Consider the following 115343-nt stretch of genomic DNA (forward strand, 5'->3'; position numbering starts at 1 on the left):
CGCAAACATGCAGACGGTTTTATTCAGCGGGCCGCCCATATCAAAGGCCACCATCATGCCGAACAGCAGGCCGAGGATGGCTGCGTTGGTGTTACCCAGTGAACTGAGGAAGGCGGTCAGCCAGCCGAGCAGCATTTTGATGGGCTCACCAATCAGCAGCACCATCAGTGCGCCGGTCAGCAGCACGCTCAGCAGCGGCACGATTAAAATAGGTTTTAACCCGGCGACCGCTTTGGGCAGATGAATATGGTTGGTGATGAGTAGCGTGATATATCCGGCCAGAAAGCCGGCAATTAGCGCGCCAAGGAAGCCGGAGCCGGTGTGGATCGCCATCATTCCGCCCACCGCGCCTGCCACGATGCCCGCTTTGCCGCTGATGGACTGGCTGATCCCCAGCGCAAGAATCGGCAGCATCAGGGCAAAGGCCGAACCGCCGCCGATGTCAGAGAGCATCTTCGCTATCGGGCTGAAATTAGCGTCCCCTGGTGTGGCCGCCGTAATCCCGAATGAAAAGCTCAGGGCGATCAGAATGCCGCCAGCCACTACAAACGGGATCATCAGGTTCACACCGGTGATCAGGTGCACATAAAACTCTGAGATCCAGGAACGGGAACCTGACGCCTCGCGCGCGCTGTTAGCCGGTTCAGACGTATTGTTCTGAGGGGCGGAATCGACCAGCCTGGGCGCCAATTCTCCGTTCACAATGGCGCTAAGTAATCCTTCAGCGTCTTTCGCGGCACGGGTGACGGGGACCTCGATCACGTTTTTGTGCTGGAAGCGCGCCATCTCAACTTTCTTATCTGCGGCGATTAACACCACGTCGGCCTGATGAATATCGTCGTCGCTGAAAATATATTCGCTCTCAATCGCGCCCTGGGTTTCAACTAATACATTCAGGCCCAGTTTTTTAGCCGCTTTTTTTAAATTACTTTCGGCAAGGTAGGTGTGGGCGACACCTGTAGGACAGGCGGTAATGGCAATGATGTTCATAAACGTTCTCCAGTGAAAATTTTATATTTATGTTTTTCGGTCTGAAGGGATGGCTACAACCTGGAATACCTCCTTAATCTTTTATTTCATAAATAGCTTCGGTTTATTCAGGCCCCCGATCGGGATAGCAGTAAATGAAACATCTCTTCGCGGTGTTCCACATTCAGTAATTGTTCGACCACATCTTCATCACCTAGCGCGATGGATATTCTGGCGAGCATTTTGATATGTCCGACATCTTTATCAGACTCTTTCACTGCGAAAAGAATAACCAGCCGGACTTTGGTGCCGTCAATAGTCTCCCAGGGAATATCCTGGCGTAAACGCCCGACGGCAATCCGGGTTTTGGCCACGGCAGCAGATTTGCCATGCGGAATAGCAATGTGATTTTCAAAACCTGTTGAGCCTAATTCCTCACGCAGATACACATCGTTCAGAAACGCAGCTTTATCAGTGACCGCGCCGCTCTGGCAGAGCAGGTCAGTCAGCTGAGAAATAATCTGTTCTTTTGTCTGGCAGTCGACATCGAGAATAATACATTCTTCTTTCAGGACTTCATTAATAGCTACAGCTGTCGTCATGTTGCTTCTCCATTATTAATTAATCGAATTCGATACCAGACACTCCGTTACTCTTGCGATATCTTTCGCTGAAAACAGGGCCGAGACATAGACCACCGGTTTTTCCAGCGGCTCCAGCCGGATGGTGGAGATCACCACGTCACACTCATGTCGTTTCAGGGAATCCGCGATGTTTTTCCCTGGCACGATGTCGATAATCTTCCAGTCGGGAAAGGCGCGGATAATCCGCCCGTAAAGCAGCTGTGAGGTGCCCAGACCGCTGGAGCAGACCAGCAATACCCGCTTGACCTTGATGCTGTTTTCGATGGCGGCCTGAATATGCACGGTCAGGTACGCCACCTCATCGTCACTGATCTCATCCAGGCTGTACTCCTCCGTCAGCTGGCTGATGACCGCTTTGACGGCGGCGAAGACCGTTCCCAGCTCGGTCCGGATATCATGCAGCAGCGGATTTTTAATCCGGATGTGATATCGGAGGCGGTTCAGCATCGGTTTGATATGCGAGGACAGCGAAGCCTGCAGGTTCTGGTCAGTGGTGATTTCGATGTTGATGCGCTGCGCTACGCGGGCAATCAGCGCCTCAGCAAAGCGGGTTTCACGTTCGGATATCAGCGAGTCATCATGCTGTGGCATCTCGCCGCCCGCCTTACCGGAGGAGACCAGATACTGATAGATGGAGTGAGACTCTTCAGCTACCAGTACCGTGTTGTAAGCGGTTTCGATGCGTTCTATCACTGCCAGCGAAACCTGCCAGGCGTGATGGTCGCTGACCCGGCTCATGGTCACCGCGCGGGCATCCGTCCTGTGCATCGGCGAATGACTCCGGTGAATCAGCACCAGGATATGGGTAAACAAATTAATGTAGTAAGGATCGCTAATCGTATACTGCAGTTGCTGTTCAATAAAATTAATTAATTGCAGGGTAAAGTGGACAGCCTGCTGACCAAATTTTTCTGAAAGCTCCTGCAACGTGCTTTCATCCAGACGGCTTTCCATCATGTCCTGACGGTTATAAATCGATTTTAATACCAGCGCTTTCATCGCCATGCGAATATTCTGGTCACTGCCTTTTATGCTGGTGCCGACCCGACTTTTTAATAAGGTTAAATCAAACTGATGCAACCAGGCTTCTAATGTTTTTAAATCATTCACTATCGAAGCCCGGCTGATAAAATATTTGTCTGCCAGTTCACTGATCGATGAACTTCTGGGTGACAGCATTAACAGGTCTGACGCTATTTTCAGCATCCTGAAGTTGCTGCTGAAATCATCCGCTTCTGTTGAGAAAATCCGGCGTGCGGCTATTTCTGACTGTGCGTCAGCAAATTTAATTGTGATGCCTCTCCCACTTTTACCGCTGAGGCTGATCCCATGTTCAGACAGCTTTTCATTTATATCGGCAATGTCGCGGCGTAACGTCCGGGTGGTGATGGCTGTTTTTTCTGAAATAGCGTGCAGGCTCACATAACTGTTATGAGAAATAAGCTGTCGCATAATCGTCAGTTGTCGCTCAGTCAGCGCCTTCATCATCATCAGGGTCCGCTTAATCAGTTATTCACCTTGTCAGTTATCATCTAAGCAAAGGGACTATGCCATGTAAATATTAAAACATGGCCACAACCCGACGGTCAGGCTGACCACCTGAAAGTGAATTTTCGAAATATTTTGAGAGGAGGTTAAAGAATATCAGAACAGGGAAGTGGAAGATGAGTGGGTGCCTGATGGGCGGGGCAGGGCATGAAATCCGGTGTTAGCTGCCCCACCAGCAGGGGCAGCAAATCTTATGTTTACCTCTCCCGCAGCGCTTCTTTCGCCCGGTTCAGCGGTTTCATCAGATACTCCATGATGGTTTTACTGCCGGTATGGATCTCACCCATTGCGATCATCCCCGGATAAACCGGAAACTTTTTGCCCTTTTTATTGACCAGATAATCCTTATCGGTACGGATGTAGACGCGATAATAGTACTGGTCGCGATGCACTTCATCCTGAATGGTGTCGGGTGAAATAGAGGCCACTTTGCCCTCCAGACCGCCATAGATGTTGTAGTCATACGCGGTCAGCTTCACCACTGCACGCTGGCCGGGCGTGATAAAGGCGACATCGCGCGGGGCGATCTGCGCCTCAATCATCAGTTGCTCATCCAGCGGTACAATTTCCATCAGATTGCCGCGCTGCGGGATCACGCCGCCAACGGTGTTCACCTCGATATCTTTAACGATCCCTCTGACCGGCGTGACAACGACTGTGCGCTTCAGTGAGTCCGCTCGCCCGATGATAATGGAGCGTTGAGATGCCGCTTCGGCGTTGGCTTTCGCCAGCTCTTCACGGGCCTGCACAATATAGTTATTTTCCGCGTCGTTGAGCTTACTTTGCAGGTCGTTAGCCTGACGTTTCAGGCGCAGTACTTCCACGTTACTGGCCGCGCCTTTTGCCACCAGTGATGAGGTCAGCTGTAGTTCGCGGTTAATCAGACTCAGCGCTTCGGTCAGACCGCTGATGGTTTTGCTGTAGTTCTCACGACGCGAGTGGTAAAGCGCAGTCTCAGCAGCCACCAGTGGCGGATCCGCTAATACTTCCGGCGGAAAGGTCAGCGGCGTGCCTGCGGTCTCAGCCTGTAAGCGGGCCGCCGTCGCCAGCGCAGCACGTAAACGCGACGTGCTCTCCTGCACACCCGAGTCAATCTGGGTGGGATCCAGCAATGCCAGCACCTGACCCGCCTCAACCACATCGCCTTCGTGAACCTTCAGCTCTTTGAGGATCCCGCCCTCCAGTGACTGGATGATCTGCTCGTGTGAGCTGGGTACCACTTTCCCGACACCAACGGTGACTTCATCCAGTTCGAAGTTAGAAGCCCAGACAAAGAACAGCAGCAGCATGACCAGCACCGACATGATGATCAGACCGCCGGAAGAGACGCGCTGACGGGAACGCTGATGCTTCTTTTTACGGAATAAGGAGAAAATCATGCCTGTGCTCCCTGCGGTTTAACATTGACTTTGCCCTGATGAGGCGCGGCACTGGCTTCGGGCCGGGTAACCAGCATCTCTGCTTTTGAGCCATCCCGCGCGATCCTGCCTTTATCGATCAGCATGATGCGGTCAACCAGCTGCAATACCGCCGGGCGATGCGTGGCGATAATTAATGTGCGGTTGCCCATCCACGTCATCAGTCGTTCAATCAGATGTTTTTCAGCGGCATCATCCAGCCAGGCGGTCGGTTCATCCAGCAACAGCACGCTGGGCTGGCGGAGCAGGGTGCGTGCCAGCAGCAGCTGCTGGCGCTGTCCGCCAGACAAGCCTTTGCCGCCTTCCTGTAACAGATAATCCATGCCTTCCGGCAGGCGCTGAATAAAGTCGAGTGCGCCGCTGATCTCCAGGGCCTGAAGCATCTCCTCTTCCGTCGCCAGTGGCATGCCCAGGCGTAAGTTCTCGCGGATCGTGCCGTAGAACAGGGATGCGTTCTGGGTCAGCAGCCCGACGTCACGCCTTACATCCAGCGGGTCAATGGAGGAAAGCCGCACGCCATCCAGCAGCAGGGCACCTTCGCCCGGCTGCAACAGACCTGCCATCAGTTGCAACAGCGTTGATTTACCGGATCCGTTACGCCCCAACAGCGCCACTTTCTCACCCGCTTTAATGGTCAGCTTTTTCACCGTCAGCACCGGTTCAGGGGAGTTCGGGTCGTAGCGATAGATGACGTCAGAGAGAGCATATTCGCCGTTAATGCGCGGGCGATGAATGCGGATGCTGCGTTCTGGCTGATCGACCTCGCTGTTAAGCAGGTTCTCCAGTCCTTCACGCGCCACTTTGGCCTGCTGCCAGCGGCCAAATATCATCGCCAGCTGGCCCAGCGGTGCCATCATGCGTGACGCCAGCATCGAGCAGCCAATTAACACGCCGGTAGAGAGGTCACCGCTCATGGCAAAAAAGGCACCCACCAGCACCACGCTGACATAGGCAACGGTCTGGACTTCACTGGTCCAGCTCATCAGCAGGCCGCTGACAAAACGCTGCTTCTGTGAAGATTTACTGATCACCTCATTCAGGTGATTCCACTGGTTCTGAAAGTAGGGCTCTGCGCGCAGCAGCTTGATGTCATCCATGCCCTGTACGGTCTCAACCAGCATAGCGCTGCGCACTGCGGACTCGCGCATGGTTGCTTTGGAGAGCTTCGCCAGCGAACCCTGCGCCAGCAGGCCCGGAATAACAATCAGCGGAATCGCCGCCAGCGGAACCAGCACCAGCCATCCACCCAGTAACCAGAGGATAAACAGAAAGATGATTAAAAAAGGCAGATCGGCAATTGCTGAAATGGTGGTCGAGGTAATCAGCTCACGGATCTGTTCCAGCTCGCGGATCTGAGCAATAAACGATCCGGTCGATTTGGGACGCTGATCGTTACGGATCCGCAGCGCGTGACCAAAGACGCGATCGGAGATGCGCAGATCCGCGCTTTTACCGGCTGCATCAGAGATATGCGTGCGGATAATGCGCATCACAAACACGCAGGTCAGGGCGATCATGACGCCGCCAAACAGTACCCAGAGAGAGGGAACGGACTGGGAAGGGATCACCCGGTCATACACCTGCATGGTGAAGAGCATCGCTGAGAGGCCCAGCACGTTGGAGATCAGCGACGCAAACATGACGTTTACATAGGCTGGCCACTCACCAAGAATGGTCTGCCACAGCCAGTCAGCACGATGCGGCTTAATATAGTCATCCACCCGCGCATCCGGCACGGAAGACTCCGGTTTCGCCAGCAGTACGCGCTGTGCATGCTGCGACAGATCTTCAATACTCAGCGTGGTCTGAAGCTGTTTTTCACCGCTCAGCATCACGCTGACCTGACCATCTTCGCCCACCGTGGTGATAACGCCGACGCCGCGAGGACCGAAATCGACGATCAACGGCATGCGCCACGGATCGAGCTGATCCGGGTCAAACGCGTCAAAAATCACCAGCAGGCCGAGCTGGCGCGCCATATTTTCAATCAGGGCATCCTGTGAAAGGTGCTGCATGTGCCATTCCGCTTCGCCTTTCACCCGTTCAGGTGAACCATCAAGGCGGTAATGTTTCGCCACCAGCAGCAGCGCGTCGAGCCAGGGGGTATAAGCCTTTTTAGCCTCAGGCTGTGCTGATGCATTTTCGCTGTCAGATATCGTGTTCATTATCATCTACTCTTAATTGCTGACAGAATTACGGCGCAATGCGCAGTCCCTGAATGACCTTATTATTTAAATCAAACGCTTCGCGTGCCATACCGGTTACGACCAGATAATTAACGGATGAGGCCCACAGGTCGCAGCGGGCATTAATTAAATCCTGCTGAGCACGGCTTATTTCCTGTTCGGCGTTAAGTAAGTCGAGTACGTTTCGGTTACCCAGTGATAAATATTGCTCACGATAAAGGGAGCGCGTCTCCATAATCGTTTTCATACGACGCGTCAGCAGGCTGATATTTTTTTGTAATCCCGTTACGCTCTGGAAATAATTCCGTTGCTGATCGCTGATCTCCAGTTTTTTACTGGCTATAGTGGTTCTGGCCGCTTCCAGTGCGCGGGCACTGGCACTTTCCTGCGCCACTAATGCACCACCCTGATAAAGCGTGCTGTTAACAGACAGATAAACGTTCTGGTACTGGCTATGGCGCTGATAATCCGCAATATCGCCGATATATTTATTAGTATTGGCTTCAAGCGATAAAGTGGGATAGCGCTGCGCTTTGTAATTACGTAACTCGGCCAGTGCCACGGCGGCATCGGCCTGGGCAACTAAAATAGTCGGGTTACGGTTTAAATCAATCCGGGCATTCTGACGCTCAATCAGCGGCAGCAGCGAGATCGGCGCGGATATTTTCTTTTCGGCAACCGGCTGTCCCAGCAATGATTGCAGATGGTATTTCTGCTGCTGGAGTTTGATTTCCAGATCCAGTTGCTCTGCCTGGGCCGCTTCAACACGCGCCTGCGCCTGAACCGGATCCACCCGTGTGCTGGCTCCGGCATCGGCACGCATTTGCGTCAGCGCCAGGATATCCCGCAGGGCTTTTACCTCTTTCTTCGAGTTATCAAGCAGCTGCGTCGAGCGATAAACTTCATTCAGTGCCAGTGCGGTTTGTTCGATAATGGTATCGATCTGCATCAGAACAGTGGCCTGCTGGCGCAGATATTTCGCGCTGGCCTGATCGACCGCGCTGCCGGTTTTACCAAAGTCGTAAAGCATCTGAGAGAGGCCGACGGTTGCGATATGGCCGCTGCCTTCATCCTGCTGTCGACCGGTTGTGATACCCGCTTTTACAGAGGGCAGATAGCCCGCTTTTGCAGCATCAATGGTGAACCCTGATGACTCCAGCGTCGCAATGCTGCTGCTGATGGAGGGATGATGATTAACCGCCAGCTGGATAGCCGCCTGCCAGTCAGCCGGAAAGCTTTCAGCCCCGTTCGACGCCGCAGGCTGCATTTCAATTTCTGCCGGATTAATTTGTAATTTATCTGCCAGCGCAGATCCGCCTGCAGGTAAGGTTCCGGGATCCGGTGTTTTAGAAAATACGCCCCAGAAACCTGCCGGTGCTTCATTAATGGCTGGCTCGCCGCCTGAGAAAAGTTTTTGATCGGCAGCAAAAGAATATTGGGTAATAAGAATGCAGTGCAAAATGATAATAATTTTTTTCATGATGTTTAGATAATTAAATATATCTCCGTCATAAAAGATGGCTTAAAGTGCGGGGAAGTAGCAGGCTGGTATAAATAACCCAGCCTGCTTTTAATGCGGATGTTAATTATCCGATGGTGATATCGTCTTCAATATATAACTGTACCACGGAGCCATCGGCTGCAGAACTGGTGTAATGGTTATAGTTAACCCCATTTGCCACTATTCCGTCTGCCTGCTCCCAGTTACCATTCAGCGTCACCGTGTCGCCATTTTCCCCTCTGACATATAACGTATTATCGTTATCAGTGACCTTCAGCAGACTTTCTGCACTTACGACCAGATTGTCTTTTCCGGCATCCGTCATCAGGTCGATGGTTTCGATATTGTTGACCCTGGCGGAGATATCACTAAGGTTCAGCGTTCCTGTGCCATGCCAGGCCAGCGTATCGTTACCCTCTGCACCGTTGATAGAGGTGAAATCGGTGTCATAGACTTCGAAAACATCTCCACCGCGGGTACCGGTGAAGGTGATCTCGCCGCCCTCACTGCCATCAACATCAACGCCCAGGTTAAAGCTCAGAGAAGCATTGCTGCCGTCTGACAGGGCATAGGTGAAGGTGTCAGTGTTGCCGCTGTGCGCATACGCATCATCCACCACGTAGCTGTAGTGACCCGCTTCATTGATAACCAGCGTGCCGTAGGCACCTTTGACGCTCACCGCATCGTCAGTGATCGCGGTGGTTTCACCGTTCTGGCTCACCGATACCACGGTCAGATCGGCGGAGGCATCCTGGATGGAACCGGCAAGATGCTCTGTCACTTCGTTGAATTGCAGACCCTGCTGAACATAGAGTTTGATTGCCGTGCCATCCAGCGCCGTGCTGGTGTAGAGGGTGTAGGTGATGTTATTCAGCGTTTCCACGCCGTTAACAGCCCACACGCCCTGGAGTGAAAGGGAGTCATTGCTGCCACCCCTGACATACAGCACATTGCTGGCATCCGTGATTTTCTCAATATCATCTGCACCAATCAGCAGCGCCGTTGCCTGGGCGTTATCCTGCAGATCGATGATTTCGATATTGTTCACTTTGTCCGCAATCTCACTGACATTCAGCTCGCCTGTGCCATTCCAGACCAGCGTATCCTGACCCGACTTCCCGTCCACCGAGGTGAACTGGGTGTCGTGAACGGTGAAGCTGTCATCGCCAACGGTACCGGCAAAGATCAGCGCGCCACCTTCAGAGCCATCCACGGAGACACCCAGCGTGATCACCAGATTTTTGGTGCTTCCATCCGCCAGAACATAGGTGAATGAATCTTCACTGCCGGTCAGTTTGATCACCGAGTCGCTATTCAGTGTGTAGCTATAGCTGCCATCGTTCTTAATCGTCAGCGTGCCGTAAGTACCCGCGATAGTGGTTCCCGCAGCGGCAACCAACGTATAGCTTGCGGCACCGGTCACAATACCCGCCGTTATCGACGTCACTACCAGCGAACTGTCACTGGTGCTGTCGCTGGTAAAGACCGAACCATTGACGCTGGAACTGGTGCTGACTTTATAGTCGGTGGTGCTGACGATGTTCACTGCCACTTTCACGGTGAGCGCGTCATAGCTGGTAGACCACAGGAAGCCAGGATGTCCGGACTGCGTGCTGTCGACCACGATGCGGTAGGTTCCCGCATTCTGACCCGCCAGCGAAACATTCAGCGGACTACCGCTGGTGATCGCCTGTGTGCCGGTGGTCACGTTGTCCCAGCGCAGCGTCTGCTCGTTGTAAACCTGCAACGACCAGTTCACCGAAACAGTATTGCTGGCATTGATCGACGCCCCGGTCACGCTGACGTTAATCTCCTGCAGATCGCTGATGCTGTTAACCGTGAAGCTCTCACTGGTAAAGCTGCTGGTTGCGGTGTTCATCGTGGTGCTCTGTGCCACGCTGTCGCTGAGCAGGGCAACATCGCCCGTTACGTCGGCCGCATTGTTTTCAGACGCGGTTTCGGTGCTGCTCAGTTTCATGTCGCGATCAACATAGAGATTCACCGTCTGACCATCAGCGGTGGTACCCACGTAATGAATGTAATCCACATTGTTGACCACTTCACTGCCTGACAGCGTCCAGCTACCAGAGAGTGTCAGCGTGTCGGTGATAGCACCCTTAACAAACAGGGTGTTATCAGCATCGGTGATGTCCGCCACGTTTTGCGCGGTGACAACCAGATTATTCACTGCACTGTCATTCACCAGCTCGATCTCTTCGATATTACTGATTTTCGACTGCAGATCGCTGAGTGTGAGTGTGCCCGTACCGCTCCACACCAGCGTATCCAGACCTTCACCGCCATCAATATGGGTAAAGCTGGTATCGCTCACGTTAAAGATATCGTCGCTTGCCGTACCGGTTACATCCTGCGCAGCGGTAACGGTATATTCCGTCCCATTCTGGCTATCCGTATAGGTGGCTGAAGAGAGATTAACGCCCTGCTGCACGTAGATATCGACCAGGGTACCGGCAGCAGTGGTGCTGGTGTAGTGCGTGTAAGTGATGCTGTCGACAATCACCGTACCACTATTGATCCAGGTGCCTTCCAGCGTCACGCTATCGCCAGCGATTCCCTTGATATAGAGAGCATTACTTTCGCTGGTGACATCTTCCACACTCTGCGCATCCAGTACCAGGTTGTCACTGCTGGTGGTTGAGGTCAGCATGATTGATTCGATATTGCTGACTTTCGCCGCGACGTCGCTCAAGACCAGCTGGCCATTGCCATGCCATGCCAGTGTATCGTCGCCAGCCGCGCCATCTACCGAGGCGAAGCTGGTGTCATACACATCAAACACATCGTTGACTTCAGTGCCGTGGAACACCAGCGCACCGCCATTGCTGCCGTTGACTTCAACACCCAGATGGATCGTAACGGTAGCATTAACCACTTCACCATTGGCCCCTTTCAGCGCATAGGTGAAAACGTCTTCAGAGCCGGCTGGCAGTGTAGTCGTGGCAGGGGTGTAGGTATAAGCACCGTTGTTATAGATCACCAGGGTGCCATACTGACCCGCTATGGAGACGCCACTTTCGGTGACCCAGGTATAACTGTCATCGACCGTTACATCGCTGGTGCTGTCACCGGCCTTGGCATACATCCGTGTATAGATAGAGCTGAGCTTATCAACTGCCCCGTCTGTGCCTTCGTCGGTCAGCACGTTGCCGGTTGCGACCTCATTCGCGGTGATAACGTACTCGGTGGGGCTGACTGTCTGAACTGACATATTCAGTTTCACCACGTTTTCTGCACCTGTGGTTGAAATCGCCACGCGGTAGGTCCCTTCACCCAGGCGGTCCAGCAGCGTCGCCATTTCCACGTTCTGGATAACTTCTTCATTGTGCTGTCCGGCTGCCACGACGGCAGTCTGCGTTTTCACCGTGGTCCATGTGCCATCACTGTTCTGCATTTGCACGGCATAAGTGATGTTCAATGGTGAGTCAAAGTTGTTGCCGAATAATCCCCACTCGGTGGTTAACGTCAGCGAACCGGTAACCAGGTCGTCACTCCCTGCAAGGGTAAAGGTCGAACTGTAGTTCTCGGTCCCGCCTGCAACCAGTTTAACGTCGGTATTCGTCGCGCTGGATGACTCATAAGTCACCGTAACGCTGGCATTCGCCTCGTTGCTGGAAGCGATATCCGTAACGGCTGTTGCAGAAGGATCGGTAGCATCCCAGCTCAGATCCAGCGCTTCGTTTGTTGTACCAATCTGTACGTGAATCTGCGCTGATGAGCTCAGTCCCGTCGCAGAGTCAGTAATGGTATAGGTAAACGAATCCACCTTACCGATGCTGTCCATGGATGAGATCGGGGTATAGACATAGCTGCCATCAGCGTTAATGACCAGCGTGCCATACTGGCCGACCAGCGTGGCGGTTTTGGTAGTGGCATCCAGCGTGACAGAGATCACGGTGCCATCACTGTTGGTCACGCTCGCCGCGCTCACAGAGGTAGAGGCACTGTGCGGAATACCATCTGCACCATAAACACTGTCGACATCTGTTATCACATTGCCGGTTGCTGTGGTGTAGTCGGTCGGTGTGCCCTGTTCCGCCAGCGTATAGACGGTTTTAGAGGCTTCCAGATTAAAGCTTACGCCGACGTTAATACCGCTGGTGGTGTAAACCAACTGATACTGGCCGGCAGTCAGCCCGGTTAGCGTGATAGTGGACGTCGATGCGCCCAGTCCAAACATGCCAAACAGGTTTCCGCTGTTCTCTTCAGACACGGTGACCCAGGTGCTGGTGGACGAATCATACTTCTGCAACACCAGTGTCGAGTTACTGGCGACGTTAACGAAGGCAGAAGAAGTCGCTGTTACATCAAGATCGATAATGGTGCCGTCTGCGACCACAATCGGATCGCTGACGATCTTATTGTTGAACGCGATCAACCCGCCATCCTGCAGAATGGTTCCCAGATCCTCACTGACATCAACCGGATAGGTAAAGCCTACCGCGGCACCTGAGCTGACATTGTCAGAGGCCGTCAGCGTGATGGCCTGCACATTCAGATCCAGTGTGCCGGATGGCGCGCTGCTGTTGCCTGCCGCGTCTGTGACAGTAAAGGTCACTTCATGGCTGCCATCATACAATCCGTCAGTAGCGGTGAAAGTCCAGCTGCCATCTTCGGCGACGGTGGTTTCACCGACAACCTGGCCTTTGTCGTATATCGTGACCGTGGCACCAGGCTCAAGATCGCTGCCGCTGAAGGTGAGTTTGCTGTCGCTCTGGATTTCTGCTGTATCGATAGCCGCACCCACTTCATCCGTGATCACTACCGTAGTAATGTCCACGCCTTCAGGTGCAACAGAGTCCACGACATAGCTGACAGCTTCAGATTCACCGCTGCTGTTACCTGCCGCATCGACTGCCTCAAACGTAAAGCTGTGATCACCATCAGTCAGCGCTTCAGACGGCGTGAATGACCAGCTGCCGTCATCTGCAACCTGAGCTTCACCCAGTACCACATCATTATCGCGAACGATAACGGTGGTGCCTGCTTCCAGTCCTGAGGCACTGAAGGTCGGCGTGGTGTCACTGATCGCGCTGCCAGCGGCTAACGCATTGCCAGCATCATCAGAGACGACCACTGTGGCCAGATCAATCATATCTGGCGCAACAGTGTCGACCACGACGTTAACGGTGTCGGTGCGGGTGTTTCCTTCCGCATCCGTTACGGTCACGATTAATGCATGGTCACCGTCAGCCAGCGCGGTATCAGGCGTAAAGCTCCAGCTTCCATCCTCAGCAACCACGACACTGCCCAGTACAGTTTCACCATCGGCGATGGTGACTGTTACGCCTGGCGTCTGATCCTGGCCACTAAAGGTCGGCGTACTGTCGTTAATGGCTTCCCCATTCACAATCACATTGCCGGCATCATCGGTAACTACAACTCCGGTGTTGATACCTTTGGTTGCGGAGATTGACAGGTCCAGCGCTTCAGAAACGCCGCTGCTGTTGCCGACTGCATCGGTGACTTCGAATGTGAACTGATGTTCACCATCGTCAAGCGAGGTTGAAGGCGTAAAGGACCAGCTGCCATCTTCGCTGACCGTAGTTTCACCCAATACGGTTTCACCATCGCGAATAATCACGGTCGCGTCCGGCTCCAGCGCTGTACCACTGAAGGTTGGCGTATTATCTGCTGTGATACCGGCTGCGGTGATGGTGGTACCGTCGTTATCGACCATCGTGACCGTAGAGATATCAACCCCTTCCGGCGGTGTGGTATCGACAGTGACGTTGAAGACGCCGCTGGCACTGACGCCCTGTGGATCAGTAACGGTGACCTCAATGGCATGCGCACCGTCAACCAATCCAGCGGTTGGTGTGAAGGTCCAGCTGCCATCTGCGCCTACAGTCAGCGAGGTCTGCGTGGTATCGCCGTCTGCGATGACAATCGTGGTTCCAGGCTCGAAGTTTTTACCGTTGAACGTTGGCGTACTGTCACTAATGGTGTCGCCATCCAGAATAGCAGTACCGTTATCATCAACGATTTCCATAGACGGCGCGGTTTGCACCACGACATTAATGGTGTCATTGACATGATTACCGCTGGCATCTGTACCATCTACAACCAGCGCGTGCTCGCCGTCGGCCAGCGCGGTATCCGGTGTAAAGGTCCAGTTGCCGTCCGCGTCCACGGTGGCGGTGCCGAGTTCGCTGTCGCCGTCGGAGACGGTCACGGTGGATCCCGGCTGCATGCCGTCGCCGCTGAGGGTCGGGGTGCTGTCGCTGGTAGTCGCACCGTCGGCTATCGGGTTGCCGGCGTCGTCGGTCAGGCCGGGCACGGTGGCGCTGGTGTCGACGGTCACGTTCACGGTGCCGTTCATGACGTTACCGTTCGCATCGGTACCGTCAATAACCAGCGCGTGATCGCCGTCGGCCAGTGCTGCATCCGGTGTAAAGGTCCAGTTGCCGTCCGCGTCCACGGTGGCGGTGCCGAGTTCGGCGTCGCCGTCGGAGACGGTCACGGTGGATCCCGGCTGCATGCCGTCGCCGCTGAGGGTTGGCGTACTGTCGCTGGTAGTCGCACCGTCGGCTATCGGGTTGCCGGCGTCGTCGGTCAGGCCGGGCACGGTGGCGCTGGTGTCGACGGTCACGTTCACGGTGCCGTTCATGACGTTACCGTTCGCATCGGTACCGTCAATAACCAGCGCGTGATCGCCGTCGGCCAGTGCTGCATCCGGTGTAAAGGTCCAGTTGCCGTCCGCGTCCACGGTGGCGGTGCCGAGTTCGCTGTCGCCGTCGGAGACGGTCACGGTGGATCCCGGCTGCATGCCGTCGCCGCTGAGGGTCGGGGTGCTGTCGCTGGTAGTCGCACCGTCGGCTATCGGGTTGCCGGCGTCGTCGGTCAGGCCGGGCACGGTGGCGCTGGTGTCGACGGTCACGTTCACGGTGCCGTTCATGACGTTACCGTTCGCGTCGGTACCGTCAATAACCAGCGCGTGATCGCCGTCGGCCAGTGCTGCATCCGGTGTAAAGGTCCAGTTGCCGTCCGCGTCCACGGTGGCGGTGCCGAGTTCGCTGTCGCCGTCGGAGACGGTCACGGTGGATCCCGGCTGCATGCCGTCGCCGCTGAGGGTCGGGGTGCTGTCACTGGTAGTCGCCCCGTCGGCTATCGGGTTGCCGGCGTCGTCGGTCAGGCCGGGCACGGTGGCGCTGGTGTCGACGGTCACGTTCACGGTGCCGTTCATGACGTTACCGTTCGCATCGGTACCGTCAATAACCAGCGCGTGATCGCCGTCGGCCAGCGGGGCATCCGGTGTAAAGGTCCAGTTGCCGTCCGCGTCCACGGTGGCGGTGCCGAGTTCGCTGTCGCCGTCGGAGACGGTCACGGTGGATCCCGGCTGCATGCCGTCGCCGCTGAGGGTCGGGGTGCTGTCGCTGGTAGTCGCACCGTCGGCTATCGGGTTGCCGGCGTCGTCGGTCAGGCCGGGCACGGTGGCGCTGGTGTCGACGGTCACGTTCACGGTGCCGTTCATGATGTTACCGTTCGCGTCGGTACCGTCAATAACCAGCGCGTGATCGCCGTCGGCCAGTGCTGCATCCGGTGTAAAGGTCCAGTTGCCGTCCGCGTCCACGGTGGCGGTGCCGAGTTCGCTGTCGCCGTCGGAGACGGTCACGGTGGATCCCGGCTGCATGCCGTCGCCGCTGAGGGTCGGCGTACTGTCGCTGGTAGTCGCCCCGTCGGCTATCGGGTTGCCGGCGTCGTCGGTCAGGCCGGGCACGGTGGCGCTGGTGTCGACGGTCACGTTCACGGTGCCGTTCATGACGTTACCGTTCGCGTCGGTACCGTCAATAACCAGCGCGTGATCGCCGTCGGCCAGTGCTGCATCCGGTGTAAAGGTCCAGTTGCCGTCCGCGTCCACGGTGGCGGTGCCGAGTTCGCTGTCGCCGTCGGAGACGGTCACGGTGGATCCCGGCTGCATGCCGTCGCCGCTGAGGGTCGGGGTGCTGTCGCTGGTAGTCGCCCCGTCGGCTATCGGGTTGCCGGCGTCGTCGGTCAGGCCGGGCACGGTGGCGCTGGTGTCGACGGTCACGTTTACGGTGCCGTTTATGACGTTACCGTTCGCGTCGGTACCGTCAATAACCAGGGCGTGCTCGCCGTCGGCCAGCGGGGCATCCGGCGTGAAGGTCCAGTTGCCGTCCGCGTCCACGGTGGCGGTGCCGAGTTCGGCGTCGCCGTCGGAGACGGTCACGGTGGATCCCGGCTGCATGCCGTCGCCGCTGAGGGTCGGGGTGCTGTCACTGGTAGTCGCCCCGTCGGCTATCGGGTTGCCGGCGTCGTCGGTCAGGCCGGGCACGGTTTCGCTGGTATCGATGATGACGTCGACGGTGCTGCTGCTGGCGTTGCCGTTTGCATCGGTGCCGTCAACGACCAGGGCGTGCTCGCCGTCAGCCAGCGGGGCATCCGGTGTAAAGGTCCAGTTGCCGTCCGCGTCCACGGTGGCGGTGCCGAGTTCGGCGTCGCCGTCGGAGACGGTCACGGTGGATCCCGGCTGCATGCCGTCGCCGCTGAGGGTCGGGGTGCTGTCGCTGGTAGTCGCCCCGTCGGCTATCGGGTTGCCGGCGTCGTCGGTCAGGCCGGGCACGGTTTCGCTGGTATCGATGATGACGTCGACGGTGCTGCTGCTGGCGTTGCCGTTTGCATCGGTGCCGTCAACGACCAGGGCGTGCTCGCCGTCAGCCAGCGGGGCATCCGGTGTAAAGGTCCAGTTGCCGTCCGCGTCCACGGTGGCGGTGCCGATTTCAGCATCGCCGTCGGAGACGGTCACGGTGGATCCCGGCTGCATGCCGTCGCCGCTGAGGGTCGGGGTGCTGTCGCTGGTAGTCGCCCCATCGGCTATCGGGTTGCCGGCGTCGTCGGTCAGGCCGGGCACGGTTTCGCTGGTATCGATGATGACGTCGACGGTGCTGCTGCTGGCGTTGCCGTTTGCATCGGTGCCGTCAACGACCAGGGCGTGCTCGCCGTCAGCCAGCGGGGCATCCGGTGTAAAGGTCCAGTTGCCGTCCGCGTCCACGGTGGCGGTGCCGATTTCAGCATCGCCGTCGGAGACGGTCACGGTGGATCCCGGCTGCATGCCGTCGCCGCTGAGGGTCGGGGTGCTGTCGCTGGTAGTCGCCCCATCGGCTATCGGGTTGCCGGCGTCGTCGGTCAGGCCGGGCACGGTTTCGCTGGTATCGATGATGACGTCGACGGTGCTGCTGCTGGCGTTGCCGTTTGCATCGGTGCCGTCAACGACCAGGGCGTGCTCGCCGTCAGCCAGCGGGGCATCCGGTGTAAAGGTCCAGTTGCCGTCCGCGTCCACGGTGGCGGTGCCGAGTTCGGCGTCGCCGTCGGAGACGGTCACGGTGGATCCCGGCTGCATGCCGTCGCCGCTGAGGGTCGGGGTGCTGTCGCTGGTAGTCGCCCCATCGGCTATCGGGTTGCCGGCGTCGTCGGTCAGGCCGGGCACGGTTTCGCTGGTATCGATGATGACGTCGACGGTGCTGCTGCTGGCGTTGCCGTTTGCATCGGTGCCGTCAACGACCAGGGCGTGCTCGCCGTCAGCAAGCGGGGCGTCAGGTGTGAAGGTCCAGTTGCCGTCCGCGTCCACGGTGGCGGTGCCGATTTCAGCATCGCCGTCAGAGACGGTCACGGTAGAGCCGGGCTGCATGCCGCTGCCTCCGATGGTCGGCGTGCTGTCGCTAGTGGCAGATCCGTCCGCCACCGGGTTACCGGCGTCGTCGACGAGAGAGGGCGTTTTGGCAGGAATAACGCTGGCAGCACTATTGTCTTCACCGGTTGCTGCAGAGTTATCTTCATTCGCTGATACAGAGTTGTTATTTCTTGAACCGCCACTGCCACCAGAGTTTGACGCTGCGGCCACACCAATCAATGCAGCCAGACCACCTAAAACACCACCCGCTACATAGACATTGTCCGCGATAAGGGGATCCGTCGAGGTCGAAACAAGTTCATATACGCTATTCGTCGCATCATAGTCATACGCATAGATCACACCGTCCGAACCAGAGGCTGTCATGACTGGCATTTCTTCTGCGCTGACGTTTTGCAGGACGATGTCATACTGCTCACCCGTGACATCATCCACCAGCTTAAATTTCATCTGGCCATTCGCTTTTGACGCAATGATCTTCTGGGGAGGCTGCCCATCAACACTGTGAACTTCATAGGACGCAGCTTGTGGCATAGACTCCAATGCCAGCGACTTTCCAGGTTGTAAAGCATGTTTAGCAATAACATTGCCCTGCGTGTCTTTAATAATTAATTGTATTTTCATTTTTCACCAATAGTGTTGAAATGAATCTGGCGATTAAAAAATAGCCAGATGCTGCTGTGTTATGTTGATAAAAAAATTTAAAACAGTGAGTTAACCTCCAGATGGCAGTAAGTCATAGCCCGATAACGCGGTGTAATAAAAATGACTAAAAATATATTTTTTTTATTTTAACGCTTAATAATCAGTGTTATTTGGCACTCTGTTTAATAATGCTGACCGGTCTTTTCTAAGCTCTGCTATAGGGTTGGTTGTTTATTGCCATAGCAAGGCTTTAACCTGTTTCATGACCAGGCACTTATCTGAGTGGATAGATAAGTGTTTATCACTTTCATCACTTCTGTCTGATAGAGAGATGGACGATTTAGTTAGTTCATCAACGTTAATCTGCATTCTTACAAATAAAATGATGAAAGGGAATTTACATACTCTCATCCACACGCTGTAGATAAGAAAACTAACTTGAGGTTCCCAGGCAGGATAAAATTATTTAGTATGGATTTTTTACGATTTTAAACTCCAAAAAAAACTGATCAGACATTGCGTGCCGGATTTTTTTGTCAATCTTGTGTAAATGTATTTAATCAGCTGTTATCAGCGAAAAAATGATTTTAGCTAATTTTTTGTTTTTAAAAAAAATAAATAATATCAGTTGGTTATGAAGATTTGTTCAGCCTGATTGCCTGTTTTTTTTATAAAATTAAGCGCAGGAGATACCATTGAAGTTAATGTTGTTTTAACAAAAAATAATCGTGCGTTATTATATGGCAATAAATAAAGCTCTTTCATATTTAGCATTAAATGCACTTTTCAAAATCAGCTAATTGATAACAGCAATAGATTGCAATTTTATAACTTTTGTTAAAATAAAGATGTATATCTATCAAAGCTTGTAGTGAGTGTTAAACCCGTGCAGGCTATATCGCATGTGAAGTTAATGATGAGTTTTTAAGGCAAAATTTCACTTTTTTAACTAAGCAGCGTGAAAACCTGTTAACTTTTATTCCTAATTGGGAATGATGCTTATTACAGACGGTAAAAATCGCGCTTACCTCAGTGATAAGTCTGTTGTTACTCAGGGCATGCACTGTCTAGTCGGGGAAAGTAACGGATAGATAATCTGGCGAGACCTGCCGGGCGGTAGTAACACCCGGCAGATGATGGGGCTAATCAGTCAATCAATGCAGACAGCACTGCTTATATTTTTTGCCGCTGCCGCACGGGCAGGGATCGTTGCGACCAGGCAGTTTCTCAGCTGAGACAGGTTTCTGTGGCACGGGGATGGCTTCCGGCTGGGAAATCCAGTGATCGTGCAGCGCCAGCGCAGCAGGGCGAATCGCCTCAATGCTGGCTTCCATCTCGTCCGGCGTCATGGCGTCAATCTTTTCGAGGTTCTCTTCCACACCGTGCAGGGCGATAGCGTCCAGCGCAGGCTGCAGATCGGCAGGCAGGGCAGACCAGTCAGTCAGCGCGACACCGCGCATATAGCCGAAGCACCACTCTTCCACCACGGTAAACTCCAGACCTTCCATCTCGCGGATGCCAAACAGCGGTTCGAACTGCTCCGGGAATTCAGATAAGCGGTCAGCCACATCATTCATATGCTGGAAGCACAGCGACATAAAGCGCGTCATTTCACGCTCGTTGCTCCATTTTGGAATCTGCTTCTCGCCACCCCATAGAGCTACCAGCCACTGGCTGGGTTCGACGGTCACCGGGCCGGAGAGAACGGCAGTCAGCAGGCCATCCAGTTCGGAGACATCAATAATCGACGCTTCGCTGCCATATTTTTCCAGCATATCTTCCAGCCATTGCAGCTCTTTTTCGGACAGTGGGCCTTCTTTCATGCGGTTGCCTCCCGGGCATATCAAATTTCAGCGCGGCGTTAAGCCTCAAAACCGCAGCAGTGTACACCCTTGTGGGCTGCAACACAGCTAACCAGGGTAGTACGCAGTGGCTAAACCGTGTTTAACACCACTTTAACCCCGTTATGCAGGCGATAGCCCGCAGCACTTTATGGTACATTTTTGCGCTATATCTGGCCTGCTGCGTATCAAAAAAAATTAACCTGATGATTATTAAATGAAAAATGGATTTTCCGGCAGGCAGGCTGTGGCCGTACACCTCACACGGATGGCTTCTGCCAGCCAGTGGATGAGCAGATTAACAACGCGATGCATCCCCTCCGTGATCTTCCTGCTAGCAGGCTGCGGTACCCTGTCGCAAACCTCCGCGCCGGTGGGCGACCGTGTTTATCTGACGCACGCTACCTTTCGCCAAAATGTCGATGACATCGTGCAGCACTACATGCAGCAGAAGCAGGTGCCCGGTATCAGCATTGCGGTGATTCATCACGGCGGTCCGACACGTTATTACCCGTTTGGCGTCACCGATCGGGTGCATCGCTACCCGATCACGCCCGATACCCTGTTTGCGCTGGGATCGCTGAGTAAAGGCGTGACGGCAGAAGTGATCATCCAGCTGGTTGATCAGGGTAAGCTGCGCTGGAGCGATACTCTGGCCAATCTTTTGCCTCAGGACGTTCACCTCAGCGCTGACGCGCGGCGCATCACGCTGCTGCAGCTGGTGACGCACACCTCCGGTCTGCCGCGTCAGGATATGGATCTGCCGATGCTGCTGCAGTTCGTTCGTTATCTGGACTCGGGCGAGAACTTCTATGGCAATCTCGACAACGACAAACTGCTGAGTTATCTGGCGGATTTCTCAGTACCTGCGGTACGCATGCCGCACTACTCCAATCTCGGCTATGCGCTGCTCGGCTTTATCGTGCGCACCCGTTTTCATCAGGACATTCAGACGCTGGCGTCACAGCTGATCTTTACACCGCTAAAGATGGACCAGAGCAGTTTTGAGCCGGAAGCGCTGAAGGGTTATCCGCTGCGTGCGCTGGGTCATGCCGGCGATCAGCCGAAATTTATCCGCCGTGGTACGCTGACGCCCGACTGGCATTTTCACGGCAATATGGTGGCAGCGGCCAGTCTTTACAGCAATGCGCGCGATCTGAGTGCTTATCTGCGCGCGCATTTTGATGCGACCGGTGATACGGCACGGGATCGGGCTTTTGCGGCGGTGAACCGGCCGTGGTATCAGCAGGGGGCGCAGGCGCAGAATATCGCCTGGGTTACCGACACCATCGAAGGGCAGCAAATCACTTATCAGGTGGGCTATATTGGCGGCTACGCCAGTTTTATCGGCTACGATAAACGTCACGGCAATGCGATCGTGGTGCTACAGAACGGCTTTAACTGGAGCAACTATTTAGGCATTGCGTTGTTGGTCGATCTGGCAACTCAGGATAAAGTGGTCTGATCCGTTACCTGGCCTGTGTGCAGTAAAGCGAACCGCGCTGTTTTCCCTGCACATAGCATCAGCACAATGGAACTGAAGTGCGATAAACTTTAGCCTGACTGTCAAAATTCAACGTGGAAATCATTATGCGCAGGACTCAACGTGTACTTTTATCAATGGGATTACTGGTTGGCTCGCTGAGCCTGATCCCCGCTGTACAGGCTGCTGGCGAAGCAACGGACACCGTTCCGCCACCGCCGCAGATCCAGCCCGCTAATCCTGATGCTCAGCCCGCGACGCCAGATACCGGCACCGCTCAGCCGGATGCCGGTGCGGCGCAAAACCAGGCACCGACCAGCTCACAGTCTAATGATGGTATTACGCCGACTACGCCAAACACGCCGTCAACGGTCAATGGTGCGCGCCCTAATTACGATCTCAGCACCATCATCATTGACTACAAACAGTACAACATCGGTGACATCGTGCCAGAGAAGTACACCGATAAAACTTTCACCATCACCGAGTGGCAAAAGCGTAATCTGCCTGCACCGCAGGAAAATACCCACTGGGCGTATATCAACGCCAACTACATTCTGATTACCAATGACACCGGCAAAATCGTCATGGGTAAATCGGGTGATATCTTCTTCCGTGGCTGATTCCGTGGCTAAATAAAATCAGCCGGTCGTGATGACCGGCTTTTTTTTAGCTGAAACGCTCTGCACCAAAGCCTGCCAGCATCGGGTGCTTCTCACCGCTTACGATCTCTTCCGCCAGTAATTCCCCGACAATCAGCGCCAGCGTTGCGCCCGAATGCGTGAACGCGACATAACAGCCCGGCACCTTTTGCAGTTGTCCCAGCACCGGATCGCCATCGCCCGGAATCGGCTTCAGGCCAATCTTCCAGCTCTGAACGCTGAGCGGCTCGTCACCCCGTAACAGCCTGCTCGCTTCATCTGCCAGCTTTACCACGACCTGCTCATCAATATGGTACTCACCGCCGGGCAGCAGCCGGATATCCTCTTCGTACCAGTCATGATCCAGCGCATAGCGGTTACCCGGATTGGGACGTATGGCGGCGCGGGGCGTGTTCAGCACCGATTTCAACTCATGGCTACCCGGTTCGGTGATGACCAGCATGGAAACCGGCGATCCGTTGGGAATCGTCACGCCAAGCGGTGCAACCACATCTGGTGTCCAGGGACCACAGGCGACCACCACCGCATCTGCCCGCAGTTCACCCTGTTCACTGCGGATGCCACAGACGCGGCCCTGCTCGGTGAGCACGCTGGCTTTGCCGGCATGCTCTATCACTTCACCCCCGCGCGCCCGGAACTGATTCACCAGATAATCGGTCAGGTGCGGCAGGCTGACCCAGCCTTCGCCGGGATTGAATATCGCCTGCGACGGCAGCGCGTCGGGATCGATGCCCGCATCTGCCTGTGCCACGTTGTCAGACGTCATGAGTTGTGAGTCGTAACCGTGGGCTTTCTCATAGGCATGCCGCGCCTGGGTTCCGGCTGCATCGTCTTTAAACCAGCAGACCCCGCCATCAAAACGCAGCCAGTCGAGGTCAGGATGTTGAGCAAACAGGGTGCGATAGCGATCAATGCCCGCCATGCGCAGCGCGTGGTAGGGCAGGGAGCGCTCACCCGCTGAGTTGAGCCACGACAGTGAACGTCCCGATGCGCCGGAACAGAGCGCCGCTTCGGTCACGAGCGTCACTGCCGCACCCCGTTTGGTCAGCTCCAGCGCCGTCGACACACCGATCACGCCACCGCCCAGTACCACCACTTTCAATTCAGTTTTTAACGCCATTATCAGGTTCCTTGCTCAGTTACAGCACTTCAGAGAGAAAACGTTGCAGTCGCGGCGACTGCGGTGCATCAAAAATGGCACCCGGCGGTCCGGCTTCAACAATCTCGCCTTCATCCATAAACACCACCTGATCCGCCACCTTGCGTGCAAAACCCATTTCATGGGTCACCACGACCATCGTCATGCCGCGACGGCAGAGATCCGCCATCAGCGTCAGGACACCTTTCACCAGTTCGGGATCGAGTGCGGAGGTCGCCTCGTCAAACAGCATGACTTCGGGGTCCATCGCCAGCGCACGGGCAATCGCGACGCGCTGCTGCTGGCCGCCGGAGAGATCGCGTGGCCGGTGATCGGCGCGCTGACCCAGGCCCACCTCTTCCAGCCGCTGACGCGCAATCGCCATTGCCTGTGATTTGGGCAGGCCTTTGACCCGCCACGGGGCCAGCGCCACGTTCTCCAGCGCGCTGTGATCGGGGAAGAGGTTAAAATGCTGAAACACCATGCCAATCCGCAGCCGCAGCGCATCAGGCTTATCGTGCAGCACCGATCGGTCAGCCAGCAGGACATCCCCGGACTGCGGTTCGTGCAGCCGGTTGATGCCGCGCAGCAGCGTCGATTTACCCGAGCCGGATGGCCCGATAATGCAGGTGGTGCTGCCTGGCGCGACCCGCAGCGAGACGTTACGCAGCACCTCAATCGGGCCATAGGCCAGCGTCAGATCGCGTAGCTCCAGACTGGCGCCGTGCCAGCTCGCGCCGTTCAGGTTATTCATGGGTGCCTCCGATTCGGGGTTGCGTGACCAGTGAAACGCCGGGCGCTCTGACTTCATCCACCTCTTTTAAGCCGCTTTTCAGTGCCGTCAGGCGACGGCGGCCGGTGCGATAGCGCACATCGACATAGTTGACCATGTGCGTCAGCGGCACCGTGATGATCAGATAGAACAGCCCGGCCAGCATCAGGGGCGAGAGGTTGCCGGTGAGCACCGCCGCATCCTGACCCACGCGAAACAGCTCCCGCTGCTGGGTCATCAGGCCCAGCAGGTAGACCAGCGAGGAATCTTTGATGATGGCGATGAACTGGTTAACGATGGCGGGCAGCACGCGGCGAATCCCCTGTGGGATCACTACCAGTCGCATTGCCCGGCCATAGCTCATCCCCAGCGCCCGGCAGGCCTCCATCTGGCCGCGCTCCACGCTCTGAATACCGGCGCGGAAAATCTCGCCCATATAGGCGCTGGCGATCAGGCTGAGGGCGAAGATCCCCAGCGGATAGGGCGTCGGACCGAACAGCTGATAGCTGAAACGCGCCAGGCCCTGACCAATCAGCAGAATGGTCAGAATCGAAGGGAGCCCGCGAAACAGATCGGTATAGAGCCGGGCCGGCAGGCGCAGCCAGCGTGAGGGCGAAATGCCCATCAGCGCCAGCAGCAGCCCAAACAGCGTGCCGAGCAGCGTGGCCGCCAGCGAGATAATCACCGTGTTGACCAGCCCGGTGGTCAGCATCTGCGGCAGCACTTCCATCATTGATGGAAAATCAAAGAAGGTGCGGGAAAGAATTGTGAGCAGGTCCATCGCCGTCTCCATGCAGGGCGGGGGGGCCCCCGGTTAACTCAGGACGCGAACGTCCGCCTCTTTATTGCCCGCCAGGCAGATACTGTTTTGGCATCGGCGATCCGGGGAACCACTTCTCATACAGTCGTTTCCAGGTGCCATCCTGCATGGCGGCTTTGATGGCACCGTCCAGCGCGGCCTTGAAGGCGGGTTTGCCTTTGGCTATAGCGATTCCGGCCGGTGCATCAAACGACGGGATGTCGGCGGCAGAGACCAGTTTGAAGCGTTCGGCGTAGCTTTTGGCCGCCTCGTAGTCCAGGAAGATGGCGTCGAGCGTGCCGTTGTTGAGCGCGGAGACGGCGCTGTTGTTATCCGGGAAGCGCACCAGGTCCGTCTGTGGGAAGTGTTCGACGGCATAGCTCTCCTGCAGCGTGCCCTGCACGACACCGAGCCGGTGTTTTGCCAGGCTGGCGACATCCTTCACGCCGCTGTCAGATCGGGTGAGAACGGTGAGAAATCCCGCCAGATAACCCGTCGAAAAATCGACCGTCTTTTCCCGCGCAGGCGTGATGCCGATAGCCGCCACCGCCGCGTCATACTGACCGTTAGCCACGGCCGGCATGATCGCCGAGAAGTCCTGACCAATAAAATCGACCTTATCGATCCCGATACGGTGGGCGACATCCCGGAAGAACTCGACGTCAAAGCCGGTGAACTGACCGCTGGCATCCGTGAAGGTGTACGGTTTGGAGTCGCCGACGCTGGCGACGCGAAGCTGACCGGGTTCGATCAGCCCATAAGGATTGTTGTCGCTGGCAGCCAGCGTACAGAACGAAAGTGAACAGAGTGCGAGGGCGGTGCCGAGCAGTGTGCCCAGGGTGGTTTGCGATTTCATAGCTCATCCGTTTTTGCAGGTTTAAACATCAGAGACTGTTGAGCCAGCAATTATAATTGAGACCGGTCTCAACGCAGGTGGCACCTTAAGACGTGGGCATTGTGAGACCGGTCTCAAGGGGTTACAATGAGTTTAAGCACAGCCTTTTTTCGGCGTCAATATTCCTGTCATCAACCTGTGATTCAAAATAATTATGACAAGTCAGAAACGACAATCGAAAGCGCCTACCGTGGCGGATGTGGCACGTGCAGCAAACGTCTCTAAAGCTCAGGCGGCGCGTGCGCTGGGAGGCTATGGGGCGGTCAGTGATGAGGTGCAGGAACGGGTCAGCAGCGCAGCCTCTGCGCTGGGCTACCGTCCGAATGCACTGGCCCGCAGCATGAATACCGGGCGTTCTAATACCATCGGTGTGATTGTCGGCGATATCGAAAATCCTCACTTTGGCCTTGCGCTGCGCGGGATGGCCGATGTGGCACGCACGGCGGGTTACCATCTGCTGCTCAGTAACAGCGATGAGAAACTGCAGGCTGAGCAGGATGCAGTGCGGGTGATGCTGGAAAAGCAGGTCGACGGCATTATCGTTGCGCCATGCTGTTCGGAGCACCAGCACAACAGCCATCTGACGCAGGTACTGGAAGAGGGCAGAGCGCTGAAATTATTTGATCGCGCAGTGACTGACCTTGATGTGGAAGCAATCTGCTGCGAATTTACTGACGTCGCTGAACAGGCGACTACCCGATTGCTGGAGGCAGGTCATCGTCATATCGCCTATGTCACCAGCATGGCGCTGGTAACCGACTACAGCACGCCGGGCGATTTTGGCCTGACGCCAGTCGCCCAGCGCGTTGGCGGCATGATGCAGGCCTTTGCTGCCGCGGGCGTGGAATTTGATCCAACGCTGGTGAAAGTGAACGCGCTGGATGAAGCGGAGATTGCCCGTATTGTGGCTGAGCTGTGGCAGCGTCCGCAGCCGCCTACGGCGCTGGTGGCCTCAGACAGCGTGGTCGCGATGTGGCTGCTGCGGGAAGTCACGCAGCGCGGACTGCGCATCCCTGCCGATCTCTCCTTTGTGATGTATGACAATTTTCCGTGGAGTGAGATTGTCACGCCGCCGCTGACGGTGGTAGCGCAACCAGTGTATGAAATGGGCCGGGAAGCCGCACGACGCCTGATTTCGGAGATACGCGGCGAAGCCGTCGGGCCGATGCCGCGCTTTGATGCCCGCCTGATGATTCGTCAGTCGATTGCTGCGCCGGCCAGCTTTGTCAGCGCGGAATGATTAGGTCATCCGGGCCAGCCGAGCAGGCGACTTAGCTGGCGCATAGCTGCGGTAATTTGCGTGTCGCTGCAATTACCATAGCCAATAACCAGCCCCTGCTGCACCGGTTCGCGCAGACAGAAGGTCGAGAGAGCCGTGGGCGCGTAGCCCGCCTGGAGCAGTGTGCGGGTAATAGCGACGTCATCCCGATGAGGATCGAGTGGCAGCACCAGATGCATACCGCTGTTACCACCCAGCAACGGAATCGCCTGACCTGCAGCGCGCTGCAGTTCGGTGCGTAGCCATGCCTGTCGCTGACGATAGAGACGACGCATTTTGCCCAGATGTCGGCGATAATCACCACTGAGAATAAAACGCGCCAGCGCCTGTTGTTCCAGCCGGTTTCCGCCGCGCAGGATCTGATGCAGTGCCGGTCGCAGACGCCTGACCAGTGGCGCGGGCAGCACCATAAAACCGATGCGCAGCGCGGGGAATAGCGTCTTGCTGAATGAGCCGAGATAGATAACCGGAGCATTATCGGTCATGCCCTGCATCGCCATTACAGGTTCGCCGTGGTAATGGAAGTCGCCATCATAATCATCTTCAATAATCCAGGCCTGGTGCTGCTGCGCAGCCGCAATCAGCGCCAGACGCCGGGCCGCGCTCATGACGACGCCGGTGGGATACTGATGGGTAGGCGTGGTATAAATCAGACGGGGTGGAACCTGTTTCCAGTGTTCCGGCTCGGGGGCCATTCCCTGGTCATCGGTGCGGATCGGGACAACGTTAAGTTCTCCGGCCTGCAGAGCCGATTTGGCATTACGATAACCCGGTTCTTCAATCCAGCCATAATCGCCCGGATTACTCAGCAGGGCGACGCACAGCGTTAACGCCTGCTGCACACCTTCAGTAATCACAATCTGTCCGGGGTCACAACGTACACCGCGCGTGATACGCAACTGTTGCGCCAGTACGGCACGCAGTTCTGCTTCACCAAAGGGATCGCCATAGCCGAGCAGCGACGGTGGCGGGTGACTCATTACCTGACTCAGCGCCCGGCGCCAGGCCGCCATCGGGAAATGGTTCAGAGCCGGTATGCCGGGTCGCAGCGGCAATGAGCCGGTGTCGATCCACTGGCTTTGGTGAAAAGCTTCAATCCGTTTTGCCAGCGGCCAGCTGGCTAGCGTGTCGTCATCCGCCTGCCCGGCAGGCAAAGCCAGTGAGCTGACGCGGCTGCCCTGTCGATCGCTCATCAGATAGCCCTCAGCCTGCAGCTGGGTCCAGACGTTAAGCACGGTATTCCGCGACACCTGCAGCTCAACTGCCAGTTGCCGCGTAGACGGTAACATCGCGCCAGCGGCAAGCTGCCCCTGCAAAATGCCCTGTTTTATCCGCTGATAAAGTTGCTGCTGCAGCGTGGTCCCGGCGGCGGATATCAATGGTGCCAGCAGCAAAGGGGGGATCTCTGGCTTCATAGTCGGGTCCCGTGGATCTATCATTTTTCCTGATTGTGGTACTTTTTAACCCACCATGATAGTGGCAATCTGTGGATATCATCTGCAGCCGGGAGGCGATATGTCACAACACCTGAATCAATTCGGTCAGCCGGTCGGCCAGCCTTTACCAGACTGGCAACCCCGTCCTTTGCCCCAGCATCAGGTTTTCACCGGCGAGTCATGTCGGCTGGAGCCGTTCAGTGCAGCACGGCATGGTGATGCACTGTATGAGGCCTGGTCACTGGCTGAAGATGGGCGTGACTGGACTTACCTGCCTGTTGGGCCCTTTACCGGGCACAATGCGTGGCAGGACCATGCAGCACAACTTGAAGCCAGCCGCGATCCGCTACATTTCGCCGTCATCGATCTGGCTACGGAGCAGGCGGTGGGCAGCCTTTCATTAATGCGCATCCAGCCTGAACATGGCGTAGTGGAAGTCGGGCATGTCACGTTTTCGCCCCGGCTGAAGCAGACCCGCATGGCGACGGAAGCGCATTTTCTGCTGATGCGTTACGCTTTTGAAACGCTGGGCTATCGCCGCTATGAATGGAAATGTGATAGCTGTAATGGGCCTTCCCGTAAGGCCGCGGCCCGTCTCGGTTTCCGTTATGAGGGGGATTTCCGCCAGGCGATCGTTTACAAAGGCCGTTCTCGTGACACCAGCTGGTTCTCGATTATCGATAGCGAATGGCCGCAGGTGAAAAAGGGCTTTCAGCGATGGCTGGCGGAGGATAACTTTACCGCCGACGGTCAGCAGCGAGAGAAGCTGGAAGCACTACGCGACAGACCCTGATTGGGTAGTGGGCTCACAATAGAATATCTTTCAGGACCGCTGCCAGAAGGGTGGTGGTCATGAGGATAGATAACCGTTTGATCCAGCGCATATCAGTGCTCAGTGTCACAACGTCATTTCTCAGGCTGTCGACAGCGCCCGTTAATCGGAAATTCATTTCACTGAGCATCGCTTCCATCTTATCCACTTTGATTTCCAGGTGATTAAAACGGATGGCCAGCTTGTCAGTTTTTCTTTCAACATGGCCAAGCCGCTCGTCGATCTGATTAACTTTTATGGTGAGATGCCCGAGCCGCTCGTCAATCTGATCTACTTTCGTCGTCAGCTTGCCGAGTTGATCGTCTATCTGGTCGACTTTGGTCGTAAGTTTACCGAGCCGCTCGTCGGTCTGTTCAGCTTTTGTCTGAAGCTGGCCGATCCGGACGTCAATATGATTGGCTTTGGTCTGAATCTGACCGAGCTGCTTCCCGACCTGTGCGCCTGGCTGCCTCTGCTGCATATCGGTAAACACCTCCACCATCGCCTCCGCTTGCTGATCGTCGATCCCCGCCTGTTGCAGCGCTTTAAAGGCTTTGTGGGTACTCATCATTGTGATGAGTCTCACGACACCTCCCTGCGTACTTCGGCGATAACCGCATTATGACAGGCAAAAAGCGTAACACCACTCAGTCGGTTATATTTTGCGTGCCTTGCCGAAAAATATCAATTATTACAACAGGTAACGTGCAGAGGAGTGCGGGTTGGCTCGCAACAGGAAGTCGATGACAGGATGAGGCGCCTCTGCGGTAATCCGCAGAGGCGGGAGAAGAAAAAACGGGTCTTAAGGCTGTGGTACGATTTTAATTTCAACCATGCCGATGCCCAGTTTGCGCGGATTCTGACCTGTGATATTGCCGGTGTTACTCAGCTGCGGCTCAGGGGGGGCAATGACCAGTTGATGGCTGGCGCCTGGGTTGTCGAAATGCAGGGTATGCGTCGATACCTCTTCGCCCAGCGACAGCAGTTGCTGCTGATCGCCCACCCGAACCGGGATCGCGCGATGTGCGTTGGGGCCATACGCGCGTGCGGTAATGACCAGATCAAACTTAGCCGGGAGTGCATCGACATAATCGATATGCACTTCTGGCGCGAGATTGGCGTTTGACCAGCGCCCCCAGCTCTCTGGCCGTGAGATGCCGCTGAAGCTTTTAATCGTTTCCGGCGCGCCGGGCACATCAAGCCGGAAGCTGTCGGCGCTATAGCGAATGTTATTATCTTCAATGCGGATCTGCGCCAGGTTCTGCTGGTAACGTGCCTCGCTGACAGCGCCGTCCGGGAACTGCACTTTGCCTTTCCACTGCGGTTTGTCGACATGTGTCACGGTTGGCGTGCCGCCGAGCTGCCCCATCGCCACACAGAGATCGCCGGAAAGAGCCAGCGAAGGCTGCCAGAGTCGCGCCATTTTAAAACAGCGATCCACCCAGAGGAATTTATCGGCTGAAGCGAAATCGGCCAGCTGATAGCGCAGCGGGGCCGAATATTCCCCTTCCGGCATCGGCTCAACATGCTTATCGCTGATGCGGAACAGAATCGGCAGTTTAAAGGTGGTGCCTGAGAAGCTGAAGGTATTCTTCGCCTGATCCACCGTGAAGCTGTCTATCTTCTTCGGGAAGTTCCAGAGCTGGATGATGTCGGGTTTCCAGCTCGCCACCTTACTCTTCATGTCGTCGAACTGGGTGGAGAGCGAAAGAGAAGAAAGGCTGCTGCGGCCCAGGCCAATCGCGTTATCGCCGCCGAGAATATCCAGCAGCGTCGCGCCATTATCCAGCGTGCTGCGCTTCGCCTCCATCAGCTCCGCCTGCGGTTTATCACCCCGGATCACCATGAACAGATTGCGACGTGGCTGTTTGACCAGCCACGGATGCGCCGTGTTGTTCATGGCCAGATGATCGGAGCTCACCACAATCACGGTGTTTTTAAACCACGGCGACGCTTTGATGCGTGTGATCAGCCGCGCCACATGTTCCTGCGAGCAGGCGACCGCGCTGAAGGACTGATTCGGTTTGCCATCAATGCTATAGCTCCTGCGATCGCAGCTGCGTGAGATAAACCCGTCCGGGTGATGCGTATCAACGGTCAGCGTAAACAGTGCGAAAGGTTTACCGGCCTGCGAGAGTTCCTGATACTTCTCAAAGACTTCATCCAGCACCGTATCGTCGTAATAACCCCAGTTATTGCGATAAGCAGGATCGGCAACGCGGCTTTTCAGCTCCTGCGAACCATAAAGATTTTTGGGGTCGAAACCGTGCGATTTCAGGAAGACATCTTTACCGGCAAAACGCAGATCGGCACCCTGAATAAACCAGTTCTGGTAGCCGGAGTTTTTCAGGATGTCGCCCAGACAGACGTTTTGCGGATAGAAGCTGGAGAGCGATGCCGACGCATTACCATCAAACGGCGCAAACAGCGGAATGCCGCACTGTGAGGCGACCATGCCTGCAATGGTGTAGTCGGTGCCGGGTAACTGTTCGGTTTCGCTGAAGTCGATACTCTGCTCTTTCTGCCGGCTCAGCTCAGGCGCCAGGCCAGGAAAGGCGATGGGGTCGAAATAGGTGCGCTCTAAGCTTTCACCATAGATGTAAACCACGTTAAGGCGCGGCTGTTCAATGCGATTACGCGGCACTTTATAGAAGTTGTCGAAGTCAGAGTCCGCCATCTGGGTATGCGACACGATGAGCGTCGCGACCTGGCGAAAGGCCGGGGTGGTCTGCACCGAACCGAGCGCGCAGGCGGCAGCCAGCAGTGACCAACCCATGTGATGGGGACGCTTACGCCGACGCAGAATCCACGACAGCAGGCAGAACAGCAGGAACAGCACAATAATCAGCCCAATCGCGGGCACCACATATTTACTGACACCCGCGCCGGTCAGGCTGTTAGTCAGCGTATAGAGCACCGCATCGTTGATGCCGTCACCGGTAAAATAGTTGCTGGCATAAAGGGTGGCGTTCAGGACAACGAAAAGCACCAGCATGATAAGAACAAGAATAAACCAGAATTTGTTACGCCCGGCTTTACAGGAATAGATTGCAATAGCGGCCAGAAACAGCACGACGGAGACCAATTCGGACAACGGTAAATCCTCTCTCTACAGGGTTGCACGAGGCTTCACGCAACCGGCCACCTTCGGGGGATGGTTTTTCGACAATCTATATTGGCTGTCATCCGGCTGCAACATATCCGGCCCGATTTGTGCGGTGGAGAGCAGATTGGTTCAGAAGTGAGGTTTTCAGGCGTGACGGTGGCTGGCGCACCGTCAGCAGAGCAGAAGTCAGGACGTTTTTCAGAGTTTGCCGGTGAGGTATTGCGCTTCGCCGTCGGCAAAACTCCAGTCACCTTTGTCATTGGTGATAAAGCTGATCATTAAATCGTTGCCCTGCACGCCACAGTGCTCACGCAGCTCACGCGCCAGCTCCGCCATAAAATGTTGCTTCTGTTCACGACTGCGTGGGCTGGTATAAACCCGCACCATCACCAGATTATCGCTGCGGCTGAATCCCAGGCCGGTATCCTGAAACACCATCTGATAGCGCTTGTTTTCCTGAACAATCTGATAACGATCCCGTTCAGGCACCTTAAAGGCTGTCAGCACGGCACGGTGCGCCGCATCCAGCAGTGTACGCAGCTCTGATTCTGAACGACCCTGAATAACATCGAATTGCAGCAGTGGCATGGTGAATTCCTCATCGTGATTAATGAGCCTATGGTGACCCCTTTATCCGGCGGGAAAAAGCGCGTAGCCTGAAATGATTATTCACTATAATGAACAATCGCAATGAAAGAGATGAAAACGGATACGCTGTGGGATCATCTTCACTGGCTGACCGTACTGGCTGAGCAGGGCAGCTTTACCCGCGCGGCGGAGCGGCTGGACGTCAGCAAAGCTGCGATGAGTCAGAAAATCAAAGAGCTGGAGCAGATAGCCGGTGTACTGCTGGTACAGCGTACCACGCGCAGCGTACGACTGACATCAGCGGGTGAGAAGCTGGTGGAGGAGTTGCGCGAGCCTTTTGCCCGCATCGAACAGAGTTTTTTCAGCGTGCGTGATACCGCCGGGCCAGTGCGTGGTCTGGTGCGTATTACCGCGCCGGTGGCGTTTGCCCGGCAGCAGCTGGTGCCGATTATTGGTGAGTTTCTGCATGACTATCCGCAGGTGCGTCTGCAGCTGGATGTGACCGACCGAATTGTGTCGCTGAGCAGTGAGGGGTTTGATCTGGCCATCCGGCACAGTGACACGTTGCCGGAAACCCATGTGGCGCTGCCGCTGTGTGATACGCAGACAGTGCTGGTGGCCTCACCCGCCTATCTTAACCAACAGGGTATACCGAACACGCCGCAGGATCTGATGCAGCATAACTGCCTTTACTATCCGCGTGGTGTTGAATCACCGCGCTGGCGGTTTGTAACCGCAGCGGATGGTGAAGAGGTGCAGGTGCGGATTCAGGGCTGCTTTGCCACTAACAACAGTGAGTCGATACGTGATGCCGCTCTGCAGGGACTGGGAATCGCGATGCTGCCCGACTTCAGCGCCCGTGAAGCGCTGGCCGCAGGCTCTTTGCAGCAGGTGTTACCTGAGTGGCAGCCGGTGGAGGCCTTTGCCGCCCGCCTGTGGATCGTTCGACCCTGGGCGGCGCAGGTACCCCGCGCGGTCACCACTTTTACGCAGTGGCTACGCGCGCGCTTTGACCGTTGATGGCAATGCCAGCGCAGATGATGGGGTGTGCATCATCTCGCCAATCAGGCTGCTGCGGTTATACAAACCCAGTCGCAGATTGAAGTCGAGATGCAGTCGCTCGTTGCCGGTTAATTTGATAATCGGTGGTGGCGTCTCTGGCCGCTGCTGAAACATCACAGACTGCGCAAACGCGCTGCTGCTGTCGGCATGCAGGCGCTGATAGTACCAGGCGCTGGCTTCACCTTTACGCAGATAAAGATTAGCCCGCCGGTATTCGCGCATCGCGACCTGCTGCGCCAGCGACAGAAGCTGGCGTGACGGATTATCTACATTTTGCACAATCAGCGGAAAATCATCACGCTTCTTAAGCTCATGGAAATAGTTGCGGATACCGACGTTTTTAACCGGTGCCAGCTGTTTCAGCCATTCGCGAATAAAGGCATTCTGCGGCGGCGCGGCAATAAACCAGCTCTCGGTGACCGGCGCAAGCAGGTTCAGCGTTGATTGCTCGCGATAGTAGCCGATGAGATCCATTGGCCGCGCATGGTGAACGCGATGCACCCAGGCAAGATTTTCAAACAGCAGGGTGCTGCAGTCGATGCCAATACCGCCATAGCGGTGAATCAGCTCAAGCCGGATGATTTCACTTTTATGTGCCAGCGTCAGATCGGAAGAGATAAAGCTGAGTTCGGGCAGCCACTGCGACAGAGTGCGCTGCGTGACCAGATAAACCTGGTGGTCGGGGTTGTCCCGCCGGATTTTACTGATATTCAGCGCCATTGACGTCGGCAGCTGATCGTTATGCCAGACCATCCAGACAATCTTTGGAATCTCGGGCAGATCTTTCTGCTGAGCAATCAATACGACATTATCTTCCTGTCCCGGATCATATTCCGGTGCCTGACAGAGGCTCTGCTGTTTCTTATTCCATAACATCTGGCTACTGAACGATATTCTTTTCCAGTTACGCCAGAGTTTATGCGCTGGACGTTGGCGATGTGAAGTCATGGTACACCTGTTATTTTTATTTTCCCGCTATAGTGCAGGCTCTGCCCGTTGTGCCTGAGGCGTGAACGGGCGGCATTGCATACTGAGTGCAATCCCGATGAGTGCGGGAATTAATGAATAGTTTTCCCTGGTGGCGACGCAGTGCGGAAGCGCGCGATAGTTTCCTCACGGCTTTTTAATTGCACTGCACCTTTTTAATAAAACATTATTTACACATTAGCTATGTCTTTTTTTGACTTTAGGATAATACGGAAATAATCCGGTCACCTTAATGGAATAATAATATCGCCACGGTTAATAAGTTATTTAAATGTGGCGGAACGCATAACTAAGGAATGTCTGAATATTATGCTAAGCCTTTGGCTTCTCTCAGGGCCAGGACCTCAGAAACAGTGAATATTGCGCTTAACGTGTGGCGTAAGCCCGGCTCAACCATTTGCGGAATCGGACAGCCTGAAGAGGATTGTCTACGCTTAAGAAGAACTTACTGAGAAAGGAGCGCGCATGCAGAGTGAATCCTATGGTTTACTGGCGGTTGATAAGCAGGGCAATCGCGTCCTGTTTCTTAACCCGGAAACCTTCGCGGTCGAGCGCGAGCTGAACGCTTTTCCACCGCGGCCGCATGAACTCCTGATGCTGGCACCCTGGGGTAAAGCGTATGTGCCTATCTATGGTGACGGTGTTCATGGCAATAACCCGCATCCGGGTCGCAAAGTGGCGATCATTGATTTGCAGCGTCGCGAGATCAGCGGCTTTATCGATCTGTCGCCGTTGCGAGCACCACACAGCGGGCAACTGGGCCGCGATGGCAAAGTCTATCTCTGCTGTGAGCAGAGCGCCGCCGTAGCCGTAATCGATCCGCAGACCGACAAAGTGGAAAAGATCATCCCGATTCCTTCTCACAACGCGCATCGCCTGACGCTGTCACCCAGCGGCCGCAAACTGTTCACCGATAACGAAGAGGATGCGACCATCACCGTCGTGGATCTCTGTGAAGCAGAGGGACGGGTGATTGATACGATTCTGCTGCCGGGCCCGATTGCGGGTATCGCCGCCTCACCAAAACACCCTTATCTGGTCGCCAGCGCAGCAGATGCGCCGTTGCTCTATGTGATCGACCGACAGAGCCACCGTATTCGCCAGCGCATTACGCTGCCGGGTCATCAGCAGCCCTGCCAGGTGGTTCGCTTCAGCGCCGATGGCGAACAGCTGGTGGCGATTGGCGATCAGGAACCGCTGGTAACGCTGTTTGACGACCTGCTGAATCCGCTGGGCGATATCAGCGTGGGAAACATGCCGATGGATGGCTGCTTCACGCCAGACAGGCAACAGCTGCTGATTGCGAATCAGGATGACGGCACGCTGAGTGTGATCGATCTGGCGCAGCGTAAAGTGATTGCCACACCGCGTGTCGGAACGGGCTGTGAGGTGCTGGGCTATTTTCCGATGGGTCAGATAAACGGACGATGATAGATCGCAGAACTCCAGTGGCGGCTGCTGGCATGTTTCTCTGCCTGCCAGCCGCGTTTACGTAATTCTCGCGCAATCATCTTGTTCATGATGCCGTGGCCCAGCAGCAGCACCGTGCCACGCCGTGAGTGCTCGATCAGCTTCTCTGCCGCCGCCGAGGCCCGGCTGCGCGCATGTTGCAGCGACTCCGCTTCACCCGCATAACCGCAGAACCACAACAGCCGCAGTAAGGCCAGCCAGCAGATTGTCGGCAGTTGAAAATCCCCCGTTCGCAGCAGCGGTACGGCGACTTCGCTGTAGAGCGCATCAATCTCATGAGGCTGCAGGCCAAGCTGGCTCAGAGAAGATTGCGCGCGGGGCAGGGGACTGCAGACAATAATTGCGGCCTGACGAGCAATCTTAATACTGCGCGGTGGCGGCCCGTCACTGACTCCGGACTGATCGTAAGCTTCGCACCAGTCTGCCAGTGCCTGCACGCTCTGGCGACCCGCTGCCTGGTGGTCAGGTTTACCGTGTCGCATCAGAATAATGGTCATAACACCTCTGTCAGGCTTTTTTTCAGGGTAACGCATTGTCTGCGCTTGCCGCGATTTTTCAGAATAAAGATGAAGTGTCATCTGCAGGTAATCCGGGTGTGCGACAACAGAACCCGATGAAAGGATTTTAGCTCCGCTTATAACGCTTAATGATTAGAGAAAATGCTAACTTACCGCGCAGAGTGATTTTTTATTGTGCGATATAGTGGAGTTAACTGGCTGAATTTGCGCTGAAAATGTGTGATGACGCAATGTGATAGTGAAGTTTTACTAACAATTTGCGCCGGGATCTCTTGATTTATCTACGCGCGTAGATACACTAGGTCCCCAGTGATTGCTCACGGTGCGATGCACAGCAGGCTCCATTGATTGTTAAGTTACATTCGCTCAGTTTAAGCGACCGGTGAAAAATACATCGGCGAAACGGGGCGAAGAACAAGATTCCAACACCAGGGAATCCTTTAACCTTTCATCATGGTTAGTCAACTGAACGTCGCCACCGGGGGAATTCCGCTTTCATCAGGGAATCGACCCATGGACGGGCGTTTATCAATCTGCATACTCATTCAGGGATAGGGTTATGACGGCACACAATTCCGTTAAGCAGCAGGCATCACTGTCTTCCACCTCAGCCGCCGACGAGCGGTTTAACACTTCTTCAGGCCGCAAAGATTTCTGGCGCGCCACTTTCTCATGCTGGCTCGGAACGGCAATGGAGTACGCGGATTTCGCGCTCTACGGTCTGGCTGCCGGTATCATCTTTGGCGACGTATTCTTTCCGGAATCGACTCCCGCAATGGCACTGCTCTCCAGCTTTGCTACCTGGTCAGTCGGCTTTGTTGCCCGGCCTATCGGCGCACTCTTTTTCGGCTGGCTCGGCGACCGCAAAGGCCGAAAGGTCGTGATGATCTCCACCATCATTCTGATGGGCGCTTCCACCACCTTTATCGGCTTAATACCGAGCTATGCCGCGATTGGTGTCTGGGCTCCGGCCTGTCTGGTGCTGCTGCGCTTTACCCAGGGTTTCGGCGCGGGCGCAGAGTTATCGGGCGGCACGGTGATGCTGGGTGAATATGCGCCCGTTAAGCGTCGTGGCCTGGTTTCATCCGTTATTGCTCTGGGGTCTAACAGCGGTACGTTGCTGGCCTCGCTGGTCTGGCTGCTGGTAGTGCAGATGGATCAGCAGAGCCTGCTGGAGTGGGGCTGGCGTATTCCCTTCCTCAGCAGTGCGCTAATTGCCCTTGTTGCGCTGTGGATTCGACGTCACCTGCGTGAAACGCCAGTGTTTGAGCGCAGGAAAGCGGAAATGGAAGCGGAACGTGCAGGCGTACTGGCCGCGCCAGTCGTGGACTCGCGTCCTTTCTTCCAGCGTACCCGCGCTTTCTGGACCATGATAGGTTTGCGCATCGGCGAAAATGGCCCTTCTTATCTGGCTCAGGGCTTCATGGTGGGTTATGTCGCGAAGGTGCTGATGGTGGATAAGTCCGTACCGACGACGGCGGTGTTCCTTGCCTCACTGCTGGGCTTCCTGATTATTCCGTTTGCGGGCTGGCTCTCTGATCGTTTTGGTCGCCGGATCGTTTATCGCGTCTTCTGCCTGTTACTGATGATCTACGCCTGGCCCGCCTTTACGCTGCTGGACACGCGTGAACCGATGCTGGTGATCCCGGTTATCGTGGTCGGTATGGCGCTGGCGTCACTGGGCATTTATGGAGTGCAGGCGGCATGGGGCGTGGAAATGTTCGGCGTTCAACATCGCTACACCAAAATGGCGGTGGCCAAAGAGCTTGGCTCGATTTTATCCGGCGGCACAGCGCCGCTTATTGCCGCTGCTATGCTCTCTTATACCGGTCACTGGTGGCCGATTGCGGTCTACTTCTCGGCAATGGCCGCCATTGGATTCTTTACCACTTTTGTCGCTCCTGAGACGCGAGGGCGGAATCTCAATCTGCCTGAAGATGCCATCTAGATTTACCTGAAGGTGCCGTCTGCCAGGAGAGAGCGATAAACAGCAGGCCGTGTAAAGCGGCCTGTTTTTTTTATGGAGGAACGTGATGTGCCTAAGTCGTTAACGGGAAAAGTGACCCGCAGTGAAGTTGCGAAAGCGGCAGGCACCTCAGTGGCAGTCGTCAGTTATGTCATCAATAACGGGCCTCGTCCGGTCGCTGAGGCGACCCGTCAGCGGGTACTGGAGGCGATTAAAGCCACCGGTTACCGGCCCAATGCAGCAGCACGCGCGCTGGCCTCCGGCAACACCAAAACGTTTGGGCTGGTGGTGCCCAACATCGGCAATCCCTTCGTGGCGTCAATGGCGCACGTGTTGTTGCAGGAGTCGATGAACCACGGTCACGTCATGCTGCTGGGTGATGCAGGTGATGACCGCAAACGCGAACTGGAGTTAATTCAGGGGCTGCTCAATCGGCAGGTCGATGGTCTGTTTTACAATAGCGTCGATCGCCATCCTTACATCGACCTGATTAAAGCCAGCGGAACGCCACTGGTGATGCTGGAGCGGGTTGACCCTCAGCCGGGCGTGAACATGCTGCGGGTCAATGAGCGTCAGGCCGCGTGGCAGGTGACGGCACATCTGTTGAGTCACGGTTATCAGCAGGTAGGGATCATCAGCGGCCCGGTCGATATGCTCAACGCACAGGATCGTATTCAGGGCTGGCGCGATGCCATGCACGATCGTGGCCTGCCGATTGATGAGTCGCTGATGTTCCCCGCCAGCTACACCCCACAGGGCGGCTACGAGGCGGCACAAACCATGATCGCCCGCGGCTGTGTGCCTCGTGCGTTGTTTACCAGCAATGAAGGTCAGGCGATTGGCGCGCTTCGCGCCTTTTCCGAACATCACCTTCGCGTGCCGCAGGATGTGGCACTGGTCTGCTTTAACGGGACCAATCACTCGTCGTTTCATGTTCCGACATTAACGACCGTGCGCCAGCCACTGCGTGAGATGGCACGTTCTGCGATTCAGATGCTGAAAGAGGGGCAAAGCGAAGCGCAATTAAAGGAGTTTCCACACTATCTTGAAATTGGTGAATCCTGCGGCTGTCAGCCGCAAAGTCAGAGTTAATTTATAAAAATATGAAAAGAATCATTATTGATTGCGATCCCGGCAATGGGATCGCGGGTGCCAACACCGATGATGGGCTGGCGATTGCGCTGGCCTTAGCTTCACCAGCCCTGTCGCTGGAATTGATCACTACCGTAGCGGGTAACACGCCATGTGACGTGGGTGCACGCGTTGCCAAAGATCTGATCGTCCGGCTGGGATTATCTATCCCGGTCGTACAGGGCGCGACGCAGGCGTTACAGGAAGATCCTGCGCCATGGCGCGAGACGCTGGATCATCGGGTCAATCAGCTTGCGCTGGAAAAACTCTGGCAGGATGTGCGTCAGCCAGCCGATATTGCGGCGGATGCGTTTGATGCGGCTGACGCTATCGGCAAACTGATTTGCGACAATCCGGGCGAGATTACACTGGTAGCAATTGGTCCGCTGACGAATGTGGCGCTGGCGATGCAGCGCTATCCCGCCATGGCAGAATCGGTGGCGGAAATTGTGATCATGGGCGGCGTCTTCTCGCTGGATGATTACATCAAAGACACCAATTTTGGTCTGGATCCCGAGGCGGCGCATCAGGTGTTGTACAGCGGTGCTGCGGTAACACTGGTGCCGATGGATGTCACCACGCAGACGCTGCTGACCCAGCAGGATCTGACACGTCTCACCGCGGCCGATCATCCGCTGACCGAATTTGTACGCGACACGCTGCGCCCGTGGATCGACTATTCAATGGAAACCCGTCAGCTGGCAGGATGCTGGATCCACGATGCGCTGGTGGTCGCCTGGTTGCTGAATCAGCGAGTCGCCTCGGGTATCGATTACCGGGTTGATATCGAACTACGTCCCGGTGCGACGCGTGGCAAAAGCTGGCGTTATCGTCAGCCGCTTCGGCTCACTGTCGGTGTGCCTGATCACTGCGGTGCATCGGTGCATGTGCTGCATAGCGTCGATAACACGCTGCTGTTGTCGATCATCGAACAGGCATTTAAGCGCCTGACATCCTGAAGTCATGGGCGATTAACTGCGCCCGCTTACTGCGCGTGATTAACTGCCATGATGGGGCGGTGATTATCATCGGCTGATAAAATCTGTCAGGTTGTCAGCAGCATTCGGGCGCAGGCAGAAATGCAGGGTTTGTGAGCCGATGCAAAGCGTTAAATCGCTTCGCATACGTCGATCCAGCGGGCGTTAGTCAGTTCAGCCATCTGCTGTGGCGAGATGCGGACGGCGCTGTGGATAGCGCCAGCGGCGGGCAGGACTTCTTCAAAGCTGCGCAGTGAAACATCACAGTAGACGGTCAGCGGATTCTCCAGACCGAACGGACAGACGCCGCCCACCGGGTGGCCGGTCCAGTTAATCACCTCGTCGACGCTCAGCATCCGCGCTTTCGCGCCCAGCGCCGCTTTCAGCTTGCGATTATCCAGCCGGGCATCGCCGCGTGTCACAATCAGCACCACGTCGTTTTTCACTTTCAGTGACAGGGTCTTGGCAATCTCTCCTGGCGTCACGCCATGGGCACGTGCAGCCATCCCGACCGTTGCAGTGCTTTCTGCCAGCTCAATAATTTCAATTTCAGGGGCGTGTTCGGCAAAGAACTGGCGCACGGACTCCAGACTCATCTTTCTCTCCAGGCTGATCGAAGGCGTAAAAATTGCCACAAGCCTCAGTGCCTGTAAACGAGATAAACGGAGAATTCGCTGTAATTAAGTCTGTTTAGCTGCCGCTCAGGGTGCAGTTGCCGCATTGTTCGACATCAGGGATGCGATAACGCTGGCAGCAGCTGCGACGGACCAGTTCGCCATTACGCGGGATCATGGTGCGGTAGAGTGGGTTTTCGCTGCCATCCAGCAGCCGCTGGTTGAAGAACAGCGCCTGCTCCAGTTGCAGGATCAGCGCCTCATCGATCTGGCTTTTCAGCTCACCCAGGAACCACTGGAATGAGTAGCCCATGTTGTTCCAGATGAGTCGGGCGTTGATATCACCATGCTGCGTAATACCCTTGACCACCGGGATCAGATGCTGCTGAATCAGCCGGTCGATGCGCTGCAGGGAATTAAGATAGCGCGCTTCTTCATCTTCCTGCACATCGATCCAGAACGTGGCCGGATGGCCATTCTCATGAAATCCGACGCGAATATGCTCAGGCGAGCAGTCCAGCGCACGCGACTCCTGCAACAACGCCATGATGAGCGGAGGCAGTAGCAGGCCAAAATACCATTGTGCCCAGAGTGACAGCACCGGTTTCGCTTCACGAACGGCATCAGGATGATCGCGATAAAGATAATCGCTATAGCGCTGGATTAGCGGGGCAAAGGCCTCTGATTCCGACCAGGCGGCAAGCGTCAGCGTATCGCGCGGAGCAGACTGGCTGAACTTCGTTGATTCAAGCAGATAGCTGCGCTGTTGCTGCAGCCGCTCATGCAGACTTTCCGCCAGCGGGCGGTCATTCTGCCGGAAGATCATCGACTGAGCGCTAAAACGCTGTTCCTGAGCTGAAGCAGTTGCCATGACGACTCGCAGAAAGTGTAGATAAGAAAGCAAATGATAATCGTTATTGATTAACTCTACAAGTCGTGTAAAAAATCGTCGCTGCTGGCGGGAAAACGGCGGGGGTTGAGAGCGGTCATCAGGACAGCCAGAGCAGCACATCGCTCGCCACTGTTCCGGTCAGCAACGACCGCGTTATGCTTACTCAGGCATGTTCGCTGGAGGTCTGAGGCTGCTGTCGGGGCAAATCTTCCCAGGCGAGAATGGTATTGCGACCCTGATTTTTAGCCACATATAACGCGCTGTCCGCATTGGCGACCGCCAGATCGAACTCATTATCATAAATGGGCGCGATACCCGCACTGATAGTCACGTGGGTGGAAACGGTCTCATTGAAAAGGTGAGGGATTTCTAAATCCAGCACATACTGGCGGATTCGCTCTGCCAGCTTCATGGCGATCGAACTGTTCACATTGGTCATCAGCACCAGAAACTCTTCGCCGCCATAGCGGGTGACGACATCGCGCGAACGCACCGCATCACGAATCGCGACAGAGACCCGCGCCAGTGCCTGATCGCCCATCGCATGCCCATAATTATCGTTGTAGGCCTTGAAGTGGTCGATATCCAGCAGCAGCACGTAGTGGCTGCCGGCGTGGTTTTCCAGAATATTATCGAGCCGGTTCTTCAGGCCGCGGCGGTTATAGAGTCCGGTCAGCGGATCGAGCATGCTGAGGTCACTGAATGTCTCTTTCTCTTCATAAAGCTGATGCATCAGGCGCAGGGTAAAGTTGTCGGCACGGCGGCGCATCAGATGCTGCAGCGAGAAACCGATCAGAGGCAGGATGATGGTCAGCAGGATCAGCGGCAGATGCTGTCCATTGTCGAGCAGTAATACGGTGAAGACCGGCGGCGCGACGTGCAGACAAAATGCACCCAGATAATCGCTCAGGGCGATAGCACTGATAAATAACACACTGATCAAACTGATAATAAGAAAGCCACCATCAAAATAGAACACCTGATGAAAGCGATAATTAATGTGCCAGGCCCAGAGCATGCCCAGCAGTAGTGCCACAGGATTTAACAGGGGAAGTTTTAGTCTGGGCCATATTAAATAGGTAATTAACATGATGCCGCTAAAAGCAGCCACACAAATTACCGGCAGTGTCGCGTCATTGGTCTCATTGCTCATTACAGGCAGCAGATAAAATAGCGAAACGGCGATATTTAAAAAGAGAAAAAGCATCACTGAAAGCCGGTATTTACTCTGTTTCAGTTCTTCATATGATTGTAATTTCATTATAAATACTCGTGACGGCCCTGAAATACCAAAGCGCAAGCCGGCAAAAAAAAGATTCTGCCAGAGAGTGAGCAAATTATTGCTGTTGCTGTTATTAAAAGTGTTATCGGCCGCAATCTAGCATTTTCCAACTGGTCTGTCATCTTCGTTGCCGGACGTGACAAAAACAGGCTGCAAGGCCGTTAAAACTGACATATGATAATGGGAATGCTTATCATTTGAGGTTTGCGTCATGGGGATAGCGATTATTGCGGCCTGCGGCCTGTGGGGAGTCAGCTGGGCATTGGGTAAAAAACTGGATAGCGCGTGGGGCGTATTGCTGCCCTGCATCGCACTGCCGCTGTTCGCCTTATGGGAACCGAGCTTCAGTCAGTGGCGGATGGTCATGACGGTGGCGCTGCTGCTGACTGTCGTGATGCTGTTTAATCAGCGTCTGCGACACTATCTGCTGTTGCCATCCTGCCTGGCATTAGCGGGTGGCCTGGCGGCGATCTCTGTGAATTTTCATCTGATTTAATCGAGGCGAAGAGGGTGAAATCGACGTGCCGGGTGAGCTAAAGCGAGCTGAAAACTAAAATGAGCAGGGGATAAAACGGTACTGCAAGGGAAGCAAAAGGACATTGCGGGGAAAACAGAGGATGACAACGTTGGTGCGAAGAGAGGGACTTGAACCCTCACGTCCGTTAAGACACTAACACCTGAAGCTAGCGCGTCTACCAATTCCGCCACCTTCGCATCGAGTTGTCTGTTCATATCACCGCAATGGTGCGAAGAGAGGGACTTGAACCCTCACGTCCGTTAAGACACTAACACCTGAAGCTAGCGCGTCTACCAATTCCGCCACCTTCGCGCAGTGCTCGCGATATGAAACATGTGATTTTGGTGCGAAGAGAGGGACTTGAACCCTCACGTCCGTTAGGACACTAACACCTGAAGCTAGCGCGTCTACCAATTCCGCCACCTTCGCATACCCGTAACACCCTGAGAATGTTACAACCACGGAGGCGCATTCTAGAGATTTTACTCTTTGCGTCAACAACTATTTCGTCGGGCTGAAACGATCGCTGTAAAAAGCAACGTTTTCAGCCCGGCAACGCCATTAACGCCGGGAAAAGCGCTTAGCGCGTTTTGGCTCCGCGACCGTAAACAGCGCGATAAACTTTAAAACGACCGGTCTGTGCGATGACTTCGTGACTGCCGAAGGCTTCATCCAGCGCCTGCGGGTAGGGCAGGAAGGTGTTCGCCACAATACGCAACTCGCCGCCGGTGTTCAGGTGTTTCACTGCGCCACGGATCAGCGCCTGGGCGGCGTCGAGGCTGGTCTGGGTACCTTCATGGAACGGCGGGTTCGAGATAATCATGTCGAAACGACCCGTCACGTCAGAGAAGACGTTACTGGCGAAGACTTCGCCCTCGATGCCATTGGCGGCCAGCGTCAATTTACTCGCTTCAATCGCAGCCGCGTGCACGTCACACAGCCACAGACGCACTTTAGGCGAACGGGCCGGCAGAGAGGCGGCAATCACGCCTGCGCCACAGCCCATATCCAGCACTTTACCTTTGGTATGCGGAGTAAAGGTCGAGAGCAGCAGGGCACTGCCGCTGTCCAGGCCGTCACGGCTGAAGACGCCAGGCAGGGTATGAATCGTCAGACCATCCAGCTGATACTGATGACCAAAGCTGCTGGCATCAAACTCAGGCTGTTTGTCCAGGCGACCATGGTAGAGACCACAGCGACGCGCGCTGTCGATTTTTTCCAGTTTCACCCACGACTCCACCATGCCTTCGGCACTGCGCACGCCGCTGCGGTTTTCACCGACAACGAATACGTCACAGCCGACCGGCAGCAGAGAGAGCAGGTTCTGCAGCTGGAACTGCACTTCCGGCTTATTCTTGGTCCAGAAGTAGACCAGCGTATCGCAGCCCTGCACATCTTCTGCCTGCGCAACCATGCCGTAACGCGCCTGCTCGCCCATACGGCGACTCAGGTTTTGCCAGTGATGATATTGCTGGGTGTGAACGCGCGACGAGGCGGTTTCCAGCTGAGCGGGCAGGTCATCCTGCAGATCGCCAGCAAATAAAACATGGCGGGCGGTAAATTCATCACTGTGGCGCAGAATGACTTCGCTGGCCGGGGTTAAAGCAGACATGTAGGGCTCCTGTAAGATCTGAGCGGGGATTATAGTGGTTTGTTGGCGCATGTTCGATGGGTTTGCTAGCATAGCGTCGCATTCAGGCAGCAGAACAGGTAACACCATGACGTCCAGGCGCGACTGGCTTTTACAGCAAATGGGAATTACACAGTACCAGCTGCGCCGCCCGCGCGTGCTTCAGGGCGAAATTGCCGTCACGCTGGCACCGGACACGCAGTTAATTATTGTCGCTGACGCGCCGCCCGGTCTGCATGAACCGCTGATGCGCGACGTGCTGCATGCTCTCAACCTGCAACCCGCTCAGGTGATGACGGTGACGCCGGATCAGCTGCAAATGCTGCCGGAGACGCTGAACTGCGCGGGCTGGCTGCTCGGCGTAGAGAGTGAACAGCCTTTTAATGGCGTGGCTTTAACCAGCGCCTCTTTCAATGAACTGATCAGTAGCGGCGTCGCCAAACGCGCGCTCTGGCAACAGATGTGTAACCATGACAGCCATCTCTTTACTCACCCCTGACGATCTGGCGCAGGCCTACGCCATTGAGTGTCGTAGTCACGCGTTTCCCTGGAGTGAAAAGACGTTTGCCAGCAATCAGGGCGAGCGCTTTATCAATTTACGTCTCGATGTCGACGGCAAAATGGCCGCTTTTGCCATTACCCAGGTGGTGCTGGACGAAGCCTCGCTGTTTAACATCGCGGTCGATCCCGCCTTTCAGCGCCGGGGACTGGGCCGCCAGCTGTTGCAGCATCTGATCGATGAACTGATCAAACGCGACGTGCTGACGCTGTGGCTGGAAGTGCGGGCCTCGAACCTGCCCGCCATCGCGCTCTATGAGCAGCTTGGATTCAATCAGGTCAGTCGTCGCCCCAATTATTATCCCACCGCCAGCGGCCGTGAAGATGCCATTCTCATGGCCCTGACGCCGTAGTGGTGTTAAGGAGTTTTAATGTCAGATAACTGGGATTGCATCCTGTTTGATGCGGACGATACCCTTTTTCATTTCGATGCCTATGCCGGTTTACAGCGCCTGTTCGCGGGTTATGACGTGCAGTTCACTGACCAGGATTACAGCGATTATCAGGCGATCAACAAACCGCTGTGGGTCGATTATCAGAACGGCACCATTTCAGCATTACAGCTGCAGACTCAGCGTTTTAACCACTGGAGCGAAAAGCTCAGCGTTGCGCCAGAGCTCCTTAACAGCGGCTTTCTCACCGCAATGGGGGAGATCTGCACGCCGCTGCCGGGTGCGGTCAGTCTGATGAATCAACTGCATGGCCGGGTAAAGATGGGGATCATTACCAACGGCTTTACCGCGCTGCAGCAGACGCGTCTGGAGCGCACCGGTTTCCGTGATTACTTCTCGGCGCTGGTGATCTCTGAGCAGGTCGGCGTGCCAAAACCGGCGGCAGAGATCTTTGATTACGCGCTGGATCTGATGGGCAATCCGGATCGTCAGCGGGTGCTGATGGTGGGTGATACGCCAGAATCAGACATTCTGGGCGGCATGAATGCTGGTGTGAAAACCTGCTGGCTCGATCATGGCACCCGGCCACTGCCGGAACATATCAAACCGACCTGGCAGGTCAAATCGCTGAGTGAACTGGAAGCGCTGTTGATCGGCTGATGGAAGCTGCCTCGCAAATCCGCAACTTTCCAATAAAAAAGGCCCGCACAGCGGGCCTTTTCCATTTTTGACAAACTCAGTCCGGGCCAGCGGTAAGATCGAGTCTGCGAAGGAAACACGGTCAGATCGGAAAGTCGCTTAAACCATCCCTGACCGCTCGGCCCGCGCCGTCCCTGGCGCGGGACGCTTTCCTCCTCTGCCCGTATTCCCTGCGCATTCAGCTTATTCATTGCGGTCATACAAACCCGGATTTTGTTTTTTGAGCAGTATAAAAAAGGCCCGCTGTGCGGGCCTTTCTCGTTTTATCTTCAGCGCAGCGCAGGCGCGCTACGGTTTCTTCTCGTCGTCATCATCCCGGTCCTCTTTCACCGGGGTGCTGGCGGTAAGCAGAAACGGCGACTGCTGCCAGCGGGTGCGGCGATGACGCAGCAGAGTGCGGGAGAGAATAATGCCGATCGCCAGCGCCAGCAGCATCATCAGACGCAGAATATTGGTGGTGTTATCGACCTGATGTGAGTCGGTGACCAGTACGTGGGTATCCAGCGTTACGCGCAGAAAGCCCAGCGGGCCATCGTTTCCGGCCAGCGGCTGCACAATCTGGTGGTTGAAATAGCTGCCCGCGCGCTTGCCGTCGAGCGCCAGCCGGTCACGGACATTGATGTTTTCACCGCTGTGCGCCACCAGGCTGCCGTCGCCGTCATACACGGACGCATCCAGAATACGGCTGTTCGCCGTCATCTGATTAAGAATGGCTTCAATCTGATTCCGGTTATTTTCACTGTTGTCCATCAACGGTTTAAGGCTGAATGCCACCTGGCTGGTCAGCGTATGCGCCAGCTCCTCGACCTGCTCAGAACGCGCCGTCTGATGGCCGAGACTGAACCAGGAGGCGCCCTGCATCAGCACGACCAGCAGCGCCATCGAGATAAGAACGATCACGGTACGATGTAAGCGAAATTTCAGTGCGGTTTTAGCCATTAATCATCCGGGTCATATCACAACAGAAAGCCTGGAGATTATGTTGCCAGAAGCGGCGCAGACAAGGTAGCCTCTTGCGTGGTTTTGTTGTCCCTACAGGAGCTCTGATGCCAAATCGTTTAACCTGGTGCGATCTTCCCGCCGATGTCTCCCTCTGGCCGGGTTTGCCCCTTTCTCTTAGCGGTGATGAAGTGATGCCGCTGGATTATCGCGCTGGCCGCACCGGCTGGCTGCTGTATGGCCGCGGGCTGGATAAGCAACGGCTGACCGATTACCAGCACCAGCTGGGTGCGGCGATGGTGATCGTCAGCGCCTGGAACGTCGATGAGTATCAGGTGATTCGCCTGGCGGGATCGCTGACGCCATTTGCCAGCAAGCTGGCGCACGACGCCGGGCTGGACGTAGCGCCGCTGGGCAAAATCCCGCATCTCAAAACGCCGGGCTTGCTGGTCATGGATATGGACTCCACCGCGATTCAGATCGAATGCATCGACGAGATTGCTAAACTGGCGGGCTGCGGCGAGCAGGTCGCGGAAGTGACGGAACGCGCAATGCGCGGCGAACTCGACTTCACCGCCAGCCTGCGTCAGCGCGTCGCCACGCTACAGGGTGCGGACGCCAATATTCTCAAACAGGTGCGCGATGCGCTGCCGCTGATGCCAGGCTTAACGACGCTGACGCAGAAACTGCAGGCGCTGGGCTGGCAGATTGCCATCGCATCTGGCGGCTTTACCTACTACGCCGACTACCTGCGCGACAAGCTGCACCTGTCGGCGGTGGTGGCCAATGAACTCGAAATTCGCGACGGCAAACTGACCGGCAACGTGCTGGGTCCGATTGTCGACGCACAATACAAAGCCGATACCCTGAAGAAGCTGGCGGAGCGTTTTAATATCGCGCCGGAACAGACGGTGGCGATCGGCGATGGTGCCAATGACCTGCTGATGATCAAAGCCTCAGCGCTGGGCATTGCGTTCCATGCTAAACCTAAGGTGAATGAGCAGACCGCGGTCACCATTCGCCATGCCGATTTAATGGGGGTGTTCTGCATCCTCACCGGCAGCCTGATTCACGAAGAGCGTTAACTGAGGTATTGATTTGGCCAAAGCGGCAAAACGCGCATTTGTCTGTAACGAATGTGGCGCAGATTACCCACGCTGGCAGGGGCAATGCAGCGCCTGTCACGCCTGGAACACCATCACCGAGGTGCGCATCGCTGCCTCGCCTGCTGCTGCGCGTAACGAGCGCCTGAGTGGCTATGCCGGCAGCGCCGGAACCAGCCGGGTGCAGAAGCTCTCTGAAATCAGCCTGGAGGCGTTACCGCGCTTCTCGACCAGCTTCAAAGAGTTTGACCGCGTGCTGGGCGGCGGCGTCGTACCGGGCAGCGCTATTCTGATTGGCGGCAGTCCGGGCGCGGGCAAATCCACGCTGCTGCTGCAGGTGATGTGCCGGTTGTCAGAAGGGATGAAAACCCTTTACGTAACCGGTGAAGAGTCACTGCAACAGGTGGCGATGCGCGCCCATCGTCTGGGATTACCCACCGAAAATGTGAATATGCTGTCGGAAACCAGCATTGAGCAGATCTGCCTGATCGCCGAGCAGGAGCAACCGCAACTGATGGTGATCGACTCGATCCAGGTGATGCACATGGCGGAGATCCAGTCATCGCCGGGCAGCGTGGCTCAGGTACGGGAAACCGCTGCTTACCTGACGCGCTTCGCCAAAACGCGCGGCGTGGCGATCATCATGGTCGGCCACGTCACCAAAGATGGCTCGCTGGCCGGGCCGAAGGTGCTGGAGCACTGCATCGACTGTTCGGTGCTGCTGGATGGCGATGCCGATTCCCGCTTCCGCACCCTGCGCAGCCATAAAAACCGCTTCGGCGCGGTGAATGAGCTGGGTGTGTTTGCCATGACCGAGCAGGGCATGCGTGAAGTCAGCAATCCATCCGCTATTTTCCTGTCGCGTGGCGAAGAGGTCACCTCGGGCAGTTCGGTCATGGTGCTGTGGGAGGGAACGCGTCCGCTGCTGGTGGAGATTCAGGCGCTGGTCGATCACTCAATGATGGGCAATCCGCGTCGCGTGGCGGTGGGTCTGGAGCAGAACCGTCTGGCGATTCTGCTGGCCGTTTTACACCGCCACGGCGGATTGCAGATGGCGGATCAGGATGTGTTCGTCAATGTGGTCGGCGGCGTTAAAGTCACCGAAACCAGTGCGGATCTGGCGCTGATGCTGTCGATGGTGTCGAGCCTGCGCGATCGTCCACTGCCACAGGATCTGGTGATCTTCGGCGAAGTGGGACTGGCCGGTGAGATCCGTCCGGTGCCCAGTGGTCAGGAGCGCATCTCTGAAGCAGCGAAGCATGGCTTCAAACGCGCCATTGTACCGGCGGGGAATGCACCCAAAAAACCGATTGCCGGGATGCAGGTTTTCAGCGCGAAGAAGCTGGCCGATGCGCTGGCGATTCTGGACGATCTGTAACGCGCCTGCGGCCAGCCTGCGTCGCGGGCTGGCCGCTCCCACCTTAACCGCATTGATGCAGGAGGCACGACATGTCGTCGTTTGATTATCTGAAAACGGCCATTCGCCAGCAGGGCCATACGCTGCAACAGGTGGCTGATGCCAGCGGCATGACCAAAGGCTATCTGAGCCAGTTGCTCAATGCCAAAATTAAAAGCCCCAGCGCGCAAAAGCTGGAGGCGCTGCACCGCTTTCTGGGCCTGGAGTTTCCGCGCCGCGATAAAACAGTAGGCGTGGTATTTGGTAAGTTTTATCCGCTGCATACCGGCCATATCTATCTGATTCAGCGCGCCTGTAGCCAGGTGGATGAGCTGCACATCATCATGGGTTATGACGAGCCGCGCGATCGCGAGCTGTTTGAGAACAGCGCGATGTCACAGCAGCCGACGGTCAGCGATCGCCTGCGCTGGCTGCTGCAGACCTTTAAGTATCAGAAAAATATCCGCATTCACGCCTTTGATGAGGAGGGGATCGAACCTTATCCGCACGGCTGGGATGTCTGGAGTCAAGGCGTCAGCGCGTTTCTCAGCGAGCACGGCATTGCGCCGGACTGCATCTACACCAGCGAAGCGCCCGATGCGGAGATGTACCAGCAGCACCTGGGCATTCAGACCGTGCTGGTCGATCCTAACCGGTCCTTTATGAGCATCAGCGGCGCGCAGATTCGTCAGGATCCGTTCCGCTTCTGGGATTACATTCCCACGGAAGTGAAACCGTTCTTTGTGCGCACCGTGGCGATCCTTGGCGGAGAGTCGAGCGGTAAATCGACGCTGGTGAATAAACTCGCCAACATCTTCAATACCACCAGTGCCTGGGAATATGGCCGCGATTATGTCTTTTCCCATCTGGGCGGTGATGAAATGGCGCTGCAATATTCCGATTACGACAAGATCGCGCTGGGCCAGGCGCAGTACATCGATTTCGCCGTCAAATATGCCAACAAAGTGGCGTTTATCGACACCGACTTTGTCACCACGCAGGCGTTTTGTCTCAAGTATGAAGGGCGTGAACATCCGTTTGTGCAGGCGCTGATCGATGAATATCGTTTTGATCTGGTGATCCTGCTGGAGAACAATGTGCCCTGGGTCGCGGATGGCTTGCGCAGCCTGGGCAGTTCAGTGGATCGACGGGAGTTTCAGTCGATGCTGGTCACGATGCTGCGGGAAAACAACATCGAATTCCTGCACGTGAAGGAAGATGATTATGACACCCGCTTCCTGCGCTGCATTGAACTGGTGAAAGCGATGCTGGGCGAGAAAAACGCCCAGTCGTAACGCATGCATTGGCCCGGTCTACCGAAAGGCAGCCGGGTCAGCGCATTAATAAACCATCACCACTTTGCCGCGCATATGGCCTTCCAGCACGCGCTGGTGGGCGGCAGTTAAGGTTTCAACGCTCAGGCCGTGCAGCGTCTCGCTCAGTGTGGTTTGCAGCTTCCCTTCGTCCAGCAATGCCGATACCGCATCCAGAATCTCGCCCTGACGCGCCATATCCGGCGTGTTGAACATGCTGCGGGTATACATCAGCTCGAAGTGCAGCGCCGCACTCTTCAGCTTCAGCTGGTCCATCGACAGCGGATGTTCGTTTTCCACGATGGTGCAGATGTGACCCTGTGGAGCGATCAGCTTCGCCATGGTTTCCCAGTGACCGTCGGTGTCATTCAGGCAGAAGATATAATCGACCTGCTTAATGCCCTGTTTCTCCAGCTCACCGATCATATCTTTGTAGTTGATCACCAGATCGGCACCGCGATCGCGGCACCACTGGGCGGAATCTTCACGCGAGGCGGTCGCAATGATCTTCACTTTACTGCGCAGCTTCGCCAGCGGGATCGCCAGCGATCCGACACCGCCTGCGCCGCCGACGATCAGCAGCGTCTGATCTTCTGATGCTGTTTCAAGATTCAGTCGTTCAAACAGGCCTTCCCAGGCGGTCAGGGCTGTCAGCGGGATCGCCGCCGACTGCGCCCAGTCCAGGCTCTCTGGCTTGTGACCGGTGATGCGTGAGTCAACCAACTGCTCGGTGCTGTTACTGCCAGGACGGGTCAGGTCGCCGGCATAGAAGACTTCATCGCCAGGCTTAAAGTTGCTGACTGAGCTGCCCACTTCCAGCACGACGCCGCTGGCATCCCAGCCGAGGATGCGTGGCTGCTGTAAGCCGTTCTTCTTCGCCCCTTTGTGCACCTTGGTATCGACCGGGTTGACCGATGCGGCTTTGACTTCGACGCGCAGGTCATACTCACCTGGCGCTGGTGTTTCAGGGAAAATTTCAGTGAAGTGTTCAGGATTTTCCGGATTAATTGCGATAGCGCGAATAGACATAACGTTTTCCTGTGTAGTTAAGCAAAGAGTCTGGCTCTTTTCTCTGACAGCCTGGTCGGGAGTCGGTGTACATACTCTCCATGGACAGACGGGCTGTAATGATGAAGACAGGCTTTAAGTGTAGAACCTGATTTTAGCGGTGATAAGATGGACAATCTTTCATAGAGTGTTCGTCTGAGGTGAACAATGGCGTTTCGTCAGTGGCAGGATATGGCTCTGTTTGCGCTGGTGGCGGAGTGTGGCAGCTTTACCGGCGCGGCGGAACGCGCGGGTCTGCCCAAATCGAGCGTCAGTCAGCGCATCAGCCAACTGGAGCAGCGGCTGGGGATCCGGTTACTGAACCGCACCACCCGCCAGCTCAATCTGACCTTTGCCGGTGAGCGTTATCTGCTGCACTGTCAGGAAATGATGCAGGCCAGTGAACGCGCCGATCAGGCGATTGCCAGCCTGCGGGAAAACCCCAGCGGGCGCCTGCGCATCACCAGCCCGGCAGGGATTGGCGCTACGCTGCTGGCGCGCTGTAATGCAGAGTTTTTACGTCTCTATCCGGATGTGACGCTGGATGTCTCGATCTCCGATGAGATGCGCGATCTGGTGCAGGAGGGCTTTGATGTGGCGCTGCGCACCGGTCAGCCGCAGGAATCTTCGCTGATTGGCCGCCGGATAGGCAACTGCCCACGGCTGCTGGTGGCTTCTCAGCACTATCTTAACCAGCACCCGCCGCTGCTGCATCCACAGCAGCTGTCGGCTCACCGCTGTATTGCGCATCGCGCCTGGAATGAATGGGTTTTGCAGCGTGACGATGAGTTCTACCGCTGGCTGCTGCCGCCGGGTCATCTCACCGACAATTTACTCTATGCGCGTGAATCGGCGCTGGGCGATGCGGGCATTACGCTGCTGCCGCACTTTCTGACTGATGGCGCGATGGCGGATCCCCGGCTGGTGCCGGTGCTGCCGGACTGGGAAGTGGAGGGGAATGAGCTATGGCTGGTCTATCCGGGGCGAAAGCTGAACTCACCCGCGCTGGCGCGCTTTATTGAGTTCGCACTGCAGTCACCGGTGTTCAGGGAGTTTTATCGCTGATACAGCGATAAAAAAGGGCGGCATCGCTGCCGCCCGTTTAGTCAATTACTTCGTCATACGTTTGTACTTGATGCGCTTCGGCTCCAGCGCGTCGGCGCCGAGGGTACGCTTCTTGTACTCTTCATATTCGGTAAAGTTACCTTCGAAGAATTCGATGTTGCCTTCATCCTGGTAATCCAGAATGTGCGTCGCGATACGGTCCAGGAACCAGCGGTCATGCGAGATCACCATCGCACAGCCCGGGAACTCCAGCAGGGCGTTTTCCAGCGCGCGCAGGGTTTCGATGTCCAGGTCATTGGTTGGTTCATCGAGCAGCAGCATGTTGCCGCCAACCTGCAGCAGTTTCGCGAGGTGCAGACGACCACGCTCACCACCGGAGAGTTCGCCCACGCGTTTGCCCTGATCGACGCCTTTAAAGTTAAAGCGTCCGACATAGGCGCGGCTTGGCATCTCGGTGTTACCGATACGCATGATGTCCTGACCGCCGGAGACTTCTTCCCACACGGTTTTGGAATTGTCCATGCTGTCGCGGAACTGATCGACGGAGGCCAGCTTAACGGTCTCACCCAGTACGATGCTGCCGGAATCAGGCTGTTCCTGACCGGACATCATGCGGAACAGCGTTGATTTACCCGCGCCGTTCGGACCGATAATCCCGACAATCGCGCCTTTTGGCACGGAGAACGAGAGATCGTCAATCAGCACACGGTCGCCATAGGACTTACGCAGATTGCTGACTTCCAGCACTTTGTCACCCAGACGGGCACCTGGCGGAATGAACAGTTCGTTGGTTTCGTTACGCTTCTGGTAGTCGGTGTTGTTCAGCTCTTCAAAGCGTGCCAGACGGGCTTTGCCTTTCGACTGCTGGCCTTTAGGTCCTTTGCGAACCCACTCCAGCTCTTTCTCAATCGACTTACGACGAGCGGCTTCAGAAGAGGCTTCCTGCGCCAGACGCGCATCTTTCTGCTCCAGCCAGGAGGAGTAGTTGCCTTCCCACGGAATACCCTCACCGCGGTCAAGTTCCAGAATCCAGCCTGCCACGTTATCCAGGAAGTAACGGTCATGCGTAATCGCCACGACGGTGCCTTCGAAGTCATGCAGGAAGCGCTCCAGCCAGGCGACAGATTCGGCGTCCAGGTGGTTCGTTGGTTCGTCCAGCAGCAGCATGTCTGGTTTTTCCAGCAGCAGGCGGCACAGGGCGACGCGGCGACGTTCACCACCGGAAAGGGTGGCGATTTTCGCGTCCCAGTCAGGCAGGCGCAGCGCATCGGCAGCACGTTCCAGCTGGGTATTCAGGTTGTGACCATCGTGTGCCTGGATGATCTCTTCCAGACGGCCCTGCTCAGCGGCCAGCTTGTCGAAATCTGCACCCTCTTCGGCATAGAGCGCATAGACTTCGTCGAGACGCTTCAGTGCGCCAACCACTTCTGACAGCGCTTCTTCAACCGACTCGCGCACGGTGTGTTCAAGGTTAAGCTGCGGCTCCTGCGGCAGGTAGCCAATCTTGATGCCTGGCTGCGGACGCGCTTCCCCTTCGATGTCTTTATCGATGCCGGCCATGATGCGCAGCAGGGTAGATTTACCCGCACCGTTCAGACCGAGTACGCCGATTTTTGCGCCAGGGAAGAAGCTGAGGGAGATGTTTTTCAGAATATGACGCTTCGGCGGAACCACTTTGCCGACGCGATGCATGCTATAGACGAATTGAGCCACGTTGGTTTGAGCCTCTGGGTCTGTTGGTCGTTGGAATGATGTCGAAGTTTAGCCTTTTTCACCGTCTAATCCCAGCCGGGGGGCGGCGAATAATGCCCTGTAGGACGTGATGCCGGGCAGCATGCGGGATAACTGACTGATTTCCGCGCTCAATCGCTGACGATAGTGCCGGGGCAGGCTTCAGGGCAGGCGCAGCGGTATCGCCTGCTGTACCAGCCAGTTTTGTAACGCCTGATCGGGCGCGCTATCACTCACCAGCAGATCAAAGCGCTGCAGCTCGGCGATGCGTGCAGGCAGCACTTTGCCATATTTACTGCTGTCCGCCACCAGCACCGACTTACGGGCGCGCAGCATGGCGTGATGCTTCATCATCAGTTCATTGGTGTTGTAGCAGGTCGCACCCTGATCTTTGTCGATGCCCGCGGCAGAGATAAAGGCCAGCGTCGGACAGAGATCGTCAAGGATGGTATGCACGCCAATTGGCGTAAACAGCGCATTGTCGGCATGAAATTCACCGCCGCTGAGAATCACATTGCAGGCCGGTTTCTCTTTCAGGGTCAGAAAGGTGTTCATGGCGCAGCAGATGGCGGTAAATGACAGGGTGTCGGGAATGGCATCGACGATATAGGGCAGGGTGGTGCCGCAGTCAAAAAAGACCGTATCGTTCTCGTTGATCAGGCTGGCGGCCGCCTGCGCCAGCCGCTGCTTTCTGGCGGCATTCTGCCCATGCTGATCGCTGACAAAATAGTGGCCGGCATGACTTTTCGGATCGCTGACAATGTAACCGCCCAGCAGGACCACGCTGGAACCCGGCTCGGTTAAATCACGGCGAACCGTCATCTCTGAGACACCTAACAGCTGGGCCGCATCTTTCAGATGCAGTTTGTCGGTGCGTTTAAGCGCCTGCGTCAGCTTGTGAATGCGTTCGTCGCGCCGGGTTTCCATGGTCATCTCTCTGTTACCTATCCTGCAGTGCGGAGAAGGGACGTCATAATCGACGTCGATACGCTACAAACCTCACAGATTTGAATGAGTTGCGTCTCATCCGCCAGGCTGGCAGTCAATCTTACCCGCAATCTTTAAGGGCCGCAAACCTCCGCCGTACGGTGATAACGGACCTTCCCTGCAGACGATCACGCCTCTCAGTCGCCACGCTCCATGATGTGATCTTGTTATAATAGTAACACTCTGAATCCCTTCTTATGCCGTCTCCCGGCAATTTCCACCGCTTCAGGATGTGGTTTTTGTCACATATTTAACCTCTTAGAAAGGTTATTGTTACTTTAATAACATTTTAAATGTGAAAAACATCGGGGAGGTTCGTCATGACAATTGCGGTCATCGGCTCAAACATGGTCGATCTGATTACCTACACCAACAGCCTGCCGAAAGCGGGCGAAACCCTTGAAGCGCCCGACTTTGCCATTGGCTGCGGCGGTAAAGGCGCTAACCAGGCGGTCGCGGCCGCGAAAATGGGTGGCAGGGTGATGATGGTCAGCAAGGTCGGCGACGACCTCTTTGCTCCCAGCACCGTAGCCAATTTACAGCAGGAGGGCGTGGACACGCGTTTTGTCACCACCGCACCGGGCACCTCCAGCGGCGTGGCACCGATTTTTGTCGATGATCAATCGCAGAACCGCATTCTGATTATCAAAGGTGCCAACCAGCAGCTTAAACCAGCCGATATCGACGACGCGGCTGAGACACTGAAAGCCTGTGAGCTGATCATCCTGCAGCTGGAGATTCCGCTGGAGACGGTCTATTACGCCATCGATTTTGCCCGCCAGCATCAGATCCGGGTGATCCTCAATCCGGCGCCAGCCGTCGCCACGCTGGATATCCACTACGCCTGCAAATGCGACTTCTTCATGCCGAACGAAACCGAGCTGGAGATCCTCACCGGCCTGCCGGTCAGCACTGATGAAGAGGTGATCCTCGCCGGTCAGTCGCTGCTGAATCGCGGCCTTAAAAATCTGATCATCACGCTGGGGAGTCGCGGCTCGGTCTGGATGAGCGGCGACGAGGTGCATCGTGTGGCCGCAACGCCGGTTCAGGCGGTCGATACCAGCGGCGCGGGCGATGCCTTTATCGGCTGCTTTGCGTATCTGCTGGTGGAAACCGGCGATGTGGTCACCGCCATGACTCAGGCCTCGGCTTATGCCGCCTGCAGCGTCACCGGGCGCGGCACGCAGTGTGCTTATCCCGACGCCGAGGCTTTCCAGCGTTTTCTCAACCGTAACTGAGGTGCTGCTATGCAACAGAAAATTGTTCAGCAATCTGATGGCTATCTGAATAAAACGCCGCTGTTCCAGTTCATTCTGCTGTCATGCCTCTTTCCGCTCTGGGGTTGTGCGGCGAGTCTCAACGATATCCTGATCACCCAGTTTAAAAGCGTCTTTGCCCTGAGCGACTTTGCCAGTGCGCTGGTGCAGAGCGCCTTTTATGGCGGCTATTTTCTGATTGCGATCCCCGCCTCGCTGGTGATCCGCAAAACCAGTTACAAGATGGCGATCATGATTGGCCTGGCGCTCTACATTGCTGGCTGTATTGCCTTCTATCCCGCTTCGCACATGGCGACCTACACCATGTTCCTGGCAGCGATCTTTGCCATCGCCATTGGCCTGAGTTTTCTGGAAACTGCGGCTAACACCTACAGCTCGATGATTGGTCATCGGGACCACGCCACGCTGCGCCTTAATGTCAGCCAGACCTTCTACCCGATTGGTGCGCTGATGGGGATCGTGCTGGGTAAATATCTGGTGTTCCAGGATGGCGACAGCCTGGAAAGTCAGATGGCGACGATGACGGCAGAGCAGGCGCATGCCTTCCGCCTGACGATGCTGGAACATACGCTGGAGCCCTACAAATATCTGGTCATGGTGCTGGTGGTCGTGATGCTGCTGTTTATGTTCACCCGCTATCCGCGCTGTAAACCAGAGAGTAATGAGAAATCCCGGCCGTCGCTGGGCGAAACCTTCCGCTATCTGGCGGCTAATCGTCACTTCAAACGGGGCATTGTGACCCAGTTCCTCTATGTCGGCATGCAGGTGGCGGTCTGGTCATTTACCATTCGTCTGGCGCTGACGCTGGGGGCGGCCAATGAACGTCACGCTTCGAACTTTATGATCTACAGCTTCGTCTGCTTCTTTATCGGCAAGTTCGTGGCGAACTTCCTGATGACCCGCTTCCGTGCAGAGAAAGTGCTGATCGCCTATTCGGTGCTGGGCGTGCTGACGCTGGCCTGGGTGATGCTGGTGCCGAACTTTACCGCCGTCTACGCCGCCGTGTTTGTCAGCGTGCTGTTTGGCCCCTGCTGGGCAACGATCTATGCCGGTACGCTGGCGACGGTCGATAATAAATATACCGAAGTGGCAGGCGCGTTTATCGTGATGGCGATTGTCGGCGCGGCTTTTGTTCCGGCGCTGCAGGGCCTGGTGTCTGACACGCTGGGGTCAATGCAGCTGGCGTTTGGCGTCTCACTGCTCTGCTTCGCCTGGGTCGGATTCTACTTCTATGGCGAACTGCGCCATAAAAAACAGCCGGTCGCGGCCGGTCGTCTGGTGGAGGAGTTATCATGAAAACCCGTTTGCCTTTAGCGCGTGAGCAGTTTCACGCCACGCCGTGGGTGTTGCTGGAGAGCGATGACTTCCGGGTTGAGCTGTTTCGCTACCCGGCGGGCATTGAGGCGGTGCGCATTCATAACCGGCGCGGCAGCGTGACCGTGCTGCCGTTTCTCGGGCAGATGATCTGGGACGTGCAGTTTGACGATCATAACCTGACCATGGGCCACAGCTTTAAACAGCCGCTGCCCGCCAGTTCGATCATCGACACCTATGGCTGTTTTGCGTTTCATTCGGGGCTGCTGGCTAACGGCTGTCCTGCGCCAGAGGACGATCATCCGCTGCACGGTGAAATGGCCTGCGCCCGCATGGACAGCGCCTGGCTGGTGCTGGACGATCAGACGCTGTCGCTGGAAGGAGAGTGTGAATATGTTAAAGGCTTCGGCCATCACTACCTTGCGGCCCCTGCCGTCCGCATTCAGGCCGATCGGCCGCGTATGACGATAGAGATGACGGTGACCAATCTCGCCGGTGCACCGATGCCGTTGCAGTATATGTGTCACCTCAATAGCGCGTGGGTCGATCAGGGACGCTTCCGGCAGTCGATCCCCGAAGAGGCATTCCAGCTGCGTCGCTCGATCCCCGCGCACCTTAAACCGACACCCGCCTGGCGCGAGTACACGGATCGATTATCGCGCGAGCCACAAGCGTTACAGCAGCTCGATCAGCCGCAGCTCTGCGATCCGGAGATCGTCTTCTTCGCGGACGATCTGCCGCAGTATGGCGATGAGGTGCAGTTTGAGCTGTACTCGCCGCAGGGCTTTGCGCTGATGACGCGCTTCTCTACCGCGCAGTTCCCGCACGCGACCCGCTGGCTGCTGCACAACCACGATCAGCAGGTGGCGGCCTACATTCTGCCTGCCACCTGTCGGCCAGAGGGCTTTCTTGCCGCGCAGCAGGCTGGCACGCTGATTACTCTGACCAGCGGTGAACAGCGGCACTTCTCAGTGGAGACCGGTTTACTGTGAGCCGGATTTAAATCGCCACCAGGCCGCGCACACCCTCAGCTTCCATGGTGTCACCGCGGCCCCGCTGTACGATCTCCCCGCGCGACATCACCAGATAGCTGTCCGCCAGCTCCGCCGCGAAGTCATAGAACTGCTCCACCAGCAGGATCGCCATATCACCGCGCTGCGCCAGCTGGCGGATCACCGCGCCGATCTCTTTGATCACCGAAGGCTGGATCCCTTCGGTCGGCTCATCGAGGATCAGCAGCTGTGGCCGACAGGCCAGCGCCCGGCCGATCGCCAGTTGCTGCTGCTGACCGCCCGAGAGATCGCCGCCGCGGCGTGACTTCATCGCCAGCAGCACCGGAAAAAGCTGGTAGATCTCCTCCGGCACTTCACGCGCCGCTGCTGCCGGAAAGCGCGACAGCCCCATCAGCAGGTTCTCTTCCACCGTCAGACGCGGAAAGATTTCCCGCCCCTGTGGCACATAGGCGATACCCGCCTGCACCCGCTGGTGCGGCTTGCGACCATTCATTCGCTGCTGCTGCCACTGAATCTCGCCTGACTTCGCCGGAATCAGCCCCATCAGGCACTTCAGCAGCGTGGTTTTCCCCACGCCATTGCGCCCCAGCAGACAGGTGATTTCGCCAATCTTTACCTCAAATGACAGGCCGCGCAGAATGTGACTGCCGCCATAATATTGATTCAGTTCAGTAACCTGTAACATTTCAGCGCCCCAGATAAACGTCGATAACCTGCTCATTAGCCTGAACCTCGCGCAGCGAACCCTCGGCCAGCACCTGTCCCTGATGCAGCACGGTGACATGATCGGCGATGGTCTCGACAAAGCCCATGTCATGCTCCACCACCATCAGTGAATGCTTGCCCGCCAGGCTGCGGAACAGCTCGGCGGTGTAGTCCGTCTCCGCGTCGGTCATGCCCGCCGCCGGCTCATCCAGCAGCAGCAGATGCGGCTCCTGCACCAGCAGCATGCCGATCTCCAGAAATTGCTTCTGGCCGTGTGACAGCAGACCCGCGCGATGCTGGCGTTCGCCGCCCAGCCGCAGCAGTTTCAGTACCTCATCAATGCGATCGCGCTGTTCGCTGCTGAGGCGAGCGCGCAGGCTGGCCCAGACCGATTTATCGGCTTTGAGCGCGATCTCCAGATTCTCGAACACGGTTAACGCCTCAAACACCGTGGGCTTCTGGAACTTACGGCCAATGCCGGCACGGGCGATCTCTACCGGTGAAAGACGGGTCAGATCGCTGTCCTGATCGTAGATCACCCGACCCGCGTCTGGCCGGGTTTTGCCGGTGATCACATCCATCAGCGTGGTTTTACCCGCGCCGTTGGGGCCGATCACGCAGCGCAGCTCACCGATGCCAATCTGCAGCGAAAGATCGTTCAGCGCCCGGAAGCCGTCAAACGACACGCTGATCTTCTCCAGTTGCAGCACCGGATCGCGCTGCGCCCGGTGGCGATCCGCCAGCTGGGGTTGGGTAAACAGGGCATCACTCATTTTTTCCTCCGGCGCAGCAGGCCAATCACGCCGTGCGGCAGAAACAGTGTCACCAGGATAAACATCAGTCCCAGGAAGAAGAGCCAGTATTCGGGGAAGGCGACGGTGAAGAAGCTGCGCGCGCCGTTTACAATCGCCGCGCCCAGCAGCGGGCCAATCAGCGTGCCGCGTCCGCCCAGCGCCACCCAGATCGCCGCTTCTATCGAGTTAGCCGGTGACATCTCCCCCGGATTGATAATGCCGACCTGCGGCACATAGAGCGCCCCGGCCAGGCCGCACAGCACGGCGGAGAGCGTCCAGACAAACAGCTTGAAGCCGCGTGGATCGTAACCACAGAACATCAGGCGGTTTTCGGCGTCCCGCACTGCCGTCAGCACCCGGCCAAACTTGCTGCGCGCCAGGGCGAAGCCGATCACCAGACTCAGCAGCAGCAGCAGCACGGTGGCGATAAACAGCCCGATACGGGTGCCGGTCGCCGTTACCGAAAAGCCGAGCAGGGTGGTAAAGCCGGTAAAGCCGTTGTTGCCGCCAAAACCGGTTTCGTTGCGGAAGAACAGCAGCATTCCGGCGTAGGTCAGCGCCTGGGTCATGATGGAGAAGTAGACGCCTTTGATCTTCGAGCGAAAAGCGAAGAAACCAAACACCAGCGCCAGCAGGCCCGGCACCAGCATGCTCAGACAGAGCGCCCAGGCAAAGTATTCGGTGCCGGTCCAGAACCAGGGCAGCTCACGCCAGGAGAGAAAGGACATAAAGGCGGGCAAGCCCTCACCGGCGGCCTGACGCATCAGGTACATGCCCATGGCATATCCGCCCAGAGCAAAGAACAGGCCGTGACCCAGCGACAGCAATCCGGCGTAGCCCCACACCAGATCCAGCGCCACCGCGACCACCGCGTAGCAGAGGATTTTGCCGACCAGCGTCAGGGTATAAGTGGAGATCGCCAGCGGATGCGTGGCGGGCAGCAGCGCCAGAAACGGCATCACCAGTAACGCCAGGGTGATCGCCAGACCGATGCTGATCGTCAGGCGCGGCGCCGTGCGCGCCACGCGGAGCGTGATGGGTTGCGTCATCAGTCAGTCACCCTTCCTTTAACCGCAAACAGCCCCTGCGGACGTTTCTGAATAAACAGCACGATAATCACCAGAATCAGGATCTTACCCAGCACCGCGCCAATCTGCGGCTCCAGCACTTTGTTCAGAATACCCAGGCTGAACGCGGCAACCACGGTGCCCGCCAGCTGGCCGACGCCGCCCAGCACCACCACCAGGAACGAGTCGATGATGTAGCCCTGACCCAGCTCGGGGCCGACGTTACCGAGCTGCGACAGTGCCACGCCGCCCAGTCCGGCAATGCCCGAGCCGAGGCCAAACGCCAGCATATCCACGCGACCGGTCGGCACGCCACAGCACTCCGCCATGGCGCGGTTCTGTGTCACGGCGCGCACATTCATGCCAAGGCGGGTCCGGTTCAGCAGCAGCCAGGTGAGCGCCAGCACAAACACCACAAACAGGATTACCGCGATGCGATTCCACGGCAGCACCAGATTAGGCAGTAGCTGTAAGCCGCCGGAGAGCCACGATGGGTTCGCCACCTCCAGGTTCTGCGCCCCGAACAGCACCCGCACCAGCTGGATCAGCATCAGGCTGATGCCCCAGGTCGCGAGCAGCGTCTCCAGCGGACGGCCATAGAGATGGCGGATCACCGTGCGCTCCAGCGCCATGCCAATAGCGGCAGTGACCATAAAGGCAACCGGCAGCGCCAGCAGCGGATACCAGGCTAAGTAGTGCGGGGCAAACTGCTGAAACAGGCTCTGAACCCACCAGGTGGCGTACGCACCAAGCATCAGCATTTCACCGTGCGCCATGTTGATCACGCCGAGCAGGCCATAGGTAATCGCCAGGCCCAGCGCGGCCAGCAGCAGGATAGAACCCAGCGACAGGCCGCTGAAGGCCTGGCCCAGCAGATCGCCCCACATCAGCCGCTTCTGAATCTGTTGCAGGCTCTCCGCTGCGGCTGCCCGCACGGTGGCGTCCGGCTCATTCGCGGGCTGGGTCAGGCGTTGCAGGCTGGCCTGGGTATTGGGATCGCTGGACTCACCCAGCAGTTTCACCGCCCGCAGGCGCACCATCGGTTCCCCATTCGCCAGTTGCAGGTTCGCCAGTGCCAGCGCTAATGCGGCGTGAACGCGGCTATCTTTTTCGGCGGCCAGACGCTGTTCCAGCAGCGGCAGCTGGTCTGCAGAACCGTCATTCTGCAGCTGCTGCGCTGCGCGCAAACGCAGTGTGGCATCGCTGCTCACCAGCTGATGGGCAGCCAGCGCGTTGTTCACCAGCACGCGCAGGCGATTGTTCATAAACAGCTTTTTAAGGTTGCCGGTGGGCTGCGATACAGCGTCCAGCGGCTGCAGCGTCGAACCCTGCTGGCTGAATGGCTGTTTGTTCTGGTCGATGACCACGGTTTCGGCTTTCAGCGCTTCCAGCAGCGGCAGACGATGGCTGTCCGGCGTAGCGGCCCACTGTTGCAGCAGCGTGGCCTGCTGGCTGCGGCTGGCGGCGGCAAAGTCAGCCGCCGGTCCGGCACTGGCAAACAGCGGGACCAGCAGCAGCAGGCTGAAAAAGCAGCGACATAAATTCATAAAAGGAGCCTCGTTTGGCAAGGTCAGTACGGCAGCCTGAAAAGTGGCTGCCGTGCTGCCGCGTCACTGCGGGTGACGCTTTCTCATCAGCAACGCGCGCTTACTGCGCGGTCTTCACCGGGTGATCGGGCTTCTTGTCGTTACCGGCAATGTATGGGCTCCACGGCTGCGCGCGCACTGGCTTATCGGTCTGCCACACCACGCTGAACTGGCCGTTCTCTTCCACTTCGCCAATCATGACCGGCTTATGCAGATGATGGTTGGTCTGATCCATAGTCAGGGTAAAGCCATCCGGCGCTTTGAAGGTCTGACCGGCCATTGCCGCCCGCACTTTATCCACGTCCGTCGTGCCCGCTTTTTCCACCGCCTGCGCCCACATATGAATGCCAACATAGGTCGCTTCCATCGGGTCGTTGGTCACGACGGTAGCCGCGTTTGGCAGGTTGTGTGCTTTGGCGTAAGCGCGGTAATCGGCGACGAATTTCGCGTTGGTCGGATTATCGATTGACTCGAAATAGTTCCAGGCCGCTAACTGACCTACCAGCGGTTTGGTGTCGATACCGCGCAGCTCCTCTTCGCCCACCGAGAAGGCGACCACCGGAATGTCAGTGGCTTTGATGCCCTGGTTAGCCAGCTCTTTGTAGAACGGCACGTTGGAGTCGCCGTTGATGGTCGAGACCACCGCCGTTTTACCGCCTGCCGCGAATTTTTTGATGTTGGAGACAATGGTCTGATAGTCGCTGTAACCAAACGGCGTATAAACCTCTTCGATATCTTTGTCCGCCACGCCTTTGCTGTGCAGGAAGGCGCGCAGGATCTTATTGGTGGTGCGCGGATAGACATAGTCGGTGCCCAGCAGGAAGAAGCGTTTCGCGCTGCCGCCATCTTCGCTCATCAGGTACTCCACCGCCGGAATCGCCTGCTGGTTAGGTGCCGCGCCGGTGTAGAACACGTTGGGTGACATCTCTTCCCCTTCATACTGCACCGGATAGAACAGCAGGCCGTTCAGTTCTTCAAACACCGGCAGCACCGATTTGCGTGATACCGAGGTCCAGCAGCCAAATACCACCGCCGCTTTATCCTGCGTCAGCAGCTGCCGCGCTTTCTCGGCAAACAGCGGCCAGTTAGAGGCGGGATCGACCACCACCGGCTCCAGCTTTTTCCCCAGCACGCCGCCTCTGGCGTTGATCTCATCAATGGTCATCAGCGCCACATCTTTCAGCGGCGTTTCTGAAATCGCCATGGTGCCGGAGAGCGAATGCATGATCCCCACTTTGATGGTGTCAGCCGCCTGCGCACTCCAGGCGAAACCCAGACTGACAACGGTAGCGGAGAGCGCGAAAGCCTTGATCAACGAACGTCTTTTCATCATTTAAACCCCTGAGTGGTTGTTATGTTATTCGGTGAGCTGGAGCCGGGCCTGCTGCAGGCGGTGCAGGGTGATCTTCCTGACCTCCGCCTTACTGACGGCGATATGATCGGTCAGGATGCGTTGCGCCTCGCCTGTCTGCTGCTGAAAAATGGCCTGTAAAATCTGTGCATGTTCCTGATAGGTGGCGCAGACGCGGTCATCGCGGGTAAAGTCGAGCCGGCGAATAATGCGGATCTTCTCCGTGAGTTCGGCGTGAATGCGCGCCATCTCCGGATTGCCCGCTGCCGCCACCAGCGTCATGTGAAACGCCTCGTCATGCTGCGACACTACCAGGCCCTCGGTGAGCGCCTCTGCCTCACACCAGAACTGGTTAAGTTCGCTTAACAGCGCGGCACACTGCGGCGCGGGCAGGGCGCAGAGGCGTTTTACCGCCTCGCACTCCAGCACGGTGCGCAGGTCATACAGCGATTCGAACCAGGCAAAATCGAAGTTTTTGATCTGCCAGCCGCTGCGGAACCAGACTTCGACAAAGCCTTCGCGCTCCAGCCGGAACAACGCCTGGCGCACTGGCGTGCGGCTGACCGCCATCCGTCCGGCGATTTCGCTTTCGCTGAAACGATCGCCCGGCATCAGGCGAAAGGCGAAAATATCGGCCTTCAGTGCCTGATAGACCCGTTCGGCCAGCGCTTCCGGACGCGCTTTAGGGGATTGAGGTTGGGTTGTCATTGCCGCTCCTTATTCCAGCCACAGCAGGTTGTCGCCTGGACTCACCGGACGGCCCGACTGGCAGGCAATCCGCGTGACCCGACCGGCCTGCGGCGCGACAATCGCCAGCTCCATCTTCATCGCCTCGACGATAATCAGCGTCTGTCCGGCGCTGACCGCGTCGCCCGGCTGTACCAGCACTTTCCAGATGTTGCCATTGAGGTCCGCCTGCACCGCCAGCCCGGCTTCCTCCTCTGTGCTGACGCTGGCCTGCGCCTCATCCGCCGCTGGTGGGTTCTGTTCTTCCTGCGCCCAGAGCTGCACTTCCTGTTCAAAGGCGGTGGCCTGGCGCTGGCGGAACGCGGCAATTTCAGTGGCGTGATCGGCGAGGAACTGCTGGTGGGCAGCAAAATCAAACTGCGTTTCTTCAATCCGCAGGCTGGCACGACCTTCCCGGAAATCTTCGCGTAGCTGGTTCAGCTCGGTTTCACTCACCGGATAGAAGCGCACCTGATCGAAGAAGCGCAGCAGCCACGGCGCATCGGCCGCGAACTGCGGATTCTTCAGGAAGGTGTTCCAGATGGGCAGCGTGCGGCCTACCAGTTGATAACCGCCGGGCGAATCCATGCCGTAGATGCACATGTACATGCCGCCAATCCCGACGGTGCCTTCGGCGGTAAAGGTGCGTGCCGGACTGTATTTAGAACTCAGCAGGCGATGGCGTGGATCGATCGGCACGGCACAGGGCGCGCCCAGGTAGACATCGCCCAGGCCCAGCACCAGATAGCTGGCGTCGAACAGGGTGTCGCGCACCTGCTCGCGGCTGCTTAAGCCGTTAATACGCTGGATGAAGTCCACATTGTTCGGCAGCCATGGCGCGCTGGCACGCACCGTCTCCTGATAGCGGCTGACCGCACCCAGCGTGGCGCTGTCTTCAAATGCCATCGGCATCCACACCACGCGCGACGGGACTTTCAGCGTGCTGACATCGCCCAGCGTCGCTTCCAGCGCCAGCAGCAGCGACATCAGGGCGGACTGGTGAATGATACGGCTGTCGTAGCGCACCTGCAGCGATCGCACACCCGGCGACAGCTCCTCCACGCCTGGCTCCGCCTGCGCCGTCAGGGCATTCATCAGCAGGTGGACGCGCAGGCGCAGCGCCAGATCCAGCACGTTGTCGCCATACTCAATCAGCACATATTTGTCGCCCGCCTGGCGATAGACCACTTTCGGCGTGCTACCGGTAGCCTCAATGGCGGCCAGAATGGTGGCGGAGCCGTGGGCGGTTTCGGCCAGTGACGGCACGGCAAAGGTCGGTGGATGTTCCGGCCGCAGGGTTTCAATCAGGTGCATCTGCGCTTTTTCCCGCGCCAGCGCATCGTCGGCCGTAATCGGGTGGAAGCGGATGGTGTCGCCAGGTTTGACCTGGCCCACTTTCCACAGTTCGGCTTTGGCGATGGTCACCGGACAGACAAAACCGCCCAGGCTCGGGCCGTCATGTGTCAGGATCACCGGGAAGTCGCCGGTGAAATTGACCGCGCCAATGGCATATTCACAGTCGTGAACGTTGGAGGGGTGCAGGCCCGCTTCGCCGCCGTTGGCGCGGGTCCAGGTCGGTTTCGGGCCAACCAGCCGCACGCCGAGGCGATTGGAGTTGTAGTGTACCTGCCAGTCGCTGGCAAAGAACTCGTCGATGGCGGCCTGGGTGAAGAAGTCCGGTGCGCCGTGCGGGCCGTAGAGCACGCCGATGCGCCATTCGGTGCCGTAGTGCGGAATCAGCGCGGCATCGAGCGGCTGCGGGTCGCTGACGGGGGCAGGCGTGGTGCAGGCTGCCCGTTCAGGCTGTGAGATCGCCAGCATATCGGCCACCCGCAGGGTGCGTCCGGCATGACCGCCAAACTGGCCCAGTGAGAAGGTGCTGCGACTGCCCAGATACTCCGGCACGTCGAAGCCGTTGCGTACCGCCAGATAGCTGCGGCAGCCCTGCCGGGCGCGTCCCAGTGCCAAAGTCTGTCCGGCTTTCACCGTCAGCGGCTGCCAGTAGCTGACCGGTTCACCATCAAGCCGGGCGTCGCAGTCCGCGCCGGTCAGCGCCAGAATGGCATCACAGTGGAAACGCAGCGTCGGCCCCTGCAAAGTAAACTCCAGGCCTGCAGCCGTGTCATGGTTACCGACGATGCGGTTAGCCAGCCGGAACGCGAAGTCATCCATCGGGCCGGATGGCGGCACACCGATATCCCAGTAGCCGAGGCGGCCAGGATAGTCCTGAACCGAACTGAAGGTGCCGGGCTGCAGTACCTCCACCACGGAGGCGGCAGGGACGACGCTGTCGAGATAGCGCGTCCAGACGTTGCCAGTGTGAAAGGCGTCGCTGGTGGTAATCTGGCGCAGATAGTCGAGGTTAGTGGCGATGCCATGCAGCTGCGTGGCATCCAGCTCCTGATGCAGTTTTTCCAGCGCCGCATCGCGGGTGTCGGCATGGACAATCAGCTTGGCGATCATCGGATCGTAGAAGCTGGAGACCTCACTGCCGGTTTCGATGCCGCTGTCGACCCGCACGCCGTCAGGGAAGGTGACGCCGGTAAGCAGGCCAGGGCTGGGCTGAAAGTTCTTCAGCGGATCTTCCGCGTAAAGCCGCACCTCAATGGCCGCGCCCTTGGGTGGCTGCTGCAGACGTGACCAGTCCACCGCATCGCCTGCCGCTACCTGCAACATGCACTCCACCAGATCGAGTCCGGTGACGCATTCGGTGACCGGATGCTCCACCTGCAGACGGGTGTTCACTTCCAGAAAGTAAAAGGCCTGCTGGCTGACGTCGTAGATATACTCCACAGTGCCTGCGCTGCGGTAGTTGACCAGCTCACCCAGCCGTACCGCTGAGGCGAGCAGGGCGTCACGCGTCGCCTGCGACAGCCCGGGTGCAGGCGTCTCTTCTACCACCTTCTGATTGCGGCGCTGCAGGGAGCAGTCGCGTTCCCCCAGTGCCACCACGTTGCCCTTGCCGTCACCAAAAATCTGCACTTCAACGTGGCGGGCGCGATCGATACAGCGCTCCAGAAACACGCCGGCATCACTGAAGAACTGTTCGCCCAGACGGCGTACGCTCTCCCAGGCGCTGGCGAGCGCATCGGCATCGGCGCAGCGCGTCAGGCCAATGCCGCCGCCGCCCGCCGTGCTTTTCAGCATCACCGGATAGCCAATGTCATCGGCAGCTTGTAACGCCTCCTCCAGCGAAGCAAGCAGCGGTGTGCCTGGCGTCATCGGGACACCCGCGCTGGCAGCCAGCTCACGGGCGCGGTGTTTCAGACCGAACTCACCAATCTGCTGCGCGGTGGGGCCGACAAAGGCGATGCCCGCCGCGTCGCAGGCGTCAGCAAACGGCTGGCTTTCAGAAAGAAAACCGTAGCCCGGCCAGATCGCCTGCGCGCCGCTCTGCTGCGCCGCCGCCAGAATTTTGTCGATGCGCAGATAGCTGTCGCTGGCTTTGTCGCCGCCCAGCGCGATAGCGATATCCGCCTGCTTAACGTGCTGCGCATTGCGATCGGCGTCAGAGTAAACTGCGACGCTTTTCACGCCCAGGCGCTTCAGGGTGCGAATGGCGCGGCAGGCAATCTCGCCGCGGTTGGCAATCAGTACGGTGGTGAACATGATCAGTGACTCCCCTGTGAGGCCAGCCAGTTGCGCCAGCCGCCCGTCTCAGTAATTTCCAGCGCGCTCTTCAGCGCCGAGCCTTCGCAGATAAAGCCTTTCACCACCCGGCCATCAGCCAGCGTCAGGCTGCCGATACCCAGCGGTGCGGGGATCTCCGCCACAAACTCGCCAAAACGCGCGACCGGGATATCCCACAGTTCAACGGTGATCGCAGCGCCCTGTTCGTCACGCATCAGGCCGGGCTTTTTGATCGCGCCCTCCAGCAGGGCGAACAGGCGATAGTGTGGCGCGGTCTGCGTCTCTTCGACCCAGACGGCCTTGCGTTCAGTGAGCTGGAAATTAAGCGGCATGCCGGTCAGATGTGCGCCCACGACCGCCAGCCTGACGTGGTCGGGCGAGGCGGGCAGTGAAGTGCGCCGGGCCGGGAAGGGCTGGCCGGTGGCGCCCAGCGGCAGAGCGAGCTGCTGCTGCCAGCGAAGACCAAACTCCGCCAGCGCCCGATCGTGCCAGGCAGGCGCAATCAGCGTGATACCCGCCGGGAGATCGTCGTTGCGGAACGGGCCGGGCAGCGCCAGTGCAGAGAGGTCGGCAAGATTGGTGAAGTTGGTATAGGTGCCGAAATGCGAGTTGTAGAGAATCGGCTCCTGCTTCATCTCCTCCAGGGTGTGGATGGTGGGCGAGGTGGGCACCACCAGCGCGTCGAACTGTGCCAGCGTCTGCTGGATCTGGCGCGTCAGCTCCGCCCGCAGATATTCCGCCTTATAAGCATCGACCGCACTGTATTTCAGGCCGCTGGCGACGATCTCATGCACCACCGGGTCCATCTCCGCCGGACGATCAAGCATCCCGCCCACCGCCGCCGTGCGTTCGGCGACCCAGGCACCGTAATAAAGCTGTTCAGCCAGCTTGCTGAATGGGGTGAAGTCGATGGGGTGCAGCGTTGCGCCGCCCGTCTGTAATGCCTCCAGCGCCTGATCCCAGGCTGCTTCGGCCGCCGCATCATCAAAAAATTCCGGGTTCAAAGGTATAGCAAAATGAGGATGAACGGGCAGGCTGGCCGGGGCGGTGCGCGGATTCACGCGCGAATAGGCGTCACCGGCATCATAGCCTCCCATGATACTGGCGACATGAAAGGCATCTTCTGCCGTCAGCGCAAACACCGAAATAGTGTCGTTGAGGCGACAGGCGGGCACCACGCCACGCGCAGAGAACCAGCCCTTGGTTGGCTTGAGTCCGACTATATTGTTAAAGCCTGCCGGCACGCGACCCGAACCGGCGGTATCGGTGCCCAGCGAAAAGGCAACCAGCCCGCGCGCCAGCACGGATGCCGAACCGGAGCTGGAGCCGCCACTGACATAATCAGCATCAAAGGTGTTGCTGACCGCGCCATAAGGCGAACGGGTGCCCACCAGACCGGTCGCGAACTGATCGAGGTTGGTTTTGCCGATGACGACGGCACCAGCGGCTTTCAGCCGGGCGACGGCGACCGCGTCTTCGCTGGCGGTATAGGTAAAGGCAGGGCAGGCGGCGCTGGTCGGCCAGCCCGCCACATCGATATTGTCTTTGACCGCAAAGGGCACACCAAACAGCGGCAGTGAGCCGGGATCGCGCTGATAATCGGCCAGCAGTGGCGCAATCTGTGCCGCTAACTGATCCGGTGTCGCGAGGTAGATCCAGGCATTATCACGGGTGTCGAGTGCTGCCAGGTGTTCAGTCAGCAGTGAGGTTATCTGTTGCGGAGCCTGCTGATAGCGCTGCTGCCAGGCAGGAAGTGTCAGGCCGATGGTTGAAGTCATATGAAGAATTCCAGCTGGTATACAAGATGGGATTCAACAGAGCAAAGGGTGTGCCACTTTTTTAACGCAATGATTCAACAGTTTAATGCGTTCAGTGATAAGATTTTCTGATGATAATTTGCACAATGACGGCGCGCACGCTGATCGATGACGGTGCGTTTAGTGTCCGTGTGCGTAAATTTTGTGAAGAACATGGCAAGAGTCCGGTGGCCCGGTTAGCATGAAAGACTGTCTGGCAACTCGCCGGCGCCCAGCAACAGAGGAGATTTACGTGGTGAAGTGGCGTAACTGGATGATAGGGATCTGCCTGGTCGGTTCGGCCAGCAGCGCATGGGCCGATTCGCTGGATCAACAACGGCAACGTTATCAACAAATTAAACAGGCCTGGGACAGCAACCAGATGGCGACCGTGGATCAGCTGTTGCCGACGCTCCAGGATTATCCGCTCTACCCTTATCTGCAATATCGCCTGCTGGCACAGGATCTCGATCAGGAAACCGCCCTGGCCGTGCAGAACTTTATTCGCCAGTATCCGACCCTGCCACCCGCGCGCTCGCTCAGTACCCGCTTTATTAATGTGCTGGCTTACCGTCAGGACTGGCAGGGCGTGCTGAATTTCAGTCCGACCGAACCGAAGCCGGTGCAGGCACGCTGTAACTGGTATTACGCCAAATGGGCCACCGGTCAGCAGCAGGCCGCGTTTGATGGTGCGAAGCAGATCTGGCTGCGTGGCACGGCGCTGCCCGCGGACTGCGATAAGCTCTTCTCGGTATGGCAGGCGTCCGGTCAGGTTTCGCCGATTACCATCCTGGAACGTATCCGGCTGGCGATGAAAGCGGGCAACGACAGCCTGGTGAGTTATCTGGCGAAGACGTTACCTGCTGACTATCAGACCATGTCTGACGCGATACAGTCCCTGCAGCAGGATCCGTTAACGGTCAGCACCTTTGCCAGCGCCGTCGGGCCAACCGACTTCACCCGTCAGGCCACGATTTACGCCTTTACGCGCGTGGCGCGGCAGGACATGGAAAATGCCCGCAGCCTGATTCCGATTCTGGTCCGGGCACAGAAGATGGGGCCGGAAGATGAGCAGGCGCTGAAGGAGATTGTGGTCTGGCGCATGATGGGCAGCGATCTCACTTCTGAGCAGGCGCGCTGGCGCGATGCGGTGGTGATGAACAGTGAGTCGACCGCGCTGGTGGAACGCCGGGTGCGCCTGGCGCTTTCTCAGCATGACAGACGCGGCCTGAATACCTGGATCGCCCGTCTGCCGCTGGAAGCCAAAGAGAAAGATGAGTGGCAGTACTGGCAGGCTGACCTGCTGTTTGAAAAAGATCGTAAAGAGGAAGCAGAAGAGATCCTGCGCAAGCTGATGCAGGCACGTGGCTTCTATCCGATGGTGGCCGCCCAGCGGCTCGGTGTTGACTACCCGTTGCAGGTCGATGAAGCGCCGAAGCCTGACAGTGCCACGGTGCAGGGACCGGAGCTGGCCCGCGTGCGCGAACTGATGTACTGGGGGCTGGATAATCTGGCACGCAGCGAGTGGAGCAATCTGATTGCCAGCCGCACCCACACGCAGCAGCAGATGCTGGCGCGTTACGCCAATGAGCAGGACTGGTGGGATCTCAGCGTGCAGGCGACCATCACCGCCAAAATGTGGGACAGTCTGAAAGAGCGCTTCCCGCTGGCATGGCAGAGCGTCTATGAGCGTAACACTGAGGTCAAACAGATCCCGCCAAGCTATGCGATGGCGATTTCGCGCCAGGAGAGCGCCTGGAACCCGAAAGCGCGTTCGCCGGTCGGAGCCAGCGGTCTGATGCAGATTATGCCTGCCACCGCGGCGCATACCGTGAAGATGTACAACATTCCTGGCTACAGCAATACCAGCCAGCTGCTGGATCCGGAAACCAATATCCAGATCGGCACGCAGTATCTGGAATATGTCTATCAGCAGTTTAACCAGAACCGGATCTTCGCCTCTGCGGCCTATAATGCCGGTCCGGGCCGGGTGCGAAGCTGGCAGAAAACCAGTGCAGGCAATCTCGACGCCGTCGCGTTTATTGAGACCATTCCGTTCTCTGAAACGCGCGGCTACGTGAAGAATGTGCTGGCGTATGACGCCTACTATCGTCACTTCATGGGCAAGCCTGACAGGATCCTGTCAGATGCTGAGTGGAATCGCCGTTACTAGCTGTGCTAAGCTTCCGTACTCTTTAGCGAGTACGGAAGCCTTTTCATGACCCATTCTGATTCCCTCTCTACCGATGCGCATCCGCCAGAAGATAGCTGGCAACGCTTTGTCGTGCTGATGCAGCAGGCCTTTGCCGATGGTCATGCATTGCCACTGATGCAACTGATGATGACGCCTGATGAGCGGGAAGCATTCGGCACCCGACTGCGGATTATCGAAGAGTTGATGAACGGCGAAATGAGCCAGCGTGAGCTGAAAAATGAGCTCGGCGTCGGCATCGCGACCATTACCCGCGGCTCAAACAGCCTGAAAGAGGCGCCGCCAGAGCTGAAACGCTGGCTGGAAGCGCATCTGGGACGCGTCTGATTACTGCTGATAGAGCGGATGGACGAACGGGCAGAGTGCCAGAATCAGCGCCTGATGATAGACACTGGAGCGACTGAGCAGGCCGTTCGTGAACGCCCCGATAGCACCACCCTGGTGTTTGATATTGTCGATGCCGGTTAACCGCGCCATCTCTTCGCCCAGCTCCCGGCCTTCGCGCAGGCCTGCCAGCACGACTGGCGGCAGGGTAAAACTGGCTGAGCGCGATTCGCCGCGCTGCTTCTGGTTTTCCACGACCATCCAGGCAAATGCGGTGTCATCTTCGATGCCTGCCTCAATCGCCACCCAGAACGCCGCTTCAGGCCGGACCTGGCGGGCATTCATGACGCGCTGACGTGCGCCTGTTCGCGTTTCCAGATGGGTTAACGGTTGTGCTGCTACGCCGCTATCGACCTCGACCCCTTCAATATGGCAGGATCCCTCGCCGAAAACGTCGCTGAAAGCCTGAGCAATCGCGTGAATCTTCGCTGGGTTGGTTGTGGCTGCGACAACATGGTACATAATTGGTTGAACCCTCAGGTGATTAAGAGCCTGGCCCATCAGGCAATTTTACGGGCTGGTCTGAACCTGAGCAGTGCCACGATCCTCGCGTACTCCGTGTACGCCGGGTTATTCCGCACGCTCCGTGTCCAGACTGCCTGCAACAATGACGCCTGATGGGGCAGGCTCTGAGACGATTTTTGTCGCAGTATAACGGAAACTAACATGCTACAGGTCTATCTTGTTCGTCACGGTGAAACGGTATGGAATGCGGAACGCCGCATTCAGGGGCAATCCGACAGTCCGCTGACGGAAAAAGGTGAGCAGCAGGCTTACCAGGTGGGTGAGCGCGTCAAACATCTGGGCATCACGCACGTGATTGCCAGCGATCTGGGGCGTACGCGCCGCACCGCGGAGATTATTGCGGATGCCTGCGGATGCACAGTGACGCTGGATCCGCGGCTGCGTGAGCTGAATATGGGCGTGCTGGAGAAGCGTCCGCTGGATGGCTTAACGGCGGAGGAAGAGCAGTGGCGCGCCACGCTGGTCAACGGCACCGAAGGCGGCCGCATTCCAGAAGGCGAGTCGATGACGGAGATGGCGACCCGCATGCACGCCGCGCTGAATGCCTGCCTTGAACTGCCTGCCGGAAGCCGTCCGCTGCTGGTCAGTCACGGTATGGCGCTGGGATCGCTGGTCAGCACGATTCTCGGTCTGCCCGCGTATGCAGAACGTCGCCTGCGACTGCGTAACTGCTCAATCTCACGTGTCGATTATCAGCAGAGTGCCTGGCTGGCAGAAGGGTGGATTGTGGAGACGGCGGGAGATATTTCCCATCTTGACGCGCCTGCGCTCGACGAGCTGCAACGCTGATGTCGTGAAAGCTGCCGTCCTGAGACGGCAGCCCTGACCTTAGCTGGCGACGGTCTGGCGGCGAATCGGAATCAGGTATTCGCACCGGATCTCAGTCGGTGGCTCGCTACGCTTTTTACCGCCATGAGTATAAAAGCGTTCGATATCCTGTCCCTGACGACGGGTCAGTCCCAGCGTTGGCATGCAGGTGCCGTAAAGCAGCAGGATAAATTCCTGCAGATTGACGCGCGGGCCATTGTAGGTGAACTGCACGTAATCGCCCGCTTCCAGAATAACACTTTGTCCGGAGTGCAGGTTGACTGCGCTGTCAGCAGGCACCGCCGTGGTGTAGAGAATCTCCTGCTCATCATCTTTGTCCTGGCTGGCACGCACCTGATGCAGGCCATACAGCACCGGCGGCACCGTGTCCGTTTCCAGCAGGAACTGCTTCCAGAAGTGAATCCGCATCTCATCGCGATAGCTTGAGATCTGCTCCAGAATACAGGTGTAGTTCTGGGTTTGTCCCACCAGTACCGTTTCCGGCAGGGTAACGAAAGCCGGTTCCGGCTGCGTCTCATCGTCCAGGCGAATCGGGGGACGAATACCGAATGAGTTCCAGTCGGAAGAGCGACGATACCAGGCCGGTGTCTGAGCAAACTGCTTTTTGAATGCGCGAGTAAAAGTTTGCTGTGAATCAAAACGATACTGCAGGGCGATGTCCAGAATCGGGCGACTGGTCAGGCGCAGCGCGACAGCAGCTTTCGACAGACGACGCGCACGGATATAGGCACCTATTGCGTGACCGGTTACGTCCTTGAACATCCTTTGTAAATGCCATTTAGAGTAACCGGCTTTCTGGGCAACATTGTCCAGTGAAAGGGGTTGATCCAGATGGCTCTCCAGCCAGACAAGCAAATCGCGAATGATACCGGCTTGGTCCATAAAACATCCTCATACTCTGGTGGTGCAGCTAAACGCATTCGAAGAATATTAGCACTCATTGCTCAAAAGACGTGGGCCGTTTTCCGGGGAAGGTTGTGCTAAATCAGTACGGGCTTAAACCCGTTTTGGTTTGGTCATTAGTTCGATTAACAGTACATTACATTCTCATCTATTCCATTTGCAATGGTAACTCCATGACAATAACGCGTCTTATGATCGCTGCGCTGACCACGCTCACCTTTTCCAGCCCGCTGCTTGCCGAACAGATTGGCTCTGTTGATACGGTATTCAAGATATTCGGGCCTGACCACAAGATCATTGTTGAAGCATTCGATGACCCGGATGTTAAAAATGTAACCTGTTATATCAGCCGGGCGAAGACCGGCGGTATCAAAGGCGGACTGGGGCTGGCAGAAGATACCTCTGATGCCGCGATTTCCTGTCAGCAGGTGGGGCCGGTCGAACTGAGTGATAAAATTGCGCAGGGCAAAGCGGAGGGCGAAGTGGTCTTCCGTCAGCGCACCTCTTTAATCTTCAAGAAGCTGCAGGTTGTACGCTTCTTCGACAAAAAGCGCAACGCTCTGGTCTATCTGACCTACTCCGATAAAGTGGTCGATGGTTCACCGAAAAATGCGCTCAGCGCCGTGCCGATTATGCCGTGGCACTGATTAAACTACGGTATTGAGCATAAAAAAAACGCCCGCAGGGGCGTTTTTTATTTATCGCATCTGACAGCGGATTAATCCTGTAGATCGCCACAGAAGCGATAACCTTCACCATGGATGGTGGCGATGATCTCAGGCGTGTCCGGCGTGGATTCGAAATGCTTGCGGATACGACGGATGGTGACATCAACGGTGCGATCGTGCGGCTTAAGGTCGCGGCCGGTCATTTTTTTCAGCAGGTCGGCACGGGTCTGAATTTTGCCTGGATTTTCGCAGAAGTGCAGCATGGCACGGAACTCACTGCGTGGCAATTTGTAGTGCTCGCCGTTCGGGTTGATCAGTGAGCGGCTGTTAATATCCAGCTCCCAACCGTTAAATTTATAACTCTCTACCTGACGGCGCTCTTCGCCTGGCATCGCCAGGTTCATGGTGCGCGACAGCAGGTTGCGGGCACGAATGGTCAGCTCACGCGGATTAAACGGTTTGGTGATGTAGTCATCAGCGCCAATTTCCAGACCAAGAATTTTATCGACTTCGTTGTCACGGCCGGTCAGGAACATCAGGGCGACATTGGCCTGCTCACGCAGTTCACGGGCCAGCAGCAGGCCGTTTTTACCGGGCAGGTTGATGTCCATAATAACCAGGTTAACGTCATTGTCGGTCAGCACCTGATGCATTTCAGCACCATCAGTCGCCTCGTACACCACATAACCTTCCGCCTCAAAAATGCTTTTGAGGGTATTACGCGTGACCAGTTCGTCTTCAACGATAAGAATGTGCGGGGTCTGCATGTTTAGCTACCTAAAATTTGCCAACAAATTGAAAACAGGGCGTACAGCGGTATGGCGTTCTCCATCATCGAGAGCGGCGGGCCGCGCTGAACCGTTGTACGAAATCATATTTTGATAAGCCATCTATCAACGTCAACAACAGGTTTAGCTCAGCCAGTCAGGATGAAAATTGCATGCCCCGGGCGTTAATGATAATGGCGCATATCCTAACTGTATTAACAGCAACCTAACAGCACCAACTACAACCGATAAGCATAAAAACAACGCTTCGTTGACTTATATCAAATGCAATTGTAGCACGTTAACACTTTTGTGAAAAACTTCTCGCAGATTGCCTGTTTAGCTCACAAAAAGCATCATTTTCGTTACATTTATTACGCTTGTGACCCAAAATGAAACCAGTGAGTAATCACATTCTATCTCTTTGAAGTTAAATAGATTAATAATGCTTTCTTTAATAAGGCTGCTTTCGGCGATAAAAATATTCAGGACATCACTTTTCACTGGTTTTAACATTGTTAACATCCGATTTTCTTATTACCTTCTGACAACTGAATCATTAATAGCCATGTTAATATGGCGTTATGTAAATGGACCAATGGAATAAATATGCTTTTTCCCCTGATTCTCGTCTCGCCCGCGCGGCCAGAAAATATCGGCGCTGCGGCGCGTGCCATGAAAACCATGGGATTCAGCCAGCTGCGCATCGTTGCCAGCGACGCCTGGCAGGATCCGGCAGCGCGCCGGGTAGCCCATGGCGCGGGTGAGATCCTCGATAATGTTCAGACCTTTGCTACTCTTGCCGAGGCATTAGCGGATATCGATTTTTCGGTCGCGACGACGGCGCGCAGCCGGGCAAAGTTCCGTTACTACGCCACACCCGAACAGGTTGAAACGCAACTGCTGGAAAAGCGTCAGTGGGTCAACAGCATGGCGCTGGTGTTTGGCCGCGAAGATAGCGGGCTGACCAACGAGGAGCTGGAGCAGGTCGATCTGCTCACCGGCATCCCGATGGCAAATGACTATCCCTCACTGAATCTCGGTCAGGCAGTGATGGTTTACTGCTATCAGCTGTCGAAATTGAATCAGGTTGAAGCGCCGGTCGCGTCCGCCGCCGACGGGCAGCAGCTGCAGGCATTGCGTCAGCGTTTCCATCAGCTGCTGGCGCAACTCGACGTCAGTGATGATGAGAAACTCTCAGACTGGATCGATCAGCGGGTGGGTCTGCTGGAACAGCGTGACAGCGCGATGCTGCATCGTCTGCTGCACGATATTGAAAAAAAACTCACAGATAAATCCTCGGCAAAAAGCTGATTTTACAGCAACAGATCGCAGGGAATGTCTGCATTACAAACGATCGAGCAGCGTTTTACGGTTTGACCGGAGGCTGTGCGCAGTGGTGGAAAACTGTCCGCTGGACAAATCGGGTTGACTTAATGTGCGCTTTGCTTTACTTCTGGAAGCAAGACGGACAGACAAAAACAGACAGAAAATAAATCTAAATGCGTAAAATCAGCCTGAACACCACAATTATTACCACCACCATTACCTCAGGTAACGGTGCGGGCTGACGCATACAGGAAAAACAGAAAACAAGCCCGCACCTAAACAGTGCGGGCTTTTTTTTCGGCTTAAATTCAGGAGAGTTAATATTATGCGAGTGCTGAAATTCGGCGGGACCTCGGTAGCGAATGCGGAGCGTTTCCTTCGCGTCGCTGACATTCTGGAAAGCAATGCGCAACAAGGACAGGTTGCAACCGTGCTCTCTGCACCTGCGAAGATCACCAACCATCTGGTGGCGATGATTGAAAAAACCATCAGTGGTCAGGACGCTTTGCCGAATATCAGCGACGCCGAACGCATCTTCAGCGAGCTGCTGCAGGGGCTCGCAGCCGCGCAGCCGGGCTTTGAGTTCGATCGACTGAAAACCCGTGTAGATCTGGAGTTTGCGCAGCTGAAGCAGGTACTGCACGGCATCAGCCTGCTGGGCCAGTGCCCGGACAGCGTCAACGCAGCGATTATCTGTCGTGGTGAAAAACTCTCGATTGCAATCATGGAAGCGCTGCTGCAGGCGCGCGGTCATGAGGTGAGCGTGATTGATCCGGTCGAGAAATTGCTGGCGGTCGGCCACTACCTCGAATCCACGGTCGATATCCCTGAGTCAACCCGCCGTATTGAAGCGAGCCAAATCCCGCCGCAGAACATGATCCTGATGGCTGGCTTTACCGCCGGTAACGAGCGCGGCGAGCTGGTAGTGCTGGGCCGCAATGGCTCAGATTATTCAGCGGCTGTACTGGCCGCCTGTCTGCGCGCCGACTGCTGTGAAATCTGGACCGATGTGGATGGCGTCTATACCTGCGATCCGCGTCAGGTGCCGGATGCACGCCTGCTGAAGTCAATGTCCTATCAGGAGGCGATGGAGCTCTCCTATTTCGGTGCCAAAGTGCTGCATCCCCGCACCATCGCGCCTATCGCCCAGTTCCAGATCCCGTGCCTGATCAAAAACACCGCCAATCCGCAGGCGCCCGGCACGCTGATTGGTGCCGAAGGCGAACAGGATGAGAGCCCGGTTAAAGGCATCACCAACCTGAATAACATGGCGATGGTCAACGTCTCCGGTCCCGGCATGAAAGGGATGGTTGGAATGGCGGCCAGAGTCTTTGCGGCGATGTCGCGTACCGGCATCTCGGTGGTGCTGATCACTCAATCCTCTTCCGAATACAGCATCAGTTTCTGCGTGCCGCAGAGCGAGCTGGCGCGGGCGCGTCACGTGCTGGAAGAAGAGTTCTATCTTGAGCTGAAAGATGGCCTGCTGGATCCGCTGGATATCATCGAAAACCTGGCGGTGATTTCAGTGGTGGGCGATGGCATGCGTACCCTGCGTGGCATCTCAGCGAAATTCTTCTCGGCGCTGGCACGCGCCAATATCAATATCGTGGCGATTGCACAGGGCTCCTCTGAGCGCTCCATCTCGGTGGTGGTAAATAATGACGAAGTGATCACCGGCGTGCGCGTGGTGCATCAGATGCTGTTCGCCACCGATCAGGTGATCGAAGTGTTTGTGGTCGGTGTCGGCGGTGTCGGCGGTGCGCTGCTGGATCAGTTACATCGCCAGCAGGCGTGGCTGAAGCAGAAGCATATTGACCTGCGGGTCTGCGGCATTGCGAACTCGCATGCGCTGTTAACAAACGTCCACGGCATCGATTTAAGCAACTGGCAGGCGGCACTCGCCGAAGCGAAAGAGCCGTTCAATCTCGGACGCCTGACCCGTCTGGTGAAAGAGTATCACCTGCTTAATCCGGTCATTGTGGATTGTACCTCCAGCCAGGCCGTTGCCGATCAGTACGCGGATTTCCTCAGCGAGGGCTTCCACGTGGTAACGCCGAACAAAAAGGCCAACACCTCCTCCTGGAATTACTATCAGCAGATGCGCGCCGCCGCCGCCAAATCGCGTCGTAAATTCCTTTATGATACCAACGTCGGGGCCGGGCTGCCGGTGATCGAAAACCTGCAGAACCTGATGAACGCGGGTGATGAACTGCTGCGCTTCTCCGGTATCCTTTCGGGATCGCTGTCGTTCATCTTCGGCAAGCTGGATGAAGGGGTTTCGCTGTCGCAGGCAACGAACATGGCGCGTGAGATGGGCTTTACCGAGCCCGATCCACGTGACGATCTCGCTGGCACTGATGTGGCGCGTAAGCTGCTGATTCTGGCACGCGAAGCAGGCCATCAGCTGGAGCTGAGTGATATTGAGATTGAGCCGCTGCTGCCCGCCAGCCTGGTCGACATTCAGGATGTGGAGCAGTTTATGCAGCGTCTGCCTGAGCTGGATAACGCCTTTGCCGACCGCGTTGCACAGGCGCAGAATGAGGGCAAAGTCCTGCGCTACGTGGGCGTGATTGAAGAGGGCGGTGTCTGCAAAGTGAAGGTCGACGCCGTTGACGGCAACGATCCGCTCTATAAAGTGAAAAATGGCGAGAACGCGCTGGCGTTTTACAGCCGCTACTATCAGCCGATTCCGCTGGTGCTGCGCGGATACGGTGCAGGAAATGATGTCACAGCGGCCGGTGTCTTTGCCGATCTGCTGCGCACGCTGTCATGGAAGTTGGGAGTTTAATCATGGTAAAAATTTACGCACCGGCCTCGATTGGTAACGTCAGCGTCGGGTTCGATGTGCTGGGCGCGGCGGTTTCGCCGGTAGATGGCTCCCTGCTGGGTGACTGCGTCTCCGTTGAAGCGGCAGAGCAGTTTTCACTGACCAACGCCGGACGTTTTGTCAGTAAACTGCCCGCCGATCCTAAAGAGAATATCGTTTATCAGTGCTGGCAGCGTTTCTGCGAGGCGATTGGCAAAGAGATCCCGGTGGCGATGACCCTGGAGAAGAATATGCCCATCGGCTCCGGTCTGGGATCCAGCGCCTGCTCGGTAGTGGCCGGTCTGATGGCAATGAATGAGTTCTGCGGCAAGCCACTCAGCGACAGCACGCTACTGACGCTGATGGGTGAGCTGGAAGGGCGGATCTCCGGCAGCGTACATTATGATAATGTCGCTCCCTGCTTCCTCGGCGGCATTCAGCTGATGCTGCAGGAAAATGACATCATCAGCCAGGCGGTGCCGGGCTTTGACGACTGGCTGTGGGTGATGGCCTATCCGGGCATTAAAGTGTCGACTGCCGAAGCGCGCGCCATTTTACCGGCGCAGTACCGCAAAGAGGACTGTATTAAGCATGGCCGCCTGCTGGCCGGCTTCATTCACGCCTGCCATACGCGTCAGCCGCAGCTGGCAGCTAAACTTATGCAGGATGTGATTGCCGAACCCTACCGGACCCGGCTGCTGCCAGGCTTCGCCGAGGCGCGGCAGGCCGCGAAAGAGATTGGCGCACTGGCGTGCGGTATCTCCGGCTCTGGTCCGACACTTTTCGCCGTTTGCAATCAGATGGAAACGGCACAGCGGATGGCTGACTGGCTGAGCCAGCACTATCTGCAGAATGATGAAGGCTTCGTCCATATCTGCCGTCTCGACACGGCTGGCGCACGACAATTGGGATAACGCATGAAACTCTACAATCTTAAGGATCACAACGAGCAGGTCAGCTTCGCCCAGGCGGTGAAACAGGGTCTGGGATCGCAGCAGGGTCTGTTCTTTCCGCTGGAACTGCCAGAGTTTGAACTGACTGACATCGACGCGATGCTGGAGATGGATTTTGTCAGCCGCAGCAGCAAAATTCTCTCGGCTTTCATTGGCGACGAGATTCCGGCCCATCATCTGCATGAGCGTGTTAAAGCCGCTTTTGCTTTTCCGGCCCCGGTGAAAGCCGTCAGCGAAGATATTGCCTGTCTGGAGCTGTTCCACGGTCCGACGCTGGCGTTTAAAGACTTCGGCGGCCGTTTTATGGCGCAGATGCTGTCGTATGTTTCAGGCTCCGATGAGCAGATCACTATTCTGACTGCCACCTCCGGTGACACCGGTGCGGCCGTGGCGCACGCGTTCTACGGCATGAAGAACGTGCGCGTGGTGATCCTCTATCCGCAGGGCAAAATCAGTCCGCTGCAGGAGAAACTCTTCTGTACCCTGGGCGGCAACATCGAAACCATCGCTATCGACGGCGATTTCGATGCCTGTCAGTCGCTGGTGAAACAGGCGTTTGATGATGAAGAGCTGAAAAAGACGATTGGTCTGAACTCGGCGAACTCTATCAACATCAGCCGCCTGCTGGCGCAGATCTGCTACTACTTTGAAGCGGTCGCGCAGCTGCCGCAGGAAAAACGTAATCAGCTGGTGGTCTCCGTGCCGAGCGGCAACTTTGGTGATTTGACCGCCGGTCTGCTGGCGAAATCGCTGGGCCTGCCGATCAAGCGCTTTATTGCCGCCACCAACGCCAATGACACGGTGCCGCGCTTCCTTGGCAACGGCGAATGGCAGCCTAATCTGACGGTCTCTACGCTGTCGAATGCGATGGACGTCAGCCAGCCAAACAACTGGCCGCGTGTGGAAGAGCTGTTCCGCCGTAAAACCTGGCGCTTAACCGATCTCGCCTGTGGTGCGGTCTCTGATGAGACCACGCGCGCCGCAATGCGTGAACTGGCTGAAATTGGCTATGTTTCTGAGCCGCATGCTGCCATCGCCTGGCGTCTGCTGCGCGATCAGCTGCAGGAAGGGGAATATGGTGTGTTCCTGGGTACCGCGCACCCTGCGAAATTCCGCGAAAGCGTGGAAGCGATCCTTGAACAGACTCTGACGCTACCGCCGGAGTTAGCGGAGCGTGCCGATCTGCCGCTGCTGTCGCACGAGATGAAGGCGGACTTCGCCTCACTGCGTGCGTTCCTGCTGAAGTAGTGCAGTGAATGGCTTCCCGGTGGCGGGAAGCCCATTTGCAGAGAGTACACTACGCGCGCGGGTTATTACTGCTCCGCGCGCTTAAAGACCAGTTCGCTTTCGCTGCTGCTGGCCGCATCAAAACGATAGCCATCCAGATCAAACGCCTTAAGCTGCTCCGGCTTTGTCAGGCGCTGCTGAATCACATAGCGACTCATCAATCCACGCGCCTTTTTGGCATAGAAGCTAATCACTTTGTAGCTGCCATTCTTCTCGTCGAGGAATACCGGCTTAATCATTTGTGCCTTCAGCGTCTTCGGCTTAACTGCTCTGAAATATTCGTCTGAGGCGAGGTTGATCAGTACCTCATCACCCTGTTCCGTCAGCGCGGCATTCAGCGTTTCAGTGATGAGATCGCCCCAGAAGGTGTAGAGATCTTTGCCCGCCGGATTGGCCAGGCGAATCCCCATCTCCAGCCGGTAAGGCTGCATGAGATCGAGCGGACGCAGCACGCCATACAGGCCTGACAGCATGCGCAGGTGCTGCTGAGCAAAGCTGAAATCCCCATCGCTGAAGGTTTCGGCCTGCAGACCCGTGTAGACATCACCTTTGAACGCCAGGATGGCCTGACGGGCATTCTGCGGAGAAAAATCGGGTTGCCAGCTGTTAAACCGTTCGGCATTGAGGTGCGCCAGTTTGTCGCTGATACCCATTAACGAGGCGATGCTGGCGGGTGACAGCTCGCGCGCAATCTCAATCAGCTGTTGTGATTTTTCTAACAGCGCAGGCTGGGTAAAACGCGTGGTCGCCAGCGGGCTTTCATAATCGAGCGTCTTGGCAGGAGAGATCACCATCAACATTGTTGCTTCCTCGGTTAATGCCTGGTTTAACAGGGCATTGGCTGCTTATCAGGCTCTGCAGTGTACCAAAAAAGCCGCAAAGAATGACGAATCACACCTATTTGTTCGCGCTATCGTAAACGGCATTCCCTGACCTTGCGCCACCGTTGGCGCGTGATATTATCCCAACAGCCTTTTTTCACACTGACAGTTAACTAAGAGAAAAGAACATGACGGACAAACTTACCTCCCTGCGCCAGCTCACCACCGTCGTCGCCGACACCGGTGATATCGCAGCTATGAAGCTGTATCAGCCGCAGGACGCTACCACCAACCCTTCTCTGATTCTTAACGCCGCACAAATCCCTGAATACCGTAAACTGATCGATGAAGCGATCGGCTGGGCGCGTGAGCAGAGCAGCAACAAAGAAGAGCAGCTGCAGCTGGTTTCTGACAAGCTGGCCGTGAACATTGGTCTGGAAATTCTGAAACTGATCCCAGGCCGTATCTCGACAGAAGTCGATGCGCGTCTCTCTTACGACACTGAAGGCAGCATCGCGAAAGCCCGCAGCCTGATCAAACTCTACAATGATGCCGGTATCAGCAATGACCGCATCCTGATCAAACTGGCCTCTACCTGGCAGGGCATCCGTGCTGCAGAGCAGCTGGAAAAAGAGGGTATCAACTGTAACCTGACCCTGCTGTTCTCGTTTGCTCAGGCGCGTGCCTGTGCCGAAGCGGGCGTGTTCCTGATCTCTCCGTTCGTTGGCCGTATCCTCGACTGGTACAAAGCCAACACCGACAAGAAAGAGTATGCCGCGCACGAAGATCCAGGCGTGGTTTCTGTTTCTGAAATCTACAACTACTACAAGCAGCACGGCTATGAAACCGTGGTGATGGGCGCCAGCTTCCGTAACGTCGGCGAAATCATCGAGCTGGCTGGCTGTGACCGTCTGACCATTTCGCCTGCGCTGCTGAAAGAGCTGGCAGAGAGCGAAGGCACCCTGGAGCGTAAACTGAGCTACAGCGGTGAAGTGAAAGCGCGTCCGGCCCGCATGACCGAGTCTGAGTTCCTGTGGCAGCACAACCAGGATCCAATGGCGGTGGCTAAGCTGGCAGAAGGTATCCGCAACTTTGCCGTTGATCAGGGCAAACTTGAGAAGATGCTGGCAGAACTGCTGTAATCTGCTGACCGTGGCGGCGCAGGCTGCCACGGTTTTCTCTTTTCCGACCCTTTCACTTTATATTATCCTTTCTGCTATTCCCCTTTTACTCCACCGCACCGCGGTAAATCACAGCGAAGCTCATCATGAATACATTACGCATTGGCCTGATCTCGGTCTCCGATCGCGCCGCGAACGGCATCTATCAGGATCAGGGGATCCCCGCGCTGGAGAGCTGGCTTGGCAGCGCAATCAGCAGCCCGTTTGAGATTGAGTCCCGGCTGGTGCCCGACGAGCAGCCGATGATTGAGCACGCCATTTGTGAGCTGGTCGATGAACGGTTTTGCCATCTGGTGTTAACCACCGGCGGCACCGGTCCGGCCCGACGCGATGTCACGCCCGATGCCACCTTAGCCGTGGCCGATCGGGAAATGCCTGGCTTTGGTGAGCAGATGCGTCAGATCAGCCTGCAGTTCGTGCCGACCGCGATTCTGTCGCGTCAGGTTGGGGTAATCCGCAAACAGTCGCTTATCCTCAATCTGCCCGGTCAGCCGAAGTCGATCAAAGAGACGCTGGAAGGGCTGAAAGATGAGCAGGGTAAGGTAAAAGTTCACGGTATCTTTGCTTCTGTACCTTATTGTTTACAGTTGCTGGAAGGACCTTACGTTGAAACGCATCCTGACGTGGTAGCAGCATTTCGGCCTAAAAGCGCCATCCGTGAGATAAATAACTAAATATTCCGCATTTCAGGCATAAGCTACAGTTCGGCTGGTGTGGCAAAAGATTGACGATATAGTAAGGGTATCTTTACAACCTTGTCTCTTTTGCCTCTGGACTATTATGAATCCGACTCACACGCAGCGTCTGACCGGTAAGGATTACAAAACCCTGGCGCTGGCCGCGCTGGGCGGCGCGCTGGAATTTTACGACTTCATCATCTTTGTCTTCTTCGCCACCGTGATTGGCGAGCTCTTCTTCCCCTCCGATATTCCGGAATGGCTGCGTCAGCTGCAGACGTTTGCCATTTTTGCCGCAGGCTATCTGGCACGCCCGCTTGGTGGCATCGTGATGGCGCATTTTGGCGACAAGCTCGGGCGCAAAAAGATGTTCAGCCTGAGTATTCTGCTGATGGCGCTGCCAACCCTGATGATGGGCGCTTTACCCACCTGGCAGACGATTGGCATTGCTGCGCCACTGCTGATGCTGCTGATGCGGATGCTGCAGGGCGCGGCGATTGGCGGAGAAGTGCCAGGTGCATGGGTGTTTGTCGCTGAGCACGTGCCATACAAACGTATCGGCATCGCCTGTGGCACGCTGACGGCCGGGCTGACCATCGGCATTTTACTGGGCTCGCTGGTGGCGACGCTGATTAATACCTCGATGTCGCAGCAGGCGATTCATGACGGCGGCTGGCGTATTCCGTTCTTCCTCGGTGGCGTGTTTGGTCTGATCGCCATGTACCTGCGGCGCTGGCTGCATGAGACGCCGGTCTTTGTTGAGATGCAGCAGCGTAAAGCGCTGGCTGAAACGCTGCCGCTGAAGACCGTGCTGGCGGAGCATAAAAAGTCGATTGTCATCTCCATGCTGCTGACCTGGCTGCTCTCCGCCTGCATCGTGGTCGTGATCCTGATGTCGCCGGTCTGGCTGCAAAAGCAGCTGAGCATCGCGCCCGCGCTGACCCTGCAGGCCAACAGTATCGCCACCGTGATGCTCTGCATCGGCTGCATTGTTGCCGGACTTGCTGTCGATCGTTTTGGTGCCAGTCGAACGTTATGTGTCGGCAGCCTGCTGCTGGCACTCTGTAGCTGGCAGTTCTATCACCTGACTGCCCTCTATCCGCAGCAACTCTTTCTGCTCTATGGCGTAGCGGGCCTGAGCGTCGGTATTGTCGGCGTCGTGCCCTTTGTGATGGTGCGCGCCTTCCCGGCAGAGGTGCGTTTTACCGGCCTCTCGTTTTCCTACAACCTTTCCTATGCCATCTTTGGCGGGCTGACCCCGATCTTTGTGTCGCTGCTGATGAATGTCTCCGTGATGGGACCGTGCTGGTATGTGATGGCGCTGGCGGTGGTGGGATTGCTGACCGGTATCTGGTTGCGGCGTGATGTCAGCCATGAGCCGGATTTGCAGCAGGGCGTTAAGACGTTGTAACAGGGAAACGCGGAGCCAGGCTCCGCGTTTTTTTCAGGCGTGAAGCAGGCTTAAAGTGCCTTTGCGCCAATCGGCAGCAGAGTGCGGCCAAAGGTTTCGTTCAGCACTTCACCCATTGCCAGATAGCAGGCGCTGGCACCACAGATGATTCCGACCCAACCCGCAGACACGACCAGCGAAGGCTGGTGCATAAGGTGAGCCACGGCCAGCAGCAGAAACAGCAGGGTGAGGGAGCCGAAGACAAACTGCAGCATCCGCGTACCTTTCAGCGTGCCGATAAACATAAACAGCGTGAAGATGCCCCACAGTGCCAGCCATGCCCCCAGGAAGCGTTCGTCAGGCGCTTTCGCCAGACCCATCTGCGGTAACAGCAGGATCGCCACAAAGCTTAACCAGAACATGCCGTAAGAGGCAAAGGCGGTCAGCCCAAAGGTGTTGTTCTTTTTAAATTCCAGCAGACCGGCCAGCACCTGCGCGATCCCGCCATAAAAAATTCCCATCGCTAAAATTGCCACGTCCATGTCAAACAGACCCGCGTTGTGCAGGTTTAGCAAAATGGTTGTCATGCCAAATCCCATTAAGCCCAGCGGGGCAGGATTAGCCAGCGTTGAATTTGCCATAGTTCCCCGGCAGTAAGATGATCGTTAATGAAATAAAAGGACTTCAGCCTGCTCACAGAAAGGAGCAAGGCGACGCATCATATTCAGTGGGTTAATCGTGTTCTTTGATCCCGGCAGGGCCAGAGGTAGAAAAATTTTTTTTGGTTTAGCCCTTGATGCGCATCGAAGCGGCCCCATCTACTTGTCATCGAGCGTTGTGAACGTTGGAAAAAAAGCATGTGCTGGCAGGTTGAATGCAAACAACCCGCCCACATAAAAGGTTCACAACCCAAATTGGCAACGAATTTAAGTGGGAGATGTTTAGATGGGTAAGATTATTGGTATTGACCTGGGTACAACCAACTCGTGTGTTGCGATCATGGATGGCACTAAAGCACGTGTGCTGGAAAATGCCGAGGGCGATCGCACCACGCCTTCAATTATTGCGTATACACAGGATGGCGAAATTCTGGTTGGTCAACCGGCTAAACGTCAGGCAGTGACCAACCCGCAGAATACCCTGTTCGCAATCAAGCGTCTGATCGGTCGTCGTTTTCAGGACGAAGAAGTGCAGCGTGATATTAAAATCATGCCATACAAAATCACCGGCGCTGACAACGGCGACGCCTGGCTGGAAGTGAAAGGCCAGAGAATGGCACCACCGCAGATCTCTGCTGAAGTGCTGAAGAAAATGAAAAAGACCGCCGAAGATTACCTCGGTGAGCCAGTGACCGAAGCGGTTATTACCGTACCGGCCTACTTCAACGATGCGCAGCGTCAGGCGACCAAAGATGCCGGCCGTATCGCGGGTCTGGAAGTCAAACGTATCATTAACGAACCGACTGCTGCAGCACTGGCATACGGTCTGGACAAAGGCCAGGGCAACCGCACCATCGCGGTTTATGACCTGGGTGGCGGTACCTTCGATATCTCAATCATCGAGATCGACGAAGTTGATGGCGAAAAAACCTTTGAAGTTCTGGCAACCAACGGTGATACCCACCTGGGTGGTGAAGACTTCGACAGCCGCCTGATTAATTATCTGGTTGCTGAATTCAAAAAAGACCAGGGCATCGATCTGCACAACGATCCACTGGCGATGCAGCGTCTGAAAGAAGCGGCAGAGAAAGCGAAAATCGAACTTTCTTCTGCACAGCAGACCGACGTTAACCTGCCATACATCACGGCAGATGCGACCGGTCCTAAGCACCTGAACATCAAAGTGACCCGCTCTAAACTGGAGTCACTGGTTGAAGATCTGGTTGCACGCTCAATCGCGCCACTGAAAGTTGCGCTGCAGGATGCGGGCCTGTCTGTATCAGACATCAACGACGTTATCTTGGTGGGTGGTCAGACCCGTATGCCACTGGTTCAGGCGAAAGTGACCGAATTCTTCGGTAAAGAGCCGCGTAAAGACGTGAACCCGGACGAAGCCGTTGCTGTTGGTGCTGCGGTTCAGGGTGGTGTACTGGGTGGCGACGTGAAAGACGTGCTGCTGCTGGACGTTACCCCGCTGTCACTGGGTATCGAAACCATGGGTGGCGTGATGACTTCGCTGATCAGCAAGAACACCACTATCCCAACCAAGCACAGCCAGGTCTTCTCGACGGCTGAAGATAACCAGTCAGCCGTGACCATTCATGTGCTGCAGGGTGAGCGTAAGCGCGCCAATGACAACAAGTCACTGGGCCAGTTCAACCTCGACGGTATCCAGAATGCGCCACGCGGTATGCCACAGATCGAAGTCACCTTTGACATCGATGCGGATGGTATCCTGCATGTATCGGCGAAAGACAAGAACAGCGGTAAAGAGCAGAAGATCACCATCAAAGCCTCTTCAGGTCTGAGCGATGAAGAGATCCAGAAAATGGTGCGTGATGCAGAAGCGAACGCTGAATCTGACCGCAAGTTCGAAGAGCTGGTACAGACGCGTAACCAGGGTGACCAGATTGCCCACAGCACGCGTAAGCAGCTGGACGAAGCAGGCGACAAACTGTCAGCTGATGACAAAGCGCCAATCGAAGCCGCTCTGGCTGCGCTGGAAACTGCGCTGAAAGGCGAAGACAAAGCGGAAATCGATGCCAAAATGCAGGCGCTGATGGAAGTATCCGGCAAACTGATGGAAGCAGCACAGCAGTCTCAGGCGGGTGCAGCAGATGCCGGTGACGCGTCAGCGAAGAAAGATGACGACGTTGTCGATGCTGAATTCGAAGAAGTGAAAGACAACAAGAAATAATTGCCCCTGACCGGGCGCGACGGTTGGCCTGACAGCCGTTGAAACCAGCACGGGCGTAGGAGATCTCTCCACGCCCGTGCGATCATGTTAAGGGCTAAAAAAACATGGCGAAGAGTGATTACTACGAGATTTTAGGCGTCGCCAAATCCGCGGACGAGCGTGAAATCAAAAAGGCTTACAAACGCCTGGCAATGAAATTCCACCCGGACCGCAATCCCGGTGACAAAGAAGCCGAAGCTAAATTCAAAGAGGTCAAGGAAGCCTATGAAATCCTGACCGATGCGCAGAAGCGTGCGGCCTACGATCAGTATGGTCATGCAGCCTTTGAACAGGGGGGCATGGGTGGCGGTGGATTCGGCGGCGGCGGCTTTGGTGGCGGCGGTGCAGACTTCAGCGATATCTTTGGCGACGTATTCGGTGACATCTTTGGTGGTGGACGCCGTCAGCGCGCCTCCCGTGGCGCCGATTTACGCTACAACATGGAGCTGTCGCTGGAAGAAGCGGTACGCGGCGTGACCAAAGAGATCCGCATTCCAACCCTGGAAGAGTGTGATGTCTGCCACGGCAGCGGCGCGAAAGCGGGAACGCAGCCACAAACCTGTTCAACCTGTCACGGTGCAGGCCAGGTGCAGATGCGCCAGGGCTTCTTCACTGTCCAGCAGGCCTGTCCGACCTGTCATGGTCGCGGCTCGGTGATTAAAGACCCGTGCAACGCCTGTCATGGTCACGGCCGCGTCGAGAAATCGAAAACGCTGTCAGTGAAAATCCCGGCAGGGGTCGATACCGGCGATCGCATTCGTCTGAGTGGCGAAGGCGAAGCGGGCGAGCAGGGCGCACCAGCCGGCGATCTTTACGTTCAGGTATCGGTGAAGAAACACCCGATCTTCGAGCGTGAAGAGAACAATCTCTACTGCGAAGTGCCAATCAACTTTGCGATGGCGGCGCTGGGCGGCGAGATTGAGGTGCCGACACTGGATGGTCGCGTGAAGCTGAAAGTGCCGTCAGAAACCCAGACCGGCAAGCTGTTCCGCATGCGTGGACGTGGCGTCAAATCTGTCCGTGGCGGCGCAGTCGGCGACCTGTTATGTCGCGTCGTGGTGGAAACACCGGTCAGCCTGAATGAGAAACAGAAAACGCTGTTGCGTGAACTGGAAGAGAGTTTTGGCGGCCCAAGCGGTGAGCACAACAGCCCACGCTCCAAGAGCTTCTTGGACGGCGTGAAAAAATTCTTTGATGACCTGACCCGTTAAGTTCATCCACTCTGAAAGCCAGCGCCTGCCGCTGGCTTTTTTTGCCTGTACTTATCAACTCGCTATTTCCGAATGATTCCCGCCAAATAAACTGTTTTTTTCGAGCTGTTGTTACCGCTATTCTTAGGGCCTTTGATTGACCTCTGGATGAAGGACAACGCGTGTGAATATCAGACTAAAAAAAATACTGGAAAGCGACGCTACCGGCGGTGTAGTGCTGATTATTGCGGCTGCACTGGCGATGGTGCTGGCCAATAGCGGAGCGACGCAGCAGGGCTATCGCGATCTGCTGGCGATTCCGGTGGAGTTTCGCTTTGGCGCGCTCGATATCAGCAAAGACCTGCTGCTGTGGATCAACGATGCGCTGATGGCGCTGTTTTTCCTGATGGTGGGACTGGAGGTCAAACGCGAACTGGTGATGGGTGCGCTGGCTAAACGTGAACAGGCGCTGTTTCCGCTGATTGCAGCGCTGGGTGGCATGATCGCCCCGGCGATCATTTTTCTGCTGTTTAACGGTGCCGATGCCGCTACCCGCAGCGGCTGGGCGATCCCGACCGCCACCGATATTGCCTTTGCGCTGGGCATCCTGGCACTGCTGGGAAGCCGCGTGCCGCCTGCTCTGAAAATCTTCCTGATGGCGCTGGCGATTATCGACGACCTCGGGGCTATCGTGATTATTGCGCTGTTCTACACGCATCACCTTTCGATGGCCTCGCTGGGCGTTGCCGCCGCTGCCATTGCTGTGCTGGCGCTGATGAACCTGCTTAACGTGCGCAACACCGGTCTCTATCTGCTGGTGGGGCTGGTGCTATGGGTGGCGGTACTGAAGTCGGGTGTCCATGCGACGCTGGCGGGTGTCGTGGTCGGCTTCCTGATCCCGCTGGCGAAGAAAGAGGGCCACTCTCCGGCGATTCATCTTGAGCATGCGCTGCATCCCTGGGTGCGCTGGGTGATCCTGCCCCTGTTTGCCTTTGCCAATGCGGGTGTGTCACTGACGGGCGTTTCGTTCGGCAGCCTCTTCTCGCTGCTGCCGCTGGGCATCATGGCCGGGCTGCTGATTGGTAAGCCTCTGGGCATCACGCTGTTCTGCTGGCTGGCAGACAAAACCGGCATAGCCAGACTGCCGGAAAATACGCACATTAAAGATATTGCGGCGGTAGGGGTGCTGTGTGGTATTGGTTTCACCATGTCGATATTTATCGCCTCGCTGGCCTATGGCGACATCAGTGCTGAACTGATGACACTGGCGAAGCTGGGGATTCTGTCAGGCTCGATTCTGTCGGCGGTGCTGGGCTATGTGATCCTTGGCTGGCGTCTGAAGCAGCGTGCGGCGTAGGGCATCCTGTGGCGCACATTAATTACAATCACCTCTACTACTTCTGGCACGCCTGCCGCGCGGGGTCGATTGCGGGTGCTGCAGAGGCCCTCTCGCTGACGCCACAGACCATTACCGGGCAGATTAAGGCGCTTGAAGAGCGCCTGCAGGGCAAGCTGTTCCGGCGTCAGGGGAGGGGGCTGGTGCCGACAGAACTGGGGCAACTGGTGTTCCGCTACGCTGACCGCATGTTTATGCTGGGTCAGGAGATGCTGGATATCGTTAACTACCGCAAAGAGTCCCATCTGCTGCTGGATGTTGGCGTGGCAGATGCGCTCTCTAAGCAACTGGTCAGTAAGGTGCTGGAGACCGCAGTGGCTGCCGGGGAGAAGATTCACCTGCGCTGTTTCGAGTCGACCCACGAGATGCTGCTGGAGCAGCTCAGTCAGCATAAGCTGGATATGATTATCTCTGACTGCTCCATCGATCCGACCCAGCAGGAAGGGCTGTTTTCGGTGAAGCTGGGGGAGTGCCCGATCAGCTTCTGGTCCGCGCAGCCCATCACCGATCTCTCTTTTCCGGCCTGCCTGGAGACGCATCCCCTGCTGATTCCGGGTCGCCGCTCGATGCTGGGGCGCAAAATCCTCAACTGGATTACGACCCAGGGGCTGCAGGTGGAGATTCTCGGTGAGTTTGATGATGCGGCCCTGATGAAGGCGTTTGGTGCGCGGCAGAATGCATTTTTTGTAGCAGCAGCGCTGGACAGGGATCAGCAGGAGGGAAGTTATGAAGTTGGCCGGCTGGATGCGGTGTCAGAGGAGTATCACATCCTCTTCGCGGAGCGAATGATTCAGCATCCGGCCGTGCAGCGTCTCTGTCACGCTGACTTCAGCGGACTCTTTCCCCGCCAGAGTACAGACGAAAAAAAACCGGCGTAAGCCGGCTTTTTCAACAAAGCGATTAACAACGGGCGATTAAGCCAGTTTGTTGATCTGTGCAGTCAGGTTTGATTTATAACGTGCAGCTTTGTTTTTGTGGATCAGACCTTTAGCGGCCTGACGATCCACGAGTGGTTGCATTTCATTGAATGCGTTCTGCGCAGCAGCTTTGTCGCCTGAAGCGATCGCCGCGTATACTTTCTTAACGAAGGTACGCATCATTGAGCGGCGGCTAGCGTTATGCTTGCGGCGTTTCTCAGATGTTACGGCGCGTTTCTTAGCTGATTTGATATTAGCCAAGGTCCAACTCCCAAATGTGTTCTATAGAGACAAATCAAAGGCCGAGGACTATGCCCTTCTAACCTGATTTTGTCAATGGATTTGTGCAAATAAGCGTCGCTCTATGAGCAGCACTCGGTTACGTATTTGATGGCGCAAGATTCTACCAGCTTCCCCTCGCTGAATACAGTATTTCGCGACAAAATTCTTAACATGCGCATCTGCAACAGGAAATGCAGCACCTAAAGCATGAAAGGCGTGCTGACGGGTTAACCTGAGTCGCTTTCAAGGGTATAATCCGCCGATTTCCACCGGTTTGGGCCAGCCATGAAGTTTATCCGCGGTATTCATAATCTTAACGAGCAGCATCGCGGCTGCGTTCTGACCATTGGTAATTTCGATGGCGTACACCGCGGGCATCAGGCGCTGATGTCCCGTCTGTGTGAAGAGGGGCGTAAGCGTAATCTGCCGGTCGTGGTCATGGTGTTTGAGCCACAGCCGCTGGAGCTGTTTGCCGGTGATAAAGCCCCGGCACGCCTGACGCGCCTGCGTGAAAAACTGCGCTATATGGCGGAAGCCGGCGTCGATAAAGTGCTGTGTGTGCGGTTTGACCGTCGCTTCGCAGCCCTGTCCGCCCAGCGTTTTATCAGTGACCTGCTGGTCGACAAGCTGGACGTAAAGTACCTCGCAGTAGGCGATGATTTCCGCTTCGGCGCTGGTCGCCAGGGGGATTTCCTGTTATTACAGAAAGCCGGTGCGGAGTATGGTTTTGAGGTCGTGAGCACCGAAACCTTCTGTGACGGCGGGAAGCGAATCAGCAGCACCGCCGTGCGTCAGGCGCTGGCCGCAGATGATTTAGCGCTGGCGCAGTCGCTGTTAGGGCATCCTTTCACCATTTCCGGCCGCGTCGTGCACGGTGATGCACTGGGACGCACGCTGGGTTTCCCCACTGCGAACCTTCCTTTACGCCGCAGCGTCTCGCCGGTGAAAGGAGTTTATGCGGTGGAGGTCCAGGGTCTGACGCCCGAGCCACTGCCGGGTGTTGCCAATATCGGCACCCGTCCGACCGTAAAAGGTTTACGCCAGCAGCTTGAAGTTCACCTGCTCGACATCAATATGGATCTCTATGGTCGTCACATTGATGTGGTGCTGAAACAGAAAATACGAAACGAGCAGCGCTTTGCCTCACTGGAGGCGTTGAAAGAACAAATTGCGAACGATGTGGTAACGGCCCGGCAGTTCTTTGGGCTGCTTTAACCTGAGCGAAAAACGGAATCGAGAATCTGATGAGTGACTATAAATCTACCCTGAATTTGCCGGAAACGGGATTCCCGATGCGTGGCGATCTGGCCAAACGCGAACCGGGAATGTTGCAACGCTGGTATGCCGATAACCTGTACGGCATCATCCGCGAAGCCAAAAAAGGGAAAAAAACCTTTATCCTGCATGATGGCCCTCCGTATGCGAACGGCAGCATTCATATTGGTCACTCGGTTAACAAGATTCTGAAAGACATTATCGTCAAGTCGAAAGGCATGGCGGGTTATGACTCGCCGTATGTGCCGGGCTGGGACTGTCACGGTCTGCCAATCGAACACAAAGTTGAGCAGATGATCGGCAAGCCAGGCGAGAAAGTCAGCGCCGCTGAATTCCGTGCCGCGTGCCGCAAATATGCCGCTGAACAGGTTGAAGGCCAGAAGGCAGACTTTATCCGTCTGGGCGTGCTGGGCGACTGGGATCGTCCTTACCTGACCATGGATTTCGGCACCGAAGCTAACATCATCCGTGCGCTGGGTAAAATCATCGGCAACGGCCACCTGCATAAAGGCGCGAAGCCGGTGCACTGGTGCCTGGATTGCCGTTCTGCTCTGGCAGAAGCGGAAGTCGAGTATTACGACAAAACGTCACCGTCAATTGATGTGATGTTCAACGCTATCGATGCCGACGCGGTGCGTCAGGCATTTGGCGTAGCACAGGTCAATGGCCCAATCTCACTGGTGATCTGGACAACGACGCCGTGGACATTACCGGCTAACCGCGCCATCTCTCTGCATCCTGAATTTGAATACCAGCTGATCCAGATCGAGGGACGCGCCCTGATCCTGGCGAAAGAGCTGGTTGAGAGCGTCATGAAACGCGCCGGTGTCAGTGAATGGCAGGTACTGGGCGAATGCAAAGGCGCTGCGCTGGAACTGCAGAAATTCCAGCACCCGTTCCTGGCGATTGAGTCGCTGGTGGTGCTGGGCGATCACGTGACGCTGGACGCGGGTACGGGTGCAGTTCACACCGCACCCGGCCACGGTCCGGATGACTACGTCATCGGTCAGAAATATGGCATCGAAACGGCGAATCCGGTCGGACCGGATGGCAGCTACCTGCCAGGCACCTATCCTACGCTGGATGGGATTAACGTCTTCAAAGCTAACGACATGATCGTTGAGCTGCTGAAAGAGAAAGGCGCGCTGCTGCACGTTGAGAAACTGCTGCACAGCTACCCGCACTGCTGGCGCCACAAAACGCCGATCATCTTCCGCGCCACGCCGCAGTGGTTCATCAGCATGGATCAGAAAGGACTGCGTGCGCAGTCGCTGAAAGAGATCAAAGGCGTGCAGTGGATCCCTGACTGGGGCCAGGCGCGTATCGAATCGATGGTGGCGAACCGTCCTGACTGGTGTATCTCCCGTCAGCGTACGTGGGGCGTGCCAATGGCGCTGTTCGTTCATAAAGAGAGTGAAGAGCTGCACCCGGACACGCTGGCGCTGATGGAAAAAGTGGCGCAGCGCGTTGAGCAGGAAGGCATTCAGGCCTGGTGGGATCTCGACCCGCGCGAACTGATGGGCGACGATGCCGATCATTACGTCAAAGTGCCGGATACGCTGGATGTCTGGTTCGACTCCGGTTCTACCAGCTTCTCCGTGGTGGATGCGCGTCCGGAATTTGGCGGACATGCACCTGACCTCTATCTGGAAGGTTCCGATCAGCATCGCGGCTGGTTTATGTCCTCGCTGATGATCTCCACAGCGATGAAGGGCAAAGCGCCTTATCGTCAGGTACTGACACACGGTTTCACCGTGGATGGTCAGGGCCGTAAGATGTCGAAGTCGATCGGCAACACCGTTGCGCCGCAGGATGTGATGAACAAGCTGGGCGCTGATATTCTGCGTCTGTGGGTGGCCTCAACCGACTACTCAGGCGAAATGGCGGTTTCCGATGAGATCCTCAAGCGTTCTGCCGATGCCTATCGTCGTATCCGTAACACCGCACGCTTCCTGCTGGCTAACCTCAGCGGCTTCAACCCGGCCACCGATCTGGTAAAACCGGAAGAGATGGTCGTCGTGGATCGCTGGGCAGTGGGTCGCGCACAGGCGGCACAGGCCGATATCGTTGCCTCTTATGAGAACTACGATTTCCACGAAGTGATCCAGCGTCTGATGCAGTTCTGCTCGATTGAGATGGGCAGCTTCTATCTCGACATCATCAAAGATCGTCAGTACACCGCGAAAGGTGATGGCCTGGCACGTCGCAGCTGCCAGACCGCGCTGTGGCATATCGTCGAAGCGCTGGTGCGCTGGATGGCACCGATCATGTCCTTTACGGCGGATGAGATCTGGGGCTACCTGCCAGGTGAACGCGCGCAGTATGTCTTCACCGAAGAGTGGTATGAGGGTCTGTTTGGCCTGGCGGAAGATGAAGCGCTGAATGACGCCTACTGGGCTGAGCTGCTGAAAGTGCGTGGCGAAGTGAACAAGGTAATCGAGCAGGCGCGTGCGGATAAACGTATCGGTGGTGCACTGGAAGCGACGGTGACGCTGTATGCCGATCCGGAACTGGCGGCTAAGCTGCAGGCGCTGGGCAATGAACTGCGCTTTGTGCTGCTGACCTCTGGTGCACAGGTGGCGGATTACGCCCTGGCGAACGACGAAGCACAGCAGAGTGAAGGGCTGAAAGGTCTGAAAATCGCGCTGCACAAGGCGGAAGGCGAGAAATGTCAGCGCTGCTGGCATTACACTACCGACGTCGGACAGAATCCTGAGCATGCTGAGGTCTGTGGTCGTTGTTACACTAACGTAGCCGGTGACGGCGAACAGCGTGAATTTGCCTGATGCGTAAACCTATTTTATCAACCGGATTGCGCTGGCTCTGGCTTGTGCTGGTGGTGATTGTTGTCGACTTCGCCAGTAAGCAGTGGGTGATGAACAACATGATGCTGCATGAAACCCAGCCGCTGATGCCCTACCTGAATCTGTTCTACGCGCACAACTACGGCGCGGCGTTCAGTTTCCTTGCAGACAAAGGTGGCTGGCAGCGCTGGTTCTTTGCGGGCATCGCACTGGCTATCGTGATCTCACTGATGGTGATGATGTACCGCAATCATGCCAGTCAGAAGATCGCTAACATCGCGTATGCGCTGATTATCGGCGGCGCGATAGGTAATCTGTTCGATCGCTCATACCATGGCTTTGTGGTCGATTTTATCGATTTCTATGTCGGTAACTGGCACTTCGCTACATTTAATATCGCTGACTGCGGCATCTGTATTGGTGCGGCACTGGTGGTGCTGGAGGGCTTTTTCAGCCCGAACGGCAAACAGGCTAAACAGAAAGGGTAAGTGATGACTGAGTCCGTACAGCGCGAAAGCGCGGTGTTGGTGCATTTTACGCTGAAGCTGGAAGATGGCTCGACGGCGGAATCGACCCGTGCAAACGGCAAGCCCGCGCTGTTCCGTCTTGGTGATGGCAGCCTCTCTGCGGCACTTGAGCAGGCACTGCTGGGGCTGAAAGCGGGTGAAACTAAGCAGTTCACCCTCGAGCCGGAAGACGCCTTTGGCGGCGTCAACCCTGACCTTATTCAGTATTTCTCGCGTCGGGATTTTATCGATGCAGGCGAACCTGAAGTGGGTGCCATCATGCTGTTCAGCGGCATGGGCGGCAGTGAAATGCCAGGCGTGATCCGTGAAGTCTCCGGTGATTCGATCACCGTGGATTTCAACCATCCGCTGGCAGGTCGTCGTATTCAGTTTGATGTAGAGGTGCTGGAAATCGATCCGGCACTGGAGGCGAACGATGCAAATCCTGTTAGCTAATCCGCGCGGTTTCTGCGCTGGCGTTGATCGCGCCATCAGTATTGTTGAGCGCGCGCTGGAGATGTATGGCGCGCCCATCTATGTCCGTCACGAAGTGGTGCATAACCGTTACGTGGTGAACAGCCTGCGTGAGCGCGGTGCTATCTTCATTGAAGAGATCAGCGAAGTGCCGGATGACGCGATTCTGATCTTCTCGGCGCACGGTGTTTCTCAGGCGGTGCGTGCCGAAGCCAAAGCGCGCAATCTGACCATGCTGTTCGACGCCACCTGTCCGCTGGTGACCAAAGTGCACATGGAAGTGGCGCGCGCCAGCCGTAAAGGCGTGGAAGCGATACTGATTGGTCATGCGGGTCATCCGGAAGTTGAAGGCACTATGGGACAGTACAACAACCCTAATGGTGGCATGTATCTGGTGGAGTCACCGGAAGATGTCTTCAGGCTGACCGTCAAAGACGAAAACAATCTGAGCTTCATGACGCAGACCACGCTGTCGGTGGACGACACTTCTGACATCATTGATGCCCTGCGTCAGCGTTTCCCTGCGATCATCGGGCCGCGTAAAGATGATATCTGCTACGCCACCACCAACCGTCAGGAAGCCGTTCGTACGCTGGCGAAAGATGCGGAAGTGGTGCTGGTGGTAGGGTCGAAAAACTCCTCGAACTCTAACCGTCTGGCTGAGCTGGCACAGCGTGCCGGTAAGCTGGCTAAGCTGATCGACTCTGCGGATGATATTCAGGAAGAGTGGGTAAAAGGCGTGGCCTGTATTGGTGTGACCGCGGGTGCCTCAGCCCCCGATATTCTGGTGCAGCAGGTGATCCAGCGGCTGCGTGAGCTGGGCGGCGAAGCGGCGATTGAGCTGATTGGCCGTGAGGAGAATATTGTTTTCGAGGTGCCTAAAGAGCTGCGCGTCGAAGTACGTAACGTGCAGTAACGCTTCGATATAACTGATAAAAAGGCCGACTCTGTTCGGCCTTTTTTGTTTTTCTGGTCTGACTAAAAACGCCGTGGTTTGCTGCGGTGATTGCTTTTACTGATAATCACAGGCGGCTGGCATAAAATTCTTATTATCACGGATTAATAGTGGCGTGACTGTTAACTCATCGTTAACCTGATGACGTTTTGGATGCATAGTTTTGTTTTAGGAATGAATAAATATGAGCACTATCCGCATTGCTATTGTGGGCGCGCCAGGCCGAATGGGCCGTAATCTGATTCAGGCGACGCAGCAGGCAGAGGGCACAGAACTGGGTGCCGCACTGGCACGCCCGGGTTCATCGCTGACCGGCAGCGACGCTGGTGAATTAGCGGGCATCGGCAAGAACGGCATTCTTATCGCTGACGATTTACGCGCGGTGATAAACGACTTTGATGTGCTAATCGACTTCACCCGCCCGGAGGGCACGCTGGAGTATATGGCGATCTGCCGTGAGCAGGGTAAAGCGATGGTCATTGGCACCACCGGTTTTGATGAGGCAGGCAAAGCGGCCATTCGCGCGGCGGCAGAAGATATCGCCATCGTGTTCGCTGCGAACTTCAGTGTGGGGGTTAATCTGGTACTGAAGCTGCTAGAGAAGGCCGCTAAAGTGATGGGTGAGTACGCGGACATTGAGATCGTTGAAGCACACCACCGTCATAAAGTGGATGCGCCGTCTGGCACCGCGCTGGCGATGGGAGAGGCGATAGCCAATGCGATGCAGTGGAAACTGGATGAGCATGCAGTCTATACGCGTGAAGGCCACACGGGTGAACGCCAGCCGCAGACCATCGGTTTTGCAACGGTGCGCGCAGGTGACATCGTCGGTGAGCATACAGCGATGTTTGCAGATATTGGCGAGCGGGTAGAGATAACCCACAAGGCTTCGAGTCGTATGACCTTTGCAAATGGTGCAGTTAAGTCAGCTTTATGGCTGAATGATAAAAAATCTGGCCTGTTTGATATGCGGGATGTGCTGGATTTGTCGATGTTGTAAGTGTTGTGAGCCATCGTGATGTGGTTATTTCAATCGGTAATTGATTGATTGGAAAGGGGCAATGTTTTCATTGCCCTTAATTTTATCTGAAAAATACCATCCTGATTTAAAATATTCATCTGATGCTTATTTGTATCGGTTTTCCGGGTTCGGTAACCACGTGAAACACCATTTTTGACCATTTGGTCAAAAATAAAGGCCCTTCTTCGCCGGTTTCGTTTTTACGCTGCCTGGCAAACGATTATTCCGCCAGGTTTTCCCCTCTTTTTGCCGCTTATACCCATTTTTTTCCTCATAAGGCAGATAAACATTAAAAAATGCCGCTTCAGGGTAGACAATGACCAGGGCGATCATTAGAATGCGCGCAATTTGCCAAAAATCGACAATTCAGGCGGTTTTTGCATTGATTCAGGCGGCTATTTTGAATTAATATGCAGATATATTGACTGTTTATTCCCTGGAGGATGTTTTGATCAAGTCAGCAATCCTGGTTCTGGAAGACGGAACCCAATTCCACGGTCGGGCCATCGGGGCAACAGGATCGGCAGTGGGAGAAGTCGTTTTCAACACTTCAATGACCGGTTATCAAGAAATCCTCACTGATCCTTCCTATTCCCGCCAAATCGTTACTCTCACTTATCCCCATATCGGTAATGTCGGTGCCAATGCCGCCGATGAAGAATCCAGCCAGATTCACGCGCAAGGCCTGGTTATTCGTGACCTGCCGCTGATTGCCAGCAACTTCCGTAGCGAAGAGGGCTTATCGGCTTACCTGCAGCGCAACAACATCGTGGCGATTGCCGATATCGATACCCGCAAGCTGACGCGCTTGCTGCGTGAGAAAGGGGCGCAGAACGGCTGCATTATTGCTGGCGACAATCCGGATGCTGCGCTGGCGCTGCAAAAAGCCCAGGCGTTCCCGGGACTGAAAGGAATGGATCTGGCGAAAGAGGTCTGCACCACAGAGACTTACAGCTGGCAGCAGGGCAGCTGGACGCTGGACGCGGGTCTGCCAGAGCAGGCTACTGCGGAGTCGCTGCCTTACCATGTGGTGGCTTACGACTACGGCGCTAAGCGCAACATCCTGCGCATGCTGGTCGATCGCGGCTGCCGTCTGACCGTGGTTCCGGCACAGACACCTGCCGAAGAGGTGCTGAAGCTGAACCCGGATGGCATTTTCCTCTCCAACGGTCCTGGCGACCCGGAGCCGTGCGACTACGCCATCAGCGCGATTCAGGCCTTCCTGAAAACCGAGATCCCGGTATTCGGTATCTGCCTGGGTCATCAGTTGCTGGCGCTAGCCAGCGGGGCTAAGACCGTGAAGATGAAGCTCGGTCACCACGGCGGCAACCATCCGGTGAAAGATCTCGAAAACAATCGCGTCATGATCACCGCGCAGAACCACGGTTTTGCGGTCGATGAGAACAATCTGCCCGCGAATCTGCGTGTGACCCACATTTCGCTGTTCGATAAAACCGTCCAGGGCATTCATCGCACTGATAAGCCCGCATTCAGCTTCCAGGGACACCCGGAAGCCAGCCCTGGACCGGGTGATGCTGCGCCGCTGTTTGACCACTTTATTGAATTGATTGACGCATTCCGTCTGCAAGCGAAGTAATCAGGAGCTAATTCATGCCAAAACGTACAGACCTAAAATCCATCCTGATTCTTGGTGCCGGTCCGATTGTGATCGGCCAGGCCTGCGAATTTGACTATTCCGGTGCGCAGGCGTGTAAAGCGCTGCGTGAAGAGGGCTACCGCGTCATTCTGGTGAACTCTAACCCGGCGACGATTATGACCGACCCGGAAATGGCCGATGCAACCTACATTGAGCCGATTCACTGGGAAGTGGTGCGCAAAATCATCGAAAAAGAGCGCCCGGATGCGGTACTGCCAACGATGGGTGGCCAGACCGCGCTGAACTGTGCGCTGGAGCTGGAACGTCATGGCGTGCTGGAAGAGTTTGGCGTCACCATGATTGGCGCGACCGCTGATGCGATCGACAAAGCGGAAGATCGTCGTCGCTTCGACGTGGCGATGAAAAGTATCGGTCTGGATACCGCGCGCTCCGGCATTGCGCATACCATGGAGGAAGCGCTGGCCGTGGCGGAAGATGTTGGCTTCCCGTGCATCATCCGTCCTTCCTTTACCATGGGCGGCACCGGTGGCGGCATCGCCTATAACCGCGAAGAGTTTGAAGAGATTTGCGAACGCGGTCTCGACCTCTCACCAACCAATGAGCTGCTGATTGATGAGTCGCTGATTGGCTGGAAAGAGTATGAAATGGAAGTGGTGCGCGATAAGAACGATAACTGCATCATCGTCTGCTCCATTGAAAACTTCGACGCGATGGGCATTCACACCGGTGACTCTATCACGGTCGCACCTGCCCAGACGCTGACCGATAAAGAGTATCAGATCATGCGTAACGCCTCGCTGGCGGTACTGCGTGAAATCGGTGTTGAAACCGGCGGCTCCAACGTGCAGTTCTCGGTTAACCCGAAAGATGGTCGTCTGATTGTCATCGAGATGAACCCACGCGTGTCGCGCTCCTCGGCGCTGGCCTCTAAAGCGACTGGCTTCCCGATTGCGAAAGTGGCGGCCAAACTGGCGGTGGGCTATACCCTCGATGAGCTGATGAACGATATCACCGGCGGTTTAACGCCAGCCTCGTTCGAGCCGTCAATCGACTACGTCGTCACCAAGATCCCGCGTTTCAACTTTGAAAAATTTGCCGGTGCCAACGATCGCCTGACCACGCAGATGAAGTCAGTCGGTGAAGTGATGGCGATTGGCCGCACATTCCAGGAATCGATGCAGAAAGCGCTGCGCGGTCTGGAAGTGGGCGCTAATGGCTTCGATCCGAAAGTGCACCTGGACGATCCGGAAGCGTTAACCCGCATCCGCCGCGAGCTGAAAGATGCCGGTTCAGACCGCATCTGGTACATCGCAGACGCTTTCCGCGCTGGCATGTCGGTTGATGGCGTGTTCAATCTGACCAACATTGACCGCTGGTTCTTGGTGCAGATTGAAGAGCTGGTGCGGCTTGAAGATCAGGTGGCAAGCGAAGGAGTGAATAGCCTGGATGCCACGTTCCTGCGTACCCTGAAGCGCAAAGGCTTTGCTGATGCGCGGCTGGCGACGCTGGCGGGTGTGGCAGAGAGCGAAATCCGCAAGCTGCGTCAGCAGTTTAACCTGCACCCGGTTTATAAGCGTGTGGATACCTGTGCCGCCGAGTTCGCCACGGATACGGCCTACATGTACTCCACCTATGAGGAGGAGTGTGAAGCCAACCCGAGTCCGGATCGCGAAAAAATCATGATTCTGGGTGGTGGACCAAACCGTATCGGTCAGGGTATCGAATTCGACTACTGTTGCGTTCACGCCGCTCTGGCGCTTCGTGAAGATGGTTACCAGACCATTATGGTCAACTGTAACCCGGAAACGGTTTCGACCGATTATGACACCTCCGACCGCCTCTACTTTGAGCCGGTCACGCTGGAAGACGTGCTGGAGATTGTGCGGATTGAGCAGCCAAAAGGCGTCATCGTCCAGTATGGCGGTCAGACCCCGCTGAAACTGGCGCGTGCGCTGGAAGCCGCAGGCGTGCCGGTTATCGGCACCAGCCCGGACTCGATTGACCGTGCGGAAGACCGTGAACGTTTCCAGCAGGCGGTTGATCGCCTGAAACTGAAGCAACCGGCTAACGCCACGGTAGCGACGCTGGAACAGGCGGTCGAGAAAGCCGCTGGCCTGGGTTATCCGCTGGTGGTGCGTCCTTCTTATGTACTGGGCGGCCGTGCCATGGAGATCGTCTACGACGAGATCGACCTGAGACGCTACTTCCAGACGGCGGTTTCAGTTTCCAACGATGCGCCGGTGCTGCTGGATCGCTTTTTGGATGATGCGGTCGAAGTGGATGTGGATGCGATTTGCGACGGTGAGCGGGTGCTGATTGGCGGTATCATGGAACACATTGAGCAGGCTGGCGTTCACTCCGGTGACTCTGCCTGTTCACTGCCGGCCTACACGCTGAATCAGGAGATTCAGAACGTGATGCGCCAGCAGGTTGAGAAGCTGGCGTTTGAGCTGAACGTTCGTGGCCTGATGAACGTTCAGTTCGCGGTGAAAGACAATGAAGTCTACCTGATCGAAGTTAACCCACGTGCGGCGCGTACCGTTCCGTTCGTCTCTAAAGCGACGGGCGTACCGCTGGCGAAAGTGGCCGCGCGCGTGATGGCAGGTAAAACACTGGCAGAGCAGGGCGTCACGGAAGAGGTGATTCCGCCTTACTACTCGGTCAAAGAAGTGGTTCTGCCGTTCAACAAGTTCCAGGGCGTTGACCCGATTCTGGGACCAGAAATGCGCTCTACCGGTGAAGTCATGGGCGTGGGCCGCACGTTCGCTGAGGCATTCTCCAAAGCGATGCTGGGTGCCCAGAGCAATATGAAGAAGTCGGGCCGTGCGCTGCTGTCGGTGCGTGAAGGCGACAAGAAACGTATCGTCGACCTGGCTGCGAAGCTGCAGAAGTTTGGTTTCGAACTGGATGCGACCCACGGCACGGCAGTGGTGCTGGGCGAAGCGGGCATTAATCCGCGGCTGGTTAACAAGGTGCATGAAGGTCGTCCGCACATTCAGGACCGTCTGAAGAATGGCGAGTATAGCTACATCGTCAATACCACGGCGGGTCGTCAGGCGATTGAAGATTCCAAGCTGATTCGCCGCAGCGCACTGCAGTATAAAGTGCACTACGACACCACGCTGAACGGCGGCTTCGCCACTGCGATGGCGCTGAATGCTGACCCGACGGAACAGGTTATCTCCGTTCAGGAGATGCATGCCCAGATAAAGGCGATGTAAGATAATGTAGTGTGAAAAACGGCTCCTGCAGGAGCCGTTTTTTTTGCCACTTCTCTGGCGATAATCCGAATCCCAGGTTCAGGTAAAGCCAGGTATTTGCGTTAAAGTGACTGATTTGGCTTAATTTTTTAGCTTTAGGTGCGAATGAGGCCGGTTCGCACAAATTTATAAGATAAACACTTCCTGTGCGGATTTTTCGTCAGTACTATGCCTGCCGCTTATCACTGAAGCGTATCAGGACATAAATAAAAAATGAAAATGCGTACTTTTTCTCTGAGTGCAGTGGCTGCACTGATGGTTACTCTTCCTTTCGCCAGTCAGGCGGAAATTACCCTGTTAAAACAGGATCCGCAGGCAGGCGATCCGCTTAGCCGTCTTACCCTGAATGTTGGCGGCAGCATCCGTGCTCAGGTCAATCATCAGACCGGCGTGGGTGACAAATCCTACAAGCGTGACGGTTTCGATGGCGGCACCCGTTTCCGTTTCGGCGCGGATTACTACCTGTTTGATGATGTTAGCTGGATCAGCTACTACGAGCTGGGCGTTAACGTTCCGGCGGTCTTCAACTGGGATGGTCACTATGCGGAAGGCGCCCACGACACCACGCGTCGCCAGCTCTACACCGGTCTGAAAAGTAAAACCTGGGGTCAGCTTACCTTTGGTCAGCAGAACAGCGTCTATTACGACACCGTGGGCGCCAAGACGGATATCTGGGATTACGATATGGTCGGTCAGGCACCGGGCAACGGAATCAACGGCGACTATGACGGATCTTATCGTTCACGTAAGCAGCTGAAGTATAAAAATACCTTCGGCGATGCGGATATCTACGCTTCTTATCTGTTCGACGATAACGAGTATCTGCCAGGCAACGGCCTGCGCTATAAGCGCAAAGGCGGCGGCTCGCTGGGCGTGGATTACCACATCACAGAGGATCTGAGCTGGGGCACGGCGTGGAACTACACCCGCGCGGCGATGCGTAACCCGAACAACGGCGACAGTCACGATTACGACCAGAACATTTACGGCACCGCACTGAGCTGGACACCAGGCAACTGGACGCTGTCAGCTGGTGGTGGCTGGTATGAAAACTTCATGACTACCAAACGCAAAGATGTCCATAACTACTTTGCCGGCGATGCGTGGGGCATTGAGTATTTCGCCGGTTACAAGATCCCGGTGGCGCAGTACGGTCTGAAAGCCGTCCAGCCTTATGTCATGGGTGACCGCATCGAGTATGCGACAGGCCGTGATTACCTGCGCATCGACAATGGCCTGGGTGTGACGCTGTTCCTCGACTATGGTTTCCGTGTTGATTACGAACATGTCTTCACCTCCAGCACTGATAACCTGGGTGATATGAATCTGGTGCGTCTGCGCTACGACTTCTGATAACTCTGACGGCTTCCCCTGGAAGCCGTTTTCTTTTGCGCACGCTTTTTGTGCCAGCCTGAGGCAAATCGCTGGCGTGCTGCAGCAAACTGACGCGATTACGCGGTGAAAAACGCTGCACAGGCCGTGAAAAACGGCGTCCTGAAAAGGTTTACGCAAATAGACCTTTCCCCCTATCGACGAAAGTTTCACCTTTACGTATCATGGCGCCAATTTTTTTCAGTGAGTGGTTAACATGATTAGTCTTATCGCGGCATTAGCAGCAGATCGCATTATTGGGATGGAGAACGCCATGCCGTGGGACCTGCCTGCAGATCTGGCGTGGTTCAAACGCAATACGCTGAAGAAACCGGTCATTATGGGCCGACTGACCTTTGAATCCATCGGGCGCCCGTTACCTGGCCGGCTGAACATCGTGGTCAGCAGTAAGCCAGGCACCACGGAAGGCGTCACCTGGGTTACGTCGCTGGATGAGGCGTTACAGGCAGCCGGTGATGCAGAAGAGATCATGGTGATTGGGGGTGGACGCGTCTACGAGCAGATGCTGAAGCGTGCCGATCGTCTCTATCTGACGCACATTGATGCGGAAGTGGAAGGCGATACGCAGTTCCCGGATTACGAGCCGGATGAGTGGCAGTCCACGTTCAGCGAATTCCACGACGCTGATGAGCAGAACTCCCACAGCTACTGCTTTGAGATCCTCGACCGTCGCCGTTAATCCTCTTCCAGCCCGGCTGTAACCTGGCTGTCATCTCTGTTTATTAGCATTGCTTCTTTTCTGGGAACGTCATAAAGGAAGCAATCAATAATGAAAACCGAACTCTCCGCATTAAGCACTGACCGCCTTCGTGATCCACATCGCCGTAAATTTCTTGCCGGTTCCGGTGCAATAGGGCTGACCGGCTTTCTCAGCGGCGGCCTGACGCTCTCATCCAGCGCACTGGCTCAGACGAAGCCTGTCGGCAGCCCACTGCTGGGCTTTCAGGCGATTGCTGCATCCACGGCCGATGAGGTTGTGGTCGCTCCCGGCTATCGTGCTGACGTGCTGATCTCCTGGGGTGATCCGCTGGTGAATGGCGCGGCCGCGTTTGACCCGCTGGGCAATAACAGCGCAGAAGAGCAGGAAAAGCAGTTCGGTGATAACAACGATGGCATGAGCTTCTTCGCCATTGATGAGCATCGCGGCGTGATGGCGATTAACAATGAGTACGTGAATGAGCCGACGCTGTTTGCCCACGGCGGTAGCAAAGCGACCAGCCTGGAAGATGTGAGGAAGTCACAGGCGGCACACGGCGTCTCCATCGTTGAAGTTAAACGGGGTGAAGACAATCGCTGGCAGGTGGTACGTCCTTCTGACTACAATCGCCGCATTACTGCCAATACACCTATGCGGTTTTCCGGTCCGGCCGCCGGTGATAACGCGCTGAAGACCGCGGCTGATCCCCATGGAATGCATGTCCTTGGCACCTTTGGTAACTGTGCCAACGGTAAAACGCCGTGGGGCACCTATCTCACCTGTGAAGAGAACTACGACACCTACTTTGGCACTCATCAGGCAGACTTTACCCCGACTCCACAGCAGAAGCGTTACACCCTGAATGCCGCCGAGCCGGAGCGCAACTGGTCTGACTTTGATCCCCGCTTCGATATCGCGAAAAATCCCAACGAATTTAATCGCCACGGCTGGATTGTCGAGATCGATCCCTTTGATCCTCACGCCGTGCCGGTCAAACGCACCGCGCTGGGCCGCTTTAAGCACGAGAACGCGGCTGTGACGGTCGCGAAAACCGGGCAACTGGTGGTTTACATGGGCGACGATGAGCGCGGCGAATATATCTATAAATATGTCTCCGATGACAAGGTCATTCCGGATGATGCCAAAGCCAGTCAGGGACTGCTGGATAAGGGCACGCTCTATGTGGCGCAGTTCAACGGCGATGCGCAGGGCACACCGCTGAAAGGCACCGGGCGCTGGCTGGCGCTGAAGTGGGGCGAAAATGGACTCACCGCTGAGAAGGGCTTTAACAGTCAGGCTGATGTCCTGATCAATGCGCGTGCTGCGGCCGATGTGGTGAACGCCACGCGGATGGACCGGCCCGAGTGGATTGCCGTTAACCCGCACGATGGCCGTGCCTACTGCACCCTGACCAACAATAACAAGCGCGGCAATGAGGGCATGCCGGTCAATGCGGCGAATCCGCGGCCCAAAAATATCTACGGTCAGATTATCCGCTGGGATGAAAAGGGTGATGCTACGGCACAGACCTTTGAGTGGGATATCTATGCGTTGTGCGGTAACCCGATAGCGCATCCCAAGGGGATCTATCGCGGCACACCTAATATCACTGCGGAGAACACCTTCAACAGTCCGGATGGTCTGGGCTTTGATGCGCACGGGCGCTTATGGATCCTGACTGACGGCAAGTACAGTAATAAAGAGGATTATCAGGGACAGGGAAATAATCAGATGCTGGTGGGGGATCCTGACAGCGGAGAGATCCGCCGCTTTATGGTCGGTCCCAAATCGTGCGAGCTGACCGGCATTACCTTCACGCCCGACTACAAAACATTGTTCGTGAACGTGCAGCATCCTGGTGAAGAGGGTGACTCGCACTTTCCCAATAACAGTCCACGCCCACGCTCATCGGTGATCATGATCACCCGTGAAGATGGCGGCATTATCGGCGCCTAAAACAGGATGCTGGCCTGACGGGCCAGCATCAAAGTTTACAGCGTGGGCGGCGCCAGACTGTCGCTGGAGGCCAGTGCTTTTTCGCGATTGGAGTGCTGCACCACATAACGCTGATCTTCCCAGTGCAGCAGGGTCAGCGTTCCGCCCCAGCAGCAGCCGGTATCCAGACCGATAATACCCTCGGGTGTTCCTTTGCCTTCCAGTGATGCCCAGTGACCAAACACGATGGTGTAGTCACGTGCGACCGGTCCCTCGATGTTAAACCAGGGCTTCAGCGGCGGAAGGGCGGATTCAGGGGCATCTTTGCAGATCATGTCCAGCTGGCCGTTGGGGAAGCAGTAACGCATGCGGGTCAGGGCGTTGGTGCTGAAGCGCAGACGCGCCAGGCCGGTCAAATCCTCACTCCAGTTGTTCGGCATATCGCCATACATGGCATCCAGGAACAGCGGATAACTGTCGCTGGCGAGCACCGCTTCAACTTCACGCGCGCACTTTTTCGCGGTCTCGATATCCCACTGCGGCGTGATACCGGCGTGGCCCATCACCAGCTTTTTCTCTTCATCCACCTGTAACAGCGGCTGACGGCGCAGCCAGTTGATCAGCTCATCTGCATCGTCCGCTTCGAGCAGGGGCGTCAGGCGATCTTTAGGCTTGTTACGGCTGATCCCGGCGTAGACCGCCAGCAGATGCAAATCGTGATTGCCCAGCACCAGACGAACCGCGTCACCCAGCGATTTCACGTAGCGCAGGACATCAAGGGAGCCCGGACCGCGTGCCACCAGGTCGCCGGTCAGCCACAGCGTATCCTGCTCAGGATTAAAATCGACCTGTTGCAGCAACGCACGTAATTCATCGTAGCAACCGTGAACATCGCCAATCAGGTATGTGCTCATAACGTTTTATCCATCAGGAAGGTGCCCGACTTAACGGGCAAAAAGCGTGTAAATCAATGAATGTGGGTCTGAATGGCGAGGCGGAACACCGGGATCTCGACGTGGAAGGTATCGCCCTGTTCGTCGACCATCACGTAATGTCCCTGCATGGTACCCATCGGCGTTTCGATCACGGCACCGCTGGTATACTGAAATTCATTGCCAGGCGCAATAAACGGCTGTTCACCGACCACGCCTTCACCCTGAACTTCTGTTTCACGGCCGTTACCGTTGGTAATCAGCCAGTAACGTCCCAGCAGTTGCACGGAGGAACGGCCCAGATTGCGAATCGTAATGGTATAGGCGAAGACGTAACGATCATCATCCGGTGAGGATTGTGAGGCAACGTACTGGCTTTGCACATGGACGGAGACGCGGGCCGTTTCACTCATGACTTACTCCTGCGATTTTCCCTGATGATTCGCCAGCCAGTTCGCCAGCTGACAATATTGCGCGACGGAGACGTTCTCGGCACGCAGGGTTGGATCTATGGATAACTCTTCCAGTGCCCCGGCAGCCACCATGTGGCTCAGGCTGTTGCGCAGCGTTTTGCGGCGCTGGCCGAATGCTTCCGTGGTAATACGGCTCAGGATGCGCACGTCGCTGACCGGATGAGGCGGTTCAGCAAACGGCACCAGCCGCACTACGGCCGAGTCCACTTTCGGTGGCGGCGTAAAGGAGTGCGGAGGCACTTCCAGCACAGGGATGACCTGGCAGTAATATTGCGCCATTACCGTCAGACGACCATATGCTTTACTTCCCGGACCGGCAACCAGACGGTTGACCACTTCTTTCTGCAGCATGAAGTGCATATCTTTGATCGAACCAGTATAGCTGAAAAGGTGGAACATCAGCGGGGTCGAAATATTGTACGGCAGGTTACCAAATACCCGCAGCGGCTGGCCTCTCTCCTGCGCCAGCGCAGCGAAGTCGAAGGTCATGGCATCCTGCTGGAAGATAGTCAGTTTCGGGCCAAGGAACGGATGAGTTTCCAGACGCGCAGCGAGGTCGCGGTCCAGCTCTATTACCGTTAATTTATCGAGGCGTTCGCCAACCGGCTCGGTTAAGGCACCCAGGCCCGGGCCGATTTCCACCAGCGCTTCGTCGCGCTGTGGATGGATGGCGGAGACAATGCTGTCGATAATGTACTGATCGTTCAGGAAGTTTTGCCCGAAACGTTTACGGGCGTAGTGCCCCTGATGGACGCGATTATTCATTACTGCTCTTGATCATAGTGATGGCGAGGTTAAGCGCCGTGATGAAGCTGCCCGGTTCAGCCTGACCCAGACCGGCGAGTTCCAGCGCGGTGCCGTGGTCAACGGAAGTCCGGATAAAGGGCAGGCCCAGGGTGATATTCACCGCCCGGCCAAACCCCTGAAATTTGAGTACTGGCAGGCCCTGGTCGTGATACATCGCCAGCACCGCATCGGCATACTGCAGATATTTAGGCTGGAAAAGGGTATCTGCAGGCAGTGGGCCGGTCAGATTAATGCCCTGCTGACGCAGTTCGTTGAGTGCTGGCGTGATGGTCTCGATTTCTTCACGTCCCATGTGGCCACTTTCACCCGCATGAGGGTTAAGACCACAGACGTAAATATGCGGTTCGGCAATCGCAAATTTCTGCTGCAGATCGCGATGCAGAATCGTGATCACTTCATGCAGACAGTCGCGGGTGACCGCCGCAGGGACATCCTTCAGCGGCAGATGCGTAGTCGCCAGTGCGACTCGAAGCTCTTCTGTCGCCAGCATCATGACCACCCGATGCCCGCCAGCGCGATCGGCGAAAAATTCGGTATGGCCGGTAAAGGCGATACCGGCATCATTGATGACACCTTTGTGCACCGGGCCGGTTATCAGGGCAGCAAATTCACCGTCGAGACAACCGTCACACGCGCGCGCCAGCGTAGCCAGTACATAGTCGCTGTTGGCGACGCAGAGTTCACCTGGCGTAACCGTCTCTGCCGTTTCAATGGGCAGGACAGTCAGCGTACCCGCCTGCTGCGGCTCTGCCGCCGCGTCAGGCTGGTAGGTCCGTAGCGTCAGCGGCAGACCAAGTTGGGCCGCACGCTGCTGCAACAGTGCTGGCGAGGCGCACACCACCAGTTCAACCGGCCAC

General features: G+C 56.4%; 92 protein-coding genes, 3 tRNA genes and 1 other annotated feature (2 of these 96 only partly in view). Of the genes, 47 read left to right on the forward strand and 48 right to left on the reverse strand.

Annotated features, from left to right (window positions below; genetic code table 11):
- The 8 genes from BY447_RS13310 to BY447_RS13345 all read right to left on the reverse strand — a co-directional run.
- Positions 1 to 990 carry the 5' portion of a PTS fructose transporter subunit IIC gene (locus BY447_RS13310; protein WP_013359989.1) on the reverse strand. Its footprint begins 435 nt before the window's first position, so 990 of the gene's 1425 nt are visible here — the first part of the coding sequence; its start codon is at positions 988 to 990; the stop codon falls past the left edge of the window.
- Positions 991 to 1097: 107 nt separating this feature from the next.
- Positions 1098 to 1571, reverse strand: a complete 474-nt coding sequence (locus BY447_RS13315) for a PTS sugar transporter subunit IIA (RefSeq protein WP_013359990.1) — start codon at positions 1569 to 1571, stop codon at positions 1098 to 1100.
- Between the two features lie 15 nt (positions 1572 to 1586).
- Positions 1587 to 3104 carry a BglG family transcription antiterminator gene (locus BY447_RS13320; RefSeq protein ID WP_323859490.1) on the reverse strand — a complete coding sequence of 506 codons (1518 nt, stop codon included), beginning with the start codon at positions 3102 to 3104 and terminating at the stop codon, positions 1587 to 1589.
- A 254-nt stretch (positions 3105 to 3358) separates the two neighbouring features.
- Entirely contained in the window at positions 3359 to 4540 is a 1182-nt protein-coding gene (locus tag BY447_RS13325; RefSeq protein WP_033781749.1) for an HlyD family efflux transporter periplasmic adaptor subunit, read from the reverse strand.
- Positions 4537 to 6744 (reverse strand): type I secretion system permease/ATPase, encoded by a 2208-nt coding sequence (locus BY447_RS13330; RefSeq protein WP_110331314.1) that lies wholly within the window; start codon positions 6742 to 6744, stop codon positions 4537 to 4539. Before BY447_RS13330 ends, BY447_RS13325 begins: the two co-directional genes overlap by 4 nt.
- A 28-nt stretch (positions 6745 to 6772) precedes the next feature.
- Positions 6773 to 8032, reverse strand: coding sequence for a TolC family outer membrane protein (locus BY447_RS13335; RefSeq protein ID WP_323859491.1), 1260 nt, complete (start codon positions 8030 to 8032; stop codon positions 6773 to 6775).
- A gap of 319 nt (positions 8033 to 8351) precedes the next feature.
- Entirely contained in the window at positions 8352 to 18470 is a 10119-nt protein-coding gene (locus BY447_RS13340) for a beta strand repeat-containing protein (RefSeq protein ID WP_158280077.1), read from the reverse strand.
- Between the two features lie 1265 nt (positions 18471 to 19735).
- Entirely contained in the window at positions 19736 to 20404 is a 669-nt protein-coding gene (locus BY447_RS13345; RefSeq protein WP_033781757.1) for a YecA family protein, read from the reverse strand.
- Positions 20405 to 20639: 235 nt separating this feature from the next.
- Here BY447_RS13345 and BY447_RS13350 point away from each other — a divergent pair, with 235 nt between their 5' ends.
- Positions 20640 to 21887, forward strand: a complete 1248-nt coding sequence (locus tag BY447_RS13350; RefSeq protein WP_110331317.1) for a serine hydrolase domain-containing protein — start codon at positions 20640 to 20642, stop codon at positions 21885 to 21887.
- A gap of 125 nt (positions 21888 to 22012) precedes the next feature.
- A complete protein-coding gene (locus BY447_RS13355; RefSeq protein ID WP_013356658.1) occupies positions 22013 to 22528 on the forward strand; it encodes an RcnB family protein in 516 nt (171 codons plus the stop codon).
- Between the two features lie 46 nt (positions 22529 to 22574).
- Here the strand turns inward: BY447_RS13355 and BY447_RS13360 are convergent, their stop codons facing one another.
- From BY447_RS13360 to BY447_RS13375, 4 genes are all read right to left on the reverse strand, one after another.
- Entirely contained in the window at positions 22575 to 23687 is a 1113-nt protein-coding gene (locus BY447_RS13360; RefSeq protein WP_110331318.1) for an NAD(P)/FAD-dependent oxidoreductase, read from the reverse strand.
- Positions 23688 to 23706: 19 nt separating this feature from the next.
- Entirely contained in the window at positions 23707 to 24459 is a 753-nt protein-coding gene (locus BY447_RS13365) for an amino acid ABC transporter ATP-binding protein (RefSeq protein ID WP_013356660.1), read from the reverse strand.
- Entirely contained in the window at positions 24452 to 25258 is an 807-nt protein-coding gene (locus BY447_RS13370) for an amino acid ABC transporter permease (protein ID WP_110331319.1), read from the reverse strand. The genes BY447_RS13365 and BY447_RS13370 overlap by 8 nt, the downstream gene beginning before the upstream one ends.
- Positions 25259 to 25319: 61 nt before the next feature.
- Entirely contained in the window at positions 25320 to 26132 is an 813-nt protein-coding gene (locus tag BY447_RS13375) for an ABC transporter substrate-binding protein (RefSeq protein WP_110331320.1), read from the reverse strand.
- Positions 26133 to 26325: 193 nt separating this feature from the next.
- On the opposite strand from BY447_RS13375, the gene BY447_RS13380 reads away from it, so the two are divergent.
- A complete protein-coding gene (locus tag BY447_RS13380; protein ID WP_110331321.1) occupies positions 26326 to 27411 on the forward strand; it encodes a LacI family DNA-binding transcriptional regulator in 1086 nt (361 codons plus the stop codon).
- 5 nt (positions 27412 to 27416) lie between these two features.
- Here BY447_RS13380 and BY447_RS13385 read toward each other — a convergent pair whose 3' ends face one another.
- A complete protein-coding gene (locus BY447_RS13385; protein WP_110331322.1) occupies positions 27417 to 28865 on the reverse strand; it encodes a PLP-dependent aminotransferase family protein in 1449 nt (482 codons plus the stop codon).
- A gap of 100 nt (positions 28866 to 28965) precedes the next feature.
- Here BY447_RS13385 and BY447_RS13390 point away from each other — a divergent pair, with 100 nt between their 5' ends.
- On the forward strand, positions 28966 to 29679 hold the full coding sequence (locus BY447_RS13390; RefSeq protein WP_013356665.1) for a GNAT family N-acetyltransferase: 714 nt from the start codon (positions 28966 to 28968) through the stop codon (positions 29677 to 29679).
- Positions 29680 to 29692: 13 nt separating this feature from the next.
- Here the strand turns inward: BY447_RS13390 and BY447_RS13395 are convergent, their stop codons facing one another.
- The 3 genes from BY447_RS13395 to BY447_RS13405 all read right to left on the reverse strand — a co-directional run bounded on the left by BY447_RS13395 (position 29693) and on the right by BY447_RS13405 (position 33391).
- The gene (locus BY447_RS13395) at positions 29693 to 30283 is read right to left on the reverse strand and encodes a hypothetical protein (protein WP_146210998.1); all 591 of its coding nucleotides are present in this window, start codon (positions 30281 to 30283) and stop codon (positions 29693 to 29695) included.
- Positions 30284 to 30499: 216 nt separating this feature from the next.
- Entirely contained in the window at positions 30500 to 32791 is a 2292-nt protein-coding gene (gene opgB / locus BY447_RS13400; RefSeq protein ID WP_110331324.1) for a phosphatidylglycerol--membrane-oligosaccharide glycerophosphotransferase, read from the reverse strand.
- A gap of 210 nt (positions 32792 to 33001) precedes the next feature.
- Positions 33002 to 33391: a tautomerase family protein gene (locus tag BY447_RS13405; RefSeq protein WP_013356669.1), complete on the reverse strand. Its 390-nt coding sequence runs from the start codon at positions 33389 to 33391 to the stop codon at positions 33002 to 33004.
- A gap of 102 nt (positions 33392 to 33493) precedes the next feature.
- Here BY447_RS13405 and BY447_RS13410 point away from each other — a divergent pair, with 102 nt between their 5' ends.
- Positions 33494 to 34411 (forward strand): LysR family transcriptional regulator, encoded by a 918-nt coding sequence (locus BY447_RS13410; RefSeq protein WP_110331325.1) that lies wholly within the window; start codon positions 33494 to 33496, stop codon positions 34409 to 34411.
- Here BY447_RS13410 and BY447_RS13415 read toward each other — a convergent pair.
- The gene (locus BY447_RS13415) at positions 34388 to 35401 is read right to left on the reverse strand and encodes a glycosyltransferase family 32 protein (RefSeq protein ID WP_013356671.1); all 1014 of its coding nucleotides are present in this window, start codon (positions 35399 to 35401) and stop codon (positions 34388 to 34390) included. The genes BY447_RS13410 and BY447_RS13415 overlap by 24 nt on opposite strands.
- Before the next feature lie 504 nt (positions 35402 to 35905).
- On the opposite strand from BY447_RS13415, the gene BY447_RS13420 reads away from it, so the two are divergent.
- Positions 35906 to 36871, forward strand: a complete 966-nt coding sequence (locus tag BY447_RS13420) for a WD40 repeat domain-containing protein (RefSeq protein WP_110331326.1) — start codon at positions 35906 to 35908, stop codon at positions 36869 to 36871.
- Here the strand turns inward: BY447_RS13420 and BY447_RS13425 are convergent.
- Positions 36853 to 37407, reverse strand: coding sequence for a histidine phosphatase family protein (locus BY447_RS13425; RefSeq protein WP_033781772.1), 555 nt, complete (start codon positions 37405 to 37407; stop codon positions 36853 to 36855). The two genes, BY447_RS13420 and BY447_RS13425, sit on opposite strands and share 19 nt — an antisense overlap.
- 580 nt (positions 37408 to 37987) lie before the next feature.
- On the opposite strand from BY447_RS13425, the gene BY447_RS13430 reads away from it, so the two are divergent.
- The 3 genes from BY447_RS13430 (at position 37988) to BY447_RS13440 (ending at position 41484) form a co-directional block, all read left to right on the forward strand.
- Positions 37988 to 39376: an MFS transporter gene (locus BY447_RS13430; protein ID WP_013356675.1), complete on the forward strand. Its 1389-nt coding sequence runs from the start codon at positions 37988 to 37990 to the stop codon at positions 39374 to 39376.
- 87 nt (positions 39377 to 39463) lie between these two features.
- Positions 39464 to 40486: a LacI family DNA-binding transcriptional regulator gene (locus tag BY447_RS13435; protein WP_110331945.1), complete on the forward strand. Its 1023-nt coding sequence runs from the start codon at positions 39464 to 39466 to the stop codon at positions 40484 to 40486.
- Between the two features lie 11 nt (positions 40487 to 40497).
- Positions 40498 to 41484, forward strand: a complete 987-nt coding sequence (locus BY447_RS13440) for a nucleoside hydrolase (RefSeq protein ID WP_033781773.1) — start codon at positions 40498 to 40500, stop codon at positions 41482 to 41484.
- A 149-nt stretch (positions 41485 to 41633) separates the two neighbouring features.
- On the opposite strand, the gene BY447_RS13445 is transcribed toward BY447_RS13440, so the two are convergent.
- The 3 genes from BY447_RS13445 to BY447_RS13455 all read right to left on the reverse strand — a co-directional run bounded on the left by BY447_RS13445 (position 41634) and on the right by BY447_RS13455 (position 44269).
- Complete coding sequence (locus tag BY447_RS13445; RefSeq protein ID WP_013356678.1) at positions 41634 to 42098, reverse strand: YbaK/EbsC family protein; 465 nt, start codon at positions 42096 to 42098, stop codon at positions 41634 to 41636.
- Positions 42099 to 42192: 94 nt separating this feature from the next.
- Entirely contained in the window at positions 42193 to 42987 is a 795-nt protein-coding gene (gene fhuF / locus BY447_RS13450; RefSeq protein WP_041456616.1) for a siderophore-iron reductase FhuF, read from the reverse strand.
- Between the two features lie 184 nt (positions 42988 to 43171).
- Complete coding sequence (locus BY447_RS13455; protein WP_013356680.1) at positions 43172 to 44269, reverse strand: diguanylate cyclase; 1098 nt, start codon at positions 44267 to 44269, stop codon at positions 43172 to 43174.
- Between the two features lie 232 nt (positions 44270 to 44501).
- On the opposite strand from BY447_RS13455, the gene BY447_RS13460 reads away from it, so the two are divergent.
- A complete protein-coding gene (locus BY447_RS13460; protein ID WP_013356681.1) occupies positions 44502 to 44786 on the forward strand; it encodes a DUF1435 domain-containing protein in 285 nt (94 codons plus the stop codon).
- 131 nt (positions 44787 to 44917) lie between these two features.
- Here BY447_RS13460 and BY447_RS13465 read toward each other — a convergent pair.
- From BY447_RS13465 to rsmC, 4 genes are all read right to left on the reverse strand, one after another.
- Positions 44918 to 45004, reverse strand: a tRNA-Leu gene (locus BY447_RS13465).
- Between the two features lie 28 nt (positions 45005 to 45032).
- A tRNA-Leu gene (locus BY447_RS13470) sits at positions 45033 to 45119 on the reverse strand.
- A gap of 30 nt (positions 45120 to 45149) precedes the next feature.
- Positions 45150 to 45236: transfer RNA gene (locus BY447_RS13475), tRNA-Leu, on the reverse strand.
- 151 nt (positions 45237 to 45387) lie between these two features.
- Positions 45388 to 46419: a 16S rRNA (guanine(1207)-N(2))-methyltransferase RsmC gene (rsmC, locus tag BY447_RS13480; RefSeq protein ID WP_033731428.1), complete on the reverse strand. Its 1032-nt coding sequence runs from the start codon at positions 46417 to 46419 to the stop codon at positions 45388 to 45390.
- A gap of 106 nt (positions 46420 to 46525) precedes the next feature.
- On the opposite strand from rsmC, the gene BY447_RS13485 reads away from it, so the two are divergent.
- Genes BY447_RS13485 through yjjG form a run of 3 tightly spaced genes read left to right on the forward strand, consistent with a single transcriptional unit; the run spans position 46526 to position 48047 of the window.
- Positions 46526 to 46936: a DNA polymerase III subunit psi gene (locus tag BY447_RS13485; RefSeq protein WP_033781781.1), complete on the forward strand. Its 411-nt coding sequence runs from the start codon at positions 46526 to 46528 to the stop codon at positions 46934 to 46936.
- A complete protein-coding gene (gene rimI / locus BY447_RS13490) occupies positions 46908 to 47348 on the forward strand; it encodes a ribosomal protein S18-alanine N-acetyltransferase (protein ID WP_013356684.1) in 441 nt (146 codons plus the stop codon). Before BY447_RS13485 ends, rimI begins: the two co-directional genes overlap by 29 nt.
- Positions 47349 to 47366: 18 nt before the next feature.
- A complete protein-coding gene (yjjG, locus tag BY447_RS13495) occupies positions 47367 to 48047 on the forward strand; it encodes a pyrimidine 5'-nucleotidase (protein ID WP_110331327.1) in 681 nt (226 codons plus the stop codon).
- Positions 48048 to 48374: 327 nt separating this feature from the next.
- Here yjjG and BY447_RS13500 read toward each other — a convergent pair whose 3' ends face one another.
- Complete coding sequence (locus BY447_RS13500; protein ID WP_033781785.1) at positions 48375 to 49025, reverse strand: YtjB family periplasmic protein; 651 nt, start codon at positions 49023 to 49025, stop codon at positions 48375 to 48377.
- A gap of 107 nt (positions 49026 to 49132) precedes the next feature.
- Between BY447_RS13500 and serB the strand changes: the two genes are divergently transcribed.
- The 3 genes from serB to nadR all read left to right on the forward strand — a co-directional run bounded on the left by serB (position 49133) and on the right by nadR (position 52819).
- On the forward strand, positions 49133 to 50110 hold the full coding sequence (gene serB / locus BY447_RS13505) for a phosphoserine phosphatase (protein WP_110331328.1): 978 nt from the start codon (positions 49133 to 49135) through the stop codon (positions 50108 to 50110).
- Positions 50111 to 50123: 13 nt separating this feature from the next.
- Positions 50124 to 51506, forward strand: coding sequence for a DNA repair protein RadA (gene radA, locus BY447_RS13510; protein WP_003854897.1), 1383 nt, complete (start codon positions 50124 to 50126; stop codon positions 51504 to 51506).
- Between the two features lie 71 nt (positions 51507 to 51577).
- Positions 51578 to 52819, forward strand: a complete 1242-nt coding sequence (nadR, locus tag BY447_RS13515) for a multifunctional transcriptional regulator/nicotinamide-nucleotide adenylyltransferase/ribosylnicotinamide kinase NadR (protein ID WP_013356688.1) — start codon at positions 51578 to 51580, stop codon at positions 52817 to 52819.
- 45 nt (positions 52820 to 52864) lie between these two features.
- On the opposite strand, the gene BY447_RS13520 is transcribed toward nadR, so the two are convergent.
- Positions 52865 to 53866, reverse strand: coding sequence for a zinc-binding alcohol dehydrogenase family protein (locus BY447_RS13520; protein ID WP_095706235.1), 1002 nt, complete (start codon positions 53864 to 53866; stop codon positions 52865 to 52867).
- Between the two features lie 186 nt (positions 53867 to 54052).
- On the opposite strand from BY447_RS13520, the gene BY447_RS13525 reads away from it, so the two are divergent.
- Entirely contained in the window at positions 54053 to 54949 is an 897-nt protein-coding gene (locus BY447_RS13525) for a LysR family transcriptional regulator (protein WP_013356690.1), read from the forward strand.
- Positions 54950 to 54994: 45 nt separating this feature from the next.
- On the opposite strand, the gene ettA is transcribed toward BY447_RS13525, so the two are convergent.
- Positions 54995 to 56662, reverse strand: coding sequence for an energy-dependent translational throttle protein EttA (gene ettA, locus BY447_RS13530; RefSeq protein WP_013356691.1), 1668 nt, complete (start codon positions 56660 to 56662; stop codon positions 54995 to 54997).
- Positions 56663 to 56842: 180 nt separating this feature from the next.
- The gene (gene deoR, locus BY447_RS13540) at positions 56843 to 57607 is read right to left on the reverse strand and encodes a DNA-binding transcriptional repressor DeoR (RefSeq protein ID WP_033784491.1); all 765 of its coding nucleotides are present in this window, start codon (positions 57605 to 57607) and stop codon (positions 56843 to 56845) included.
- A 380-nt stretch (positions 57608 to 57987) separates the two neighbouring features.
- On the opposite strand from deoR, the gene rbsK reads away from it, so the two are divergent.
- From rbsK to BY447_RS13555, 3 genes are read left to right on the forward strand one after another with little or no spacing between them, the layout of a single operon-like run.
- On the forward strand, positions 57988 to 58905 hold the full coding sequence (rbsK, locus tag BY447_RS13545; RefSeq protein WP_110331329.1) for a ribokinase: 918 nt from the start codon (positions 57988 to 57990) through the stop codon (positions 58903 to 58905).
- Positions 58906 to 58914: 9 nt separating this feature from the next.
- The gene (gene fucP, locus BY447_RS13550) at positions 58915 to 60240 is read left to right on the forward strand and encodes an L-fucose:H+ symporter permease (RefSeq protein ID WP_013356694.1); all 1326 of its coding nucleotides are present in this window, start codon (positions 58915 to 58917) and stop codon (positions 60238 to 60240) included.
- Positions 60237 to 61250, forward strand: a complete 1014-nt coding sequence (locus tag BY447_RS13555; RefSeq protein WP_110331330.1) for an aldose 1-epimerase family protein — start codon at positions 60237 to 60239, stop codon at positions 61248 to 61250. Before fucP ends, BY447_RS13555 begins: the two co-directional genes overlap by 4 nt.
- A gap of 7 nt (positions 61251 to 61257) precedes the next feature.
- Here BY447_RS13555 and urtE read toward each other — a convergent pair whose 3' ends face one another.
- The 8 genes from urtE to atzF form a co-directional block, all read right to left on the reverse strand.
- On the reverse strand, positions 61258 to 61956 hold the full coding sequence (gene urtE / locus BY447_RS13560) for an urea ABC transporter ATP-binding subunit UrtE (RefSeq protein ID WP_033731451.1): 699 nt from the start codon (positions 61954 to 61956) through the stop codon (positions 61258 to 61260).
- 1 nt (position 61957) lies between these two features.
- Complete coding sequence (gene urtD / locus BY447_RS13565; protein WP_095706230.1) at positions 61958 to 62749, reverse strand: urea ABC transporter ATP-binding protein UrtD; 792 nt, start codon at positions 62747 to 62749, stop codon at positions 61958 to 61960.
- Positions 62746 to 63819 carry an urea ABC transporter permease subunit UrtC gene (gene urtC, locus BY447_RS13570; protein WP_033781797.1) on the reverse strand — a complete coding sequence of 358 codons (1074 nt, stop codon included), beginning with the start codon at positions 63817 to 63819 and terminating at the stop codon, positions 62746 to 62748. Before urtC ends, urtD begins: the two co-directional genes overlap by 4 nt.
- A complete protein-coding gene (urtB, locus tag BY447_RS13575; RefSeq protein WP_110331331.1) occupies positions 63819 to 65384 on the reverse strand; it encodes an urea ABC transporter permease subunit UrtB in 1566 nt (521 codons plus the stop codon). The genes urtC and urtB overlap by 1 nt, the downstream gene beginning before the upstream one ends.
- Before the next feature lie 100 nt (positions 65385 to 65484).
- Complete coding sequence (gene urtA, locus BY447_RS13580; protein WP_033784492.1) at positions 65485 to 66753, reverse strand: urea ABC transporter substrate-binding protein; 1269 nt, start codon at positions 66751 to 66753, stop codon at positions 65485 to 65487.
- A 27-nt stretch (positions 66754 to 66780) separates the two neighbouring features.
- On the reverse strand, positions 66781 to 67482 hold the full coding sequence (locus BY447_RS13585) for a GntR family transcriptional regulator (RefSeq protein ID WP_033781801.1): 702 nt from the start codon (positions 67480 to 67482) through the stop codon (positions 66781 to 66783).
- Positions 67483 to 67491: 9 nt separating this feature from the next.
- Positions 67492 to 71109 (reverse strand): urea carboxylase, encoded by a 3618-nt coding sequence (gene uca, locus BY447_RS13590; protein ID WP_110331332.1) that lies wholly within the window; start codon positions 71107 to 71109, stop codon positions 67492 to 67494.
- Positions 71110 to 71111: 2 nt separating this feature from the next.
- Positions 71112 to 72908 (reverse strand): allophanate hydrolase, encoded by a 1797-nt coding sequence (gene atzF, locus BY447_RS13595; protein WP_110331333.1) that lies wholly within the window; start codon positions 72906 to 72908, stop codon positions 71112 to 71114.
- 271 nt (positions 72909 to 73179) lie between these two features.
- On the opposite strand from atzF, the gene sltY reads away from it, so the two are divergent.
- Both sltY and trpR read left to right on the forward strand, forming a co-directional pair.
- Complete coding sequence (sltY, locus tag BY447_RS13600; protein WP_110331334.1) at positions 73180 to 75099, forward strand: murein transglycosylase; 1920 nt, start codon at positions 73180 to 73182, stop codon at positions 75097 to 75099.
- 45 nt (positions 75100 to 75144) lie between these two features.
- Positions 75145 to 75465 (forward strand): trp operon repressor, encoded by a 321-nt coding sequence (trpR, locus tag BY447_RS13605; protein ID WP_110331335.1) that lies wholly within the window; start codon positions 75145 to 75147, stop codon positions 75463 to 75465.
- Here trpR and yjjX read toward each other — a convergent pair whose 3' ends face one another.
- Positions 75466 to 75984, reverse strand: coding sequence for an inosine/xanthosine triphosphatase (gene yjjX / locus BY447_RS13610; protein ID WP_013356706.1), 519 nt, complete (start codon positions 75982 to 75984; stop codon positions 75466 to 75468). It lies immediately after the preceding gene.
- Between the two features lie 204 nt (positions 75985 to 76188).
- On the opposite strand from yjjX, the gene gpmB reads away from it, so the two are divergent.
- Entirely contained in the window at positions 76189 to 76836 is a 648-nt protein-coding gene (gene gpmB / locus BY447_RS13615; protein ID WP_013356707.1) for a 2,3-diphosphoglycerate-dependent phosphoglycerate mutase GpmB, read from the forward strand.
- A gap of 39 nt (positions 76837 to 76875) precedes the next feature.
- Here gpmB and robA read toward each other — a convergent pair whose 3' ends face one another.
- Positions 76876 to 77757, reverse strand: a complete 882-nt coding sequence (gene robA, locus BY447_RS13620) for an MDR efflux pump AcrAB transcriptional activator RobA (RefSeq protein ID WP_013356708.1) — start codon at positions 77755 to 77757, stop codon at positions 76876 to 76878.
- Between the two features lie 194 nt (positions 77758 to 77951).
- On the opposite strand from robA, the gene creA reads away from it, so the two are divergent.
- Positions 77952 to 78425, forward strand: coding sequence for a protein CreA (creA, locus tag BY447_RS13625; RefSeq protein ID WP_033731476.1), 474 nt, complete (start codon positions 77952 to 77954; stop codon positions 78423 to 78425).
- A 71-nt stretch (positions 78426 to 78496) separates the two neighbouring features.
- On the opposite strand, the gene arcA is transcribed toward creA, so the two are convergent.
- Positions 78497 to 79213 carry a two-component system response regulator ArcA gene (gene arcA, locus BY447_RS13630; protein WP_010253677.1) on the reverse strand — a complete coding sequence of 239 codons (717 nt, stop codon included), beginning with the start codon at positions 79211 to 79213 and terminating at the stop codon, positions 78497 to 78499.
- A gap of 609 nt (positions 79214 to 79822) precedes the next feature.
- Here arcA and BY447_RS13640 point away from each other — a divergent pair.
- The 5 genes from BY447_RS13640 to thrC all read left to right on the forward strand — a co-directional run bounded on the left by BY447_RS13640 (position 79823) and on the right by thrC (position 85549).
- Positions 79823 to 80527, forward strand: coding sequence for a tRNA/rRNA methyltransferase (locus tag BY447_RS13640; RefSeq protein ID WP_033781810.1), 705 nt, complete (start codon positions 79823 to 79825; stop codon positions 80525 to 80527).
- A 188-nt stretch (positions 80528 to 80715) separates the two neighbouring features.
- Positions 80716 to 80784 (forward strand): thr operon leader peptide, encoded by a 69-nt coding sequence (thrL, locus tag BY447_RS13645; RefSeq protein WP_071822204.1) that lies wholly within the window; start codon positions 80716 to 80718, stop codon positions 80782 to 80784.
- Positions 80723 to 80841, forward strand: a sequence feature (Thr leader region). (Overlaps the previous gene by 62 nt.)
- A 26-nt stretch (positions 80842 to 80867) precedes the next feature.
- Positions 80868 to 83330, forward strand: coding sequence for a bifunctional aspartate kinase/homoserine dehydrogenase I (gene thrA / locus BY447_RS13650; protein WP_013356711.1), 2463 nt, complete (start codon positions 80868 to 80870; stop codon positions 83328 to 83330).
- Between the two features lie 2 nt (positions 83331 to 83332).
- Positions 83333 to 84262: a homoserine kinase gene (gene thrB / locus BY447_RS13655; protein ID WP_013356712.1), complete on the forward strand. Its 930-nt coding sequence runs from the start codon at positions 83333 to 83335 to the stop codon at positions 84260 to 84262.
- 3 nt (positions 84263 to 84265) lie between these two features.
- Positions 84266 to 85549: a threonine synthase gene (thrC, locus tag BY447_RS13660; RefSeq protein ID WP_110331336.1), complete on the forward strand. Its 1284-nt coding sequence runs from the start codon at positions 84266 to 84268 to the stop codon at positions 85547 to 85549.
- Positions 85550 to 85614: 65 nt separating this feature from the next.
- Here the strand turns inward: thrC and yaaA are convergent, their stop codons facing one another.
- Positions 85615 to 86388 (reverse strand): peroxide stress protein YaaA, encoded by a 774-nt coding sequence (yaaA, locus tag BY447_RS13665; RefSeq protein ID WP_110331337.1) that lies wholly within the window; start codon positions 86386 to 86388, stop codon positions 85615 to 85617.
- Positions 86389 to 86597: 209 nt separating this feature from the next.
- Here yaaA and tal point away from each other — a divergent pair, with 209 nt between their 5' ends.
- The 3 genes from tal (at position 86598) to BY447_RS13680 (ending at position 89678) form a co-directional block, all read left to right on the forward strand.
- Positions 86598 to 87551 (forward strand): transaldolase, encoded by a 954-nt coding sequence (gene tal / locus BY447_RS13670; protein WP_013356716.1) that lies wholly within the window; start codon positions 86598 to 86600, stop codon positions 87549 to 87551.
- 125 nt (positions 87552 to 87676) lie between these two features.
- Positions 87677 to 88264 (forward strand): molybdopterin adenylyltransferase, encoded by a 588-nt coding sequence (gene mog, locus BY447_RS13675; protein WP_033731492.1) that lies wholly within the window; start codon positions 87677 to 87679, stop codon positions 88262 to 88264.
- Between the two features lie 106 nt (positions 88265 to 88370).
- On the forward strand, positions 88371 to 89678 hold the full coding sequence (locus BY447_RS13680) for an MFS transporter (protein WP_110331338.1): 1308 nt from the start codon (positions 88371 to 88373) through the stop codon (positions 89676 to 89678).
- 50 nt (positions 89679 to 89728) lie between these two features.
- Here BY447_RS13680 and satP read toward each other — a convergent pair whose 3' ends face one another.
- A complete protein-coding gene (gene satP, locus BY447_RS13685; RefSeq protein ID WP_110331339.1) occupies positions 89729 to 90298 on the reverse strand; it encodes an acetate uptake transporter in 570 nt (189 codons plus the stop codon).
- A 304-nt stretch (positions 90299 to 90602) separates the two neighbouring features.
- Between satP and dnaK the strand changes: the two genes are divergently transcribed.
- The 4 genes from dnaK to nhaR all read left to right on the forward strand — a co-directional run bounded on the left by dnaK (position 90603) and on the right by nhaR (position 96016).
- Positions 90603 to 92513 (forward strand): molecular chaperone DnaK, encoded by a 1911-nt coding sequence (gene dnaK, locus BY447_RS13690; protein ID WP_013356720.1) that lies wholly within the window; start codon positions 90603 to 90605, stop codon positions 92511 to 92513.
- Positions 92514 to 92617: 104 nt separating this feature from the next.
- On the forward strand, positions 92618 to 93763 hold the full coding sequence (dnaJ, locus tag BY447_RS13695) for a molecular chaperone DnaJ (protein ID WP_033781818.1): 1146 nt from the start codon (positions 92618 to 92620) through the stop codon (positions 93761 to 93763).
- A gap of 163 nt (positions 93764 to 93926) precedes the next feature.
- On the forward strand, positions 93927 to 95099 hold the full coding sequence (nhaA, locus tag BY447_RS13700; protein ID WP_110331340.1) for a Na+/H+ antiporter NhaA: 1173 nt from the start codon (positions 93927 to 93929) through the stop codon (positions 95097 to 95099).
- 8 nt (positions 95100 to 95107) lie between these two features.
- A complete protein-coding gene (nhaR, locus tag BY447_RS13705; protein ID WP_110331341.1) occupies positions 95108 to 96016 on the forward strand; it encodes a transcriptional activator NhaR in 909 nt (302 codons plus the stop codon).
- A gap of 36 nt (positions 96017 to 96052) precedes the next feature.
- Here the strand turns inward: nhaR and rpsT are convergent, their stop codons facing one another.
- Positions 96053 to 96316, reverse strand: coding sequence for a 30S ribosomal protein S20 (gene rpsT, locus BY447_RS13710; protein ID WP_008925553.1), 264 nt, complete (start codon positions 96314 to 96316; stop codon positions 96053 to 96055).
- Positions 96317 to 96622: 306 nt separating this feature from the next.
- Here rpsT and ribF point away from each other — a divergent pair, with 306 nt between their 5' ends.
- The 6 genes from ribF (at position 96623) to dapB (ending at position 103351) form a co-directional block, all read left to right on the forward strand.
- Entirely contained in the window at positions 96623 to 97552 is a 930-nt protein-coding gene (gene ribF / locus BY447_RS13715) for a bifunctional riboflavin kinase/FAD synthetase (protein WP_013356724.1), read from the forward strand.
- A gap of 29 nt (positions 97553 to 97581) precedes the next feature.
- Positions 97582 to 100398, forward strand: coding sequence for an isoleucine--tRNA ligase (gene ileS / locus BY447_RS13720; protein ID WP_110331342.1), 2817 nt, complete (start codon positions 97582 to 97584; stop codon positions 100396 to 100398).
- Entirely contained in the window at positions 100398 to 100904 is a 507-nt protein-coding gene (lspA, locus tag BY447_RS13725; RefSeq protein WP_061061572.1) for a signal peptidase II, read from the forward strand. The genes ileS and lspA overlap by 1 nt, the downstream gene beginning before the upstream one ends.
- A gap of 3 nt (positions 100905 to 100907) precedes the next feature.
- The gene (gene fkpB / locus BY447_RS13730; RefSeq protein WP_110331946.1) at positions 100908 to 101378 is read left to right on the forward strand and encodes an FKBP-type peptidyl-prolyl cis-trans isomerase; all 471 of its coding nucleotides are present in this window, start codon (positions 100908 to 100910) and stop codon (positions 101376 to 101378) included.
- The gene (gene ispH / locus BY447_RS13735; RefSeq protein WP_013356728.1) at positions 101359 to 102312 is read left to right on the forward strand and encodes a 4-hydroxy-3-methylbut-2-enyl diphosphate reductase; all 954 of its coding nucleotides are present in this window, start codon (positions 101359 to 101361) and stop codon (positions 102310 to 102312) included. Before fkpB ends, ispH begins: the two co-directional genes overlap by 20 nt.
- A 223-nt stretch (positions 102313 to 102535) precedes the next feature.
- Positions 102536 to 103351: a 4-hydroxy-tetrahydrodipicolinate reductase gene (dapB, locus tag BY447_RS13740; protein WP_110331343.1), complete on the forward strand. Its 816-nt coding sequence runs from the start codon at positions 102536 to 102538 to the stop codon at positions 103349 to 103351.
- Between the two features lie 186 nt (positions 103352 to 103537).
- Here dapB and BY447_RS23250 read toward each other — a convergent pair whose 3' ends face one another.
- Positions 103538 to 103705, reverse strand: a complete 168-nt coding sequence (locus BY447_RS23250; protein WP_158280078.1) for a hypothetical protein — start codon at positions 103703 to 103705, stop codon at positions 103538 to 103540.
- 115 nt (positions 103706 to 103820) lie between these two features.
- Here BY447_RS23250 and carA point away from each other — a divergent pair, with 115 nt between their 5' ends.
- From carA to BY447_RS13765, 5 genes are all read left to right on the forward strand, one after another.
- On the forward strand, positions 103821 to 104969 hold the full coding sequence (gene carA, locus BY447_RS13745) for a glutamine-hydrolyzing carbamoyl-phosphate synthase small subunit (protein WP_110331344.1): 1149 nt from the start codon (positions 103821 to 103823) through the stop codon (positions 104967 to 104969).
- Between the two features lie 14 nt (positions 104970 to 104983).
- Positions 104984 to 108211 (forward strand): carbamoyl-phosphate synthase large subunit, encoded by a 3228-nt coding sequence (gene carB, locus BY447_RS13750; protein WP_013356733.1) that lies wholly within the window; start codon positions 104984 to 104986, stop codon positions 108209 to 108211.
- A 252-nt stretch (positions 108212 to 108463) separates the two neighbouring features.
- Positions 108464 to 109603 carry a porin gene (locus tag BY447_RS13755; protein WP_110331345.1) on the forward strand — a complete coding sequence of 380 codons (1140 nt, stop codon included), beginning with the start codon at positions 108464 to 108466 and terminating at the stop codon, positions 109601 to 109603.
- A 235-nt stretch (positions 109604 to 109838) separates the two neighbouring features.
- Positions 109839 to 110321 (forward strand): type 3 dihydrofolate reductase, encoded by a 483-nt coding sequence (gene folA / locus BY447_RS13760; protein WP_013356735.1) that lies wholly within the window; start codon positions 109839 to 109841, stop codon positions 110319 to 110321.
- Positions 110322 to 110411: 90 nt separating this feature from the next.
- Positions 110412 to 112295: a PhoX family protein gene (locus BY447_RS13765; protein ID WP_110331346.1), complete on the forward strand. Its 1884-nt coding sequence runs from the start codon at positions 110412 to 110414 to the stop codon at positions 112293 to 112295.
- A gap of 35 nt (positions 112296 to 112330) precedes the next feature.
- Here the strand turns inward: BY447_RS13765 and apaH are convergent, their stop codons facing one another.
- The 4 genes in view from apaH to pdxA are tightly spaced (at most 53 nt apart) and all read right to left on the reverse strand, a layout consistent with a single transcriptional unit that may run on beyond the window.
- Positions 112331 to 113188: a bis(5'-nucleosyl)-tetraphosphatase (symmetrical) ApaH gene (gene apaH / locus BY447_RS13770; protein ID WP_033781834.1), complete on the reverse strand. Its 858-nt coding sequence runs from the start codon at positions 113186 to 113188 to the stop codon at positions 112331 to 112333.
- 53 nt (positions 113189 to 113241) lie between these two features.
- Entirely contained in the window at positions 113242 to 113619 is a 378-nt protein-coding gene (gene apaG, locus BY447_RS13775; protein ID WP_013356738.1) for a Co2+/Mg2+ efflux protein ApaG, read from the reverse strand.
- A 3-nt stretch (positions 113620 to 113622) separates the two neighbouring features.
- The gene (rsmA, locus tag BY447_RS13780; protein ID WP_033781836.1) at positions 113623 to 114444 is read right to left on the reverse strand and encodes a 16S rRNA (adenine(1518)-N(6)/adenine(1519)-N(6))-dimethyltransferase RsmA; all 822 of its coding nucleotides are present in this window, start codon (positions 114442 to 114444) and stop codon (positions 113623 to 113625) included.
- On the reverse strand, positions 114437 to 115343 hold the 3' portion of the coding sequence (pdxA, locus tag BY447_RS13785) for a 4-hydroxythreonine-4-phosphate dehydrogenase PdxA (RefSeq protein WP_110331947.1). It continues 86 nt past the right edge of the window; the window shows 907 of its 993 coding nt (coding positions 87-993); its start codon lies beyond the right edge, outside the window — the gene reads right to left on this strand; its stop codon occupies positions 114437 to 114439. The genes rsmA and pdxA overlap by 8 nt, the downstream gene beginning before the upstream one ends.

Origin of the sequence: Pantoea sp. JKS000250 (assembly GCF_003201065.1) — a bacterium.
In the GTDB taxonomy this organism is placed as follows: domain Bacteria; phylum Pseudomonadota; class Gammaproteobacteria; order Enterobacterales; family Enterobacteriaceae; genus Pantoea; species Pantoea vagans.

Bases quoted from the DNA above. Each gene is read 5' to 3' on its own strand.
- fkpB (WP_110331946.1), top strand. From the start codon at position 100,908: ATGACTGAGTCCGTACAGCGCGAAAGCGCGGTGTTGGTGCATTTTACG.
- uca (WP_110331332.1), bottom strand. From the start codon at position 71,109: ATGTTCACCACCGTACTGATTGCCAACCGCGGCGAGATTGCCTGCCGC.
- thrC (WP_110331336.1), top strand. From the start codon at position 84,266: ATGAAACTCTACAATCTTAAGGATCACAACGAGCAGGTCAGCTTCGCC.
- apaG (WP_013356738.1), bottom strand. From the start codon at position 113,619: ATGAGTGAAACGGCCCGCGTCTCCGTCCATGTGCAAAGCCAGTACGTT.
- urtE (WP_033731451.1), bottom strand. From the start codon at position 61,956: ATGTTACAGGTTACTGAACTGAATCAATATTATGGCGGCAGTCACATT.
- fhuF (WP_041456616.1), bottom strand. From the start codon at position 42,987: ATGGCAACTGCTTCAGCTCAGGAACAGCGTTTTAGCGCTCAGTCGATG.
- BY447_RS13330 (WP_110331314.1), bottom strand. From the start codon at position 6,744: ATGAACACGATATCTGACAGCGAAAATGCATCAGCACAGCCTGAGGCT.
- yaaA (WP_110331337.1), bottom strand. From the start codon at position 86,388: ATGTTGATGGTGATCTCTCCTGCCAAGACGCTCGATTATGAAAGCCCG.
- lspA (WP_061061572.1), top strand. From the start codon at position 100,398: ATGCGTAAACCTATTTTATCAACCGGATTGCGCTGGCTCTGGCTTGTG.
- rbsK (WP_110331329.1), top strand. From the start codon at position 57,988: ATGACAATTGCGGTCATCGGCTCAAACATGGTCGATCTGATTACCTAC.
- deoR (WP_033784491.1), bottom strand. From the start codon at position 57,607: ATGGAAACCCGGCGCGACGAACGCATTCACAAGCTGACGCAGGCGCTT.
- gpmB (WP_013356707.1), top strand. From the start codon at position 76,189: ATGCTACAGGTCTATCTTGTTCGTCACGGTGAAACGGTATGGAATGCG.
- dnaK (WP_013356720.1), top strand. From the start codon at position 90,603: ATGGGTAAGATTATTGGTATTGACCTGGGTACAACCAACTCGTGTGTT.
- rsmC (WP_033731428.1), bottom strand. From the start codon at position 46,419: ATGTCTGCTTTAACCCCGGCCAGCGAAGTCATTCTGCGCCACAGTGAT.
- BY447_RS13385 (WP_110331322.1), bottom strand. From the start codon at position 28,865: ATGAAGCCAGAGATCCCCCCTTTGCTGCTGGCACCATTGATATCCGCC.
- rimI (WP_013356684.1), top strand. From the start codon at position 46,908: ATGACAGCCATCTCTTTACTCACCCCTGACGATCTGGCGCAGGCCTAC.
- urtC (WP_033781797.1), bottom strand. From the start codon at position 63,819: ATGACGCAACCCATCACGCTCCGCGTGGCGCGCACGGCGCCGCGCCTG.
- BY447_RS23250 (WP_158280078.1), bottom strand. From the start codon at position 103,705: ATGATCGCCCTGGTCATTGTCTACCCTGAAGCGGCATTTTTTAATGTT.
- dnaJ (WP_033781818.1), top strand. From the start codon at position 92,618: ATGGCGAAGAGTGATTACTACGAGATTTTAGGCGTCGCCAAATCCGCG.
- BY447_RS13640 (WP_033781810.1), top strand. From the start codon at position 79,823: ATGCTTTTTCCCCTGATTCTCGTCTCGCCCGCGCGGCCAGAAAATATC.
- urtA (WP_033784492.1), bottom strand. From the start codon at position 66,753: ATGAAAAGACGTTCGTTGATCAAGGCTTTCGCGCTCTCCGCTACCGTT.
- BY447_RS13460 (WP_013356681.1), top strand. From the start codon at position 44,502: ATGGGGATAGCGATTATTGCGGCCTGCGGCCTGTGGGGAGTCAGCTGG.
- yjjG (WP_110331327.1), top strand. From the start codon at position 47,367: ATGTCAGATAACTGGGATTGCATCCTGTTTGATGCGGACGATACCCTT.
- urtD (WP_095706230.1), bottom strand. From the start codon at position 62,749: ATGAGTGATGCCCTGTTTACCCAACCCCAGCTGGCGGATCGCCACCGG.
- BY447_RS13380 (WP_110331321.1), top strand. From the start codon at position 26,326: ATGACAAGTCAGAAACGACAATCGAAAGCGCCTACCGTGGCGGATGTG.
- BY447_RS13320 (WP_323859490.1), bottom strand. From the start codon at position 3,104: ATGATGATGAAGGCGCTGACTGAGCGACAACTGACGATTATGCGACAG.
- BY447_RS13390 (WP_013356665.1), top strand. From the start codon at position 28,966: ATGTCACAACACCTGAATCAATTCGGTCAGCCGGTCGGCCAGCCTTTA.
- BY447_RS13525 (WP_013356690.1), top strand. From the start codon at position 54,053: ATGGCGTTTCGTCAGTGGCAGGATATGGCTCTGTTTGCGCTGGTGGCG.
- BY447_RS13370 (WP_110331319.1), bottom strand. From the start codon at position 25,258: ATGGACCTGCTCACAATTCTTTCCCGCACCTTCTTTGATTTTCCATCA.
- ispH (WP_013356728.1), top strand. From the start codon at position 101,359: ATGCAAATCCTGTTAGCTAATCCGCGCGGTTTCTGCGCTGGCGTTGAT.
- urtB (WP_110331331.1), bottom strand. From the start codon at position 65,384: ATGAATTTATGTCGCTGCTTTTTCAGCCTGCTGCTGCTGGTCCCGCTG.
- creA (WP_033731476.1), top strand. From the start codon at position 77,952: ATGACAATAACGCGTCTTATGATCGCTGCGCTGACCACGCTCACCTTT.
- rsmA (WP_033781836.1), bottom strand. From the start codon at position 114,444: ATGAATAATCGCGTCCATCAGGGGCACTACGCCCGTAAACGTTTCGGG.
- BY447_RS13420 (WP_110331326.1), top strand. From the start codon at position 35,906: ATGCAGAGTGAATCCTATGGTTTACTGGCGGTTGATAAGCAGGGCAAT.
- BY447_RS13345 (WP_033781757.1), bottom strand. From the start codon at position 20,404: ATGAAAGAAGGCCCACTGTCCGAAAAAGAGCTGCAATGGCTGGAAGAT.
- BY447_RS13430 (WP_013356675.1), top strand. From the start codon at position 37,988: ATGACGGCACACAATTCCGTTAAGCAGCAGGCATCACTGTCTTCCACC.
- BY447_RS13585 (WP_033781801.1), bottom strand. From the start codon at position 67,482: ATGACAACCCAACCTCAATCCCCTAAAGCGCGTCCGGAAGCGCTGGCC.
- BY447_RS13485 (WP_033781781.1), top strand. From the start codon at position 46,526: ATGACGTCCAGGCGCGACTGGCTTTTACAGCAAATGGGAATTACACAG.
- BY447_RS13360 (WP_110331318.1), bottom strand. From the start codon at position 23,687: ATGGCGTTAAAAACTGAATTGAAAGTGGTGGTACTGGGCGGTGGCGTG.
- atzF (WP_110331333.1), bottom strand. From the start codon at position 72,908: ATGACTTCAACCATCGGCCTGACACTTCCTGCCTGGCAGCAGCGCTAT.
- serB (WP_110331328.1), top strand. From the start codon at position 49,133: ATGCCAAATCGTTTAACCTGGTGCGATCTTCCCGCCGATGTCTCCCTC.
- BY447_RS13425 (WP_033781772.1), bottom strand. From the start codon at position 37,407: ATGACCATTATTCTGATGCGACACGGTAAACCTGACCACCAGGCAGCG.
- BY447_RS13355 (WP_013356658.1), top strand. From the start codon at position 22,013: ATGCGCAGGACTCAACGTGTACTTTTATCAATGGGATTACTGGTTGGC.
- BY447_RS13350 (WP_110331317.1), top strand. From the start codon at position 20,640: ATGAAAAATGGATTTTCCGGCAGGCAGGCTGTGGCCGTACACCTCACA.
- apaH (WP_033781834.1), bottom strand. From the start codon at position 113,188: ATGAGCACATACCTGATTGGCGATGTTCACGGTTGCTACGATGAATTA.
- BY447_RS13410 (WP_110331325.1), top strand. From the start codon at position 33,494: ATGAAAGAGATGAAAACGGATACGCTGTGGGATCATCTTCACTGGCTG.
- BY447_RS13340 (WP_158280077.1), bottom strand. From the start codon at position 18,470: ATGCCACAAGCTGCGTCCTATGAAGTTCACAGTGTTGATGGGCAGCCT.
- BY447_RS13680 (WP_110331338.1), top strand. From the start codon at position 88,371: ATGAATCCGACTCACACGCAGCGTCTGACCGGTAAGGATTACAAAACC.
- thrA (WP_013356711.1), top strand. From the start codon at position 80,868: ATGCGAGTGCTGAAATTCGGCGGGACCTCGGTAGCGAATGCGGAGCGT.
- BY447_RS13455 (WP_013356680.1), bottom strand. From the start codon at position 44,269: ATGAAATTACAATCATATGAAGAACTGAAACAGAGTAAATACCGGCTT.
- ribF (WP_013356724.1), top strand. From the start codon at position 96,623: ATGAAGTTTATCCGCGGTATTCATAATCTTAACGAGCAGCATCGCGGC.
- BY447_RS13405 (WP_013356669.1), bottom strand. From the start codon at position 33,391: ATGCCACTGCTGCAATTCGATGTTATTCAGGGTCGTTCAGAATCAGAG.
- nadR (WP_013356688.1), top strand. From the start codon at position 51,578: ATGTCGTCGTTTGATTATCTGAAAACGGCCATTCGCCAGCAGGGCCAT.
- mog (WP_033731492.1), top strand. From the start codon at position 87,677: ATGAATACATTACGCATTGGCCTGATCTCGGTCTCCGATCGCGCCGCG.
- folA (WP_013356735.1), top strand. From the start codon at position 109,839: ATGATTAGTCTTATCGCGGCATTAGCAGCAGATCGCATTATTGGGATG.
- arcA (WP_010253677.1), bottom strand. From the start codon at position 79,213: ATGCAGACCCCGCACATTCTTATCGTTGAAGACGAACTGGTCACGCGT.
- trpR (WP_110331335.1), top strand. From the start codon at position 75,145: ATGACCCATTCTGATTCCCTCTCTACCGATGCGCATCCGCCAGAAGAT.
- BY447_RS13365 (WP_013356660.1), bottom strand. From the start codon at position 24,459: ATGAATAACCTGAACGGCGCGAGCTGGCACGGCGCCAGTCTGGAGCTA.
- BY447_RS13315 (WP_013359990.1), bottom strand. From the start codon at position 1,571: ATGACGACAGCTGTAGCTATTAATGAAGTCCTGAAAGAAGAATGTATT.
- robA (WP_013356708.1), bottom strand. From the start codon at position 77,757: ATGGACCAAGCCGGTATCATTCGCGATTTGCTTGTCTGGCTGGAGAGC.
- BY447_RS13335 (WP_323859491.1), bottom strand. From the start codon at position 8,032: ATGCAGCCTGCGGCGTCGAACGGGGCTGAAAGCTTTCCGGCTGACTGG.
- BY447_RS13440 (WP_033781773.1), top strand. From the start codon at position 40,498: ATGAAAAGAATCATTATTGATTGCGATCCCGGCAATGGGATCGCGGGT.
- BY447_RS13755 (WP_110331345.1), top strand. From the start codon at position 108,464: ATGAAAATGCGTACTTTTTCTCTGAGTGCAGTGGCTGCACTGATGGTT.
- yjjX (WP_013356706.1), bottom strand. From the start codon at position 75,984: ATGTACCATGTTGTCGCAGCCACAACCAACCCAGCGAAGATTCACGCG.
- BY447_RS13500 (WP_033781785.1), bottom strand. From the start codon at position 49,025: ATGGCTAAAACCGCACTGAAATTTCGCTTACATCGTACCGTGATCGTT.
- BY447_RS13555 (WP_110331330.1), top strand. From the start codon at position 60,237: ATGAAAACCCGTTTGCCTTTAGCGCGTGAGCAGTTTCACGCCACGCCG.
- satP (WP_110331339.1), bottom strand. From the start codon at position 90,298: ATGGCAAATTCAACGCTGGCTAATCCTGCCCCGCTGGGCTTAATGGGA.
- BY447_RS13375 (WP_110331320.1), bottom strand. From the start codon at position 26,132: ATGAAATCGCAAACCACCCTGGGCACACTGCTCGGCACCGCCCTCGCA.
- thrB (WP_013356712.1), top strand. From the start codon at position 83,333: ATGGTAAAAATTTACGCACCGGCCTCGATTGGTAACGTCAGCGTCGGG.
- tal (WP_013356716.1), top strand. From the start codon at position 86,598: ATGACGGACAAACTTACCTCCCTGCGCCAGCTCACCACCGTCGTCGCC.
- BY447_RS13415 (WP_013356671.1), bottom strand. From the start codon at position 35,401: ATGACTTCACATCGCCAACGTCCAGCGCATAAACTCTGGCGTAACTGG.
- BY447_RS13520 (WP_095706235.1), bottom strand. From the start codon at position 53,866: ATGTCTATTCGCGCTATCGCAATTAATCCGGAAAATCCTGAACACTTC.
- BY447_RS13445 (WP_013356678.1), bottom strand. From the start codon at position 42,098: ATGAGTCTGGAGTCCGTGCGCCAGTTCTTTGCCGAACACGCCCCTGAA.
- dapB (WP_110331343.1), top strand. From the start codon at position 102,536: ATGAGCACTATCCGCATTGCTATTGTGGGCGCGCCAGGCCGAATGGGC.
- ileS (WP_110331342.1), top strand. From the start codon at position 97,582: ATGAGTGACTATAAATCTACCCTGAATTTGCCGGAAACGGGATTCCCG.
- carB (WP_013356733.1), top strand. From the start codon at position 104,984: ATGCCAAAACGTACAGACCTAAAATCCATCCTGATTCTTGGTGCCGGT.
- BY447_RS13325 (WP_033781749.1), bottom strand. From the start codon at position 4,540: ATGATTTTCTCCTTATTCCGTAAAAAGAAGCATCAGCGTTCCCGTCAG.
- BY447_RS13765 (WP_110331346.1), top strand. From the start codon at position 110,412: ATGAAAACCGAACTCTCCGCATTAAGCACTGACCGCCTTCGTGATCCA.
- fucP (WP_013356694.1), top strand. From the start codon at position 58,915: ATGCAACAGAAAATTGTTCAGCAATCTGATGGCTATCTGAATAAAACG.